Here is a 112,788-nt window from a genome sequence, read left to right as displayed (position 1 = left end):
TCGGTGAATTGAAGCATCCCGATGGTTTTGATCATTTTGACTATGTGAACACCAAGGCGCCGAAAGGCGGCACGCTACGCCTGTCGACGTCGGGAACCTTCGACACGCTCAATCCGCTGCTCGCCAAGGGTGAGGCGGCTACAGGTCTTTCGCTGGTTTTCGACACACTGATGAAATCGACGGAAGAGGAACTCTCGGCCTCCTACGGTCTCCTGGCAGAGGGCGTGAGCTATCCCGACGATATCTCCAAAGCCACCTTCAGGCTGCGCGCAGAAGCGAAATGGGCCGACGGCAAGCCGGTGACGCCGGAAGATGTCGTCTTCAGCTTTGAAAAAGCCAAAGATCTCAGCCCGCAGCTTGCGACCTATTACACCCATGTGACCAAGGCAGAGGTGACGGGTGAAAGGGACATCACCTTTACCTTCGATGAAAAGAACAATCGCGAATTGCCGCAGATCGTCGGGCAGTTGCTGATTGTTCCCAAACACTGGTGGGAGGGCGTTGGTCCTGATGGCAAGCCGCGCGACATATCGCGTGGCACGCTGGAGCCGGTGATGGGTTCTGGCCCCTATAAAATAGCGTCGCTGTCTCCCGGATCGACGATGACCTATGAGCGACGTGACGACTATTGGGGCAAGGACATCAATGTGAATGTCGGCCAGCACAATTTCAAAACAATCACCTATACCTTCTTTGCCGATCAGGACGTCGAGTTCCAGGCTTTCAAATCAGGCACAGTCGATTTCCGGCAGGAAGCTTCTTCCAGCCGCTGGGTCACTGGTTATGATTTTCCGGCCGTCAAGGAAGGCCGCGTCACAAAGGAGGAATTGCCGAACATCTATCGCGCCGTCGGCATCATGCAGGCCTTCGTGCCGAACATGCGGCGGGAGAAGTTCCAGAACCCGAAACTGCGCAAGGCGCTTAACTATGCTTTCGACTTCGAAGAGCTGAACAGGACGCTGGCTTACGGTCAGTTTCAGCGCATCAACAGCTTTTTCATGGGCAGCGAGCTCGCCTCTTCCGGCCTGCCGACCGGTCGTGAACTCGAAATTCTTCAGGAGTTGAAGGATCAGGTGCCGCCGGAGGTCTTCACCACCGAATATAGCAATCCCGTCGCCGGTGAAGCCGCCAAACAGCGTGACAATCTGCGCGAGGCGGTCAAGCTGATGAAGGAGGCCGGTTATGAGCTTCGCGGCAACCGCATGGTCAACGCGGCGAGCGGGCAGCCGCTGGATATGGAGTTTCTGATCGATTCCTCCGGCATGGAAAGAACCATCCTGCCCTATGTCCAGAACCTGAAGAAGATCGGCGTCAATGCGACCATCCGCACCGTCGATGCCTCGCAATATACCAACCGTACCCGCAGCTTCGATTTCGACGTTGCGGTCAAGCTCTGGGCGACGTCGGCAAATCCTGGAAACGAACAGGCGGATTTCTGGGGTTCGGCGGCGGCCGACCGGCAGGGCTCCAACAATCTCGCCGGCATCAAGAACCCTGCCGTCGACGCTTTGGTCAGGAAGGTCATATTTGCGCCCAACCGGGATGAGCAGGTGGCCGCCGCGCGGGCGCTTGACCGGGTGCTTCTGGCAAACAGCTACGTCATACCGCAATTTTATCGCGGCGAGATGTTCGTCGCTTACTGGAACACGCTCATCCGTCCGGAAAACCTGCCGCAATATGGCATCGGTTTTCCGGAAGCATGGTGGTCCAGCCAGGCCGCGAACTGACGCCGCGCTTGCTTTCGCGCCGAAGGCTTGATTCACATAGGGCGAGACGAATCGCTTGGATCGCGCAAGGCAGCGCTTTCAGGAAAGGACCGGGTTTGACAGAAACGAAAACCGCTGACGTATCAGCCGGGAGCAAAGGCTGATGGGCGCCTATATTCTCAGACGTCTGGCGCTGATGATCCCGACCATTATCGGCATTATGGGCATTTCGTTTCTTGTGATCCAGTTCGCGCCGGGCGGGCCGGTGGAACAGGTCGTCGCGCAACTGACTGGGCAGGGCGACAGCGCCTCCGACCGCCTCTCCGGCGGCGGCGATCTTATGGGCCAGTCCGGCGGTTTCGATGAAAGCGGCTCGAAATATCGCGGTGCGCAGGGCCTTGATCCGGAGCTGATCGCCAAGCTTGAGAAACAGTTCGGTTTCGACAAACCGCCGCTCACCCGTTTTCTCGAAATGATGTGGAATTACATACGCTTCGATTTCGGCGACAGCTTCTTCCGCAATTCCTCGGTCATCGATCTCATCATCGACAAGCTGCCGGTCTCGATGTCGCTCGGCTTCTGGATCCTGATCATCTCCTACATGATCTCCATTCCACTCGGCATCAAGAAAGCCGTTTCCGACGGCTCGACCTTTGATATCTGGACATCAGGCATCATCATCATCGGTTATGCCGTTCCGAGCTTCCTGTTCGGCATTCTTCTCATCGTGCTTTTCGCCGGCGGATCGTTCTTCGACTGGTTCCCGCTGCGCGGTCTGGTATCGGACAATTTTGACCAGCTGAACTGGTGGCAGAAGATTATCGACTATTTCTGGCACCTGACCCTGCCGCTGATCGCGCTATCGCTTTCGGCTTTCGCGACGACGACGCTTCTGACGAAAAATTCCTTCATCGACGAGATCAAGAAGCAATATGTCGTGACCGCCCGCGCCAAGGGGCTCAGCGAACGCAAGGTTCTTTATGGCCACGTCTTCCGCAATGCGATGCTGATCGTGATCGCTGGTTTTCCGGGCGCCTTCATCTCGGCATTCTTTACCGGTTCGCTGCTGATCGAGAATATCTTCTCGCTGGATGGCCTAGGCCGCCTCGGTTATCTCTCGGTCGTCAATCGCGACTACCCGATCGTGTTCGGCACGCTCTTCATCTTTTCGCTGATGGGCCTCGTGGTCAGCCTCCTATCCGACCTTATCTACACATGGATCGATCCGCGAATCGATTTCGAGCGGAGGGACGTGTGATGACGCTTGCCCATACCGCCGCAACGGAAACGTTGGTAAAGCCGAAGCGCCCGTGGTTTTCACCAACCACCAAGCGCCGCTGGCAGAATTTCAAGGCAAACCGGCGCGGTTACTGGTCCTTCTGGCTGTTCCTGATCCTGTTTTTCCTGAGCCTGATTGCGGAATTCATCGCCAATGACAAACCCATTTTCGCTTCCTACAAGGGCGAATTTCTGGTGCCGGTCATGGTCGATTATCCGGAGGAAAAGTTTGGCGGGTTCCTTGCCCAGACTGACTACAAATCCTCCTTCATTCAGGACGAGATCAACGCCAATGGCTGGATGATCTGGCCGCCGATCCGCTATTCCTATCAGACGGTCAATTCCAACATTCCGCATTCCGCCCCCACGGCACCCTTCTGGCTGATGGATGAAAAGGACCGTTGCTCGGCCTATCCGCAGGGCAATGCCGATCCCGGCTGTACGCTCGGCAATCTCAATTGGCTCGGAACCGACAATCAAGCGCGCGACGTCACGGCGCGGATGATCTATGGCTTCCGTATTTCCGTGCTTTTCGGCCTGACGCTGACGATCGCTTCCGCCCTCGTTGGGGTGACTGCCGGCGCCATCCAGGGTTATTTCGGCGGCTGGACGGACCTGCTGTTGCAGCGTTTCATTGAAATCTGGTCATCCATGCCGGTGCTTTACATCCTGCTGATCATCGCGGCTATTCTGCCGCCGGGTTTCTTCGTGCTGCTTGGCATCATGCTGCTGTTTTCATGGGTCGGCTTCGTCGGCATCGTGCGCGCGGAATTCCTGCGTGCCAGAAACTTCGAATATGTCCGCGCCGCCCGCGCCCTTGGCGTCGGCAACTGGACAATCATGTTCCGGCATCTTCTGCCAAACGCCATGGTGGCAACACTGACCTTCCTGCCGTTCATCCTTTCCGGCTCTATCACCACTTTGACCTCGCTCGATTTCCTCGGCTTCGGCATGCCGCCGGGATCGCCGTCGCTGGGCGAGATGATCGCGCAGGGCAAGAACAATCTTCAGGCGCCCTGGCTTGGCCTCACGGCCTTCTTCACCATGTCCATCATGCTGTCGCTGCTGATCTTCGTCGGCGAGGCGGTGCGAGACGCCTTCGACCCACGCAAGACGTTCCGGTGATTGCCATGATGGAAACAAAGACCCAGCCGCTTCTCTCCGTCCGTGATCTCTCCGTTGCCTTTCATCAGGGTGGAGCGACCAGCATCGCCGTAGATCATGTCTCCTTCGACCTGATGCCGGGCGAAGTTGTCGCCCTAGTCGGGGAATCCGGCTCCGGAAAATCGGTCACGGCGAACTCCATTCTCAAATTGCTGCCCTATCCGGCGGCGAGCCATCCTTCGGGCAAAATCCTGTTCGACGGCAAGGATATGCTGACCCTGCCGGAACGCGCGTTGCGCGCTGTTCGCGGCAACGACATCACCATGATTTTCCAGGAGCCGATGACCTCGCTCAACCCGCTCCACACCATCGAGCGGCAGATCGGCGAGATTCTGGAACTGCATCAGGCAATCACCGGCGCTGAAGCGCGGGCGCGAACGCTGGAACTGTTATTACAGGTGGGTATCCGCGAGCCGGAAAAGCGCCTGAAGGCCTATCCTCATGAATTGTCCGGCGGCCAGCGGCAGCGCGTGATGATCGCCATGGCGCTTGCCAACCGGCCGAAACTGCTGATCGCAGATGAACCCACGACCGCACTCGATGTAACCGTTCAGGCGCAGATCCTTGAACTGCTGAGCGACCTCAAAAACCGGCACGGCATGTCCATGCTGTTCATCACCCACGATCTCGGCATTGTCCGTAAGTTTGCCGATCGTGTCTGCGTGATGACCAAGGGAAAGATCGTCGAGACCGGCACGGTGGAACAGGTGTTTACCGATCCGCAGCATGCCTATACCCGCCATCTTCTGGCTGCCGAACCCAAGGGCGAGCCGCCGCTTTCCGATGCCAGCAAACCTGTCGTCATGCAGGGCGACGACATAAAAGTCTGGTTCCCGATCAAGGCGGGGCTGATGCGCAAGGTGGTCGACCACGTGAAGGCGGTTGACGGTATCGATATTACCCTGCGCGCAGGACAGACGGTTGGCGTCGTGGGCGAATCCGGCTCCGGCAAAACGACACTCGGTCTCGCCCTATCGCGTCTTATAGCGTCTGAGGGGCGTATCAGTTTCATCGGTCAGTCGATCGACAGCTATTCCTATGAAATGATGAAGCCGCTCAGAAATCGGCTTCAGGTGGTGTTTCAGGATCCTTACGGTTCGCTCAGCCCACGCATGTCGGTGGGCGAAATCGTTGCCGAGGGTCTGAAGGTGCACGAGCGACAGCTTTCCGCCGATGAGCGGGATACCCGCGTCGCCCAGGCGCTGGAAGAAGTCGGGCTCGACCCGGCGACGCGCTGGCGCTATCCGCATGAATTTTCCGGTGGTCAGCGTCAGCGTATCGCCATTGCCCGCGCCATGGTGTTGAAACCTCGCTTCGTCATGTTGGACGAGCCCACATCGGCGCTCGACATGAGCGTGCAGGCACAGGTGGTCGATCTCTTGCGCGATCTTCAGGCCCGCCACGAACTCGCCTATCTCTTCATCAGTCATGACCTGAAGGTAGTTAAAGCGCTTGCCAACGACGTAATCGTCATGCGCAACGGCAAGGTGGTGGAGAGCGGCCCGGCAGCGGAGATATTCGCCGATCCGCAACAGGAATACACCAAGGCCCTGCTGGCTGCTGCTTTCAATATCGAGGCAGTCGAAACTAAAGCGGTGAGCCAGTAGCAGGCGCATTGCTGTTTCTATTAAGACGATGATTTTTCTGTTGCTTTGCGCAAAATGCCGACCCATGTTGCGGGGACGAGATACGCAAACGGATTGAATGCCATGGCAGCGGATGTGATCGTTTTGGGGGCGGGGATCATCGGGGTCTCCGTCGCTTTGCAACTGGCCCGCAGGGGCAAATCGGTGGTGCTGGTGGACCGGCGGGGACCGGGTGAGGAAACCTCCTTCGGCAATGCCGGACTGATCCAGAGAGAGGGTGTCGTTCCCTACGCCTTCCCGCAGGAAGTTAGCCGGCTTCTCCGCTATTCCCTGAACAACAGCATCGATGCCCGTTATCATCTCTCTGCCCTGCCGAAGATCGCGCCTTTTCTTGGCCGCTACTGGTATAATTCCGCAGCCACGCGCCACGCAGCAATTGCCCGCGCCTACGCGCCGCTGATTGAGCACTCGGTCTCCGAACACAGCATCCTGATCGATGAAGCCAAGGCCGGCGATCTAATCGTGAAAAACGGTTGGATGGAGGCCTACAGGACCGCCGAAAGGCGGGATGCAGACTTTGCTTTCGCCGAACGTCTGGCGCGCGACCACGGCATCTCCCACACGAAACTCGATGGGGCGGAACTCGCCGCGGCGGAGCCGCATCTCAGCCGGGATTTCGTCGGCGGTTTGAAATGGAATGATCCATGGTCGTTGCGCGATCCACATGCGCTGACGCTCGCCTATGTCAGACTGTTCGAGAGCCTTGGCGGAACCTTTGTCCGGGGTGATGCATCCACGCTCAGCCAGACGACAAGTGGTTGGACGGTACGCACCGAAACCGGGGCGATGGAGGCTGAACATGCCGTTGTCGCACTAGGCCCCTGGGCGGATACGGTGACGGAACGGCTCGGTTACCGCTTTCCGCTCGGCGTGAAACGCGGCTATCACATGCACTATGCGCCGCAGGAGGGCACCAAGCTCAACAACTGGTTGATCGACGCCGAGCGCGGTTATTTCCTCGCGCCAATGCGCAAAGGCATCCGCCTGACGACCGGCGCGGAATTTGCCGAACGTGATGCGCCGAAATCTCCCGTGCAGATCGAGCGGGCGGAACGGGTCGCCCGCACCGTCTTTCCTCTGGGCGGCAGGCTGGATGCGGAACCCTGGATGGGCGCGCGTCCCTGCACACCGGATATGATGCCGATCATCGGCAAGGCGCCGCGCCACAGGACATTGTGGTTCTCGTTCGGTCACGCCCATCACGGCCTGACACTCGGGCCCATCACTGGCCGTGTGCTGGCGGAAACCATGCTGGGAGAAACGCCGGTCATCGCCATCGATGCCTATCGACCCGAAAGGTTCAATCCCTAGATCCTGATGAACTGAAGTCATCTCTGGCGAAAACCGTGTACACTTTTCGCCATCCCGCTCTGATGGCCGAATCCGCTGGCCTTCCCGCGGCGAGCCACGTAACATGGGTTTATAAAAAGGGAAAAGGGGCAAGCGTCATCATGACGGCGAGGTTTCTCATCTATCAACAGCAGGACGATTTTCGTTAGCGAAGCGCTTCTGCGCGCGAAACAGAAGAGAAACGGCCTGCTGGTGCATGATGGATGATATTGAAAAAGCAAAGAAATTTTTCGACGATAACCCCGATATCGAAATTCTCGAAGCCTTCGTCATAGATGCGAACGGCGTGCCGCGCGGCAAATGGATTCCGCGCGAAAGGGCGATCGATGTCCTTGAAAAGGGAATGGCGATCCCACGCTCGGTCTATGCGCTGGATATTTGGGGCCGCGATGTGCATGCCGCAGGCCTCGCCGAAGGGACGGGCGATCCGGACGGGTTGTGCTTTCCTGTTCCCGGCACGCTGTCTCGGGTGACATGGCTCGGCCGGCCGACCGCGCAAGTCCTGCTCGCGATGAAAAATCCTGATGGAACCGGGTTTTATGGCGATCCGCGCAATGTTCTGGCAAGGGTGCTGGAAGCCTACAAAAAGGCCGGCCTCACGCCGGTCGTGGCGACCGAACTTGAATTTTACCTGATCGACCCGGTTCGCTCTGCGCTCGATCCGGTGCGTCCGCCGCACAGCCGCGAAGGCCGGTGGCACACGGGCCAGACACAGGTTCTGTCGATTTCCGAATTGCAGGATTTCGAGGATGTCTTCCATGATATCGCAACCGCATGCAGGGCGCAGGGTGTTCTTGCCGATACGACGCTGCGGGAAAACGGGCCCGGCCAATATGAAATCAACCTCAATCATGTGCCGGACGTGTTGCGGGCCGCCGATTTCGCTGTCTTCCTGAAACGTATCGTCAAGGGCGTGGCGCGGCGGCACGATCTCGACGCCACCTTCATGGCGAAGCCGTACGGGTTACAGGCCGGCAATGGCATGCATGTGCATTTTTCCGTTCTCGATAGTGACGGCAGGAATATCTACGCCGGGGAAAACGGCCCATCGGACGCGCTGATGCATTCGGTCGGCGGCCTTCTGGAAAACATGGGGGAGAGCATGGCGATCTTCGCTCCCCATGCCAATTCCTATCGCCGCCTGACGCCCAGCGAACATGCGCCCACCTATGCCTCCTGGGGCATAGACAACCGCTCGGCGGCGGTGCGCGTTATCACTGCCAGCAAGGCCGCAACCCGCATCGAACATCGTGTCGCCGGCGCCGATACCAATCCCTATCTTGTTGTGGCGATGATCCTGAGTGCTGCCCTTGCCGGCATGAAGGAAAAACGCCAGCCGGGCGGCGCGATTTCCGGGGACAGCCACGCCATCAATCACGAACCTCTGCCCACTAACTGGGATTATGCATTGCAGCGTTTCACGCGTTCGAGTTTCGCCTATGCGACGCTTGGCCAGCGTTATCGCACGCTGTTTTCCGCCTGCAAACAGCAGGAACTTTCCGAATTTTCCCTGCGTGTAACCGACGTCGAATATGACGCCTATATCAGGACGGTGTGAGATGGCTGAGGTGACGACTATTCCCAATCCCGGCCACACATCCTCCTGGTATGCGGCCTCCGCCCATGTCAAATCCGTGCGGCCAACGCTTGAAGGCGCAATGGAAGCGGATGTCTGCGTCATCGGTGGCGGGTTTACCGGGATTTCCGCAGCACTCGAACTTTCCGAACGCGGCTATTCCGTTATCGTGCTGGAAGGCGTGCGGGTCGGCTTCGGCGCGTCGGGGCGCAATGGCGGCCAGATCGTCAATGGCTATAGCCGCGACCTCGAAACAATCGCCAGTCGTTACGGCCACGACAAGGCGGTGAAACTCGGCGAAATGTCGCTGGAAGGCGGGGAGATCATCCGCGGCCGCATTTCGAAATACGCTATCGATTGCGATCTCGTCGATGGCGGTTTCTTTGCGGCCTTCACGACGAAACAGATTCGCGAGATGGAGGCCCACAAGGCCCATTGGGAAAAACACGGCCATGGCGGGCTTGAGATGGTCTCCAAAGCCGATGTCGGAAAATACGTGCGGACCGATCGTTATGCCGGCGGCATGATCGACCGTTTCGGCGGCCACATCCATCCGCTCAATCTGGTGCAGGGGGAAGCAGCGGCGGCCGAAAGTCTCGGTGCGCGCATATTCGAAAATTCGAGGGTCATTTCGCTGGAGCAGGGCGTAAACCCTGTCGTCCGCACGGCGACGGGCAGCGTGAAGGCGAAATATGTTCTCGTCTGCGGCAATGCCTATCTCGGCAAGCTGCTGCCGGAAATCGGCGACCGGATGATGCCGGTCTCAAGCCAGGTCATGGCGACAGAGCCGCTTGATGCCGATCTGATCGAGGAACTCCTGCCAGCCAATTATTGCGTCGAGGATGCCAATTATATTCTCGATTATTATCGCCGCACCTCCGACAACCGCCTGCTTTATGGCGGTGGTATCGGTTATGGCGGCAGCGATCCGGCGGATCTGACCGGGGTAATCCGTCCGAATATGCTGAAGACTTTCCCGCAACTGGAAAAGACGAAGATCGATTTTGCCTGGAGCGGCAATTTCGCGCTGACTCTGACGCGCATCCCGCATATGGGCAAACTGTCGGACAATGTCTATTTTTCGCATGGCGACAGCGGCCACGGTGTCACCACCACGCATCTGCTCGGCAAGATATTGGGCGAGGCCGTTGCAGGCCACGCCGAGCGTTTCGATGTCTGGAGTTCCCTGCCGAATTATCCGTTCCCGGGCGGTAAGACGTTCCGCGTGCCGCTGACCGTGCTTGGTGCATGGTGGTACGGCCTGCGCGACAGGCTCGGATTTTAAAAAATCACCGCTTTCAGGCCCGAAAGTGCGTTTGCGGTAATTTCCTCCGGCGTGGCGTCGATGCTGACGGTTACGACGCCGGGTTCGCCGGTCGGCACTTCCAGCGTGGCAAGCTGGGTCTGGAGCAGCGAGAGCGGCATGAAGTGCCCCTTGCGTTCGCCCATACGCCTGCTGAGAAGTTCCAGACTGCCGTCCAGATAGACGAAAGCGAGCGGGCCACCGGTAGCCTCGCGAAGGCGGTCGCGATAGATTTTCTTCAGCGCCGAGCAGGAAACGACGACACCGTTATTTTCGTTTCCCTTGCGCAGTTCTGCGCCAATCAGATCGAGCCAGGGCCAGCGATCTTCGTCGGTCAGCGGAATGCCCTCTGACATTTTGTCGACATTGGATTTCGGGTGAAGCTTGTCGCCCTCAATAAAGGCAATGCCCAGTTTTTCCGCCAGTTCCTCTGCGACCGTGGACTTGCCAGAGCCGCTCACTCCCATCACGACGATTGCCTTTGTCACCCGAACCTCGAATGTTTCTGTTTCGACGGTCAGCCCCTAACATGCGCGGCGGATGTCGGGAACATAAAAATGAGGAGCTTGCATTTGTCAGTGCCCGGTTTTGCGGGCCGCTGCCTTTTCCAGTGCAGAAAAGCTGGCGTGGATCAGGATTGCCAGCACAGCGACGATCAATCCGCCCTGAAGGATGAAGGCGAGATTGTTGGATTGCAGGCCGGCGATGATCACCTCTCCGAGCGTGCGGGCCGCGACCGTGGAACCGATAGTTGCTGTTGAAAGGCTGATCACCGCCGAAAGCCTGATGCCTGCGAGGATCGCCGGAAGGGCAAGTGGCAGCTCCACTTTGACGAGCCGTTGCCAGCCGGTCATGCCGGCGCCCTTTGCGGCATCCATGACGGTTGGCGGCAGCGTGGTCAGCCCTGTCAGCGTATTTTCGAAAACCGGTAGAAGCGCATAGAGAAACAGCGCAATGAGCGTCGGTTTCTCGCCAAAACCGATCATCGGCACGGCAAGCGCCAGCACCGCCACCGGGGGAAAGGTCTGGCCGATATTGACGATGCTGCGCGATAGCGGCAGAAAATCCGCGCCGAAAGGGCGGGTGACGAGAACCGCAAGGGCCCCCGCCACCAGCGTGGCGAGCCCCGTTGCGATTGCGACAATGGTCAGATGCGACAGTGTCAGGGAAAGCAGATTGGCCTGCGTGTAGATCGCAGGCGCATTGGTCTGCACAAGAGGGCGGAATATCGGTGCGAAAACCTGCGGCGCCGCGAGAAAGGCGATTAGCGCCAGCACCAGAAGCCCGGGGGCGAAAAACGAAGCGGCATTTTTCATGGGGTTCCGGCAGCCCGCTGGAGCAGAACATCGCGCCGCACGATACCTGCGGGTTTGCCATCGTCTTTCAGCACCGGCAAGGTATCGCAGCCCGCCCACAACATTGCAGACAGGGCGTCGCGCTGGCTGGTATGTTCATTCAATGGCTCGCCTTCAGCGCTTCCCGGCTCGACGACGTCTGCAACCGACAGGACGGATAGCAGTTTCAGGGCGCGCTCGTTTTCGCCGATCATGGTGCGGACGAAATTCGTTGCCGGTTTCAGCACCAGCTCGGCCGGCGGGCAGTCCTGAACGATACGGCCCTTGTCCATGACGGCAATACGATCCGCCAGGTGAAAGGCCTCGTCCATATCATGCGTGACAAGAACGATGGTGACACCGAGCTTCTTCTGGATGTCGAGAAGATCGTTCTGGGCCTTGGCGCGGATAACCGGGTCCAGTGCACCGAAAGGTTCGTCCATCAGAAGAATGTTCGGTTCTGCTGCAAGCGCGCGCGCCACGCCGACACGCTGTTGCTGGCCGCCTGAAAGCTCATGCGGAAAGCGGTTGGCATAAAGCGCCGGATCCAGCTGGAAGAGCTGCATCAGCGCGTCGATTTTCGCATCGATGCGCTTGCGGTCCCAGCCGATGAGCTGCGGAACCGTCGCGATATTCTCCGCCACGGTGCGATGCGGAAACAACCCATGGCCCTGAATGGCGTAGCCGATCTGACGGCGCAGCTTGTAGCCCGGCATGGTGCTCACATCGTCTCCGTCGATGCGGATAGTGCCGGAGGTCGGCTCCACCAGCCGGTTTATCATGCGCAGCAGCGTGGTTTTTCCCGACCCGGAAGTGCCGACGATGACGGTGACGGTGCGCGGCGCCACAGTCAGGGAGACCTGGTCGACCACGACCGTATCGCCATATCGTTTCGTGATGGTGTCGATCTCGATCATGCCTTTTGCCTTCCGCCTGCGCTGAAGAGATTGCTGTCGATAAGGGCGTCGAGCGTAATCGCGGCGGCGAAGCCGAGCAGAACGGTCGGCACGGTGCCGAGCAGTACGAGGTCCATCGCGGTCTGCCCTATGCCCTGAAACACGAAAACGCCAAATCCACCGCCGCCGATCAGCGCTGCGATGGTCGTAAGACCAATATTCTGCACCAGCACGATACGGATGCCGGTGAGGATGACGGGCATGGCGAGTGGAAACTCCACCCGCAGCAGCCTTTGCAGAGGCGTCATGCCAAGCCCGCGCGCGGCTTCCCGCACTGCCTGCGAAACGCCGGACAGGCCGACCACCGTATTGGAGACAACGGGCAGCAGCGAATAGAGAAATAGCGCCACGAAGGCCGGCGCCATGCCGATGCCGGCGATGCCGATCTTCGCCGCACCCGGCACATTGGCTGCCATCCATCCGAGTGGCGCGATCAAAAGGCCGAAAAGCGCGATGGAGGGAATGGTCTGGACGATATTGAGAGCGTTCAGTACACCGGAGCGCAAACGCTCGATCTTGTAACAGAGAATGCCGAGCGGGATACCGGCGAGGGTGGCTGCAACCAGCGACCCGATGGCAAGTTCCACATGCCGCAGTGCTTCGGTCCAGAAGATATCTGCCCGGCCGGTATATTCCTTGATGATGGAGAGATCGTCCCAGAGGCCGCTTGTCAGGACCGCCGCAAGCGTCCCGGTTGCCACCAGCAACAGCAAAATCCGCAAAGTGGGTTTCGGCTGGAGACGTGCAATGCAATCGGCGGCAAGCAATGCAAGCCCTGCAAACATCAACCAGAAACCGCTGGCGGGCGAAACGCGGGCAAAACTGTTGCCCTCAGGTGTCAGCGCAGACGCCGCCTGCCCGACGAAGATCGCCAGTGCCGCGAGACCGACCAGCGCAGCGGCGAGTTTCAGGTGCGCTGGAAACCGGAAAAAGGCGATGAAGGCGGCGACAATAATGATGGCGACGAGGAGGGTAGCAACAGCAACCGGAAGCGCTTCGAAGATCGTTCGCGTTTCACCCTGAATGATACGGTTGGCTCGGAATGTCATGAAGGGGGACGCTGCAAGCGCGTAGAGAAGCAGGCACGAAATCAGCACGCCTACCTTGTCAGGCCATTTCGTCAAATTCCGCTCCCCCGGATCATAGGTTCGGACGGGATGGTGAACCTCACATGGTTTCCGATATCCCGCCCCAACGGTTCTCTGGCAATTACTTGAGGAAACCGTTTTTCGTCAGGAAGTCGGTCGCAACTGCCTTGGCCTGTTCGCCCCCCACCTGCACGCGGGCGTTCAGCTCCTGCAAGGTTGCCAGATCCAGCTTTTCGAAAACGGGTTTCAGCAATGTCTCGATATTGGGGTTCTTTTTCAGAACTTCCTCGCGAATGATCGGCGCAGGCTGGTAGACGGGCTGCACATGCTTGTCGTCCTCAAGCACGACAAGACCGGACGGCGCTATGCCACCATCGGTGCCATAGACCATGGCCGCATTGGCATTGTTCGTCTGGTTTGCGGCGGCAGCGATAGTGGCAGCCGTGTCGCCACCGGAAAGCGTGATCAGCTGATCCGGCTTCATGGTAAAGCCGTAGGTTGTCTGAAATGCCGGCAGGGCGGCTGCGGAATTGACGAATTCCGAGGATGCGGCAAGAACCACCTCACCGCCACCGGCAATGTATTTGCCGAAATCCGAAAGCGTCTTCAGATTGTTCTTGTCGGCAACATCCTTGCGCAGCGCGATCGCCCAGGTGTTGTTTGCGGGCGATGGTGTCAGCCAGACGATCTTGTTGGCGTCATAGTCGAGTGTCTTGGCTTCCTGATAAGCCTTGGCGGCATCTTTCCAGAGCGGGTCGTCCGCCTTGGAGAAGAAGAAGGCGGCGTTGCCTGTGTATTCCGGATAAATGTCGATCTCGCCAGCCGTGATCGCTTTTCTGACGACCGGGGTAGCGCCGAGCTGGATGCGATCCGTCGTCTCGATATTGTTCTTGTTCAGCACGGCGAGGATGATGTTGCCGAGAACGCCACCCTCCGTGTCGATCTTAGACGACACCACCACCTGCGCCTGAGCGAAGGAAACAGAAAGGGCAAGCGCAAATCCGGCGCCTGTCAACATCATCAAGCGGTTCATGAATAGTCCTCCGGTGGGTCAGCCTGTCCAACACGCGAAAAATCGCCGCCGCAATTGCGGAGAAACATGAACGGCCAGAGGAACAAATGGTTGCAACGCCATTGGCGTTTTTTACCTGTATGGCGAGGGCGCTGGCCCGGCTTAGATTTCGCCGTCCCGCTTGCGTGCATCCTTTCCCATGACGAGCGGCATGAGAACCGACAGGAACAGAAGTCGGAGAACGTGATGTGAGCCGACATAGGCGGTATCGGCATGCATCATCACGGCCATCGCCGCCATGGTTTCAAGACCGCCCGGCGAATAGGCGATCATCACCGCATTGAGCGGAACGCCTGTAATGTTGGAAATCATCCAGGCGATACTTCCAGCGATCACCATCACGGCGATGGTGACGACGAAACCTGCCAGAAAGCCTTTTCGCACATCCATCAGCGACACATTCGAAAAGCGCGTGCCAATGAGACAGCCGATCAGCACATAGACCGGCAGGCTGAGCCAGCTCGGAACGCCGCCCTCGGTAAGGCCGGTAATATGGGTGCCGATGGAAACCGCGACGCCGCCCAGCAGCAGGGCTGCGGGAAATCTCCAGCGAAGGAACAGCCATCCCATCGCAAGCGACGCGCCAATAGTCAGGGCCAGTGTCAACAGGCCCATCGGTGGATTGGCGATGAGCGGTTCCGTGCTGACGAGATCGAAATATTCAACAATCAGCGGCACGGAAAGCGTCAGCGCCAGCACTCGCACGCTTTGCACGATGCTGACGGTCGCAAGGTCGCTTTTTGTCTCGGCGCCGAGGCTGATGATATAGCTGAGGTGCCCGGGCGAAGCGCCCAGCATCGCCGTCGTCCTGTCGTAGCCGAAGCCGTAATGCAGGATCCAATAGGCGACATACAGCATGATGACGACTGCAACGAGCACGATGACGAAACTCAGTGGCCATGTCTTCGCGGCATCGATCACCGACGGCGTTACGCTCGTTCCCATCGAAATGCCGACCACAACGAAACAGGCGTTGCGGATGAAGGCGGGAATCCCAAGCTTCACGCCCGCCAGTCCCGTAATCGTCACGGCGAGCGCCGGACCGGACAGAAACGGCGCTGGAACGTTAAGGAGACTGGCAAGCAGCGCACCCATGCTGCCGACGAGCGCGGTAAGTGCAAATGTATGGAATTCAGGCTTGATGATCATTGCGACGCTGGCTGATTGCTTCAAAAAAGCTCGCGACCAAATGCGCCGCTTCGTCTCCTGGCGTCAACACGCTCGACCAAAAATATTGCATTTCCGAAGTATTCTATAAAATAAAAGCCCGTGACCTGTGGGCACGGGCTAGCGCAATTGTTGCTTGGGCAATGGGATGATCAGGCGGCCGGCAAGGCGGCGATCTTTGGCATTTCCGTGTCGATGCCGAGCAGGAAGTTGATCTGCGGCCGCGCCTTGACGAGATCGTCGATGGAATATTCCGCCAGCACATCGAAGAAGGCATTGAGCGCCTTGCGAAGCGCCGAGTTGAGGCCGCAGCTATCCACAAGCGGACATTCGACAGCACCGTCCTCGAAGCATTCCGCCATGGCAAAACTGTCTTCGGTCACCTTCACCACGTCAAACAGGCTGATTTTCTCAGCGGGTTTACCAAGACGCACGCCGCCGTTACGGCCGCGCACGGTTTCCACCAGACCGGCCTTGTTGAGCGGCTGCAGAATTTTGAAAAGGAACAGCTCAGATACGCCATAAGCCCTGGCGATCTCCGGAATGCGGCTCAACTTGCCTTCATTTGCGGCGCAATACATCAACATGCGAACGGCATAGTTGGTCTGTTTGGTCAAACGCATGCTGGTCTCCTAACTCTCAATGTGGAGTTATATAGTCTCTTTTTCAGTTTAGAACAATTCCAGAAACTGAAAAAACTGGCAGCCATCCGATATTTCTCGGACAGCCTTGTTGACCGCTTTGATGATTCATGAACAAACAAGTCAAGAATCTGAATGTAATGGAGGCATTCTTAATGGCAAGCTTGAAATCGTGTTTTTCCGCTGCCGTTTTTTCGGGTCTGACGATCCTCTGGGCCGCGCCCGCTGCTTTTGCGGACGGCGAGGTGAACGTCTATTCCTACCGGCAGCCCGAGTTGATCCAGCCGCTGCTCGATGCCTTCACGAAAGAAACGGGCATAGAGGCCAACGTTCTCTTCCTCGACAAGGGTCTGGTGGAGCGCATTCAGGCAGAAGGCGTCAATTCGCCGGCCGACGTGCTGTTGACGGTCGATATCGCCCGGCTTGTCGAGGCGAAAGAAGGCGGCGTCACACAGCCGGTGCTGAACGATCCCGTCATTGAAAAGGATATCCCGGCCAATCTGCGCGATCCGCAAGGCGAGTGGTTCGGCCTGACGACGCGTGGCCGCGTGGTATATGCCTCAAAGGAGCGGGTCACCCAGAAAGACATCACCTATGAAGAGCTTGCCGATCCGAAATGGAAGGGCAAAATCTGCATTCGCGACGGCCAGCATTCCTACAATATCGCGCTGATCGCCTCGATGATCGCCCATCATGGTGTCGATTATACCCGGACATGGCTGACCGGCCTTAAGAACAATCTTGCCCGCAAGCCTGATGGAACAGACCGCAGCCAGGCCAAATCGATCTTTTCCGGCGAATGCGATATCGCGCTAGGCAATACCTATTATGTCGGCCTGATGCTGACCAACGACCGCGAGCCGGAGGAAAAGGTCTGGGCGGGATCGGTGCGGGTGATCTTTCCCAATGCGGGCGATCGCGGAACGCATGTGAATATTTCCGGCATGGCGCTGACCAAATACGCACCCAACAAGGACAATGCGCTGAAGCTGATGGAATTCCTGGCATCGCGCGAGGCGCAGGAAATCTATGCCAAGCAGGTCTTCGAATACCCGGTGCTGCCCGGCGCGGAGCCTTCCGATGTCGTGAAGGGCTTCGGCCCCATCAATCCGGACAAGCTGCCACTGACGGATATTGCCGCCCACCGCAAACAGGCATCCGAGCTTGTGGACGAAGTGGGTTTCAACGACGGCCCGACCAATTGACGCCGTTTACACACCTGTGACCGGTTAGGATACCGGCGGGTCAATCGCCCGCCGGTTCATTGTTTAGAGACGCATTGCTTACTTCATCGTCGGCATGACGAATTCGGCACCCGATTTGATGCCGGACGGCCAACGCGAGGTGATCGTCTTGGTCTTCGTCCAGAACTTGATCGAATCCGTTCCATGCTGGTTGAGATCGCCGAAGCTCGAGGCCTTCCAGCCGCCGAAGGAGTGGTAGGCGAGCGGAACAGGGATCGGAACGTTGATGCCGATCATGCCGATATTGATGCGGCTGGCGAAGTCACGCGCAGCATCGCCGTCACGGGTGTAGATCGCAACACCGTTGCCGTACTCATGCTTCATCGGCAGTTCCAGCGCGTCTTCGTAGTTCTTGGCGCGAACGACGGAGAGAACAGGTCCGAAGATTTCCGTCTTATAGATGTCCATGTCAGGGGTGACGTGGTCGAACAGGCAGCCACCGACGAAATAGCCGTCTTCATAACCCTGGAGCTTGAAGTCGCGGCCATCGACCAGCAGCTTTGCGCCCTGCTCGACACCGCTGTCGATCAGACCCTTGACGCGCGTCTGGGCTTCCTTGGTAACGAGCGGGCCCATATCGGCCTTGTCGTCGGTGTAGGGGCCGATCTTCAGTGCTTCGATCTGCGGGATGAGCTTTTCAACGAGACGGTTGGCCGTTTCTTCGCCAACCGGAACCGCTACCGACACAGCCATGCAGCGTTCGCCGGCCGAACCGTAACCGGCGCCCATCAGGGCGTTCACGGCCTGATCGAGATCGGCATCAGGCATGATAATCATGTGGTTCTTCGCGCCGCCGAAGCACTGTGCGCGCTTGCCGTTCATGGCGGCAGTACCGTAGACGTAGCGGGCAATCGGCGTGGAACCGACGAAGGAAACTGCGCCAATATCCGGATCGGTCAGGATGGCGTCGACAGCGCCCTTGTCACCATTGACGACGTTGAGGATGCCGGCCGGAAGACCTGCCTCGATCATCAGTTCGGCAAGGCGGATCGGCAGGGACGGATCGCGCTCGGAAGGCTTGAGGATAAAGGCGTTGCCGCAGGCGATTGCCGGCGCAAACATCCACATTGGGATCATGCCGGGGAAGTTGAACGGCGTGATGCCCGCACCGATGCCGACCGGCTGGCGGATCGAATACATGTCAATGGCGGGACCTGCGCCCTCGGTGAACTCACCCTTCTGCAGATGCGGAATGCCGCAGACGAATTCGCAGACTTCGAGGCCGCGCACGATATCGCCCTTGGAATCTTCGACGGTCTTTCCGTGCTCGCTGGAGAGCAGCACCGCCAGCTCATTCATGTCGCGGTTCAGAAGTTCGACGAACTTGAAGAAAACGCGGGCGCGGCGCTGCGGGTTGGTGGCGGCCCACTTCGGCTGTGCCGCTTTTGCGCTTTCCACGGCAGCGCGCAGCTCGGCGTCGCTGGCAAGCGCGACAGTCGCCTGCACTTCGCCGGTTGCCGGGTTGTAGACGTTAGATGTGCGGCCACTTGTGCCGGACACATGCTTGCCGTTGATGAAATGACCGATTTCCCTCATGGGGCTTTCCTCCGCGATTTTTTGATGGGTGCAGCATTGCACTTGAATTTGTACAAATCAATGAACTCAGATAAGAAACCGTTGTGCGTAAATTGAAGCAAGGCGAGCATTTTGAGGGTAGCGGCGGATTTCCGACACCCACACGTTCGCCGGTCAACAGAAGGTCAGAAGCTTGATGAGCGATGAACCGGTCGTGCGGATGGCTGAAATCGAAATCGATCCAACCCAGCTGGATGCCTATCGCAGACTGCTTGCAGAAGAGATCGAAGCTTCGGTTAGCCTGGAAATTGGTGTGCTTGCATTAAATGCGGTGGCAATTAAAGGCAGTCCGGAAAAGATTCGCATCCTCGAAGTCTACGCGGACCGGGCGGCATATGAAGCGCATCTGCAAACGCCGCATTTTCTGAAATACAAAGAGGGTGTGGCAGGAATGGTGACGTCGCTGACCTTGCTTGACGTCGAACCCATAATGCTGCGCAGCAAACCATGAATTGGGATGACGTCCGCATCTTCCTCGCCGTTGCCCGCTCCGGGCAGATCCTTGCCGCATCGAAACGGCTCGGACTCAACCACGCAACGCTTTCGCGGCGATTGACGTCGCTGGAGCAGGCACTGAAGACCCAATTATTTATCCGCCGGACGAACGGTTGCGAACTGACCGAAGAAGGTCAGCTGTTTTTGGGCGCCGCCGAGCGCATGGAAACCGAAATGCTGAATGCGCAGGCAAATCTCGGTCGTGTCGATACGGCAGTGGCGGGAACGGTGCGCATCGGCGCGCCCGATGGTCTCGGGGTTTCTTTTCTTGCGCCACGGCTTGGCCGGCTGACCGCGCGTTATCCCGACCTGAAAATCCAGCTCGTGCCGGTGCCGCGCTCCTTTTCCCTGTCGCAGCGAGAGGCCGATATCGCCATCACCATCGAGCGGCCGGAACAGGGTAGGCTGATGTTTTCCAAGCTCACCGACTATTCGCTGGGGCTTTACGCATCAAAGTCCTATCTCTCCGAATATGGAACGCCGGCGGATGTGGAAACACTCAAGCGCCATCGGCGCATCGGCTACGTCGAGGATCTGATCTTCTCGCCTTCTCTGAACTATACCGGCGAGATCATGCGCGACTGGGACGCCGCCTTTGAAATATCCAGCGCCACCGGTCAGACCGAGGCGGTGCGCTCGGGCGCCGGTATCGGCATCCTGCATAATTACATTGCCGGACAATATCCCGAACTTCTGCGGATCATGCCGCATATGAGCATAAGCCGGTCCTATTGGACGGCCTATCACGAATCCGCCCGTCAGTTGGTCCGCGTGCGCACGGTGGTCGATTTTCTCCAGGAACTCGTTGCCGAAGAGAAGCGCATGTTCGCGTGACATCGAAATTGCCGATTTATTAGTACTATTAATACGCGAGTCCTCCCGCTTCGGGCTTGACAAACGAGGGCTGGCTGAACGACCAATGCAGCCATTGGGAGAGAACGGAACCTGACATGCCGAATATATTACGAAAGCTTTCGCCGACTGGCCTCGGCGTGGCCGTCATGCTGCTTGGAATGCTGCTTTTCGCGTTGAACGACGCTATGGGAAAATGGCTGGTTTCGACCTACAGCCAGGGGCAGGTGATCCTCATCCGCAGCGTCGCTGCCCTTGTCATTCTGGTTCCGATCGTGTGGAAAGGCGGTCTTTCCGGCCTCATGAAAATCGAGCGACCGTCTCTTCAGGTGGCGCGCGTATTCTTCTCCACCGCCGAGCTTTTCTGTTTCTATTTCGCAGTCGCTGCCCTGCCGCTGGCAGACGTGATGACCTACTGGCTCGCCGCCCCCATTTATGTGGCGGCTCTATCGCCGTTTCTCCTGGGAGAAAAGGTCGGCTGGCGTCGCTGGACGGCCATCGCCATTGGTTTCGTCGGTGTTCTCATTGCCTTGCAGCCAAGCTCGGCAAGCCTTACCTCGGCCGCACTGTTTTCCATTCTCGGCAGCGCCGCCTTCGCCTTCATGATGTTGTCCGGACGCCAGCTACGCAACACGCCCGATACGGTACTCGCTTTCTGGCAGATCATCGGTGCGGGGCTTGCGGGCCTCGTTGCGGTGTTCGTCACGCCGTCTGGCTGGTTGCCGGTCCAGTCCGGTTTCGATCTCGCTTTCCTCGGCCTGCTCGGCGTGGTCGCCATGGCAGCGCATGTGCTGGTCAACCGCGCTCTGAAGCTCGCGGACGCCGCGACCGTCGCGCCGCTGCAATACACATTGCTGCTCTGGGCGGTGGTCTTTGGCTGGCTGTTCTTTGGTGATGTGCCGCAGACCAGTATCGTCGTCGGTGCGGGCCTGATCGTTCTTTCCGGCCTTTATATTTTCTTCCGTGAAAATACGCTCAAACGCGGTCGCGAAAAGGTGGATATACTGGCTGCGGACTAGACATTTCCTCTGTTTACCCGTGATGTTGCCGCCGAAATCGTCACGGGACTTGACGAAGAGGTGATCTTCGAGGAGTAAGAGAAGGTCCTGCGATCATATGTCTCGCAAGGGCAGAGGAAACAAAGGTGCCGGGCCCCTCTGGCGAGAGTTTTACGGCGCTCTCGTGATGTCGGTACCGCCTGCAAAAATTGGCCGGCGGATTAAAAACTATGAAAAACCTGAATGTGCTTCGCGCGCGTGCTTTCTGCGTGCGGCCCGACGTCCTGCGTCGTTCCGCAATCGCTCTCGTTACCGGAGGTAACCGGACATGAGCGCTGCCCAGAAAACCACACTTTCCTACTTCAAGTGGGCTTTTATCGTCACCATCGTCGGTCTGATCCTTGGCGGCTATCTCGGCTGGGAAATGACCGGAACTGTCAGTGGAACAGCGACGATATTCTTCATTTGTGCGGTGCTTGCCGTGCTGGAAATTTCGCTTTCCTTCGACAACGCCATCGTCAATGCCAACAAGCTGAAAGAGATGACGCCAGTCTGGCAGCATCGCTTCCTGACCTGGGGTATTCTGATTGCCGTTTTCGGCATGCGTATCGTCTTCCCGCTACTGATCGTGGTCGTTGCCGCCAATGTCGGCCCCTGGACGGCGCTCGTCATGGCGGCCACGCAGCCGGAACGTTATGCAGAAATCATGCGTGACGCCCATCTGCCGATCGCTGCTTTCGGCGGTACCTTCCTGATGATGGTCGGTCTCAACTTCTTCTTCGACCATGAAAAGGACGTGCACTGGGTGCGCTGGATCGAGGAAAAGGCTGCGGTCTATTCCTCCGTCAAGGGTATCGAGATCGCCTTCGTGCTGGTCGTCATGCTGGCCTTCTCTCGTATCATCGGCGCCAGCGACAATCCGGAGCTTGGTCCGGTTGCGGCCAACACCTTTTTCCATGCGGCAATCTGGGGTCTTTTGACCTTCCTGCTGGTGGAAGTCGTCGGCGGTATTCTCGATCGTAGCCAGGAAGTGCTCGAAGGCGCTGCAAAAGGCGGCTTCGGTGCGTTTCTCTATCTCGAAGTGCTCGATGCAAGCTTCTCCTTCGATGGCGTCATCGGTGCTTTTGCGCTGACGCAGAACCTGTTCATCATCGCCATCGGCCTCGGCATCGGCGCCATGTACGTGCGCTCGATGACGATCATGCTGGTGGAAAAGGGAACGCTTGCCGAATACCGCTATCTGGAACACGGCGCTTTCTACGCGATCCTCATCCTGTCCGTCATCATGTACGTGCAGACGATGTTCCACATTCCGGAGGTCATTACCGGCCTTGGTGGCGCGACCCTGATCGGCATTTCGCTCTGGTCGTCGATCCGACATAACCGGCGGCACAATGCAGATGCGACCGATGCCGCACGTGGTGCGGAAATCTGATCCATCCCGATCCCAGCCTTCCGCTGTTACGGCGGAAGGCAGTTTTTAAGCACTGAATTGCTGATTGCCTGTTTTTGTTGCTATTTTCGCCTTGCGGAAAATTTGAACATAACATCGGAATTATACCCCAAGCACCTGTTTTTACTCGTATTTGTGCACTGCAGTAAAACTGGCACGCTTCCTGCATCTCATCTTGCAAGTCCAGAGGGGACATTAAAGGCCCGACAAACGGGTTTAAACAACACCGCCGCGCCGCGCGATCTTTTATGGTCTGTGAAGGCGCGGCGGTTCTGTTTGTGCGGTATGCTTCTTGAGTTTTCCGCTCCGTTGAATGAAAACGGTGGGATAACGACTGGAAGGTTACCGGTTTGCCTGCAGAACTTTCGCCTACGGAGGCCTTGGGGCTTTGGCATCGCGTATCTGCTGCGCAGGTCACGGCCGATGCGCCGGATTTGACCTTGCGCCAGACTACAATCCTGCTGCAGATATACCTCGTGCCGCCGCCACATACAGTCCGGGGCCTCGCCGCCTTGCTGGGCGTGACCAAACCGGTCATCACCCGCGCACTCGACAGTCTGGGGGCGCTCGGGCTGGTTGACAGGGTGCGGGACGAACGGGACAAGCGCAATGTCGTGATAAAACGCACCGTGGCAGGTGCGCTCTATCTGGAAAAATTCGGCGATCTGATTATTGATCAGGCACGCAAGATCTAACCTCTGGATGTGAAACCATGATGCTCGACCGCCGCCTGAATGTCTTCCGCTCCGATCTGGCCGATGAGAAACTGCAAGGCGTGGTTCAGGCCGAGCGTTTCGTCAGCGGTTCGCCCGCCCAGATCGCGGTGCCGGTTATTGGCCTGCGGCCAACGCCTGACCTTGCCGCCGGCATCGATACGGAGCTGCTGTTTGGTGAAACCGTGCGCATTTTCGACCGGGCGAATGGCTGGGCCTGGGTGCAGGCGGATGCTGACGGTTATGCCGGTTACGTGCCGGAGACGGCAATCGGCGATGTCGTTGCCGTTACCCACCAGGTGGTTGCGCCACGCACCTTCCTCTATCCTTCCGCCGAATTGCGCAAACCGCCGGTCGCAGCCATTTCCATGGGCAGCATGGTCCGGATCGTTGGTGAGGCCGAGACACGCGGCACCCGCTATCTGCTGACCGAAAAAGGCGAAGGCATAATCGCTGCCCATTGCCGACCAGTCGATGCCGCTCTCGAAGAGGACTATGTTGCGGTGGCCTTGCGCTTTATCGAGACACCTTATCTCTGGGGCGGCCGCTCCGGCTTCGGCATCGATTGCTCGGGCCTCGTGCAATTGTCTATGGCGATGACGGGCCGACGGGTTCTGCGCGATACAGACATGCAGGTGAAATCGCTCGGCGTGGAAATAGAACGCGATGAATTGCGCCGCGGCGATCTGGTTTTCTGGAAGGGCCATGTCGGGCTCATGGAAAACGAAGAGACGCTGCTGCATGCCAATGGCCACACGATGAATGTTGCACGCGAAAATCTCAATGAGGCCATCGAGCGCATCGGCTGGCTTTACGAAAAGCCGACGGCTTTCCGGCGTCTGGAAGGCTGAGGCGGCGGCTTCACGAAATTGTGCCTGCCTCGCCCTTTGTGCGACTACAGCCGAAAGCCTACATCGGTTGAATGATGGTACGGGACCGGCATCGATGAACACAAAAATGGCAACACGATTGGCAGCGATCCTGGCAGCGGTTTTAATGAGCGCTTCCGCGCAGGCGCAGACCGTTTTTCAGAATGGTTTTGCTCCGGCTCCAGATGCCTATGCGAACCTGCCGGGTGTCAAGGACCCGCGAACGCTACAGCCCAAGGTGCGTTACAATTGCCATAGCGAACTTGGTGTAACTGGATATGCCCGCGGCCCATACCGGGATGTTTTCGGTAGCCGCGGTCTGCCGGTTCAGGGCTATCGCTGCACTGATGAGAACGGCATCTCCAGCTTCGGTGGCAGAAATCCTATCTCCAAGGACTGGTATCCCGGCATCAATCCAGTCGACCCGACCTTCTGAAGTAATATGACTTAAAGCGGCGTTTGCGCCGCCCGCACTCTGGACTTGTTGTTGCTTTTTCAGATAAATCTTTGACATGACAGGTTGATAATACCTGCCGAGGTGCGGGGTGACGTCGGCCCTGCCGATGTTCTGGGCCGATGCTGGGGAATGCAAGCATGACGAAGACCGATATAGCAACCCGTGTCCACAATCACACCTGGAAACTCGATCCGATCGTCCGCAGCCTGATCGATACGGATTTCTACAAGCTGCTGATGTTGCAGATGATCTGGAAACTCTATCCGGAAGTCGACGCGACGTTTTCGCTCATCAACCGCACGAAGACGGTGCGGTTGGCGGAAGAGATCGACGAGATGGAACTGCGCGAGCAGCTCGATCACGCGCGTACCCTGCGCCTCTCCAAGAAGGAGAACATCTGGCTTGCGGGTAACACCTTCTACGGCCGCTCGCAAATCTTCGAGCCGGAATTCCTCTCCTGGCTTTCGAGCTACCAGCTGCCGGAATACGAGCTTTTCAAGCGAGACGGGCAATATGAGCTGAATTTCCACGGCCGCTGGATGGATACGACACTCTGGGAAATCCCGGCGCTGGCGATCATCAATGAGCTACGCTCGCGCAGCGCAATGCGCTCGCTTGGTTATTTCACGCTGGATGTTCTCTACGCCCGCGCAAAGGCCAAGATGTGGGAAAAGGTCGAACGGTTGCGGGAACTGCCGGGCCTGCGTATTTCCGATTTCGGCACCCGCCGCCGCCACAGTTTTCTGTGGCAGCGCTGGTGCGTCGAGGCGCTGAAGGAAGGCATTGGCCCTGCCTTCACCGGCACGAGCAACGTCCTTCTCGCCATGGATTCCGACCTTGAGGCGGTCGGCACCAACGCGCATGAATTGCCGATGGTGGTTGCGGCGCTGGCGCAAACCAACGAGGAACTGGCCGCAGCACCCTATCAGGTTCTGAAGGACTGGAACCGGCTTTACGGCGGCAACCTGCTGATCGTGCTGCCCGATGCTTTTGGCACGGCGGCCTTTCTGCGCAACGCGCCGGAATGGGTGGCGGACTGGACGGGCTTCCGTCCCGACAGCGCGCCGCCGATCGAAGGCGGGGAAAAGATTATCGAGTGGTGGCAGAAGATGGGCCGTGACCCCCGCAAGAAGATGCTGATTTTCTCAGATGGTCTCGATGTCGATGCCATCGTTGATACATACAGGCATTTCGAAGGTCGGGTGCGCATGAGCTTCGGCTGGGGCACCAATCTGACCAATGATTTCGCCGGTTGCGCGCCGAAGACCATCGCCAGCTTGAAGCCGATTTCCATTGTCTGCAAGGTCAGCGACGCCAATGGTCGGCCAGCCGTGAAACTCTCCGATAATCCGCAAAAAGCGACAGGCGAACGGTCCGAGGTGGAGCGTTATCTGAAGTTCTTTGGTGAGGAAGATCTCAAGGAACAGAAGGTTCTGGTTTGATTAAGGCCGGGCGCTCCGCTTAACGAAGCGCCCGTGGGCAAGTCAGATCAACCGTGGTACCGATTTACTTCGCAAACTGGTGTGTGATGTAATGGAAGAGTGCTCTGATACCTTGAGCCTCGCCGCCGATCGATGAATGGTGCCTTTCGCTCAAGGACCAGCCGTAAATATCGAAATGTGCCCATTTTTTCGTATTGGTGACGAAACGCTTCAGGAACAAAGCGGCGGTGATCGATCCTGCCATGCCGCCTGATGGCGCGTTGGTGATATCGGCCGCGCGTGAGCGGATATCCTTGTCGTACCCCATGTAGAGTGGCATGCGCCACAGGGGATCGTCGGTATCGATGCTGGCTTCCGCGATATCGTGGGCCAGATCGTCGTCATCGGTATAGAAGGGCGGCAGATCCGGGCCGAGAGCAACGCGGGCGGCACCCGTGAGCGTTGCCATGTCAATCATCAGGTCCGGCGCATCCTCGTCTGCATAGGCCAGCGCATCGGCCAGAACGAGACGGCCTTCTGCATCCGTATTGTCGATCTGTACCGTCAGGCCCTTGCGGCTCCTGTAGATGTCACCGGGACGGAAGGCGTTGGCGGAAATGGAGTTTTCGACGGCGGGCACGAGGACGCGAAGATTGACCGGCAGTTTCGCGTCCATGATCATCAGCGCGAGACCGAGAACATTGGCCGCACCACCCATGTCCTTCTTCATCAGCGCCATGGAGGCGGCTGGCTTGATATCGAGACCACCAGTATCGAAGCAGACACCCTTGCCAACGAGGGTCAGGCGGGGATTTCCCTTCTTGCCCCAGTTCATTTCCAGAAGGCGCGGTGCGCTTTCGCTGGCGCGGCCGACGGCGTGGATGAGCGGGAAGTTTTCCTTCAGCAGATCGTCGCCGGTAATGACGCCCACCTTTGCCTTGTAGTGTGCGGCAAGGCTGCGGAAGGCGATCTCAAGCTCGTCCGGTCCCATATCGTTGGCCGGAACATTGATGAGATCGCGAGCGAGGAAGACGCCGGCCAGAACGCGCTTGATCTCGCCATCTTCGGCATCCTGCGGAATGAGAAGCTTGGCCCCGCTGGTTTTGGTTGTCTTGTATTTGTCGAAGCGGTAGCTGCCGAGGCCGAAACCGAGAGCCAGCCGATTGGCCGTCAATGGCGCGGTTTCAATATGCCACTCGCCTTCGGGCAGCTCGCGGGCCAGTTTTCCGGTTATGAACGGGATTTCTGAGGGATTGCCGCCAAGGCCGAGAAGAACGCCACCCAGCGAACCATCGGAAGAGGGAACAAGCAATACGGCGCCTGCTTCGGCCTTGAAACCCGCTTTTTTCGCCCAGTCCAGAGCAACAGGATCGATGGCACCCTGTTCGATATGGGCTGGCGTCACGGCGAAAACCGGCAGGGTGCTGCCAGCCTTGGAGCTGAAAGGTGTCGGGCGTTCGATGAACTGATAGGGCGCCATGGTCTGCTTTCGTAACTGTCGAGAATCGGTGCGATTAACGCTCTGTTAGGGTTAACAGATTATTGCTTAAGCGAAAGTTGCGTCATGTGAGTCTGTCGTATGTCGGGCGCAAGATCGATAATTCTTGGGCGGGAGCACTGCCATGACTGCTTTTTCTTTGAGCGAGACAGGTCGGACAGGCTTACTGCGGGGAGCATGTCTCGCAGCGCTGGTTTTCGCCGTTTCCGGATGCGCGAGTACCAACAAGCCGGATCGCATGTCCACCGGCTCCATTCCTGCGGCCACACGCTCCTATGACCACATGAACATGGACCAGCTCCGGCAGGCGGAAGAGACGGCCGGCAAGGCCTATGAACGCAGCCCCAAGGACAGGTCCGTCGGCATGAATTATGCCAACGTGCTGATGATGACCGGCAAGAACACGCAGGCGCTCGCGGTCATGCAGCAGATCGCCATCGCCAATCCGGCCGACCGCGAGGTGCTTGCCGCCTATGGCAAGGCGCAGGCAGCATCAGGCCAGCTCGAACAGGCCCTTTCAACCATCCAGAGAGCACAGACGCCTGATCGTCCAGACTGGCGGCTGTATTCTGCCGAAGGTGCCGTGCTCGACCAGCTTGGCAGGTCGAACGATGCCCGCACCAAATACAGGCAGGCACTCGATCTCAAACCGAACGATCCAAGCGTGCTCTCGAACCTTGGCATGTCCTATGTCCTGTCGAGCGATCCCCGTACCGCCGAGACATATCTGCAATCGGCCATCGCCCAGCCGGGCGCCGACAGCCGCGTTCGCCAGAATCTCGCGCTCGTGGTGGGTCTTCAGGGACGGTTTGCCGAGGCTGAGCGCATCGCGGTTCAGGAACTTTCGCCACAGCAGGCGCAGGCAAATCTCGGTTATCTGCGTGCAATGCTGTCGCAGCAGAATTCCTGGCAGCAACTGGCGAAGAAGGACAACAAGCCAGCAGGCTGATGCGGGTTCAGGCACGTCCATCAACACCAGATCGCAGATAATATTCAAAGCTCCGCCTCATCACTCGCTACCGCCTACAGTGCGGGCGCGTTTAGCGTGTCAGAACGTATCGGCGACGCGAATGCCGGCTGGTCCGAGAATGACTGCGATGAGCACCGGCAGGAAAAATATGATCATCGGCACGGTCAGCTTTGGCGGCAGGGCGGCGGCCTTCTTTTCGGCTTCGTTCATCCGCTCGTCGCGGCCTTCCTGGGCCAGAACGCGCAACGCCTGAGCCAATGGCGTGCCGTATCGTTCCGCCTGGATAAGCGCTTGCACCACGCTTTTGACGCCGTCCAGCTGCGTGCGCATGCCAAAATTCTCAAGTGCGATGCGCCGGTCCTGAAGGAAGGAGAGCTCCGCTGTCGTCAGCATCATTTCCTCCGCCAGTTCGGGCGACTGCTCACCCATTTCTTCCGCAACACGACGCATGGCGGCCTCCATGGACACACCGGATTCGATGCAGATCAGCATCAGATCCAGCGCATCCGGCCAAGCGCGCCTGATCGAGGCCTGCCGCTTGTTCATGGCGTTGGAAACATAGATATTGGGTGCGTAAAAACCCAGATAACCGAAAATGAGCACTGCCATCAGCCGGACGACGAAAGCCTTATCGGCGAGGTTTCCGAGAACGAAAACCCAGGTAAAGGCCAGGGCCAGAAAAACGAATGGCAGCACAAACCGGGCGGCAAGAAATGTGTTGAGCGCATTCTGTGAACGAAAACCCGCAGCGCGCAGCTTGTTCATCGTGTTCTTGTCGGCAAGCGCTTCCTGAAGGTTGAATTTTTCGACGATGCGGCGCGCCGATTTATTATTATTGCCACGCAGGGAGGCCTTCCCGTCCCTGGTGGCGGCGGCCAGGCGCTCACGCTCGCGGCTGCGAATGAGATCGCGCTCCGATGACACGGCTTTCATGCGCTTGGCGAAGTCTTTTCGCTCGAAGAGCGGCATGATGAGCGTATAGAGGGTTGCGAAAACCGCAAGGGTGACGAGAATGGCAATGATCGTTTGCGGGTCCGTCAGGCTGGAAAAGAGGCTTCCTGTCATGGTCGTGCCCTCATATGTCGAAATTGATCATTTGGCGCATGATGAAAATCCCGATCAGCATCCACAATCCGGACACCCCCAGAATGATGTGCCCACGCATGTCGGTGAAGAGCACCGACAGATAGTCGGGCGAGGTGAAATGCACCAGCAGCATGACGATGAAAGGCAGCGCGCCAATAATAACTGCCGAGGCCTTCGCCTCCATCGATAACGCGTTGACTTTGGCACGCATTTTCCTGCGTTCACGCAGAACTTTCGAAAGGTTGGAAAGAGCCTCCGAAAGATTGCCGCCCGCCTGCGCCTGAATGTTGATGACGGTGCTGAAGAAGCTAACTTCGAAAAGCGGCACGGTCAGCATCATGCGCTCGATCCCCTGCGGAATGCCGATGCCGACCTGCTGCGCATCGACGACGCGCTGGAACTCCGTCTTCACCGGTTCCTGTCCGTCCGACGCGATCAGTCGCACGGCGTCGTTGAGCGGCAATCCGGATTTGATCGACCGGCACATGACATCCAGCGCATTTGGGAATTCCTCGAGGAATTTTTTCTGCCGGCGCTTGAGTATAAATCCCAATACCCATCTCGGCAGTCCCAAGGCCACGACGGCTCCTATGAGCAGAGCGATAAGCAACGACAGGCCATAAAGAAGCGCAATGACGACGGAGAAAGCAGCCGCGCCTGCGCTCAGAAGGTGGAACTGCCGGACAGAGAGTTGCAGTCCCGCCTGAACCAGCTTTTCGCGCAAACCGACATTCTTTGCTTTCTTCGCCTTTTCGCTTTGTTTCTTTTCCATTTCCCGCAGGCTGTCCTGCATGGACTTGCGGCGTTTGCCAAGTTCCTGGACCCGGTCCCGCGCGGCCTTGATGTTTGCGTGATCCGTTTCGGCGGCCTTGACCCGCTTGACGCGACTGGTGGTCTTTTTCTCGACCTCGATCTGCTGGAAGAGGAAGGCATAAGCAAGCGCCCCTGCCGAAATAGCGACAAGTGCGGCCAGTAACAGGATTGTGGGGTCCATGGCAGTCGCCTTCCTTAGAGCATTTCCAGTAAAATTGCGTCGTGGTTTTCCGTCCGGAAAATGCGTAGAAACAAAGTGTTAGAGCACGTCAGACGATTCCGTTTAAACAAGACTTGCTCTAGGATGTCTTTTCCATCTCGTCGAGCGCGGTGGCCAGGCGTTTTTCCTCGCCATAGTAGCGCGCGCGATCCCAGAAATGGGGTTTGCTGATGCCCGTGGAGACGTGCTTGCCGATCAGCTTGCCATGCGCGTCTTCACCGTCTATTTCGTATCGCATCAGATCCTGGGTCACGATGACGTCGCCTTCCATGCCGATCACTTCGGTGATCTGCGTTATCCGGCGTGAGCCGTCGCGAAGGCGCTGGGCCTGAATGACGATGTCGATAGAGCCCGAGATGATTTCGCGTACCGTCTTTGCCGGTAGGGTAAACCCGCCCATGGCGATCATCGATTCGATACGGCTGAGGCATTCCCGCGGCGTATTGGCGTGGAGCGTTCCCATCGATCCGTCATGGCCGGTGTTCATCGCCTGAAGAAGGTCGAAAACCTCCGGTCCACGCACTTCGCCGACGATGATACGTTCAGGCCGCATACGAAGGCAGTTCTTGATCAGATCACGCATGGTGATCTCGCCTTCACCTTCGATATTCGGCGGGCGCGTTTCCAGCCTCACCACATGCGGTTGCTGCAGTTGCAGTTCGGCGGTGTCCTCACAGGTGATGACGCGTTCATCCTTGTCGATGAAGCTCGTCAGGCAATTGAGAAGCGTGGTCTTGCCCGAGCCGGTACCACCAGAGATGACGACATTGCAGCGGACGCGGCCGATGATCTTGAGCAGGGTCGCGCCTTCAGGCGTGATCGCGCCGAAACGCACCAGCTGGTCTAGCGTGAGCTTGTCCTTCTTGAATTTTCGGATCGTAAGCGCCGGACCATCGATGGCGAGCGGTGGTGCGATGACGTTGACACGCGATCCATCGGGTAAGCGGGCGTCGCATATCGGGCTCGATTCGTCCACGCGTCGGCCCACCTGGCTGACGATGCGCTGGCAGATGGAAAGCAATTGGCCATTGTCACGGAACCGTATGTCGGATTCGATGGTCTTGCCGCCGACTTCGATGAAGGTCTGGCCGGAACCGTTGACCATGATATCCGCAATATCATCGCGTGCGAGAAGCGGCTCCAGCGGCCCATAACCAAGAACGTCGTTGCAAATGTCTTCGAGCAGCTCTTCCTGCTCGGCGATGGACATGGCGAAATTCTTGATCGTGATGATGTCGTTGACGATATCACGAATTTCCTCGCGTGCGCTCTCCGCGTCGAGCTTGGCGAGTTGCGAAAGGTCGATCGTATCGATGAGCGCGGAAAAGACCTGGGCCTTGGTATTGTAATAATCTTCCGTGCGGGCACGCTTTTTCTGCGGCGATTGCATGGGAGATTGTGCCTGCCGCGTTGCAGGCGATTGGCCGGGCTCCAAAGTGTCGATCGCCAGAGATCGCGGCTCAGGTGTTGCCTTCACCTGCTGTATGGCAGGCGCGACAAAATCCGGCTTTATGGTTCTGGCTGGGCCTTCTGGCCCGCGTTTTCCGAACATTGGCGTTTCCGTCTAAAGGCCCAGAAAGGGAGCCTATTTGCGCTTGAGAATATTCTTGAGCTTGTCCAGACCGCCGCGCTTGTTTTTGCGCAGAATGGTACGGCCTGTAATGGTATGGGCAATTTGCGAGAACGTTTCCGCGATCTGGGATTTTTCGTCCATCTCGCTGATCATGCGACCGCTGTTGGCGGCATTTCCGAACAGCTGGGTGTCGAACGGAATGATGGCGACCGGCTCGATTTCCAGTGGGTCGAGAAAATCCGCAGGGGCGATCTCCGGGCGTTTCGGCATGCCGACCTGATTGAGAACGAGATGCGGTAACTTGTCGTTGGGTCTCAGTTTTATCAGCGCGTCGAACAGGTTCTTCGTATTGCGCAGGTTTGCGAGATCCGGAACCGCCGTAATGACCACCTCGTCGGCTTCCGCAAGCACCGCCCGCGTCCAGTCACACCATTGATGGGGAAGGTCGAGAACGGCGACGGGCGCACTGCGCTGCAGGACCTCAAGAATCGGCAGAAACGCCTGACGATCGAAATCATAGGTCCTGTCGAGGAGAGAGGGTGCGGCCAAAAGTGAGAGGTGGTCGGAACATTTCGTTAGCAGACGGTCGAGGAACACCTCGTCCAGCCGTTCCGGCGAAAACACCGCTTCCGCCATGCCCTGAGCGGGATCCTGATCGAAATCGATGTTGGCCGTGCCATAGGCAAGATCCATATCCGCCAGAATGGTTTCGGTGGAGAAGAGGGTAGAGATGCCGAAGGCGCAATTATGCGCGATCGTCGACGAGCCCACCCCGCCTTTGGCACCGATAAAGGCTATGTTGCGACCGAGCGGCTCCGCTTCCGGATCAACGAAGATCGTCGCGATCGAGGCCAATAGATCGGCCATGTTGATCGGTGCGACGAGATATTCGGAAATGCCGTTGCGGATGAGATCGCGATAAAGCGTTATGTCGTTGTGCCGGCCAACGATGATGACACGGGTGGTGGGGTCGCAGACCTCCGCCAGAGGAGCGAGATCATCCAGCAGACAAGACGGTGAGCTTGCTGTTTCAAGAACGATGAGGTTGGGCGTTGGTGAGGCGGAAAACATCGTCGCCGCCGCGTTGATGTCGCCCTTGGTTACCCGCAGGGTGACCTTGCTCATCCGCCTGTCACTGGACAAGGCATCCATCACGCGCTGCATGTTTTCGCTGACGCAGAAGGCATGGACGGATATGCGGGGCAGGGGCCGCAGGCGATCCATATCCGAGGCACGCGGCGCCGACTGTTCGGCTTCCGCGTCGCCGCTTGACTTGATATCGTATTCTACAGCGCTCATCGTCTTTCCTGCCCTGACAATTGTTGGAACCGCGTCAATTTGGCGTCGCCGTGTTTTTGCCGCTGCGATAGGCGTCAATCACCACTGCTCGGCGCTCCGCGTCGATCGGACTCATTCCACGCGGGCCAACCAGATCCATGGGGTTGGCAACCTGTGCCGCGAGATTGCTCTGGGAGGCACATCCGAAATTGTACCAGTTCTTGTTGGCAAAGGTATTGTCGGAAAGGTCTTCGGGCCATTGGCCGCATTGCCCGGTCATGGCGGTAACGGCCACATAACTCAGTCGAATGGGGGCGGCGTCGCCATTCGGGGATGCAGCGTAACGTGTTTCCATGATCTTGCCAGAAGGCACACCAGCGCCGGAAAGCGCGGAGCGGATTTGTCTCGCCATTTTTGAAGCCGCTGCCGAGTTGGCTGATCCCGATGGCATCTGGATATTGACGATACCGGTCGACATCGAGGCGTAATTCTGGGCGAAACCACGGACATTATCCGCCATTGCCGTGGTCAGCCGGCTATCGCGTGCTGATACCGGAATATCCAGCGAATGCTCGGCTTCCGACAGGGTGATCGGATGGCGCGTGCGGTAGTCGTCAGGAATGGCGTTGGTCGTCATGGGGTCGCGTGCGCAACCCTGCAACAGGCCGGCGGCAAGCGCTACCATGGCGACGAGACCTGCCCGTCTGCCCGGCAGGCTTGAGGAAAAGGAGGAAGGGTTTTCCTGCATGGCGTTTCCTGCCCGTACCGGGCTTGCTGTGAAAAGGGGATTTCGTGCGCGTGTCGTCATTTGTAGATGAACCCCACTGATCCCTGATAGGGAGCCGCCTGAACCTGGTCCTTGCGGCCATAGACCTTGTTGACACGGTTCATGAAATACATGGCCGCATCGTTTTCCGGGTTGAAGTTGTCATCCGGCCGGGCGATCTGGTTGCGCGCAACCGGACGTACCAGATAGGGCGTTGCTATGATGACAAGCTCCGTCTCGTTGCGGATGAAATCCTTGCTGCGGAAAAGCGTGCCGAAGATCGGGACTTTGGAAATGCCGGGAAGTCCAGACATGGCCTGGCGAATATTGTCCTGGACCAGACCTGCGATCACAATCGAGCCGCCGGATGGAAGTTCGACTGTTGTCGAGGTTTCACGTTTGCGGATCGACATGTAGGTGGAGCCTGGGATCGTGCGGCCCGCATTTCCGGTTACAACGTTGCCTTCATATGTCGGCTCGGAAACATTGGTCTCGATTTTAAGGCTGATCCGTCCCGGTGAAAGCACGACGGGCCTGAAGTTCAACGTGATGCCGTAGTCGACCGTGTTGGTGGTACGCGTTATGGTTGGCTGGCCCGTTTCCTTGTCGATGGTAACTTCCTGCTCTGCAGGCAGACGGAAATCGCCCCCCACGTAGAACTTGGCCTGTTCGCCGGAGATGGCGGTAAGACTTGGTTCGGCCAGAGTGCGCACGACACCCGCCTGTTCCATGGCGTTGAGATAGGAAGCAAAGTTGAGCGAGCCGGAGCCAATCGCGCCACTGGCTATTCGCGACGCACCGCTAATTGCATTTCCGAGATTGGACGGATTTGAAAATTCGAAACCGTTATTGCTTGTCGAGCTGCTGATGGAACCATTGAAGCCAAGCTGTTTCAGCACCTGCCGGCTAACTTCAGCAACGGTGACTTTCAGCGTCACCTGATCTTCGCCCTCAATCGTCAGCATATTGACGATCTGCGATGTCTGGCGGTTTTCGGCAAATATAGCCGCGTCACCGCCATTGTCACCGCCCGTCAGCGATATGTTGCGGGTGGTGGCTTCGCCGCCTTTCAGAAATGCTTCGGCAAGCTGGACAGCGCGTGCCGAATCCTGAGGTGTGCGCACTGACCCAGTGAGAACGATGTTGTCCGAAACGATCTCTACCTTGATGTCCGATTCGGGAATGAAACGGCGGATATTGGCTTCAAGCCCGGAGATATCGCGCTCGACCTCAAGATCAAGACTGACGATTTCGCGCCCGCCATCTCCGAAAATGAAGATATTGGTCTGGCCCACCGTTTTTCCGAACAGGTAGATGCGCTTGGACGTGCGCGTTACGGCATCTGCAAGGCTCGGATCGGCGACGAGAATATCATGGGCATCCTCCGGCAGATCGATGACCAGTGCCTTGTTGAGACCGAGCTTCAGGCGCTTGCGAATGCCACTACCGCTTTCGGTGATCCGCACGATGCTCGCGCTTTGAGCCTCGGCTTCGCTGATACGCAAAAACGCGGGTGAGTGCTGACCCGGAATACCTGAAAAAGCCAAGCAAAATGCAAGGCTGCCCGCCATTGAGGAATGCAGGTGTTGTTTAATGCGCTTTGCCATGGAACCCCCGGTCATTGCGATGCTCCCTGTCCGGCTTTGACGATCGAACCGGATTTGATCACCTGAATCTCCGGCTGCCCGGAGCCGCCGTTGAGAAGGTAACCTGCTGAAAGCGTGTCGTTTTCCTGCGCATCGGCGACTGAGCGCAAAGCAAGCGTAAGGCGATCCGCCATCTGTTGCGCCACGGTGATGATTTTGGCCTGTTCGGGTGTGAGTTCGAGCGTTGCGGTTGCACCCACGACGGCTGAGGTGCCGTCCTCGCCTTCCTTGATCTGCTGGTCGATCGCCAGAACACGGACATTGTTCAAAACATTTTCAGTTAAAAAATGACCTGAATCGCCCTTGCGGACCATGATGACATCGACTCGGTCATTCGGCAGCACGAAACCGCCAGCACCTGTTGAGACGGAAATTTCCGTGGCGACGGCGCGTTTGCCGGCCGGCAAAAGCGAGGACATGATGCGGGTGCTGGAATCGACCACTTTTTCAGGCCTTACAGGCTCGCCCTGAAACAAAGGCAGCCGCACGACAGCGCCGGATAGTTCGGTTATGGCGTTCGGGTTTTTCGCTTCCGTTATGAAGCTGTCGATGACGTTACCAGTGGGCCAGGGCGTCCAGTGTACTGAACTATCGTTCAGGCGGCTGCCAACGGGTAGGTTGACCGAGGAAACGAGAACGTTAACCGTCGGTTCCTTCTCTATGATCGTTTCCGCTTTTTCGATGACCTGCTTCGCGCCGGAAATCTGCATGGCAACGATGCCGGCAAGACCGGCGGCGACCAGGGCAACGGACAGAATGACGATACGCGACGGTTTCATGCTCGATCCTTGAGGGAATCAGATTCTTCTCCCGTCAGGATGGCCCGTCATTGGTATAATTATGGTTAATATTATGCTTGGATTTCTGGTTAACAGGCCTTTAACCTGCAGTGAACGCAGATTTCTCAGGAAAGACTTGCGATGGCGGCTTTCACAATTGGTGTTTCGCCATAGGTCAAAAGCCCGGCAATGGCGATGCCTATGCCATAGGGGATTTTCTTCGCAACCAGCAGGGAATCCGGAATGGGAATGCCGGCCGCCATGATTTCCTGCGAGCGCGATCGCAGAAGCAGGATTCCAAGCGTTAGAACACCGCCGATGAAGGTGACCGCAAGTAGAAACTCTATTAGGGAGGCATTGAAACCGTACCAGACTGCGGCAGCTGTGAGAAGTTTGGCATCCCCACCGCCCATGACATTGGCAGCGAAGAGCGCAAAACAGGCAAAAAAAACGGCTGCGGCGGCTGCAATGCTCATTGCGAAGGTTTGCCACTCCATACCCGTAAAAGGCGCAACCACAATGAAGGAAAGCAGCAATATAAGCGGTATTCTGTTGGGTATGGTCATGCTGAAGAGATCGTTCAGCGCAGCAAAAGCGAGACATAGAGGCAAAGTCAGAAAAATTGCTGCTACGACCATTGGATCAATTCCACATATGAATGGCAACCAATACGGGTGGATCCCAAAAAATACCAAGATGGCCGCCCGTTTTCGGGGCGGCCATCCAAAAGGTCTGTAGTTATCACAGACCCGATGCGGTGGAAGCTGCCGTCATCTTCGTGCCAATGTTTGTGAACAGTGTACCGATTTTGCTGCCAACGGTTGTAGCGCCGCCAACGATAGCGACAGAAATAAGCGCAGCAATCAGGCCGTATTCAATTGCCGTGGCGCCGGACTCATCTTTCAGGAAACGAGCGAAAATCTTGGTCATGGGTCTCTCCTAACTCTTGTGTTGTGTTCAGCACGCCGACAACTGTTTTCCGTTGTTCGGTTGCGTTCAAATTACAGGTGAGCGATTTCCAAGCGCTTAAAGAAGAGGATTAATCCAAAGTAAACGACAGGATGAGTTTCTCTTGGTAAACAAAACAAAAAAGTATTGTCTCTATTTTTATAGTTGCTGATAAACAAATATATTCCAGAGACTGTCAGTTTCTTATTTCCGGCAAAGTGTCCTTCCGGTGAGACATAGATGTTCAGTTTTGGTGCGGGACAGCGAGAGCCTCGAAAATATTGCCATGTCAGGCATGGTTACCGTTCACATTAGGGGCCTCTATCATTTAACGCTTCATTCACTAAAAACACGCATTCTGCTGCACAGTAAGTGCGGGTAGTGAGCAGGGGCGAAACGCGTGTCATCCGGAAAACTGGCGAAAATCGTGGTCGGCTTGTCCGTCATTCTATCGGGTTCGTTACAGCCCGTTTTTGCTCAGGAAGACATCTTGCGCGTTTCGATGAACCACGCCCGTGTCCTTCGCCTCGACCGCCCCGTGAGCAAGGTTATTGTCGGCAACTCGAAAGTCGCCGATGCGACGGTGGCCGATGCCACCACGATCGTGCTGACCGGGCGCAGTTTCGGCACGACGAATCTTGTTCTTCTCGATGCCGAGGGCAATCCAATCGTCGATGAGCGCATTCTCGTCTCCATCGATGAGGGCAATACGGTTCGCGTTTTTCGACAGACGGAACGGACCGTGCTTTCCTGTACGCCGAATTGCGAACAGCATTCGCAAAACAGTGGCGACAAAGACGCCCAGCCTTAAGCGAACTGCAACCCAATACCAGGTCTTAATATATCGGAATTCCAAGCGCGGGGATGGCTGGCATTTTGTCAAAGTGACAAGGGCTTAGCGCTCGTCCTGGGTAGCATTTTTACGGTAAAGATCGGGGTTGATCGCCAGCAAAACGAAAAACCGCAACATGTTCCCCTGCGTTTTGCAGGAGGACTGAATGTTGCTGTTTTTTCGTCTAAGTATTTGATCTGGCTAAGATCAAAAATGGAATGGTGCCCAGAAGAGGACTCGAACCTCCACACCCTTGCGAGTACCAGCACCTGAAGCTGGCGCGTCTACCAATTCCGCCATCTGGGCGACGGAGAGCGATGTACGAGGGCAGCCGCCCGGTGTCAACAGACTTTTTGAACTTTTATGACGATCATTGATTTTAAAGGGAAAAAACTTGGTTAGACGCTGTTGAAACATGTTGCCGCGTCAATTGTCGAGCCCTTCATGCTTCGTCCTGTCGACATGACCGAGGTCACGTTCCGGGTCGATGACATCGCGGATTCTCTGTTTGAGCTCTTTTGGACCGGGGAAACCGCCATCGCGCTTACGCTCCCATATGGTTTCACCATCTACGGTGATCTCGAACAGGCCACCCGTTGAGGGAATAAGGCTGACTTCGCCGATATCAGAAGCGAAGGTTTGCAAAATCTCCTGCGCCATCCATCCCGCACGAAGCAGCCAGTTGCATTGTGTGCAGTAGCGGATGGTTATGCGGGGCTTGGTCTCGGCCATGATCACGTCTCCTTCAGCGCCCGGTGACAATAATGCTCACGATAATGTCAACTATAATACTCATGTTTTTACCTGCGGCATGCTTGTTCTTATCATGCTGCTTTGCGAACAGATAAGCCATCGAAGGCTAAAACGCGGAGATCCCATGGCCCAGTTCGACAATAATCGTCAGCGTCTTTTCGTTCCGGCGGTCGCACCTCTTTATAATTCGACACATGATCTGGTGGAGACCGTTCTGCGCGTCGTGGCCGGGCTTCTTCTTGTCACCCACGGCTTCGGCAAGATCGCCAATCCGTTCGGGGCTGTCGGCATGGTGGAGAGCCTCGGCTTTTATCCGGGTGTATTCTGGTCACCTCTCCTGGCCGCCACCGAATTTTTCGGTGGAATTCTCGTGGCCATTGGGCTGTTCACGCGGCCGGCATCCTTTGCCGCAATGATCGTGCTTTTAGTAACGGTCTATTTTCACGGTATCGTAAAGGCGGAAGGTCTGGGTGGCGCGGAAAAATCAGTTCTCTGGGCAGCCATTTTCCTGTTCTTCGCTGTCCGCGGCGGCAACCGGCATTCCGTCGACGCGAAGCTGTCGCGGGAATTTTAAGATGCCCAAGGCCGGCTTGTCCCCTTATTGCCTTGCTAACGATATCGCGCCTCTTGAAAATCCGTTTTTCTCGTGGTGAAGCTGAATTCGATCGGCGATACCGGCCGATCGAATTCCCCGTTGTCGGCAAGAGGCCCCATGCGCGTTGCAATTATCGAAAACATGGCGGGCACGCCGCATGGACAGATCGGCGTCGCTCTGGAAGAGGCAGGGGCTGACGTGCATGTCATCCGCGCCTATGCGGGTGAGCCTCTTCCTCTCGATGCAGCTGCACACGATGCGCTCGTCGTTTTGGGCGGTGAGCAGAACGCTCTTGACGACGTGCTTTATCCCTATCTTCCAGACCTCGCACTTTTGATGAAAGCGTTTGGCGATGCGGAGAAGGCCGTGATGGGCGTCTGTCTCGGTAGCCAGTTGCTGGCGCGCGCCTATGGCGGAGAGAATATTCTGGCCGGCCCGCCCGAATTCGGCTGGGAAAACGTATCCCTCACGGAAGAGGGCGTGTCCGATCCGCTCTTGGCGGGGCTCGACAAGACATTTCCCATTTTTCAGTGGCATTGCGACACATTCACACTTCCGCCCGGGGCAACGAGACTTGCGACCAATGGTGCAACGCGAAATCAGGCTTTTCGCGTTGGCCGCGCTGCCTATGGCACGCAATTTCATTTTGAGGCATCCACGGCCGTGGTCGACGGATGGTGTGAGGCGTTCCCTGCTTCCGTAGAAAAAATGGCGCCCGGCTGGATGAACAATTACCGCGATCACCGTGGGGGGCGTGCAGATGTGGCCGATGCGACCGGTCTGGAAATTGCCCGTGCCTGGGTACGGCTTGTCTGATCTGGCAATTATCGGTTGCGAATATGGCCAAGGCCGCTCAGAATTGAGTGTGTTTCACCGACGTTTGCCAAGGAGGCACCAAGATCATGTATAAATTCGAAATCTATCAGGACAGGGCCGGGGAATATCGTTTCCGCTTCAAAGCATCCAACGGGGAAACGATGTTTTCGTCCGAAGGATACAAGGCCAAGGCATCGGCCATCCACGCCATCGAATCGATCAAGAAAAATTCCCCCGGCGCCGATACGGTCGATCTGAGCACGATGACCGCCTGAAGCTCTCCGTTTCGCGAAACCTCGAGGCATTCTCCTGCCAGAAATGACGGGCGCGTTGGAAGGTGTCGGCGTAAAGATAAGATTCAGTCTTTTTTGATAATCTTCCGTTAGCAATTGTATTTCGAGGTTCCCGGGCGGCGTCAGAGTGCCCCTGGATTGTTTTGCGTACGGGTTCTCATGCGTTCATCGGCTGTGCCAGCACTTCTCTTCGGTTGCCTTCTGCTTGGTGGCTGTACGTCCAGTTCCGGGCCGGAAAGCCTGATGGCCGGCCTGCCGTCGAAGGAAACCACGAGTTCGGTTACGCCATCCGCGCCGGTGCCGCAGGCAAGCGTGGGCAGCCAACCCATCACGGCCCAGCCGCGACAGGAAGTTCTGGCATGGGGCGGGCCGGTGCCCGAAGAGCCAAAGGCCTTTTCAGCCGTTACCCCACGAGCGCCCGTGCCGCAGAACGCGCTTGAAACCCGTTTGCCCTCACCGTCACAGGCTGGAATGGTACGACCGGCAGAGCGTCCGATGGAGCGTCCGGTGCAATTGGCCATGGCTGCAGCCCCGGCGGCCAGTGCCGGTGCACAGATCCGTTCGCGCATTTTCCGCTCCAGCTTCAGCGATGCCAAACCCATCAATTTCGGCAGGGTCCAGCCGCGCCATTTTCAGGTCCACGGGGTGGATGTCTCGCGCTGGCAGGCCAATATAGACTGGCCGCAGCTGCGCACACGCGGTGCCAACTTCGCCTTCATCAAGGCGACGGATGGCGGCGATCATCTTGATCCGATGTTCCGCACCAACTGGCAGCGTGCAAAGGAAGCGGGCATCCGTCGTGGCGCCTACCATTTCTTCTACTGGTGCCGGTCGGCCGGCGAGCAGGCGGATTGGTTCATTCGCAACGTACCGCGCGATCCGGATGCGCTGCCGCCGGTGATCGACGTCGAATATAACGGCGAATCGAGCTGCAAGATGCGCCATTCCCGTGAGCGTATTCTGGAAAAGATGCGCGTGTTCATGGACAAGCTGGAGCGCCATTACGGCCAGCGTCCGATTATCTATACGGCGCCCGATTTTTATAAGGACAATCTTACCGGCGAGTTCCAGGACTATCCCTTCTGGCTGCGCGCCGTTGCCCAGCATCCGTCCGTGGTCTATCCCGGCCGCAAGTGGTTGTTCTGGCAATATTCCGGCTCCGGCCTGTCGCATGGTGTCGATGGGCGCATCGATCTCAATGTCTTCAACGGCAGCGAGGATGCTTGGCATCGCTGGGTAGACCGCCGCTCGAGTTGACGGGGCGGGCGTCAGCGCGAAAATTTTCGCGCGCCGGCAACGCAGAGCACCACCACGAGCGTGATGCCGATCATCGCAGGGCTGACCTCCTCGTGAAGCAGGGTTGCTGCAAGCACCAGCCCGAAGAACGGCTGCAGCAATTGCAGCTGGCCCACCGCGGCAATGCCGCCAAGCGCCAGCCCGCGATACCAGAAGATGAAGCCGATCAGCATGCTGAACAGCGAGACATAGGCGAGGCCGCCCCAGGCCTGCGGGTCGATGCCTGCGAGGGTTTGCGGCCCTGTGAAAAAGGCAAGCGGCAGCATCAGAGGCAGGGAGAGGACCAGTGCCCATGAGATGACCTGCCAGCCCCCCAGTTTGCGGGAAAGGGCAGCACCCTCGGCATATCCCAGCCCACAGACGATGATCGCGCCCAGCATCAAGAGATCGCCGGCAAGTGATGCTCCGAGCCCGGAGGCCAGCGAATTCGACAATGAAAAGCCGGCAACGAGAACGCTGCCCAGGCAGGAAAAGAACCAGAAGGCGGGCCGCGGGCGTTCTCCCCCACGCAGCACGGCAAAAACCGCGGTTGCGAGCGGCAAAAGCCCAACAAAGACGATGGAGTGGGCCGAGGTGATGTGCCGCAAGGCGAGGGCAGTCAACAGCGGGAAGCCAACCACCACGCCGAAGGACACGATGAAAAGGGATGCCATATCATCGCGCGCCGGGCGTTTTTGCCGGAACACAAAAAGCAAAGCGAGCGCCAGAAGGCCGGCTATGCTGGCGCGGGCGAGGGTCAGGAACACTGGATCGAAACCCGTTACCGCAACCCGCGTGGCGGGCAGCGAGCCGCTGAATATCACCACGCCGATAAGGCCGCTTAGCCAACCGCTTGTCGTCTTGTCCATGACCGTCTCCTGCAATTTCCCTTACTTGATCCGGAACTGCTGGTGAAAACAGCGACAGTCATATACAATTTCAAGAAACTGTTATGGTTGTTTTGACGGTACGGTTGGAGAGAAATGTGGACGGACACCTCGCGACGGGAACGCGCATAGAACAGGTGATGGCCAGCATGCGGCAACGCATCGCTTCGCGAAGCCTCGTTCCCGGCGCCAGATTGCCATCCGTTCGAGCGCTTGCAAAAGCCATGCAGGTCTCCACTTCAACCGTCGTCGAGGCCTATGACCGGCTGGTTGCCGATGGCACTATAAGCTCGCGACCGGGTTCGGGATTTTATGTGGCGGGTCCGCTAGCGCCCCTGTCTCTGGCCGATATCGAGCCTCGGCTGGACAGGGCGGTGGATCCGCTCTGGGTGTCGCGCCAGGCGCTGGACGAGGGGGCGGCGCTTGCCAAGCCCGGCTGCGGCTGGCTTCCAGCGTCATGGATGCCGGAGCAAGCGCTACGGCGGGCGATGAGGGGGCTTGCCCGCGCGGATGCTTCCTTGCTGACGGATTATGCGAGCCCGATGGGGCTGTTGCCGCTACGCCAGCTTTTGTCCCGCAGACTTGCCGAACATGGCGTACAGGCGGGCGCCAGCCAGATCATGCTCACCGATTCCGGCACGCAGGCGATCGATCTCCTGTGTCGTTTCCTGCTGCAGCCAGGGGATACGGTGATTGTCGATGATCCCTGCTATTTTAACTTCCGCGCTCTCTTGCGGGCGCATCGGGTGAAAATCGTTGGTGTGCCCTATACGCCGGCTGGACCGGACCTGCCGCTTTTCGAGCAGGCAGTGAAAGAGCATCAGCCGCGCCTTTATATCACTAATTCCGCGATCCATAATCCGACAGGCGCAAGGCTTTCCGCCGTTTCCGCCCATCGCCTGCTGATGCTGGCCGAACAGGCGGGCCTCACCATCATCGAGGATGATATTTTTGCCGATTTTGAAACGCAGGCGGCACCACGGCTGGCTGCTTTCGATGGTCTGAACCGGGTCGTCCAGATCGGCAGTTTTTCTAAAACCCTGTCTGCTTCCGTGCGGTGCGGTTTCATCGCAGCGCCTCCGGCATGGGTGGAAGCCCTCACCGATCTCAAGATTGCCACTGCTTTTGGTGGAGCAAATTTTTCGGCTGCATTGATCCTGTCGCTTTTGACTGACGGTAGTTATCGCAAGCATGTCGAGGCTCTTCGACAGCGTCTCGCGGCGGCGGTGCCTGAGGCGGCGGCGCGTTTGAAAGCGCTTGGATGTGTGCCGTGGATCGAACCGCAGGCGGGCATGTTCTTATGGTGCCGCCTGCCGGAGGGGGTCGACGCCGCCGATGTTGCACGCCGGGCACTGGTGCAACAGGTGGTGCTGGCACCCGGCAATGTTTTCAGCTCCGCGCAGAACGCATCCGCTTTCATGCGTTTCAATGTGTCGCAAATGGCCGCTCCTCAGGTCATGGCCGTGCTGGCAGATGCCCTCGGGCAGAGCGCGTAATTGTCGCCCATATCGTGCTGGCCGAGGAGAATCGGAACAAAATCCCGTGAACGCCGTTTTCTTCTCAGAATGAAGAGGAGGAAATACCATGACATTCGATCCAAACAATCCGCGCCCGGACCGTGATCTTCGTCCGGAACTGAATATCAGCAATGAACCGCTTGCCCGCAAGTCTCCGTCCTGGATGCCATGGCTGGCGATTCTCGTTGTCGCATTGGTAGGCGTATTCGCCTGGTCGCAGATGAGCGGTCCGAACACCGATCCGGCCACGACATCCTCGACCATGCCGCCTGCGGCAACGCAACAGGCACCTGCGCCCGCGACTCCGACCGTCCCGGCAACACCGCCTGCAAACAATGCAGCACCGGCAAGCCCGAATACTGGCGGCACGCAGACGCAGCCGTAATGGGTTAGATCATCTGACAAAACCGCCTGCCTTACGGCAGGCGGTTTTTTATTGCGCCAACTCTGCGGCGTTAGAGCTGATCCATCGCGGAGGGATGGTTGGACAATCTGGACCAGCGGCTCATCGATTCCTCCGCCAGCACCGAAAGCGTAATGTTTCCGAAGCGGGACAGGAGAATGGTCTCCGCCTCGTTCATGGCGTCGAAAAGGGCAGCATTGACGGCCTGCTCTATGACGCAGTTAGGATTATCTCCTGCCAGCCCAATCGAGAACAATTCCGGCGCGCCAAGCGCCCGGTAAATATCGAGCAGCGTGATTTCGCTGAGCGGTCGCGCCAGAACCCAGCCACCGCCATGGCCTTTTTCCGACGACACGTAACCGTGCTCCCGCAAGCCCGCCATGGTTCTGCGCACCACCACCGGGTTCGTCTGCAACATCGCCGCGATGCTTTCCGAGGTCGCCGCCCCCTCGTGTTTCTCCATATGGATCAGAATATGCAGCACCCGTGAAAGGCGCGTGTCGTGTCTCATCGGTGAAATCCGCCTGTTTTTCGCGACATTACCAGTTAGCATATGACGTAACAATATAAGTTGCGTGACTATTGACTCTAAAATTCATGTAACAATATAAGTGTCGTGAAATGAACGGGCGCTTCCGGCTCGGTGAACGATAGGTGCATCATGAAATACGAAGTCATCATCATCGGCGGCAGCTATGCGGGCCTGTCCGCCGCCCTGCAGCTCGGGCGCGCGAGAAAAAACATCTTGGTGGTGGATGCGGGTGAGCGGAGAAATCGCTTCGCCAGCCATTCCCACGGTTTTCTCGGACAGGACGGCAAGGCGCCGGGCGACATCATCGCCGAGGCACGCCGCCAGATCGAGCGCTACCCGACGATACACTGGGCAAAGGGCAGGGTAACGAATGCCGAAGGATCATTCGATGACTTCGTCATCGAGATCGATGGCAATCGCCGCGAAAGGGCGGCCAGACTAATCCTTGCCACAGGCGTTACGGATGAACTGCCTGATATAGCCGGGCTGAAGGAACGCTGGGGCAGCGCAGTCTTCCATTGCCCCTATTGCCACGGATACGAACTGGATCAGCGCAGGATCGGCGTCATCGCGGCCTCACCGCTGGCCATCCACCATGCACTGATGCTTCCGGACTGGGGTGAAACGACCTTTTTTACCAATGGTATATTCGTGCCGGATGCCGAACAGAATGCGCTTTTGTCAGCCCGGGGCGTTCGGGTGGAAAAAGAGCGTATCAGAGAGATCGCAGGGCATGCGGATGTCGTTCTTGCGGATGGGCGCAGCATTGCTTTGGCCGGTCTTTTCACGCAACCGAAATTGCTGATTGCCTCGGATTGGATCGAAAAGCTCGGTTGCATCGTGGAAGAAGGGCCGATGGGTTCAAGCATCGTGACGGATGCCATGAAACAGACGACAGTGCGCGGAATCTTCGCATGCGGTGATGTGGCAAGGCCCGCCGGCTCGGTCGCTCTTTCCGTGGGGGATGGCGCCATGGCAGGGACTGCGGCTCACAGGTCGATCATGTTTCCGGAATGATCAGTGCGAAACAAGGCTTAGCCAGCGCCCCGGAGGCATTCCGAAGGCATTCTTGAAGTGGCGGGTAAAATGCGCCTGATCCGCAAAGCCGCAGGCAAACGCCGTTTCCGCAAGACCCGCACCAGCCCGCATCATGTCCTTGCATTTTTGCAGACGCCGCATGATGAGATAACGGTGCGGGCTCGTGCCAAACAGGGAGCGGAAGTGCCGAAAGAGCGTGAAGCGATCTAACCCGCTTATTTGCTCCAGCTTCTCTGAGCTGACGGCAAGCGCGCTGTTCTCCAGCAGGTAATCCCGGCAACGGAAAACGGCGATCCGGTCAAGCCGCTTGATTGTTCTCTGGTTTCCGTTCGAATGCTTCCAGAGCAGATCCGAAAGTCTCGATTGCCAGTCGGTCAGGAGCAGATTGTCCGGCTCGCCTTCGAGATTGCCGAGAGCCTCTATCAGGCATTGCCGGAACTCATCGTCTTCGATGACGGGATTTTTTGCAAATGGCAGCGCGTGAAATCCGGTCGGCACCTGCATGGTTTTTTCCGGCGGAAGGTAGAGCATCCGGTAGCGCAGGCCTTCGTCGGTGCCGGCACCACCATCGTGAACTTCGTCCGGATGCAGCACGATAACCTTTCCGGGCGTGCTGAAATGCGATGTGCCACGATAGGAAAACGTCTGGACGCCGGAAAGCGTCACACCGAGCGCATAGGTGTCATGGCGATGGGGTGCATAGGCGTTGCCGTGAAAGCGCGCTTCGATGCGCTCGATCCCTTCGCTGGAAGGGGCCTGCACGATCCCTTCGAATTTGCACGAACGTTCAAGATCGCTCGTACCCTGAGGAACTAGGGTCGCTTCTCTTTCGTAACCACAGCCAGATTGAGTTCGCATGTTTGATACCAAGATCGCCGTCATCCTTCGTGATGACCTTGCCGTGTGGCAAAAACTGAACGTCACCGCATTTCTCATGTCCGGTATCGTCGCCCAGACCAGAGAGATCATCGGGGAACCATACCGCGACGGGGCGGGTAACGTCTACAATCCCCTGTCCGTCCAGCCGATAGTCGTCATGGCCACGGATCAGGAGGCACTGCGCAAAATCCATCAGCGATCCCTGGAACGCGAGGTCACGACATCGATCTATATCGAGGAAATGTTTGCAACCGGTCATGATGTTGCCAACCGCCAGGTGTTTTCGGAATTTTCTCCCGACAATGCAAAGGTTGTCGGCATGGCGCTGAGGGCGGACAAGAAAATCGTCGACAAGATTACCAAGGGCGCGAAGCTGCATGCCTGAGCAGCTGCCGTGAATGTAAAAAGGGAGGCCGTAAGCCTCCCTTGTCAAATCAGCGACGATTTAGCGGCCGCTTATTCGTCGTTCATCTTCAGCGCAGCGATGAAAGCTTCCTGCGGAATCTCCACCTTGCCGAACTGGCGCATGCGCTTTTTGCCCTCCTTCTGCTTGTCCAGAAGTTTGCGTTTACGCGTCGCATCGCCACCGTAGCACTTCGCCGTCACGTCCTTGCGCAGCGCGCGCACGGTTTCGCGGGCGATGACCTTGCCGCCAATGGCCGCCTGGATCGGGATCTGGAACATGTGCGGCGGAATGAGTTCCTTCAGCTTTTCGCACATGCCGCGTCCGCGCCGGTCAGCCGCCGAGCGGTGGACCAGCATGGAGAGTGCGTCCACCGGGTCGCCGTTCACGAGGATCGACATCTTGACGAGATCGCCTTCGCGATAGTCGATGATGTTGTAGTCGAACGAGGCGTAACCCTTCGAGATGGATTTCAGGCGGTCGTAGAAATCGAACACCACTTCGTTGAGCGGCAATTCATAGGTGATCATCGCGCGGTTGCCGACATAGGTCAGCTCCGTCTGCAGGCCGCGCCGGTCCTGACAGAGTTTCAGGATACCACCGAGATATTCGTCGGGCGTCAGGATCGTCGCCTTGATCCACGGTTCGCGGATTTCCTTGATCTTCACGACATCAGGCATATCCGCCGGGTTGTGCAGTTCCTTCTCGGTGCCATCCGTCAGCGTCATTTCATAGACGACCGAAGGTGCTGTGGCGACCAGATCGAGATTGAACTCACGCTCGAGGCGTTCCTGAATGATTTCAAGATGCAGCAGACCGAGGAAGCCGCAACGGAAACCAAAGCCGAGAGCGGCAGACGATTCCATTTCGAAGGAGAAGGAGGCGTCGTTGAGGCGAAGCTTGCCCACCGCCGCGCGCAGATCTTCGAAGTCGGCTGCATCAACAGGGAAGAGGCCGCAGAAAACCACGGGCTGCGCTGGCTTGAAGCCGGGCAGGGCCTGCGCCGTCGGGCGCTTGTCGTCGGTAATGGTATCGCCAACACGCGTATCGGCGACTTCCTTGATCGAAGCGGTGATGAAACCGATCTCGCCGGGGCCGAGGCTGTCGACATTGACCATCTTCGGGGTAAGTACGCCAACGCGCTCGACGCCGTATTTCGCGCCGGAACCCATCATGCGGATCTGCTGGCCCTTGGTCAGCACGCCGTCGATGACGCGCACCAGAACCATGACGCCCAAATAGGTGTCGTACCAGCTGTCGACGAGCAGCGCCTTGAGCGGCCCGTTCTCGCCGACTTCGCTCTTCGGCGGTGGCAGGCGGTTGACGATGGCTTCGAGAACATCGGGGATGCCAAGCCCGGTCTTGGCCGAAATCAACACAGCTTCGGAAGCATCGATGCCGATTACTTCCTCGATCTGTTCCTTGATGCGGTCGGGTTCGGCGGCCGGCAGGTCGATCTTGTTCAAGACCGTCACCAGCTCGTGATTGTTGTCGATCGCCTGATAAACGTTGGCCAGCGTCTGGGCTTCCACACCCTGAGATGCGTCCACCACCAGCAGCGAACCTTCGCAGGCCGAAAGCGAGCGGGACACTTCATAGGCAAAGTCGACGTGACCGGGCGTGTCGATGAGGTTCAGCACATAGGTTTCGCCGTTATTCGCCTTGTAGTGCAGGCGCACGGTCTGGGCCTTGATGGTGATGCCGCGCTCGCGTTCGATATCCATCGAATCGAGAACCTGTTCCGACATATCGCGCTCGGCAAGGCCGCCTGTCGACTGGATCAACCGGTCGGCCAGCGTCGATTTGCCGTGATCGATGTGGGCAACGATCGAGAAGTTGCGGATATGGTCCAGGGGCGTGCGGGTCGAATTTGTGCTCATGCCCCGCGCTATAGCAGGGGCTTCTCATGCCGCAAAGCGGGAATTTGGTTAAAAGCCCTTTAAAATGGGCTTTTCAGATCGCAAACTGCTCCGGCCAGTCGCGGCGGGTGGCCACTTGTCCCTCGGTTCTAAGCTTGGCGACGGCAGCAAGGTCGATATCGGCGATCAGCAACGTGCTGTGTGTCACCGCATCGCTTTCGCTTTCCGCGACGATACCCGATGCCGGCATGCCATAGTCGGATGGCACGTAAAGTGCTGCGCGGCCACGATTTTCATCGACGGCGGGAGACCATGGAGCCTCACCCGCCGTGGGGGAGGAGAGAACGGCATACTGGTTTTCCAGCGCCCGCGCCTGCGCGCCGATACGCACCCGGTAGGCGCCGGCCAGCGTGTCGGTGCAACTGGGAGCGAGAACCAGTTCGACGCCAAGCTCGGCCAGCTTCCGGCCAAGCATCGGGAACTCGTTGTCGTAACAGATGAGGATGCCGAGCCTGCCGATCGGTGTCTCGAAGGCTTTCAGGCCCTCGATGCCGGCATGGATGTTCCATTGCTCCCGCTCGAACCGCGTCATGATCTGCTTGTCCTGATACCCGATCAGTCCGTTGGGGCCGAACAGCCATGCGCGGTTGCGGAACTTGCCGTCCTTGTCTTTCACTGGCGCGCTGCCCGGCTGAAACAGGATTTGATGTTGCCGCGCCAGCTCTTCGCAAAGCTCGACCCATGAGGGGATGAGCGGCTGTATCTCTTCGATGGAGCGGTGCAGGTCCGAGCGCACATCCGGCGGCAACTGCCCGGTCAGCGTCATGGCCGAATATTCCGGCAACAGCAGCAGCTCGGCGCCTTTTTCTTTCGCCTCGCGCACGATCGCGGAAAGATGGGCGGCATAGCCTTCCCATGTCTCGATGAGTTCGATGGCATATTGGCTGGCGGCGAGTTTCGTCATCTGTTTTCCTCTCCGGCAGCAATGGTCTTCATCCAGAAGGACAGGGGCTTTGGGCTTTCGGTGCTCTCGTCTAGATCCCGCCAGGTGAAGCTGGTGTGCAATTCCGGGTGATGGCGATAGCCGCGTTTTTCCCAGAAGGCATTCAGCGGCACGTAATCCAACGGCCGGCGCGGGTGGTCGGCGGGGCGCTCGACCGCGCAGAAGGTGCAGCAGTTGAAGTCGAGCTTGCTCGCATGCGCCTCCCGCTCCGCAAAGAACCGCACCCCGATGCCATGCCCGCGATAGCTGGGCAGAAGCACGCTTTCGCCGAAGTAAAATATCCGGTCCGGATCGTAACCTGCCTTCAGGAAGGGCGCCTTCACCTCGTCGGTCTCGGCCGCCATCGGCATGCCGGTGGACATGCCCACCACGTGTGCGCCATCCAGCGCCAGCACAAAAACCGCGCCTTTCGTGTCGGCATAGGTGGCGAGATATTTGCGCTCGTAATCCAGCGATCCGTCATAGAGATAGGGAAAGGCGCGAAACACTTCGATCCGCAGGCGCGCAAGGTCATCGAAATAGGGCGCGGCCTCGATGCCGGAAAGAGACTTGATTTCGACGGTCATGGGCATTTTCACTTTCGGTTGCACTGGTTATACCGTCATGGAAAACCCGCGCAAGCATTGAACGGAGAAGACAATGACCGCCACTGAGACCATCCGCGCCTATTACGATGCCTTCAACCGTCAGGACATGGATGCCTTTCTGGCGCTTCTTCACGACGAGGTGGTACATGACATCAATCAGGGCGAGCGTCAGACCGGAAAGCCGGCTTTTGCGTCCTTCATGCAGCACATGAACCGCTGCTATAAGGAAAACCTCACCGACATGGTCATCATGGCGAGCGAGGACGGTAAGCGCGCCTCTGCGGAATTCATCGTGAACGGCGAATATCTCGCAACCGATGAAGGCCTGCCGGAAGCCGATGGCCAGACATACGTCCTGCCGGCTGGTGCATTCTTTGACCTGAAGGATGGAAAAGTTAGTCGAGTAACGAACTACTATAATCTGAACGATTGGATCGCCCAGGTCGGTGCCTGATGCATCTTTGCCGCGCGCAGAACCCGCGGTAAAAAAAGCGACCGCAATTTCCATTATGGTAGATATTGACTCCATCATGTGAGAATGTATTCTCGCATGATGGAAAACGAAGATCATATTCTCGAACGCTCTATCGGCGACCGCATCAAGACGTTGCGCGCCGAAAATGGTTTGACCCTGGACCGGCTCGCCGCCGAATCCGGCGTCAGCCGCGCCATGATTTCCCGCATCGAACGTGGCGAGGCGAGCCCCACGGCCTCGCTTCTTGCCCGCATCTGCGCAGCGCTAGGCCTGTCGCTCTCCGGCTTTTTCGCCGAAGACGAAGAGACTGTTTCACCGCTGGTAAAAAAGCGTGACCAGCAGCTCTGGAAAGACCCGGAGACCGGTTATGTGCGCCGTGCCATCTCCCCGCCACGCGTCGGTTCCGATGTCGATATTGTCGAGGTCGAGTTCCCGGCGGGCGCACGTGTAGGTTTCCCGCCGCATGCGGCAAGCCGCGGAATGACGCAATATGTCTGGCTTTTCGAAGGTGTGCTGGAGATGACGAGCGGTGGAGACGTGCACCGGCTGGAACCCGGCGATTGCCTTTTCATGCCGGTCGGTGAGGGACATGTCTTCCACAATCCCTCAGAAAAACCTGCCCGTTATGCCGTCGTGCTGGATCAAAGACAGCGCTGATTTTCCCCGACAGGAGTTATTAATGGCCACCATCCGCGTATTGAACCGGGCAGAGACGATCAATGCCTTGCCCGAACTTTGTGACGTTATCGCCGACTGCGTTAATGGCGGCGCGTCTGTCGGTTTCATGCTGCCTTTCTCCCCAAAAGATGCCGAGCCGTTCTGGCAGGATGTAGCCGATGCCGTGGAAGCAGGCGGCACCATTCATGTGGTGGCGGAAGTAAACGATAAAGTGGTGGGCACGGTGCAGGTCGGTCTGGCCTCCAAGCCCAACCAGCCACATCGCGGTGATCTGATGAAGCTTCTTGTGCATCGGTCGGCACGCGGGCTGGGACTTGCACGGAAGCTCATGGAAAAGGTGGAGCAGGAAGCGGTAAAACGTGGCCGTACCCTTTTGGTGCTGGATACGGCCACGGGTAGCGATGCGGAGGCAATTTATCCCCGTCTTGGTTGGGAACGCGTCGGCGTCATCCCCGACTATGCGCTTTTTCCTGACGGGCGTTATTGCGGCACGACCCTGTTTTACAAAAGGATCGGCTAGGTTCTTCTGGTTATTGACCCGGCTTCAGCGTGCGGTTGAAGGCGGTGACGATCATCGTTTCCAGCTGTGCATGAATATCTTTACGGTCGCGGGGCCCGGCCGGTTCGCAGATCGGATCGCGCTCGCCAACAGATTTGAGAAACGCGTCGGCATCCGGCTTGCAAAGGGGCAGGAAGCTGAAATGGTTGGCCTCGTCGACCTGTTGGTAAGTAGAGACTGGCGCTTGTGCTGCAAGCTCGTCGGCAAGCACGGCGGGCGGTATTTTACCTTCGCTGCCAAGATTGATGAAGGTCAGCGGAATATCGATTTGTCTCAGGCTGTCCGGCTGGAACGCCAGCGCCAGACCCGGATCGACCAACACGGCGGAACGGATGCGTGGATCGCGGTTCTGCTGCTCGAAACGGGCCTTGTCGATGGTTCTTAGATCGAGCTTCGGTACGCTGACCGGCTCGTTATTGACATAGGCCCGGCCGCCGGCAAACCACTGGCAATCCATCATTGCTGCATTCTCTTCACAATAGCGCACATAGGCGTCAAGATCGGCGCGTGCACCTGCAATCTCCATCGCTGCGCTACCGCCCAGCGAAAAGCCGAGAACACCGATGCGTTGCGCATCGATCGCACCCGACCACGTGGCGTCCGTCGTCAAGGCCGTGACGATTGTGGATAGATCGTTGGTCCGCTCCCAGATTTTCGGCGTGTCGGCAGGCGTCGAGTCACCACTGGTCGTGCCGGGATGATTGGTTCCGGCGACGATGAAACCTTCGCTGGCGAGTTTCGCGGCGATCCAGGCCATGCCTTCAGCGCGCGAGCCGGACCCGTGCGAAATCAACACGAGGGGGAAACGGCCGTCCTTGATGGTCGCGTCCTTCCGAACCGCCGTTCCCTGAAAGATACGGTTCTCGGAGGAAAGCGCCGGTGTGCCGTCTCCGCCTTTGGCCGGATACCAGATCGTAACGTCAAGGTTTGTGTCGCGAGCCTTGGAAGAAACTGGGATGCTGGTAAGCCCGACATCCTCTGCGGCAAATGCCTGCGGGGAAAAAGCCGCGCACATCAGAAGTGCGACAAGGGTGTTTTTCAGTGTCATGAGAGCCTCTCCGTTTGACAAGGTGGATGCTCCCGTTTTTCTTCTAGGGTGAATAAATGCGTCCTTGATCGCGTTAAAGGTCGTGCCGAAACGCGATCTGGTCCATGAATGGGTGGTAATTCATCGCTTCGGGATCGTTATCCGTGCTTTTCATTCCATTGCCTTTTGTCGTCGCACTTCTGCTGGTCGTTATGTTCATCGTCTTCTTTCGAGGCGCAGAGGATATGCGAACCAACCGGGCGTTTCTGGCGCTCATCGCGCTTTGCGCCGTGCAGTCCGTTCTTGTCGGCTTGCGCTGGGGATATGGTGTGAGCGAAGCGCGTTATGTTTTGCCTGTTCTGGCTGCCTGCCTGCCGCCTCTCGTCTACATCGCCTTTCGCGGACTGATGGGCGTTGGAGTTGAAAGCAGGAGAGCGATGTTTGCCAGTCTTGTGCTTTCACCTTTATTCGTCGTCTTTCTGGAGTTCGTCCTTCCCGTTGCGATCGATTTTGCGCTGATCGTGATTTTTGTCGAGCACGCCATTGCCTTGCTTCTTTTGGCAAGAAAAGGGCCGGATGGGCTGGACGAGGCGCAATTTGCCAGCGTCGCATCTGCGCATAAGGCGCTTATTGTCGCCGCGGTCGCTCTCTGCGTTTCCGCGTTCTTCGATCTTCTGGTGTTTTTCGATTTCGAGTGGGCGCATGGAGAAAATGTCGCCGCACTTGTCAGCAATGCCAATCTTCTCGGGCTTCTGCTGATCGGTCTCATGGCTGCACTTGCCGGCAAAAGCAAAGCGCCGCAAACGGCTGCCCAGCCTGCTGCGGAGTTGTCTTTGCCGGCGCCTTCACAACAGGACCGGGACGTTGTCGAAAGGCTTGATCGCTTGATGGAGACCCACACGCTCTACCGCGATGAGAACCTAAACCTGTCACGGCTCGCAAAACGTCTCGGTCTGCCGAGCCGGCAAATCTCGGGCGCGATCAATCGCTCGCTCGGCGTTAACGTCTCGCAATATGTCAACCAGCTGCGCATCCGCGAAGCCTGCCGGCTGCTGGAGGAGACGGATCAGTCGGTCACTGCGATCATGCTGTCTTCCGGCTTTCAGACCAAATCCAACTTCAACCGGGAATTTCGCCGCGTCACCGGCATGAGCCCGGTGGACTGGCGTGAACGCGAGGTGTGGAAGCTGGTGTCGAATACAAAAACGGCCACCCGGCAGATGCCGGATGGCCGTTTGAAGATACTGAAATGAGGATCAGAGCGTGCCGTTGCGCTGCTGGATCATCATATAGGTGTCATAGGTATATTCGGCGATCTGTGCCCAGAGATAGGCGTCCTTCTTGAACGCCTGCTGGCTTTCGTAAATCTTCTTGAAGCTTTCGTTCTTGGCCGAAATCTCGGCATAGGTGTCCTGCGCCGCCTTGTGGCAGACGTCTAGGATTTCCTGGCTGAACGGCCGCAGGATGGCGCCCTGCGCCACGAGTTCCTTCAGAGCCTTCGGATTGCGCGCGTCATAACGCTCCAGCATGCTGGCGCTGCCGGCGGCGCAGGCGTCTTTCAGAATACGCTTGTAGTTCTCCGGCAACTCGTTGAACTTCTGCAGGTTCACGAAAGCATGAACGGCTGGGCCACCTTCCCACCATGCGGGGTAGTAGTAATATTTCGCAACCTTGTAGAAGCCGAGCTTCTGGTCGTCATAGGGACCGACGAATTCGGTTGCATCGATGGTGCCCTTTTCGAGAGCGGCGTAAACATCGCCGCCGGCGATCTGCTGCGGTGTCACGCCAACCTTCTGCATCACCTGGCCGGTTAGGCCGGCAATGCGCATTTTCAAGCCCTTCAGGTCATCGATGGTGTTGATTTCCTTGCGGAACCAGCCGCCCATCTGGGCGCCGGTATTGCCGAGCAGGATCGAGTAGATATTGTGCTGGGCAAGAAACTCATTGAGCAACTCGTTGCCGCCCGCCTGGTTGAACCATGCATTCGTCTGGCGTGCATTGAGACCGAAGGGAACCGAGGTCCCGAGCGCGAAGGTCGGGTCCTTGCCGACATAGTAGTATGAGCAGGTATGCGCCATTTCGACGGTTCCGGCCGTCACCGCATCCGCTGCCTGCAGCGCCGGCACGATTTCGCCACCGGCGAAATGCTGGATGACGAAGTTGCCGCCGGATGCTTCCTTGACATGATCGGCGACGATCTGGCCGGCACCGAATAGAATGTCGAGGCCCTTGGTGAATGACGACGTCATGCGCCAGGTGATTTTGGGGTTTTCCTGCGCAATGGCCGGAGCGGCCAGCACGGTTGCGGTAACACCGGCACCAACAGCGCCCGCCTTGCGAATAAATGATCTGCGATCCATGTCGATAAGCCCTGATATGTCTGCATATTACAGGCGAACCGTACGGTACGCCTCCCACTGGCTACTAAACATTTATCCTTGCGGCCATCAAGGGGAATATTTGAACTTGCCGGGCCTGCTATCATCGCCCGGATGGGGCTACGGATGCATGCGTTTTAACGCCGGATCATCCATTGCAGGATTATAAAACAGCGAAAGCGTCAGGCTTTTTGCGATACGTTCCGCAGTTTCCATGAACCAGCTATGGGCTTGTGGGCTCGGCGCGATATCGTCAAGGGTGGCCGAAAAAAGCGCCAGCCATTGCGGGAACAGTTCCGCCGACATGCCTTTTACGCCAAGATGCGCCTGCACCGGCTTGCCGCCGTAGCCGCCATTCTTGAAGGCGACGGCGGCCCAGAACTGTTTCATCCTGGCCATATGCTCCGGCCAGCGCCCGGAAAGCCGCGCATTGAAGACAGGGCCCAGCGTGGGATGTTCCAGAACGCGGCCGTAAAATGTCTCGACCAGCAGGTCGACGAAACCGGCGTCGATGCCGATAGCCGCCATGGCCTTTTCCGCCCTGTTCTGAATTTCCGCGTTGTGGGCGGCCTTTGCCGCGATCTGGTCCTGCATTGTGCTTCCTTTTGCGGCAGAACCTACGTGGCTCTTCGACACTCCGCAATGCGACCCTTTGGCATATTAGAATAATTCTAAAAGGCTTGATTGTGACGTGATCAGGATGTATTTAGAATTATTCTAAAGAGGTTCCAGCCATGTTCCGCAGTCTTTTTCCCTGTCCAAACGCCCGTTCTCCTCGCTTGGCGAACAGGAAATCCTCGCACTTGCCATCTCGTCCGAAGAAGACGATTCCCGCATCTACCGCTCCTATGCCGATCATCTGCGCGCGCAATATCCGCAATCCGCAAAAATCTTCGATGATATGGCCGAGGTTGAGCAGCAGCATCGAAACGTGCTGATCGACATGCACCGCAGGCGATTTGGGGAAACGATCCCCCTGATCCGCCGTGAGCATGTGCGTGGCTTTTACGAGCGCACGCCGGACTGGCTGGTGAAGAACCTGTCGCTTGACAAAATTCGTGCGCAGGCGGAATTGATGGAGGCCCAGGCGATCCGTTTTTACGATGAGGCTGTCAAGCGCACCAGCGATGCCTCGACCCGCAAGCTGCTCGGCGATCTGGCCGAGGCGGAGCGTGGTCACGAAGACATCGCGCAGATGCTGGAAGAGAAACATCTCGACGAAAACGGCAAGACAGAAGAGGAGGAAACCGCAAAGCGGCAATTTCTTCTGACCTTTGTGCAGCCGGGTCTTGCGGGACTGATGGATGGTTCCGTATCGACGCTGGCGCCGATCTTCGCAGCCGCCTTCGCCACCCAGGATACGTGGCAAACCTTCCTGATCGGCCTTTCGGCCTCCGTTGGCGCGGGTATTTCCATGGGCTTCACCGAGGCGGCCCATGATGATGGCAAGCTTTCCGGTCGTGGCTCTCCGGTAAAGCGCGGTCTCGCCTCAGGCATCATGACGGCCGTTGGTGGCCTTGGCCATGCGCTGCCCTATCTCATTCCGCATTTCTGGACAGCAACGGCCATCGCCGCGGTCGTCGTCTTCGTGGAACTCTGGGCCATCGCCTTTATTCAGAACCGCTTCATGGAAACGCCGTTCCTGCGGGCAGTGTTTCAGGTAGTGCTCGGCGGTTCGCTGGTGCTGGCCGCCGGTATCATCATCGGCAACGCCTAGTGAATAAGAAAGCCCGCAGCGTTTGCTGCGGGCTTTCTGCATTGAGCCTATAATATCTGTCGATCAGCGCAATGCGCCGACCAGAACGTCGCGGCCATCCTCGATGGAAACCCAGCGGCCCGAATTGAAGGACGCCTGCCGCTTCAGATAAGTGTAGTTGGTGTCGGTCCAGAGCTTCACGTCGTCGGTGAGATTGTCGAGAATATAATCGCCATCGGTGGTGCGGAGCGTCAGCACGGCATGGCCCTCGCCATCAGGCTTGCGCACGACAGTGATTAGCAGGTCAGCAACGGAAAACCCACGCTCGATCAGCTTCTTGCGCTTCAGCAGCACGAAGTCCTCACAATCGCCAGCGGTCGTGGGATATTCCCAGACTTCTTCTTTGCCGTAGATTTCCATGTCGGTCATGGCGACGATTGAGGTGTTGACGGATGTGTTGATCTCGCGAACCACACCCCAGCCATACTCGGTGACGCGTGGTGGCGGCGTCAGCTTGCTTCGAATGTTGCACTCGCTCGCGTATTTCTGACAGAACTCATAATGGCCGATCGGCTGGGATGTGATCCCGCCCGTCACCATGGAAGGGCTTCCCTTGGTTTCCGCCACGGCGGAGGCAGCAGTCAATAGCCCGGCGGCAACTGCAAACAGCAGCGCACGCGCCAGCGGTGCGTTCATCATGAAACCCGTCCCTTAATTCTTAATGAAAAGTTAAGAGGGTTGGGGGGCAGGAGTCAATCACTAGCCATCGGCGGCGCGCAAGACTCGTTAAATATGGTTAAGATCGTTGCGCAAATGCCTATGTTGCAAGGGCTTTGACGGCAGCCAGCATCCTGTCGATATCCTGCGGCCGGGACAGCCGGTGGTCGCCATCCCGGATCAGCGTCAAGACGACGTCGTCGGCAGGAAGATGTTCGAGGAGCTTCAGCGCATGCTGATAGGGAACATCGGGATCGCGCATTCCCTGCAGGATGTGAACCGGGCAGCCCGTGGTAATGATGCCGGTGAGGACGCGGTTCTGCTGCCCGTCTTCCATCAGCGCGCGCGTAAAGATGTTCGGCTCGGGGCTGTATTCCGAATGTTCCTCGAAATAACCCTTGTCTTCAAGCGACCGTTTTTCCGCATCCGTGAGGCTCGGCTCTATCAGGTCCGCCGTGAAATCGGGGGCTGGCGCAATGAGGACCAGACCAGCGACGGACGGCGTGCCGCCAGCCTTGCGCAGTTCCTCGACCATGCGCAGCGCGATCCATCCACCCATCGACGAACCGATAAGGACGACGCGCGATGGCGCCTTTTCGCGCACGACGGCAAGTGCCTCTTCCAGCCATCTTGAAATCGTGCCTTTTTGGAAGTCACCGCCGGAAGCGCCGTGCCCGGAATAATCGAGCCGCAGGCAGGCAATGCCGTTTTCCGCTGCAAAGCGGTCGAGTTCCACCGCCTTGGTTCCCGTCATGTCGGAACGGTAACCGCCGAGCCAGACGAGCGTGGATGCATCTTCTCGTGAAGTTGCCGGGCGATGAAGGACGGCGATGTCGCGGGCGTCGTCGCCCATGCCTACACGCAGGAATTCAGCGGCTTGTTCTGTCATGTATATGCAATTCTCCTGAATTTCGCGCAACAAAGGCGGCGTATTTGCAAAAACCGTGACAACAGGTGATCTTTTCGGGCAGATATGCTATTGACTTCGCCACGGCAATAACGACATTTCCGCCGCTTGTACCAAACAAGCTGTTTTTTGCCGATGTGATCCAGAAACAGATCAGGAGAATACGACCATTCGCAGACCTTTCAAAGCCGATGCCCCCGTCAAGGAGGGCCCGCGCTCCAACCGGGAAATCCGGGTTCCCAGAGTTCAGCTTATTGATGAAGAGGGCCAGAACCTCGGTAGCATGCCGACGGACCAGGCTTTGAAAATGGCGGAGGATGCCGGTCTCGATCTCGTTGAGATTTCGCCGAACGCTGAACCGCCGGTATGCAAGATCCTCGATCTCGGCAAGCTTAAATACTCGACCCAGAAAAAAGCCGCTGAAGCGCGCAAGAAACAGAAGATCGTCGAGGTCAAGGAAATCAAGATGCGCCCCAACATCGACACGCATGACTATGACGTGAAGATGAAGGCGATGAACCGTTTCTTTGACGAAGGTGACAAGGTGAAGGTGACGCTGAAGTTCCGCGGCCGCGAAATGGCCCACCAGGAACTCGGCATGAAGCTTCTCCTGCAGGTGAAGGAAGATACCCAGGCGATTGCCAAGGTTGAAGCCGAGCCGAAGCTGGAAGGCCGTCAGATGATGATGGTTCTCGCGCCGAAATAACTCTTTCGCGCACGCCGCCCGGGCGGCATGAAGCACCACCGCAAGGGGAAGTTCGTATTCCCCGTTGCGCTTTTAACCGACTGCGGTTATAAGCGCGCGTCCGAACGGTCCGGCAGGGCATGCCGAGGCCGTTCCTGAATAGCTTGAAATAGGCCTCGTCTGCCTGTTTCGATACAAAAACACGGAGTAGCAAAATGCCCAAGATGAAGACGAAGTCCGCTGCAAAAAAGCGGTTCAAGATCACCGCCACCGGCAAGGTTGTTGCAGCCGCCGCCGGTAAGCGCCACGGCATGATCAAGCGTACCAACAAGTTCATTCGCGACGCGCGTGGAACCATGGTTCTCGCCGAAGCTGACGGCAAAAAAGTCGTCAAGAACTACCTGCCGAACGGTCTCTGAGACTTTTCCGCACTTTTGGACACTTTAAGGAGATCATGACATGGCACGCGTAAAACGTGGCGTAACTTCCCGCGCCAAGCACACCAAGACACTCAAGGCAGCCAAGGGCTTCTACGGCCGCCGCAAGAACACCATCCGCGCAGCAAAGGCTGCTGTGGATCGTTCCAAGCAGTACGCTTACCGCGACCGCAAGGTCAACAAGCGCAACTTCCGCGCTCTGTGGATCCAGCGTATCAACGCTGCTGTTCGCGAATTCGGCCTGACCTACGGCCGCTTCATCGACGGCCTGAACAAGGCTGGCATCGAAGTTGACCGCAAGGTTCTGTCCGACATGGCTATCCATGAGCCGGCAGCATTCGGCGTGCTCGTCGAGACCGCGAAGAAGGCTCTTGAGTACCTCAAGGAAGCTGGTACGACCAACGAGTTTGAAACCGCTGTAAAGTAATTACGGCGCGGACAATCTGTTGTTCATTTGAAACCCGCGCCGGTCCTCCGGCGCGGGTTTTTTGTTTTCAGTTTCTGATACAGCTCTATCGGCGTTTTTTAATTTAGAAATTTAGAAGAGTTGGAGTATTCACGCCGTTTGAAGCGAAATCCTTGGTGGACGGAAATGCTGGTCAATAAAATTGAGGTTGTGGAAGCAGAAGGCTTTCGCGTTCATCTCGACGATGACGACATCGCAACCCTGATGCGCGTCCTCCTGAAAAGTGACCGGCGCATTCAAAAGGTCGAGCTCTCGCAATTGACGGTGTGGATCAAACGGCAGGGCACGGAACGTGTGACCTGGTGGATGAAAATGCAGAAGCTGCTGTCAAAACTTCTGCCTTATGCTTTTCTTCGCCCTTCTGAACCGCTGGACGGCGCCGGCCTCATGCAGCGAGAGCTGGAAACGTTGCAGCAGTTCCAGCAAGGCGGTTTCCCGGTTCCGCCGCTGATCTACTCGTCGCGCACAGCAATGGTGTTGGGAGATGTCGGCCCGACGCTCATGGAGCGGATGGATGCGCTAAAGGCGTCCGATCCGGTGCAACATGACGCCTTGCTTGTGAAATCCGCAGAAGCGCTTGGCGAGTTGCATGCGGCGGGTCTCTGCCACGGCCGCCCGCATGTGCGTGACTTCTTTTTAAAAGACGACCGTATCGGTTTCATGGATTTCGAGGAGCGCCCGCAGGAGGTCATGCCGCTGGAGACGGCGCAGGCGCGCGATATCTGGCTGCTGTTTTTGCAGGTCGCGACCCGCGCCTGCGATGCGCCGAAAACCTGCGACGCCGCCTTTGCCCGCTGGCGTGAAAACGCCCCGCCGCGGGCGCTTGAAGAATTGTGCCGTCTGATCGGCATTCTGGGGCGATTTTTACCGCTTGCCCGGTTGATCGGGCGCGTGCGGATGGGTAGTGATCTGCGACGCTTTATCATGGCGACCGACTATCTGATGAATGCTGTGAACCCCGAAGCCGCTGTTAAAAATACCGGCAAGGCAGGAAAAGATGACTGAACTTGATACCTTGAAATCGCAACTGATGTCGGAGATCGCCGCCGCCGCTGATGAGCCGGCCATCGAAGCCGTGCGCGTCTCCGCGCTTGGCAAGAAGGGCTCGGTTTCGGAGCTTCTGAAGACGCTGGGGTCGATGACGCCGGAAGAGCGCCAGACCCGGGGCGCTGCCATCAACCAGCTCAAGACCGAAATCACCGACCTGATCGGTGAACGCAAGAGTGGCCTGAAAGATGCCGCGATTGCCGCCCGCCTGAAGGCGGAAACGCTTGATGTCAGCCTGCCGGTCCGCCAGTCCCCGACCGAGCGCGGCCGCATTCATCCGATCAGCCAGATCGTCGATGAAATCACCGCGATCTTTGCGGATATGGGCTTCTCGATCGCCGAAGGTCCGGATATCGAAACGGACTATTACAACTTCACGGCGCTGAATTTCCCTGAAGGCCATCCGGCCCGCGAAATGCATGACACCTTCTTCTTCCAGCCGGATGAAAACGGCGAGCGCAAGGTGCTGCGCACGCACACCTCGCCGGTGCAGATCCGCACCATGGAAAGCCAGAAGCCGCCGATCCGCATCGTCATTCCGGGCAAGACCTATCGTCAGGATTCCGATGCCACCCATTCGCCGATGTTCCATCAGGTGGAAGGTCTGGTGATCGACAAGAAGGCCCATGTTGGCAATCTGCGCTGGGTACTTGAAGAGTTCTGCAAGACCTTCTTTGAGGTGGATAGCGTTGTCATGCGCTTCCGCCCGTCGTTCTTCCCCTTCACGGAGCCGAGCTTCGAGGTGGATATTCAGTGCGACCGCTCCGGCCCGATCGTCAAGTTCGGCGAAGGCAACGACTGGATGGAAATCCTTGGCTGCGGCATGGTGCACCCGAATGTGCTGCGCGCCGGCGGTCTGGACCCGGATGAATATCAGGGCTTTGCCTGGGGCATGGGCCTCGACCGCATCGCCATGCTGAAATACGGCATGCCGGACCTGCGTGACTTCTTCAACGCCGATGTCCGCTGGATGAACCACTACGGCTTCCGCCCGCTCGACATGCCGACGCTGTTCGGCGGTTTGAGCGTTTAATCCGGTTAGCCAAGGAGCAAAGACATGAAATTCACTCTTTCCTGGCTGAAAGAGCATCTAGAAACGGATGCGACGCTGGACGAGATTTGCGAACGGTTGACGGCAATCGGGCTTGAGGTCGAGGACGTCGACGACAAGGCGGCCTATAAGCCTTTCGTCATTGCCAAGGTCGTCTCCGCCGAAAAACATCCCGAGGCCGACCGCCTCAAGGTGTTGATGGTGGATGCCGGTGACGGCAAGCCGGTGCAGATCGTCTGCGGCGCACCGAATGCGCGCGCCGGCCTTGTCGGTGCGCTGGCGCGTCCTGGCGTTTACGTGCCGGGCATCGATGTCACGCTTGCCGTCGGCAAGATACGCGGTGTTGAAAGCCACGGCATGATGTGCTCCGAAAAAGAGCTGAACATTTCCGACGATCACGACGGCATCATCGATCTGCCGGAAGACGCGCCGGTCGGCACTTCTTTCGCGACCTATGCCGGACTTGACGATCCGGTCATCGAGATCAATCTGACGCCAAACCGCCCGGATTGCACCTCGATCTATGGCATCGCCCGCGATCTCGCCGCTTCCGGTCTCGGCAAGCTCAAGACCAAGCCAGCGCCGTCCTTCAAGGTCGAAGGCTCAACCCCGGTCGACGTGAAGCTGGAGCTGGATGACGCGGCGCTCTGCCCCGGCTTTTCGCTGCGCATCGTGCGCGGTGTGAAGAACGGCCCGAGCCCGAAGTGGATGCAGCAGCGTCTGATGGCGATCGGCCTGCGTCCCATCAATGCGCTCGTGGACATCACCAACTACATGACCTTCGATCAGGGCCGGCCGATGCACGTCTTCGATGCCGCCAAGGTCAAAGGCGATCTGACGGTCCGCCGTGCGAAAGAGGGTGAGACGATCCTCGCGCTTGATCAGCGCGAATACAAGCTCGGCCCGAACAATGTCGTCATCGCCGACGAAAAGGGCCTCGAGTCCATCGGCGGCGTCATGGGCGGTGAACACTCCGGCTGTGATGAAAACACCGTTGACGTGTTGATCGAGTCCGCTCTCTGGGATCCGATCAACATCGCCAAGACCGGCCGTTCGCTCGGCATCATCACCGATGCCCGTTATCGCTTCGAGCGCGGCGTCGATCCGGAATATATGGTTCCGGGTCTGGAACGCACCACTGAACTGGTTCTGGAACTCTGCGGCGGCGTTGCCGGCGAAGCCAAGGTCGTCGGTTACAAGGGGCATCAGCCCAAGGTCGTTGATTTTCCGCTCTCGGAAGTGAAGCGTCTGACCGGTCTAGAAGTTTCGGCGGAAGAAAGCCTGGCCATTCTCAAGGGTCTCGGTTTCGGCATCGAGGGAACGGGCGAGCGTGTTTCCGTCACCGTGCCGTCCTGGCGCCCGGATGTCGACGGCAAGGCCGATCTGGTGGAAGAGGTCATGCGCATTCATGGCGTCGACAACATCAAGCCGGAACCGCTGGAGAGCTTCGGTGCCGTCAACGGCCGCATCTTGACGACGCTGCAGGTGCGCACCCGCACCGCGCGCCGTGCGCTTGCCAGCCGTGGCATGCTGGAGGCCGTCACGTGGTCCTTCATCCCGGAAGCTCACGCGAAGCTTTTCGGTGGCGGTTCGCCTGCTCTGAAACTGGCCAACCCCATCGCGGCCGATATGTCGGATATGCGTCCTTCGCTTCTGCCGGGCCTTCTGACCGCAGCACAGCGCAATGCCGACAAGGGCCATGGCGATGTGGCAATCTTCGAGGTCTCCGGCACCTATGAGGGCGACACGCCGGACACCCAGCGCCGTGTTGCCGGCGGTGTACGCCGTGGCACGGCCTCGCTCGCAGGCAGCGGCCGCATGTGGTCCAATGCCACAAAGGGCGGCGGCAAGCCGGTGGATGTCTATGACGCCAAGGCCGATGCGCTTTCGGTGCTTGAAGCCTGCGGCCTGCCGATGGCCAATGTGCAGATCGAGGCCGGCGCTCCCGGCTGGTATCACCCTGGCCGCTCCGGCACCATCAAGATGGGTCCGAAGGTCGTGCTCGGCTATTTCGGTGAATTCCACCCGAAGACTCTGTCAGAGCTGGATGTTTCCGGTGTCTATAGCGGTTTCGAGATCTATCTCGACGCCATGCCGGAGCCGAAGAAGAAGGCGACCCGCACAAAGCCGGCCCTTGAGCTTTCGCCCTTCCAGGCGGTCAAGCGCGACTTCGCCTTCGTGGTCGACAAGTCGGTCGAGGCAGGGGCCATCATCAAGGCTGCAACAAGCGCTGATCGCAAGCTGATCACCGGCGTCAATGTCTTTGACGTCTTCGAAGGTGCATCGCTTGGCGAAAGCCGCAAGTCCATCGCCATTGAAGTTCAGATCCAGCCGGTCGACAAGACGCTGACGGACGAGGATTTCGAGGCGCTGACCGCAAAGATCGTCGGTAATGTCGAGAAATCGACGGGCGGCGTGCTGAGAGCGTAAAGCTCTGTTTCCATGAATTGAAAAAGCCGAGGCAGTCGCCTCGGCTTTTTTGTTTTTAGCGGTTCGCCATCTGGGACATACGCTCGGGATATCGTTGGCCGGCAACCTTTGCTGGAGAAAGCAACGCGCCAAGGCTGGCGACCTCTTCTGCCGTCAGCGATACATCTGCTGCTGCCACGTTTGTCTCAAGATTGGCGATTTTCGTCGTACCGGGGATCGGAACGATAAAGTCACCCTGCGCCAGCACCCAGGCCAGCGCCAGTTGCCCGGCGGTAACACCCTTTTCGGCAGCCATATCTTCCAGAAGCTTGATGAGCGCCAGATTGGCATCGAAGTTTTCACTTTGGAAGCGCGGCAGGCCGCGGCGGAAATCGTCGGATGCAAGTCCGTCGAGCGACTTCAGCGCGCCCGTCAGGGCACCACGCCCGAGCGGGCTGAAGGGGACGAAACCGATACCGAGTTCGCGGCATGTTTCCAGCACGCCGTTTTCCTCCACATCGCGGGTCCACAACGAATATTCGCTCTGTATGGCAGCGATCGGGTGAGTGGAATGCGCCTTGCGAAGTGTTTCGGCACTCGCTTCCGAAAGGCCTAGATGTTTCACCTTGCCCTGCCGGACCAGTTCCGCCATGGCGCCGACCGTATCTTCGATTGGAACATCCGGATCGACGCGATGCTGGTAGAACAAGTCGATGGTGTCGACGCCTAGGCGTTTGAGAGAGGCTTCGGCGACGGCGCGCACATTTTCCGGGCGGCTGTCGGTACCCACCATCATCTGGCCTGCGGGTTTGCTGGCGTCGATTTTGAAACCGAACTTGGTAGCAATGACCACCTTGTCGCGATAGGGCTTCAAACCCTTGCCGACGAGGATTTCGTTGTTGTAGGGCCCATAGACCTCTGCCGTGTCAAAAAAAGTGACACCGAGTTCGACGGCGCGGTGCAGCGTCGCTATTGCACTATTTTCGTCGCCGGTCGGGCTATAGGCATGGGTCATGCCCATGCAGCCGAGGCCAAGCGCCGAAACGGAAAGGTTGTTTCCGAGAGTTCTTTTTTTCATCTGTTCGTCCTTCCATGAGGAACCGCCCGTTGTCAGGGGCGTGATGAGAAGATAGCGCCCTAAGACGGCAAAAATAATCGCTGCAAATCGATGCGGGTTGTTCTATTATTTAGAACAATGAACCGTGTGCAACTCTCTCAACTCGCTGTCCTCGCTGCCGTTGCCGAAGGCCGCAGCTTTCGTAAAGCTGCCGCCGAACTTGCCATTGCGCCTTCCGCCGTCAGCCATGCAGTATCGTCGCTCGAAGCGAGCCTTGGCCTGCGCCTGCTGCATCGTACCACCCGCAGCGTTTCGCCGACAGAGGAGGGCAGGCGGCTTCTCGAGACGCTTGGGCCGGCCCTTGCTGAAATTGATGCTGTCATCGATACGCTTGCCGAGCATGGCGGAAGGCCGGCCGGACCATTGCGGATAACCCTGCCGAGACTTGCGGCGGAAGACCTGATCATGCCCCGGCTTGGCGAGTTCCTGCGGCTATATCCAGATATCTCGCTGGAGATTTCGACCGATGACCGCTTCGAGGATATCGTCGCGAAAGGTTTTGATGCCGGCCTGCGGCTCGGCGAGAATCTTGAAGCGGATATGATTGCCGTGAAGGCGAGCGGCCCATGGCGTGGCGCGATTGTCGGCGCGCCCACCTATTTCGAAGAAAATCTGCCGCCCCGTGAGCCGAGGGATTTGATGCGGCATCGCTGTATTCTCCGTCGCTTCTCCAGTGGTCTGCTCTACCGCTGGGAGCTGGAAAAGGACGGCAGACCTTTGGTGGTCGATGTGCAGGGGCCGCTCATCCTGTCGGACCAGAGCCTTATTCGCCGGGCGGCGATCGACGGCGCGGGTCTGGCTTTCGTTTTCGAACAGCGCGTAGACGACGACATCAAGGAAGGCAGGCTGGTCCGGGTGCTGGAGGACTGGTGCGCGCCCTTTGATGGTTTTTATATCTATTACCCCTCGCGCCGGCAGATGCGCCCGGCGCTAAGGGCTTTCGTGGATTTCTTCCGCTTCAGAGGGTGATCAGAACTTGATGCGATAGCGGATATGGCCGTCGCTTTTGACGTAGCTGTCGTAAAGCTTCTGAGCACGGTGATTGTGCTCGTCCGTGTTCCAGTAAAGCCGGGACCAGCCCTTTTCCTTGCATATGGCAATGAGGTCATCCATCAGCGCCCGGCCTGTTCCCTTGCCACGGATCGCGCCGTCAACGAACAGGTCTTCCAGATAGCAGTCCGGCGTTTTCACCCAGGTGGAATCATGGAAGTGATGGATGGCGAAACCGGCCATCCTGTCGCCCAGAAGAGCCACGCGCATGGAAACGCGTGATGCCGGATCGAGGATACGCGCCCATGTATGGTCCGTAACTTCCTCGGCAAGGTGTACGTTATAGAAGGCGAGATAGTCGTTCCACAGGCGCAGCCATTCTGCCCGGTCTTCCGGCTCCGCGTCGCGAATTACAAGATCCATGTCACGCGCCCGCCTTGTCGAGCAGCGTCATCATCTCATCCGTCAGCTTGAGATTGACGGCGCGTTTGAAGCTTTCGAGTTGCGACAGGCTGGTGGCGCTGGCAATCGGTGCCGTCACGGCCTTCTTCCGCAATAGCCACGCCAGCGCGATATCGGCAAGCTTGGCTCCGGTTTCCACGGCAACCGCATCCATGGCGCCCAGAACGGCAAGGCCGCGGGCGTTGACATATTCACCCACCCGGTAGCTGCGGGCGACGCCTTCGGTATCCGCCTTGGCGCGATATTTCCCGGTGAGGAACCCGGCCGCGAGGCTATAATAATTGATGACACCAATTTCCTGGGCGACGCAAAGATCGGCAAGCGGGCCTTCGAAATCCGCACGGTTGTAGAGATTATATTCCGGCTGCAGCACATCGTAACGGGGCAGATCGTTCTTCGCGGCCGTGTCCAGCGCTTCCTGAAGCTGGCTCACCGAATAGTTGGAGCACCCGATGGCGCGTATCTTTCCCTGTTCCTTCAGCTTTGCAAAGGCTGCAAGCGTTTCCTCCAGCGGCACATCCGCGTCCGGCTTATGGGCGAGGTAGAGATCGATATAGTCGGTTTGCAGCCGCTTCAGCGAGGCGTCGACAGCCTCTGCGATCCATTTGGCGCTGAGGCCTGTCTTCTGACCGCGATTGTCGAAACCGACCTTGGTAACGATCACCGCGTCCTCACGCTTGACGCTCGACTGTTTCAGCCATTTTCCGATGATGGCTTCCGACTCGCCGCCCTCATGCCCGTCCACCCAGGCGGAATAGACGTCTGCCGTGTCGATGGCGTTGAACCCGGCGTCGAAAAATGCATCGAGCAGGGCAAAGGAAGTCTTCTCGTCCGCTGTCCAGCCGAACACGTTGCCGCCGAAGACGATCGGGGCGATGGAGAGGCCGGTGCGGCCAAGGCTTCGTTTTTCCACGGGGAATGCTCCTGTTGCTGTCTTTGGCGGCAAGGTTATCAACTGCTTGCCGGCATAACCATTCAATTCCTTTGATGGCATTCATCAGGCAACGGGCAAAAGCGGGTGAGATCAGGCCTGAAAGCCGCGATAGTGGCTGGGCGGGAGGTGATTGTGCTGTTGCCACACGCGCCGCAAATGCCGGGCGGAGGCAAAGCCCGCCCGCTCGGCAATGGCTTCCATATCCAGACGGCTGTTTGCAAGGATGTCGCGGGCAAGATTGACACGCATCAGGTTGACGTAGTCGATGACGCTGATGCCGGTATGCTCGCGAAACAGGCGGGACAGGTGCCTCTCGCTCAGTGCGGCAATATCGGCCAGCCGTTCCAGCGACCAGTCCTGAGCCGGTTCAGTCATCACCCGGTCCTGCACCCGGTGAATGGCGGGGTGAATGTGGTTGCGGCCGGTAAGCCAGGGGGAGATTTGCGGATCACTGCCGCTGCGCCTGAGATAAACGACCATATTTTTGGCAATGCGCGCCGCGACCGCAGGCGATGTCAGTCGGGAAACGACATGCAGCATGAGGTCGGTGCCGGTGGAAATACCGGCGCTGGAGAAGCGGTTGCCATCCTCCACGAAAAGACGGTTTTCGGCCACCTGCGACAGCGGTGCGGTGCGGCGCAGCGCTTCGATGCAATCCGCATGTGTCGTACAGCTCCGCCCGTCGAAAAGTCCTGCTTCGCCCGCCAGCAGTGCGCCGGAGCAAATGGAAATGACTGTGGTGTCCGCGCGCACTGCGCGGCGCAACCATGCCACCAGCGCCTGCCGCTCCCGTCGCATCTCCGGCGCGTTGTCGAATCGGGAGATGCTGCCGGAAATCAGCAGGAAAGCATTGTCCGGCAGGCTCTCGGGCAAGGCCTCCAGCCCGCAAAGCCCAAGGCCGATGGAGGATTGCTGTTGGTCATGTTCCGCGATGTAACGGCAGTCGAAATGGATATCCCGCTGTTCCGCGTTGGCATAACGGATCACCTCCAGCGGGCCGGCAATATCGAGCAACAGCGCGTGTGGCGGCACAAGCGTATAAAAGGGAATTGTCCGCGTGCCGCCATTGTCCATCAGGCGGCCTTTCGTACCGTTTCGAGAACGTCGCCGACGGATGCGATGCGCGCAAAGCGACCGGCCAGCACCAGCTCGGTTCGGGTGCGAATATCATCAGGGCTGAACACGGTGCCCGAGGCGTTCGTCATTGGAAAGGTCAGCGTCGCCTCGGTGACGTAATCGACTGTGTAACCGAGGTCCGATGCATGCCGTGTGGTCGTTTCGCAGCACTGTTCGGTGCGGATGCCGGATACGATCAGCCGGTTGATACCCTTTTGCGTCAGCCAGATATCGAGGCCGGTGCCGGCGAAAGCAGAGTGGCGGTTCTTGCGAAAGGTGACGTCAGGGGTAATGCGCACACCTTCCAGCGCGCGAATATAGCCGCTCTCTTCTGCAAAGGCCCGGTCGCCATCGACATGAAAGATTTGCACGACGGGAATGCCCGACGCCTTGGCGCCGTCGATCAGTGCCTGCTGTTTTTCCAGATAGGCGGGAAGTTCGCTTTCCTCGAAATAGGGGGTGTGCCGGAAGGATTCCTGAACGTCGATGACAAGGAGTGCTGTGTGAGAAGAGGACATTTCATGATTCTCCATTGGGTTCATGCATAGCATAATTCTCCTTTGAACGGCTGGATAAAAGCATGGAAACCGACAAAGGAAGGACGAATCCGGCCATAGCGTTTGCAGTTACGTTTCGTGCGACTTGCCAGGCGTCGCGACAATGGTAAGTTTCCCGGAATTACAGAGTGGGAGAATGAGATGCTGCGCTTCGGAATAATTTCAACGGCGAAAATCGCTCAGGATCACGTCATTCCGGCGATTCAGGATGCGCGGAACTGTGTGGTCAGCGCCATCGCCAGCCGCGATCATGCCAAGGCGCGCGCGGTTGCAGATCGTTTTTCCGTCCCGCATGCCTTCGGCTCCTATGAGGAAATGCTTGCGTCCGATGTCATCGATGCCGTCTATATTCCGCTTCCCACCTCGCAACATGTGGAATGGACCATAAAAGCTGCCAATGCCGGCAAACACGTGCTGTGTGAAAAGCCGATCGCACTCAAGGCTGAAGAGATCGACGCCATCATCGCGGCGCGGGATGACAATGGCGTTGTCGTGTCGGAGGCTTTCATGGTCACCTATTCTCCTGTTTGGGCCAAGGTGAAGGAATTGCTGGCATCAGGTGCAATCGGAACGCTGAAGCATGTGCAGGGCGCTTTCAGCTACTTCAACCGCGATCCCGGCAATATGCGCAATATTCCCGAACTGGGCGGAGGGGCCTTGCCGGATATCGGCGTCTACCCGACCATCGTCACCCGTTTTGCCACGGGTGCCGAGCCGAAGCGCGTACAGGCGAGCGTCGAGCGTGATAAGGAATTCGGCACCGATATCTATTCCAGCGTCAGGGCCGATTTCGGCGGCTTCGAACTGAGCTTTTATCTCGCGACGCAGCTTGCCGCCCGCCAGCTGATGGTTTTCCACGGCACGGACGGGTACATCGAGATCAAGTCTCCCTTCAATGCAAATCGCTGGGGTGCGGAGGAAATCGAGTTGACCAACCAGGGCCATAACCAGTCGCAAGTCTTCCGGTTTCAGGATAGTCGCCAGTACAAGCTGGAGGCGGAGGCCTTCGCCCGCGCGGTGAAAGGTGAGGGCGAGGTCGTCACCCTGGAAAGCTCGAGGAAGAACCAGCTTTTCATCGATGCCATCTACCGTGCGGCGGAAAAGGACGGTTGGGAGACGGTTTAATCCTGATCCGCACGCTGCTTTTGAAGCCGCCTATAGCCGTAAAGCGCCAGCACCAGTGCCGCGAGTGCCGAAAAAGCAAGCGGGACCAGCGGCTGCACAAGTGGATTGCGCCATTGCAGCAGGACGAACAGCCCGACGCCAACCATGCGGGAGATAAGCGTAACGGCGTTCAACAGAAAGCCGTTCAGCTCATTGCGGCCATCGCCATTCGAATGGTTTAGCCTCCAACTCGTCGCAAGACCTGCCAAAGCGCCCGGAAGACGGGCGGCAAGCGGGTCGATGCCGATATAAAAAATCAGCAGAAAAGAGATGGAAAGGTCTACAGCCAGTCCGTAAACCTCGGTCAGGGCGAAGTGGCGAAGCCGCAAGGCCGTGTGCTTTAAAGCGTCGGCTGGGTGGAACGCGGACGTTGCAGCACGAGAAGGCCGATGACCACACTCACAACGCCGAAATTATAACCCGCAAGCGCCAGGAGCAGGGACATCAGCGGCACGGCGGTTGCAGAAATCGCCAGTGCGACACCATAGGCGCCGATAACCATCAGGCAGATGAAAATGATGCTGAATACCGAACGCAACGCTACTGCGGTTACGCCGAGCAATGTGGCGGTAAGAAAAATCATGAATGCCGCCTCCTCTTTGGTTGCCGGGTCTGGGATAAGACGTAGCGTCTTCTTCCCTAACGAACCCTTGTTTTCTCCTCCCTCACCCATTTTCCTAACTCGTTAGTTGAGGATATGGTTTCACCGCCGTTAAAATAGACCCGGCCAGTACCGGCATTTCCGAATCGACGGGTTTTGGTTACAAACGGGCATGAGCGATATTTTCTCCAATGCCGCATTGAGCAATCTTGCCGAGTTCTCGGTTTCCGAACTGTCGGGTTCCATCAAGCGAACGGTGGAGACGGCTTTCGATCAGGTGAGGGTGCGCGGCGAGATTTCCGGCTACCGGGGTCCGCATTCTTCGGGTCACGCCTATTTCTCCCTAAAGGACGATCGCGCCCGCATCGATGCGGTTATCTGGAAGGGTACTTTCTCGCGGCTGAAGTTCCGCCCGGAAGAGGGCATGGAGGTCATCGCCACCGGCAAGGTCACCACCTTTCCCGGCTCCTCGAAATATCAGATCGTCATAGAAAGCCTGGAGCCGGCCGGCGCGGGCGCGCTGATGGCTTTGCTGGAGGACCGCCGCCGGCGTCTGGCGGCGGAAGGGCTGTTCGATGCGGAACGCAAACGCCGCCTGCCGTTCATGCCGCGTGTCATCGGCGTTGTCACATCGCCCACGGGCGCAGTCATTCGCGATATCCTCCACCGCATTTCGGATCGTTTTCCGGTCCATGTCGTCGTCTGGCCGGTCAAGGTGCAGGGGGAAGGTTCGGGTGAGGAAGTGGTGAACGCCATTCGCGGTTTCAATGCGCTTCAGCCCGGCGGTGAGATTGCACGCCCCGACGTGCTGATCGTCGCCCGTGGTGGCGGCAGTCTGGAAGATCTCTGGAGCTTCAACGACGAAATCGTCGTGCGCGCCGCTGCAGAGAGCGAAATCCCGCTGATTTCCGCTGTGGGGCATGAGACGGATACGACCCTGATCGACTACGCCGCCGACGTGCGCGCACCGACACCGACGGGTGCCGCCGAAATGGCCGTGCCGGTGCGTGCGGAACTGGAGGCGCAGCTCTCCGGCCTTGCGGCGCGCCTTTCCGGCTCGGTATCACGCCAAATGGACAATCGCCGACAGGGCGTGCGTGCTCTGGTGCGTGCGCTGCCATCGCTTGACCAGCTTCTGGCTCTGCCGCGCCGTCGTTTCGACGAGGCCGCAAGCGGTTTGGGTCGCGGGCTTGAAATGACGACGCTGAACAAGCGCCGCGCGTTCGAACGCTCTGCTTCGGGTCTGAGGCCGGAAATCCTGCTGAATGGTCTGCGGCAGCATCGCCAGCGTGTTACGGAACGCATGCAGAGGGCCGAGGCGCTTGTGGAGCGCCGCCTGTTGCAGGCACAGTCGAGAATTTCCTCGACCGATTCCGCGCTGCGTTCGCTGCCAGCCCGCTTGCTCGGCCAGTTGGAGAGGCAGAAGGAACGGGTCGTCACCGCAACGCGACGTGCCGATACCGCCGTGCTTCACCGCATGGCGCAGAACCGCTCGGGCCTTGCTGCCCATGACCGCATCCTGCAGTCGCTGTCCTATAAGAATGTGTTGAACCGCGGTTATGCTGTCATCCGCGACGAGGAGAACCGGCCCCTGACCCGGGCTGCTGCCATCGCGTCCGGCGCTATGGTGTCTATGGAGTTCGCCGACGGTCGCGTGGCCGCCCTGACGACAGGCGAGGCTACTCCATCATCTGACGTTCCCACGCCTGCCGCTCCCAAAAAGAAGCCGGTGAAACCGGCCTCTTCGGACCCGGGAAATCAGGGCAGTCTGTTCTGATCAGATCGACGCCGCATCTGAAAAACGACGGCTGACGGTGAAGGTCTTTTCAATATCGGGATGCAGCTCCATGCCAAGGCCGGCACCCGGCGGCACGGTGATCATGCCGTTTTTAACTTCCGGCAATGCGGTAACGAGATCGCGGTACCAGGTCTTGTAGAAGGCGCGCACGCTTTCCTGAACCAGCGCATTCGGTGCGTTGAGCGACAGATGCGTGGAGGCGCAGAGTACCACCGGGCCGGTGCAATCATGCGGCGCAACCGGCAGATGCCAGGCTTCGGCCATGGAAGCGATCTTGCGCGCTTCGGAAAGTCCACCACACCAGCTGATGTCAAGCATCACCACACCGGCAGCGCCAGTTTCCAGGAGATCTCGGAAAGCCCAGCGTGAGCCGAGCGTCTCCGATGCGGAAATCGGCGCGGGTGAAACGGCGGCATAACGCGTCAGGCTGGAAAGGCTGTCCATCTTGATCGGATCTTCGTGCCAGAAGGTCTGGTAAGGGGTGAGCGCCTTGGCGATCTGCATGGCGGGCAGAAGCTGCCACATGGAGTGAAACTCCACCATGATATCCATCTTGTCGCCCACCGCCTTGCGAATTTTTTCGAACGGCTCGAGCGCGCTTTTCAGGTCAGGCATCGAGATATATTGGCCGCGCGTCTTTTCCGCCGCCGCATCGAAAGGCCAGATCTTCATGGCCGTGATGCCGTCTTCAAGCAGCGAATGGGCAAGCTCGTCGGCCCGGTGCAGGAAGCCGTTCAGATCGTCATAATCCTTGCCGCCGGACAGGCCGTAATTCGCCGTCTGCTGGCCGGTCGCCTTCTTGATATATTCCGTGCCCGCGCAGGTATTGTAGGTGCGGATTTCCCTGCGGCTGAAGCCGCCAAGCAATTGCGCGATAGGCTGGTTGGTGGCCTTGCCGAAAATATCCCAAAGCGCGATATCGAAGGCCGAATTGCCGCGTACTTCCGCACCCGATGAACGGAAGCCGAGATAACCGACGAGGTCCTGTGCCAGAAGGTCGATCTGCAGCGGATCACGGCCGATCACGCGGGGTGCGATATATTCGTGAACATAGGTTTCAACCGTCTCGGCGCCGTAGAAGGTTTCACCAAGTCCGGTAATGCCCTCATCCGTGTGGACCAGAACCCAGAGCAGGTTTGCCCGTTCCGCCACGCGGACGGTTTCGAGTTTCGTAATTTTCATGAAGTGTCTCCTCCAGAGGCAGGCAGTTTTCGGTCTGGAACTGCGTTTGAAAAATCAGGCGATGCCGGCGGCCAGAAGCGCATGCACGCTTTCATCGAAATGCCGCGCCATAAGTGTTGAGGCCGTTTGCGGGTCGCCCGCGGCAATGGCCTGTCCGATGGCGATATGAAGTTCAGTCGCGGCATGACGCTGCGCGTCGGATTTGCGGCTCTTCCAGCCGATCGGCCATGTCTGGCGCGTCACATTCTGAAAGGCGCCGAGAATGAGTTCGAAAACCGGGTTCTTGGAGGCTCTGGCAACGGCAAGGTGAAAGGCAAGGTCGTGTTCCATGACCCTGTCACTATTACCGAAGTCCCGCTCCATATTGTTGGCGTGGTCGAGAATGGTGAGTGCCTCCGCATCCGTTCGCCGCAGCGCCGCCAATGTCACGGTTCTGACTTCGATGGTGCGGCGCACGTCGTAAATCTGCTGGATGTTGATCTGCTCGGTGTGAATGCCATGTTCGAACATCAGCGACATCGCGCCATGATCCAGCGTCGCCACCGTGGCGCGCTTGCCGACGCTGACATCGATAAGCCGCATGGCCGACAAGGACCGGAAAGCCTCGCGAACCACGGTGCGCGAGACACCGAGCTGCTGCGAGAGCGAAAGCTCGCTGGGCAGCTTCGCTCCGGGGGCAAGTTCGTTTTCGCGAATGTGGCGCGTGATTGCGCCAATCGCGCTGCTGACGAGATCGGTTTCCTGCGAAATAGGCTTATACAATCGTTCCTCCAACCTGTAGGACAGGTTAACGGAAAATTGCTTATAGGATTTTTATCGCCGAAACAAGCGCCATCTCCTGCGCGATTGCTGGTTCCTGTCCGCTTTTTAGGGAACCTAAGCTTCAAACCCCTGTAGAAATCGCTTCACAAGCTTGTTCAGCGCCGTGCGCTCTTCTTCGCTGAGCTGTGCGACCAGCCGTTGCTGGTTCTCGACATGGGCGCTGACCGCGTCCTCGACAATGGCAAATCCCCGCTCCGTCAATGATATCAATACGCTGCGCCGATCCTGCGGGTTGTGGACGCGCTCCACCAGACCCGCCTTTTCCAGCTGGTCGATCCGGTTGGTCATTGTGCCGGAGCTTACCATTGTCATGGCCAGCAGATCACCGGGCGAAAGCCGGTAGGGCGCGCCCGCGCGCCGTAATGTCGCCAGCACATCAAAAGCGGAAGAGGAGAGGCCGTGTTTCAGCAGCACCGCCTCCACCTCGCGACCGAGATGCGTGGTTAGCCGTTTCAAGCGCCCAAGCAGCCCCATGGGCTCGACATCGAGATCGGGCCTCTCCTTGCGCCATTGCGCCAGAATGTGATCGACGTGATCAATCGGTTCTTTGTTCATCACCAAGGCATAACAACTGATATCTTGACGTCAAGATAAAATTGGTTAAGTTGTATTTATCTTGATGTAGAGATTCTTGAAATGAAGAAAAATACCACCTATGCCGCCGATGTGCTGGTGACGGCACTTGCCCCCGCCATCTGGGGAACGACCTACTTCGTCACCACCGAATTCCTGCCGCATGGATATCCATTCCATGTTGCGATGCTGCGCGCCTTGCCGGCCGGCATATTGCTGTTGCTTCTGGTCAGAAAACTACCGGAGGGCATTTGGTGGCCACGCAGCCTTATTCTAGGTGCGCTGAATTTCTCGTTTTTCTGGGCGATGCTTTTCGTTTCGGCTTACCGGCTGCCGGGTGGAGTGGCTGCGACTGTGGGTGCGATCCAACCCCTGATCGTCATCGGCCTTTCGCGGCTGTTTCTCGCCGCGCCGGTCCGGCCGCTGGCCATTGTCGCTGGTCTTCTGGGTATTTTAGGCGTCGCACTTCTGGTTTTGGCGCCGGGTGCTGCCGCGCTGGATGCCGTCGGCGTGGCTGCGGGTCTTGCAGGCGCCGTATCCATGGCCTTTGGAACCGTGCTCACCCGCAAATGGCGACCGCCGGTGTCGAACCTCACCTTTACGGCCTGGCAATTGACGGCTGGAGGCATTCTGCTTCTGCCGGTCGCATATTTCCTGGAACCGGCCCTGCCTGCACCTACCGCGGCCAATATTCTCGGCATGGCCTACCTCGGCATTATTGGTGCCGCCTTGACCTATTTTCTGTGGTTCCGGGGTCTCGCCCGCATCGAACCCTCGGCTGCAGCCTCGCTCGGTTTCCTAAGCCCCGTCGTTGCGACCCTGCTCGGCTGGCTGGCGCTCGGCCAAAGCCTCACGCCAGCGCAAATCGTCGGCTTCGTTGCAGTGCTTTTCAGCATCTGGCTCAGTCAGCGGAGCCAGCTGCCGAAATAGCTCAGGCCCATTCGCCCTTGCGCATCACTGGAACTGTGGAGCCATCCGGCTTCACGCCATCGATATCCACCTTATCGGAACCGATCATCCAGTCGATGTGGATCAGGCTGGAATTGCCGCCTTGCGCCTTGATCTGATCCTGCGACAACGAAGCACCATCAACGAAGCATTTCGAATAGCATTGACCGAGCGCAATGTGGCAGGAGGCGTTTTCGTCGAACAGCGTGTTGTAGAACAGGATGCCACTTGCCGAAATCGGCGAGGAATGCGGCACCAGTGCCACTTCACCCAGACGCCGCGCACCCTCGTCGGTATCGAGCACCTTGTTCAGCACGGCTTCGCCCTTCGAAGCCTTGGCTTCCACGATGCGGCCGTCTTCGAACTTCACCTGGATATCGTCGATCAGCGTTCCCTGATGTGAAAGCGGCTTGGTGCTGGACACGTAACCATCCACGCGCAGCGCATGCGGCGTGGTGAACACTTCTTCCGTCGGAATGTTCGGGTTGCAGGTGACACCGTTCTTGGCGGTGGAGGCGCCCCCATGCCATTCGTGGCCGTCCGCCAGGCCGATTTTCACGTCCGTGCCGGGACCGGTGAAATGCAGCGACGAGAAACGTTCACCGTTTAGCCATTCCGAACGCTTGGCGAGATTGGCGTTATGCTCCGCCCATGCCGCGACCGGATCGGCGAGATCTACCCGCGAAGCGGCGAAGATGGCGTCCGCGAGCTTGCGAACCGCTTCGTCTTCCGTCACGCCGGGAAAGACCTGTTTTGCCCAGGACGGGTTTGGATAGGAGATGATGTTCCAGTTGATATCGAAGTTGGAAATCTTCTCAAGCGCCGGCTTATAGGCAGTGGAATTGGCCTTGTTGGCGCGCGCCACCTTGGCGGGATCCTGTTCGGCCAGCAGCATGGGGTTGTCGCCGGCAATCGCAAGCCGCGCCGCGCCATTGGCATAGGCCTTGGCCATGCCGTCATAGAGCCAGCCGGAAGCCCGGTCGAAATTGGCGTCGCTGGCGTGGCGGTAGCGGGAAAGCGTGGTTTCTTCGTCGGAGTAGAAGGTGGTGACCAGCCCGCCGCCGGCAAGATAGGCGTGTTTGGTCAAAAACCGCACCAGCGGCAACGCGGCCAGCGGAGCGGTGATCACCAGATCCTGATCCTTCTGCAATTGCAGGCCGACCTTGACGGCGACTTCAGCCAGTTTCTCGAGTTTGACGGGATCGATGGGGGAAACAGTCATGATCTGCCTTCGTATATTTCAATCGGAGGCGCCGACCATAGCCCATTCGCTTCGAAAGCCAAATGCTTTCAAAGCTGTGTCCAGCCGTCAATCGGCCACCAAAGGTGCTACAACGGCTTTCAGTGCCGCCTGCGCGTCGCCGGGGGAAAGCCTTACCTGCAAACCGCGCTGGCCACCATTCATGTAGACATAGGAATGGGTCATGGCCCCAGCCTCTATGGCGGTCGGAACCTGTTTCTTCTGTCCAAAAGGGCTGATGCCGCCCACATGATAACCGGTTGCCCGCTCCGCATCGGCGGGCTTCATCATGCTGGCAGATTTCCCCCCGAAGGCGGCGGCAAGCTTCTTCATGCTCACTTCCCGGTCGGACGGGACGACGACGCAGACCGGCTTGCCATCCAGCTCAGCCATCAGTGTTTTCAGAACCAGATGTGGCGGTTCGCCGATAGCTTCGGCCGCCTGCAGACCGATCCGGTCGGCATTCGGGTCGTAGTCATAGGTAACTGTGGTGAAGTTCACACCGGCCTTGGTCAGCATCTGGGTAGCGCGGGTTGTCTTGGACATGGTGGCCTGCGCTCACGCAAAGAGGGACTGATAGGTTTCCGGCTTGAAACCGACGGTTATCGCCTCCTTGGCCTCCAGCACCGGTCGCTTGATCATGGAGGGCTGCTCCAGCATCAGGCCAATGGCCTTTTCGCGGGTAAGATCGGCTTTCTGGCTATCGTCCAGTTTTTTGAAGGTGGTGCCGGCCCGGTTCAGAACCGTTTCCCAGCCCGCGGCATCGCACCATGTTTCGAGATGGGCCTGGTCGATGCCGGCCGTCTTGTAGTCATGGAAAGAATAGTCGACACCGTTGGCCTCCAGCCAGCTTCTGGCCTTTTTCATCGTGTCGCAGTTCTTGATGCCGTAAATGGTGACCGTCATGTTGCCTGCCTCTTTGTCTTGAACTTCCGGCATAACAAATAATGCGCCGTATTCAACCCGCAGCCTGAAGCACGGCATTCGAGCCATGCAAAAATGCAGTGTCTGACATCCAAACGAGCGCGAGCAAAGCTGCATGGCTTCCCTGCTACATCATGAGTTGTAGCAGAGGCCAAGAATGCCCATTATCTGGGCATCAAAGATGGAGAGAAAAATGCGTCAGGTTGCAAAGACATCGCGTAACTTCTTTGGCGAAACTTTCGCCGTTCTCGGTGCCGCACTTTCGGTTTCGGCCGCTGTTCGCGCGCATCGCAAGCCGGCCCGCGCCGACCTCGAAGCGCTTGGCATCGACGGCAAGGCTTTCGACAAGGTTCAGCTCTAAGCTGATTATCGTTTGCAGCGAGGCGACATCGCCTCGCTCGTGCGTATATGTTGGCGGGCCTTAGCGTTCCGCCTGCTTTCGGTTCGGCCATTTTCTCGGACCGATCAGTTTATCCGGTAAATGCAGCTGGCTTTCGAGCGGCTCATAACGATCTGCTTTTGCGGAAAGTGCGAAGCGTCCAAGAGACTCATGTCGCGTTTCGCCATTATGGCTGAAAACAAGCTCGAAATTACCCGCAAGCCAGCTATAGGGTTTTCCGGCCGGCATCGGCTCTATCTTCCCGCAGCCATAAATCATCGTGATATGCGGCGTGAAAGATGGTGCCGCGATATAGGGAAGGTTTGCCTGTCGAAGCGCGCGTTGCAGCAGCTTCACCAGAGCGTTGATCTCCGGCAGATCACCACCGTTTCGCAGCACCAGACTATTGCGATTGCCGAAAAGCGCGCTTGCGTCCAGGGTGACCGGAACAGGCCGCGCGTTTACCGCACCCATTGCCGCCTTCAGCCTGCTTGTCAGTCCGTGAGGGATTGTCTCGAAACACCCCAAACACAGCAGGGTTATGTGCAGAAGCTCGGCGGGATATGCCTCGCGGGTTGTCCGACCCATGGCATGATGCGACGCATCGATAAAAATTCTTTCCGCCAATTGCCGTGGTGGCTTCAGCAGTAGCAGGAGCTTGTTTCGAAAGCGCGGATTGATGCGCCGTATTTTCTGCGGCTCCAGCCCATCAAAACAAAGCTGCCTTAAGGCTCTTTCGTCCGCCAACTCGCACTCCATGACGATGCTCCACAGCCTTATACCAAGGCCGGAAACCTATCATTGCGCGGTGATAAAATAAAGAACAAAAGAGGAACAAAAGGCGGAATTGCTCCGCCTTCGTTTTATTCCCACTCGATCGTGCCGGGCGGCTTGCTCGTCACGTCATAGACGACACGGTTGATGCCGCGGACTTCGTTGATGATGCGGGTCGCGGCGCGGCCGAGGAAATTCATGTCGTAGGGGTAGAAATCCGCCGTCATGCCATCCACGGAGGTCACAGCGCGGAGCGCACAGACGAAGTCATAGGTGCGGTAGTCACCCATGACGCCCACGGTCTGCACCGGCAGGAGCACTGCGAAGGCCTGCCAGATGGTGTCGTAAAGACCCGCCTTGCGGATTTCGTCGAGATAGATCGCATCTGCCTTGCGCAGAATATCGAGCTTCTCGCGGGTGACCGCACCGGGGCAACGGATCGCCAGACCCGGGCCGGGGAAGGGATGGCGCCCGATGAAGCTTTCCGGCAGGCCAAGTTCACGGCCAAGCGCACGCACCTCGTCCTTGAAGAGCTCGCGCAGCGGCTCCACCAGCTGCATGTTCATGCGCTCGGGAAGGCCACCGACATTGTGGTGGCTCTTGATGGTGACGGAAGGACCGCCGGAGAAGGAAACGCTCTCGATGACGTCAGGGTAAAGCGTGCCCTGCGCGAGGAAATTCGGAGCACCCTTGCCGTCTGCTGCGATCTTGGCAGCTTCCGCCTCGAAGACCTCGATGAACAAACGGCCGATAGTCTTGCGCTTCACTTCCGGGTCGGAGACGCCAGAAAGCTGGCCCAGGAACATGTCTGCGGCATCCACATGTACCAGCGGAATATTGTAATGGTCGCGGAACATGCCGACGACCTGCTCGCTTTCGCCAAGCCGCATCAGACCGTGGTCGACGTAAACGCAGGTCAGCTGGTCACCGATCGCCTCATGGATGAGGATCGCCGCAACCGAGGAATCGACGCCGCCGGAGAGTGCGCAGAGCACGCGCCCGGTGCCCACCTGATCGCGGATCTTGCGGATCATCTCGGCGCGATAGGCTGCCATCGTCCAATCGGATTTGAGACCGACGATCTTGTGCACGAAGTTGGAGAGCAGCTTGCCGCCATCAGGCGTATGCACCACTTCCGGGTGGAACATGGTGGTGTAATAGTGGCGTGTCTCGTCGGCAGCTATGGCGAAGGGTGCGTTCTCGGAGGTTGCGATAACCTCGAAACCTTCCGGCAGTTTCGTCACGCGGTCGCCGTGGCTCATCCAGACGGGATAGCTCTTGCCCTGTTCCCAGAAACCGTCGAACAGAGGGCTTGCCTTTTTGATGTCGATATCGGCGCGCCCGAATTCCGCCGCGTGACCGCCCTCGACAACGCCGCCAAGCTGGGTGCAGAGCGTCTGCTGGCCGTAGCAGATGCCGAGGATCGGAACCTTGCTGTCGAACACCGCCTGCGGCGCACGCGGGCTGCCTTCCGCCGTGACAGATGCGGGGCCGCCGGAGAAGATCACGCCCTTGGGCTGGAGCTTCTCAAACGCCTCTGCGGCATTCTGAAACGGGTGGATTTCGCAATAGACCCCGGCTTCGCGGATGCGGCGCGCAATCAGCTGCGTCACCTGGCTGCCGAAATCGATGATGAGAATGCTGTCGGGATGGGCTATCTGGGTCATGGCGAGCCTTTAAAGAAAATGGCGGCTTTAGGCAACCCGGAAGCGGGCGTCTAACAGCGGAAATTTACTAAAATCGCGAGGTTCAAAGGGTGATCGCACCGTCTTCGATAGCGCGGCAAAGCCTGTCGACGGCGTCTGCGAGCTTTTCATCGATGATATGCAGGTATTCCGTCCAGTCGTCCACATGGTTCACATCTTCCCTGCCATCGGAAATACCGCGCAGGCCGATGAGCGGCACGCCGAAGCGCTGGCAGGCCCGGAGCACGGCATAGGTTTCCATTTCCACCATATCGGCATCGATCGACCCATAGGTGGCACCAGAGACGACGTTGGCGCCCGTGGAAAGTCGCGCCTCGGCAATATCGGGTATGCGCAGGGGCAAGGCCACCTCGGCCGGCAGATCGAGAAACGGCGTGCGGCCCTTTTCAAAACCGAATGCAGAGGCGTCCATGTCGCGATAGGCAACAGAAATCGCCTGATAGATGCCAGTCTGGTCGAGCGTCCGCGAGCCGGCGGAGCCGAGCGAAACGACAAGGTCCGGCAGATGACCCGCCGCATCGAGACCGGCAAGAATTGCCGTGACCGAAATCGCTGCCTCCACCGGGCCGACGCCGGTCATCAAGGGCGCGATGCGCGCCTGCAGGTGGGGACCGTATTCGGCGGAAGCCGCCATGACGAAAAGAATGGATTTGTCTGCAACATGCAAAAGCCGGTAGCTCATCCGGAAATATCCTCGCGGCCCTTTACCACCATCATCGTGCCTGTCATGGAGGCGATGAGCTTCGCCGGCCCGTCGGAAAGGGCGTAAGCGCGGCCATCGGCAACGATCAGGTTGTTGCCCGGCTTGATGATTTCGCCACGAAACAGGAACCGCTCGCCGCGCCCGGGCGACATGAGGTTGACCTTGAACTCGATTGTCAGCAGCGAGGCTTCCGGCTCGATGATCGTATAGGCGGCATAGGTGCACGCGGTATCCAGGCCGGCGGCAATGACACCGGCATGCAATATGCCGTGCTGCTGTGTCAGCTTTTCATGAAACGGCAGCTCGATTTCCACCAGACGGTGTTCGATGCGGCTTATCTGCGCACCGATTGCCTGCACCACACCCTGCCGCGCAAAGCTTGTTTCTATCCGCTGACGAAAATCGCCGGGATCCGTGATCTCCATTGGCTTACCTGCCTGCTTTTGTCCTCACCGCAAACTGACATGGCGTGTGGCGGCGGGCAAGGCAAGTGCCGCAGGAGCAATTAGTTCAGCACGGCGATGCTGGCATTCAGCAGCGTGGCAAAGGCGACCCAAAGGGCGTAGGGCACGAAAAGCCACATGGAGATGCGGTCGCGACTATAGGTGAGCGCAATGAAAGCCAGAATGCAGATCAGCATCGGCACGATGATGACGAGCGCACCTGTCGGGCTTTGCATGCCGAAAAAGATAGGCGACCATAGGAAATTCAGCACCAACTGCGTGAACCAGAGACGCATGCGCGTGCCCGCCGGTCTCACGATCCATGTTCGCGCGCCTGCAATGCCGATCATCACGTAGAGCGTTGTCCAAACGGGGCCGAATATCCAGTTGGGCGGGTTGAAGGGCGGCTTCTGAAGCGACTGGTACCATTCGCCCGGCACGTTGTTGATGCCGATGAGCGCACCCAGCGCAACAACCACAACCACGAAAATGATATACACGGACAGGTTTTTCATGACGCCTCAAATGCTTTTTGGTCTTTTTTGTTCCAGTGCATTTTCAGTATTTTAGCCTGAAATACGCACGATATGCTGGTCCCACGCCACGTCGCTGCGAATAGCCTCGAAAAATCCGTCATAGGAAGAAACCGCAATGCCCTTTATGGCGGGGGCAACGCCCGCAGCCTCCCGCACGGTCGTCTCGGATACAACACGCCCGGTTTTCGCATCCAGCGTCACGGCCGCGTTGCCATTGGGTGAGGTCAGGCCCACCAGTCCATCGCGCCGGTTGACGGCGATGGCACCGACATAATTGGCAAGGCGCACCGTCGTTTGCTCTGGTAGATCGACGAAGGCAAGGTCCTCGCCCTTCGAGAAATGGCCAACAAGCGGCGGAAGATCGTTGCGCGGTCCCTCATATTGGCAGGCGAACCAGACACGCCCGTCATCGCCGAGATCGACATGGCGGGTGGAAAGCTGTCGTAACTGGTCTGGCATCGTATGTTTCTGGATCAACTGGCCGCTGGCGGCGTCCAGAAGCACGAGCGACGGCTGCATGCTGTCGACATTGAGTTTGGTTCGGCCGAAATCCGGGTGGGTCTCGATGCCGCCATTGGCGATCACGATCAGCCTGCCATCGTCGCTCACGGTCATGTCATGGGTGCCAATGCCGTGGGCGTCGTATTCACCGATGCGGGCAAATCCGTTGCGGGCATCGTAAAGCCCGATAACACCGCGATTGCCATCGAAGTCGTTTTCGCTGGCGTAGAGGATCGCACCGTCGGGAGAAAATTGTCCGTGGCCGTAGAAGTGGCGGTTTTCCGGCGTGTGCATCACGACAGGTTCGCGGCGTCGCGCGGGGTCAAAGGCCATGAAGAAGGTGCCGGGCCGGCGCGCAAAGGCCACTGTCATGCCGGTCGCATGGCTCGTTGCCATTCCATGGGCGCGGGCTGGGAGCGCAACGCGGTCGATGATCTCGCCGCGTTCGCTCACAGTCGCAATGCCGTAGGAACCGTCATGAGCGCGAAAAGCGGAAGCGAAGACAGCGTCGGCGCGTTCAAGCGCATGCAGCGAGCCGGGAGCGAGCGTCGCTAGGAACGGAATGCCCGCCGCCTTGATGAAGCTGCGCCTGTCTATCAGCGTCGGCTTTTTGCATGATATCACCGCCTCAGTCTCCGTCGGCGAAGGAAAAGCCGGAGCTGAGACCGATTGCGCCGCCATACTGGTCGTTGAGGCGGTAGATCAGGTCTTTGCCGTTCAGCAGCAGGTAATCCACCTTGGCGCGTTGCTGGTCGTCATCAAGGGCCTTTTCCACGTTGGTATCAATCGTTCCGGCAATGCGGATCATCGATTTGGCGATGAAATCGATGGAGTTGACGATGGAGCGCTGGTCGGGTGGCACGAGTTCGACCATATCGGCCGTGTGCAGGAGGGTTTGAACGGCCTTGATGTTTGCGGCAATGCTTTTCCACGTCAGGCCGGACCGCCAGTAGATCGCCGTGCGGGGAAACTTCGCCTTGTCCGGCCCCTTGTAGAACGTCTCTATGCGCTGGTCGCGGATTGCTTCGGCGCCGTGCACGAGAATGCCAAGCAGGGCAACCAGCGCCTCACGCTCATCGCGAAAAACGGGATTATTCGCGCCGGGCTGCGTCCAGTTTTTCTGCGCTCCATCAGGTGCGTTCCAGCTGTCGGAAAGCTCCGCCGCCACATTGGCAACGTTGCCGGCAATCGCCGCGCCATAACGGCAACGGAAATCGCCCTTCTTGTCGAACAGATCACCCGCATCGGTGCCGTAGAGCACGAATTCCAGCGCGCCTAGGCCCTGCGCTGCGACACTCTTGCCCTTCAGGCTCTCGGCGCTGGTGACGCTTTCGTCCTTTTCTGCAAGGTAACGCTGTACCTGTTTCAGGCCAAGACCCTTCTTGTCTGGGTAATAGAGCACACGTTCGAAGCGGTTGTGCTCGATCACCGGACCGACCCGAACGATCTCGATGGTTGACCAACTGGAGACCGTATCGGCAAAGGCCGCTTTGGCCGCCTCATCCGTCGTTTTGGAAGGGGCGGCGCAGAACGCCTTCATGCTGCCTTCCAGCTTCTCTGCCGATTGCCGGAACTGGTCATAGCCGGGACGGATGAAACCGTTCACCGCTTTTTCCATCACGCCCCGTACCTGTACGGCGTCGAGCGGTGGCGGCGGCATCAGCTCCACATCCTGCGCCATTGCGGGCCGCATGCCCAAAAGCAGCAGCACGGAGATGAGACCGGGTATTTTTCGCATGGCATTTTTCATCAAAGGGACTCCAGAAAAGCCAGCAAAGCCTGCCGGTCGGATTTTTGCAAGGCGGCAAAGGCATCGCGCGCTTTTTGCGCTTCGCCGCCGTGCCATAATATCGCTTCTGTCAGGCTGCGCGCCCGCCCGTCATGCAGGTAAAAACCGTTGCCATTCACGCTTCGCGTCAGACCGATACCCCAGAGCGGCTGGGTTCGCCATTCCTGCCCGCTTGCTTCGCCCACCTGCTGGCCGTCGGCAAGCTCCTCTCCCATGTCGTGCAGCAAAAAATCCGAATAGGGCCAGATCAGCTGGAAAGACTGCATGGGGTCGGCAGCGTCACGGCGGGTGACGAATTTCGGTGTATGGCAGGATGTGCAGCCGGATGCGTAAAAAAGCTGCTTTCCCCGCAACACGGTGGGATCACCCACATCGCGGCGCTGCGGCACTGCAAGGTTTTCGGTGTAAAAGGTCACGAGATCGAGAATGGGGTCTGGCGCCTCCACTGGCCCAAGCCGTGGCTGCACGCCGGTCGGCATGGCAAGACAGTCTTTCTGAACGTCGGTGCAATCACCATAGGCGTTTTGTGCATCCGGCGTGGAAATGCCGATATCGTGGGAGAAGGCGCTGGCGCTCTGGTCGCGGACGCTGGCGTTCTGGGCTTTCCAGCCAAATCGGCCGAGCTTCACTTCGCCGGTCCGGTGATCCCGTACAAAAGCAGGGCGCCCGGAAATGCCGTCGCCATTTTTGTCATCCGGATCGGCGCCGGCCAGAATATCGGCATCGGCAATGGCCTCGATCAGCCCAAGCCCAAGGGTTGGCATTGCAATCCGCGCCGACAAAGTCGTATCGACGCCCAGGGGGCCATAGTGCAGGCCTGCCACGGCATAGTCTGGCTTGCGCAGCATCACCACCTCGCCGTCGGCCAGCCGCACGGGCTTTTCGATATAGGTGATGACAGGTTTGCCCTCTGCGGCGAGGCCGGGAATGGCAACGTTCTGAAGCTGCCGGCCATAGGTCTCGTCGGGAAAATTCAACACCTCGTGGCGCGCAATCGCTGCCCGTTCCGCCTCGTTGCGGGCAGGCCGGGCCAGCCGCAGAAACAGGGAGACGGCATCTTCGCCGGCAAGTGGCGGTCGGCCTCTGCCGTCCTTCACATGGCAGGCCTGGCAGGATCGGGCGTTATAGAGCGGCCCCAACCCGTCCGAGGCTTGCGTGGAGGAGGGGGAAGACACCCAGAGCTTCTGGAACAGCGCATTGCCGAGCTTGAAATCCTGTTTTCTCTCAAACGGCATTGTTGCGGATGGATGCGAAAACGCGCCGCTATCGGCTTTATGGGTGCTGGTCGTTGCCCCGCCGGACATGGCCTCGAAGGGCTCCGGCATGGTAAAATCCATCGTCGGCGCGGTGACAGCCTGAACGCGGCTTTGGTCTTTTTCCGTCAGATCGTCACGAAGCGGTGCGGCAAGCACCATCGATGCCACAAGGCAGGCTGCCCCGGCGAAGAAGAACGGCTTGCGGATCCGCGGCAGCGATGAGTTCATGGAAAGCATGGGAATGGCGGGCCGCAGCGATCTGCGGCCCGCATTGGCTCTTATTTGAAGACGGCGTTCGGATTATCGAGGCTGGCGGAACCTTCAAGTTCGATCTTGCCGAGATCGAGTGCCGCAATCACGCGTTCGACGGTTTTCGTCTGGTCGAGAAGGCCGTCGATGGCCGCCTGAACCACGGCGTTGCCTTCCTTGTTGCCTTCGCCGATCATCTGGTCGTAGGCCTCGACCGTCTGGGCACGCTTTTCCATGGCATGCATGGCGTCGAGCGTCTTGTTCAGCTTCGCCGTCATCTCGTCGTTCAGCGCCTTGTCCTTGGCGCCGACCAGCTCCGACAGCGAGGCGCCGGTCATCTTCGTTCCATCCACACGGGTATATTCGCCGGTATAGGCAGATGCGATGCCGATGGCGTCGTTAAGATGCGAATTATAGGTATTGTCGGAGAAGCAATCATGCTCCTCTTCCGGATCGTGCAGCAGAAGGCCGAGCTTCATGCGCTCCCCTGCCAGCTCGCCATAGGAAAGAGAGCCCATGCCGGTGAGAATGGCGGTCAGGCCGGCTTTCGGGTCGGCTTCCACTGTCTTGGTGGCTTCGCCTTCCGGCGCCCAGGCGTCCACCATTTCCTGAAGATCCTTGATCAGCAGGGTGGAGGCGGACTTCAGGTAATCGGCGCGGCGGTCGCAATTGCCGTTCGTGCAATTCTTCTTGTCGTAGTCGGTATAGGGGCGGTTGCCCGCACCCGGTCCGGTGCCGTTCAGGTCCTGGCCCCAGAGCAGGAATTCGATGGCGTGGTAACCGGTCGTCACATTGGCTTCGACATCGCCCGCCTCGTGCAGGCTTTCGATCAGTTCGGGGGTGATCTTCGAGGTATCGACATCTTCGCCGCTGATCTTGATTTTCGGATTGGCGATGATGTTTGCGACGTAAAGCTCGTTCTCGTCGCTCTCGGTGCCGTAGGAACCGTCGACATAGTCGATCAGGCCTTCATCCAGCGGCCAGGCGTTTACCTTGCCTTCCCAGGCGTCGACCACAGGGTTGCCGAAACGATAGACTTCCGATTGCTGGTATGGAACGCGCGCCTTGATCCACGCTTCACGTGCAGCTTTCAGCGTTCCTTCGCTCGGTGTTGCGATCAGCGCGTCGATTGCCTTGTCCAGCGCCTTCGCCGTGGTCAGCGAATCCTCGTATTTCGCATGCGCGACGTCGGCGTAATGCTTGACGACAGCGGCGGCGTCAGTCGCAGCGCTGGCGGGAAGCGCGGTGAAGGTCGCGGATGCGGCCAGAAGCGCGAAAGACGCGCTGAGAATGGTTTTGCGGATCATGATCCCTCTCCTTGGGCAGGCGTGAAATAACCTCACGCTGCGGCAAGCGAGTTCTGACCCAATCGCAAACTTGTGTCAAATATTCTAGTTTAGAATGCTTTGAAACAAGCTACTCGATATTTTTCGAAGTAAAATCAGCGCGTGCAAAACCTGTTTCACGCTTTGCGTTTCATTACGCAGAAGAAGAAACCATCCGTATCTGTAGTTGCAGGCGTCAGCGTCACTGTCTTGCCGTCAGAGGAATGCGGTTTGTTTGCATTGCCGCCAAAAGTCGTCTGCCAGCGATCCAGTGCCGAACCGATATAGAATTGCGGATTTTCTTCGCAGAAGCGCGTGACCTGCTGCTCGTTTTCCTCGGGCAGGACCGAGCAGGTGACATAAAGCAGCTCGCCGCCGGGGCGCACAAAACCCTTGGCCTGCGAAAGGGCCTCGCCCTGCTGCTGTACCCGTTCTTCCAGATTGCGTGTCGTCAGCCGCCATTTGGTGTCAGGCCGCCGGCGCCATGTTCCCGTGCCAGTGCAGGGGGCGTCCACCAGAACGCGATCGAATTTTTCGTGAAACGGGACAAGTCCGGCTGCGCGGTCGTGAACCTGCACATTGCGCGTGCCGGCTCGTTTCAGCCGCTCGATAATCGGCGCGAGCCGCTTGCGATCCGCGTCGAAGGCGTGAACCTGACCCTTGTTGTTCATGCTGGCGGCCATGGCCAGCGTCTTGCCGCCGCCACCGGCGCAATAATCGAGGATCTGTTCGCCTTCATACGCGCCGGCAAGATCGGCAACGATCTGCGATCCCTCGTCCTGAACTTCGAACCAGCCTTTCTGGAAGGACAGTTCGGCGGTCACATTCGGCAGGCGGGAAGGGCCTTCGCCGGCGGGGATGCGGACACCCTGACGGGCTATATGCGTTGCTTCCGCACCGCTCTCTTCCAGCGCCTTCAGCACCTTGTCGCGAGTGGCCTTCAGCGTGTTGGCCCGCAGATCAAGTGTCGGGCGCTGGTTCAGCGCCTGCGCCTCGGCAAGCCAGCTGGCTCCAAACGCCGTCTCGAAGGATGCTTGAACCCATTCGGGAATGTCGCCCTGAATATGGGCTGGTGCATCGGCGAGAGAACGGGAGAGAAAGGCTTTCTGCTTTTCTTCATCAGGCGCGGCAGGGGCAAATTTGTCGCCGTCGAATTCCGCCGCAAGTTCCGAAAAGCTCTTGCCCCATTGTCGCAGAAGAACTGCATAACCAAGCGAGGCGGCGCTGTCGTCATCCATCAGCCAGGCGTGTGACAGTTTCATGCGCAGCGCGTCATAGACGATGTTGCCGATCGCGGCCCTGTCACCCGAACCTGCGAAACGATGGGCAAGTCCCCAGTCCTTCAGAGCATCGGCAACGGGACGCCTGCGTCCCTCAATATCCGCCAATACTTCGATTGCTCCGGCCAAACGCCCGCCCAAACGCATTGTCTACCTCATTTTGCTGATTAGCCCGGTTGGTAGACGCGAATGGCGGCAAGGGCAAGGCTCAATCGGCGCTGACGACCTCGTAGCAGACCTTGGCGGTGCCGGAACTGATCATGCCGATGTTTTTGGCAGCGGCCTTGGAAAGATCGAGAACGCGACCCTTGATGAACGGACCGCGGTCATTGATGCGCACCACAACGGCCTTGCCGTTACGGGCATTGGTAACCTTGACCTTGGTGCCGAACCGCAGCGAGCGGTGAGCGGCGGTCATGTTGGCGGCGTTCATACGCTCGCCCGAAGCAGTCTTGGAGCTCAACGCATACCACGATGCCCCTCCACAACCATTTGCCGCATTCGCCTGAAGAGGCGCAATGATGGAACAGGCGGCTATAGTTGCGACGGTGAAAGTTATACGACGGATATTCAACAAACTGTGCTTCCCTGAAAATCGGCCCCGCGCCGATTGATTGTGCCCTTGCTAAACGGCCATTGTCTGGCCTGAACGCGTTTGAATGCGAGATTGTAGGGCGAGGGAAAAATGGCGAAAAAAAGCTGATCTCAAATCACGAAGTGTTACAGGCTGTAACATTCGTGATCGTTAGCCGGAAAGGTGTCGTCGGTGCCTTATTGTTGAAAAGTGGAAAAAATGACGCAGAATCAATGCTCAATGGAAATGCTGTTACAAGTCACGCCTTCGTGAATCCAGTTCACGAAATGTGAGTGAAATATTTTTCTAATGGCTATGATTTTAGCGATTTTTGCATGGTTAATAAAAGCCTAATTGACTGAAAAACCACCAAAACCATCCTCAAAAACGGGTTTGGAAGGATTTTTCATCGCTTTTAAATGGGGGATTTTTAGCCCCGCCAGAGGCCGCTTTCCCACAATTGTGTCAGGGAGATTTTGTACTCCGGGAAGCTGAAATCGAAACCGAGGCCACGTATCCTGGCGTTGGAAACGCGCTTGTTCTCGCCGTAGAAGGAGCGTGCCATCGGCGTCAGATCGGCGGTCTCGAATGCCTGTTCGGGAGGCGGCTCAACGCCCATCAACGTGGCGGCGAAGCTCACCACATCCTGCGGCGGGGCGGGTTCATCATCCGTCACATTGAAGAGGCCGCGTTCATTTCTCCGCGCCAGAAAGGCGTGGGCCGCACCAATATCCTCAACCCGGATGCGGTTGAACACCTGGTCTTTCTTCACCAGCCTGCGCGCCGTTCCCTTTTCGAAATTCATGAAACTATTGCGTCCGGGGCCGTAAATTCCCGAAAGGCGCAAGATGGCAAGCGGCACGCCCGCTTTTTCAGCAGCCGCAGCCCACGCGGTTTCGGCAGCAACGCGTTCCACGGACCGGGCGGACACCGGGCGGCACGGGGTTTCCTCATCCACCCATGCGCCGTCATGGTCGCCATAGACGCCAACGGTGGAAAGATAAGCGATCCATTCAAGCTTGGGCAGAAGCCGTTTCAGGTCGTCGCCCAAAAGCGCAAGCAGTGGATCTCCATCCTTGCCCGGCGCGATGGACTGCACGAGATGGGTGACATTGGTCATTGTGGCGATGAGATCGTCATTAAGATGGGCACCGTCGAACAGGAAGGGTGTCATGCCAGTTGCAGCAAGGCTTGCGAACTTGTCCGTGCTGCGCGTGGTGCCCGATATCGTTGCAGCTTCGGTTTTCAGCGCGTTTGCGATGGCCTTGCCCGAATATCCTGCGCCGAAAATCATCACATGCATGGGTCACGCCTCTGCCAGTTGCCATTCCATTTCAGCCTCCGGATCAGGCTCCGGGGCGCGGCCGGCAGAGTATGCACGGAACTCCTCGCTGTCCATAAGCTGCGACAAAGCCCATGCGGCCATGCCGCGCACCTCCGGTGCCGGGTCTTTTTCGGCGAGAGACTTGCATTGCTGCACGAATTGCCGGTCGCGCGAGTTTCCAGCAGCTATCAGAACGTTGCGGATGAAGCGGTTACGCCCGATGCGCTTGACCGGTGAGCCGCTGAAGAAGCTGCGGAAGGCAGCGTCATCCAGCGTCAGCAGGAAGGCGATGGAAGGTTCCTTCAAATCCTCGCGCGCCTGCAGCTTCATCTCGGAGGCGCTGGCCGCGAATTTGTTCCAGGGACAGGCGGCAAGGCAATCGTCGCAGCCATAGATGCGGTTGCCTATCATCGGCCGGAACTCGTGCGGGATGACGCCTTTGTGCTCAATGGTGAGGTAGGAGATGCAGCGGCGGGCGTCCAGCTGGTAGGGGGCGGGGAAGGCGGCCGTCGGACAGGCATCGAGACAGGCGCGACAGGAGCCGCAATGGTCCTTCTCGGCCTCATCAAGAAAAAGCTCGGCGGTGGTGAACATGCTGCCGAGAAACAGCCAGGAACCATGGGTGCGGCTGACCAGATTGGTGTGTTTGCCCTGCCAGCCGAGCCCCGCGGCTGCGGCAAGCGGTTTTTCCATCACCGGCGCAGTGTCAACGAAGACCTTCACGTCCTCGCCGGCGCGCGCGGCAAAACGGGTGGCGATTTCTTTCAGTCGCCCTTTTATGACGTCGTGATAGTCGCGGTTGCGGGCATAGACCGAAATGGCTGCCTTGTCGGATTTCGAAAGAAGGCCGCGAGGATCTTCCTCAGGCCCGTAATTCAGCCCGAACATGACAATGGAGCGCACGTCGCCCCACAGCGTTTTCGGCTCGGCGCGACGGGCCTCGGTCTGCTCCATCCACGCCATGGTGCCATGATAGCCCTTATCCAGAAACTGCCTCAGCCGTCCTGGTGCCAGCGGAATGCTGTCCGGCGCGGTGATACGACAGAGATCGAAGCCGAGCGAAAGCGCCTCCTGACGAACGAAGTCCGTCAGTTTGCGAGCGCGTATCCGCTGCTTGTCGCTGGCAACGTCGATGGTCGTTTCTCCTGCGGGTTACTCTGCGACATATATATGCGTAGCTACACGCCGCAGCAAATAACCGGGAGGCCGGAACTTAGAAATCCAGATCGGCGTAGTGGGAGGAGGGGGCAAGGCGCGGAATGCGCTCGCTGAGGAACGGCCGGAAGGACGGGCGCGATTTCAGCCGCTGATACCACTCCTTGGCAATTGGCGCTTCAAGCCAGTTGATTTCGCCGAGATAATCCAGCACCGAAACAGAAGCAGCCGCGGCCAGATCGGCATAACTCAATCGGTCGCCGGCGAGCCAAGTGCGCGAACCCGCCAGCCATTCCAGATATTTGATGTGCTGACGAACATTGTTACGCGCGGTGCGCAGAAGCTTGGAATCCGGGGGGCCACCACCCTGCGCCGCCGTCATCTGCAATTTATAAACCCGCTCCCGCACCAGCGGTCGGGTCACATCGTTTTCCATCTTCTGCAGGAACCACTCGGTCAAGCGGCGGATTTCCGCCCGCTGAAACGGGTCTTCCGCCAGCAATCGCCGGTCACGCTTCAAAACCCCGTGCGTTTCGTCGAGAAACTCGGCGAGCACGTAGGGACCGCTGAGAGAGCGCATATTGTCATCGAGATAGACCGGCAGGGTGCCCGCCGGATTCAGCGCCAGAAACTCCCGCCTTCTTTCCCACGGCTGCTCCTCCACGAGATCGGTCTGGAACCCGTATTCCGAAAGGATCAGACGAACGAACCGCGATGCGGTCGACATGGGAGAGTGATAGAGAGTTGGCATCGGTACTCAATTTTTACGATTGGTTGTCATGATCGACAATTGCCGGAAAACTTTTTCAGTTTCGCTTCATCAAGACGCTATAAGAGCTTGGCTACTTTAAAACAAGTTTAACGCAATTGCTTTCCATTCCCGCTTCCCCCTGAAAAAAGGATACCTCATGGGTGACCAATCGATCATCAGCGCGCTTTTGCTGGGCATTATCGAGGGTCTTACGGAGTTCATTCCCGTTTCCTCAACGGCGCATGTGCTGCTGGCCGGGCATTTTCTCGGCTTCAAATCGCCGGGCAACACCTTTGCCGTTCTCATTCAGCTCGGCGCGATCATTGCTATCCTTCTTGTTTATTTTCAGAAGCTTGTGTCGATCGCCATGGCGATGCCAACAAGTGCCAAGGCGCGCCGCTTCGTGCTGGCTGTCGCTGTCGCCTTCCTGCCAGCGGCGTTGATCGGCGCTCTGGCGCATGACTTCATCAAGACGGTGCTGTTCGAAACACCCATCCTCATCTGTATCGTACTGGTTATCGGCGGCGTCATATTGCTGGCCGTCGACCGGATGCCGCTGAAGCCCAGATATACCGACATCATGGATTATCCGCCCTCGCTTGCCTTCAAGATCGGTCTGTTCCAGTGCCTTGCGATGGTTCCGGGCACCTCCCGGTCCGGCGCTACCATTGTCGGCGCGCTGTTGATGGGCACGGACAAGCGCTCCGCCGCCGAATTCTCGTTTTTCCTGGCGATGCCGACCATGCTCGGCGCGTTTGTGCTCGATCTCTACAAGAACCGCGATGCGCTGAGCTTCGATGACAGTGCGCTGATTGCCGTGGGCTTCATTGCCGCTTTCGTCTCCGGCCTGTTCGTCGTGCGCTCGCTGCTGGACTTCGTCTCGCGACGCGGTTTTGCACCCTTTGCCTGGTGGCGCATCGTCATCGGCTCGCTGGGTCTGGCGGCACTTCTGCTCTACCGTTGAGCCGAGCTTTAAAGTAGCCGTTCGTTTCCAATGCACGGACAAAATAAAAAAGCGCCCCGGAGAATCCGGAGGCGCTTTTTATTTGAGACTTGTGAAAGCTGATCAGTTCGTGCTGATCGAAGCCGTTGCGCAAGGGTCGACACCGTAGGCGGGAGCGCAACCGCTCTTGCCCGCTGCAACCGTGCCCGGCGCCATGAAAGAACCCGCCAGAACCACCAAAGCCGCACACGCAAAAAAGAGTGCGATAGATCTGCCCATTTTATTATTGCCTTTCAGACGTTCGTTCGCGCGGATTACGCCGCCGTGTGTGAAGTGAGGGTTCTGGATATGTTAGGAATGTGGCCATTATCAATAAAGCGGCTTGCTGAATACCGGGTTAATGCGAAGTCTTTTCCACAGTTGCGCTTGTGCCACGCTTGGCTGTGGAGGCCACTTTGCCGTTAACTTTTACCCGGCTGTTCAAAACAGCTTCAGTCGATGGTGCACCTCCCCTGCAGTTGAGGGGGAAATGCGCCAATAGCGGTTTGGTTGCGATTGAATTGCGCAAAAACAAAAAGCGGGAATGGTTCCCGCTTTCGTTCAGATCGTTAATGCACGACAGTAGGCTTATGCTGCTTTTCCGGCGTTCGAGAACTGTCCGTGCGGGCGATAGTGCACCATGTAGGACGGCAGGACGGAAGCAACGCGAACGGGCGTAATGCCGATGCCTTCCAGGGTCAGGCCGTTCTTTTCCGCGTCAGCGGAAACGACATTATCCTTTTTCAGCATGGTCACCTGATCGACAGTCAGCGGCGGCGTAATCAGCGGCACCAGCGAAGCGATTTTGCCGATCATTGAGGCGACGCCGAAAGGCAGGTTGACGAAAGGACGCTGACGGTAGGTTGCGGCAAGAACCGCCTCAAGACAGTCGCGGAACGTCATGACGTCCTGGCCACCCAGTTCATAGATGGCGCCGGGCTTCAGCTTGCCATCCACGCTGCGGGCAACGGCCTCCGCTACATCTTCGACATAGACCGGCTGGAACTTGGTTTTTCCGCCGCCGATCAGCGGCAGGAACGGCAGGCTGCGGGCCATCTTGGCGAATTTATTGAAGAAGTCGTCTTCCGGTCCAAAGATGATCGAAGGACGCAGGATCACGGCGCCGGGCAGAACGGAATGGATTGCTGCCTCGGCGCGGCCCTTTGTGCGGCCGTAGCCGGTCGACGAATTGGCATCGGCACCGATGGCGGAGATGTGCGTCAGCGTTGCACCGGCGTTGCGGGCTGCTTCAGCAATGGCTTTCGCGCCGAATTCCTGCACGGCGTCAAAGGTGTTGCGGCCGCTTTCGGCCAGAATGCCAACGCAATTGACCACGTGGTCGGCGTCTTCGATGGCTTTGACGATGGAGTCGCGATACCGCAGGTTCGCCTGGGCAAACGAGATCTGGCCGACATTGCCGAGCGGCTGCAGGAAACCAGCAAGATCGGGACGGCGCACGGCAACGCGGATGCGGTAACCGCGCTTGGCGAGCATCCGCACGACATGCCGCCCGACGAAACCCGAACCGCCGAAAACGGTGACGAGGGGTGGAAGGTTGGCCAAGGTCATGGGAGGCTCCTCAGAAGCTGTCGATAAAGCGTTTTTCAGTCTCTTAGCCCAAAGCCGTGCGCGCGTGAAGAGACGTTGTCACAAGGCCCGGGACTAGTTTTGGAAATGCGGTTGACGACCGTCAAATTCCTTCGACGATCATCATCTCCGCGTCGGCGACTTCCTGGCGGATTTTGGCCGCCGCCTGGTATTCGGGCGAGTTGTAGCAATCGATCGCGTGCTGCACAGAGGGGAATTCGATGATGACGTTGCGTGCGCGTGCCTTGCCCTCAAGTTCGGTCAACGCACCGCCGCGGGCGAGAAAGTTGGCGCCGAACCGCTCGAAAGCGGGCTTCGCAGTCGAAACGTAGTCCTTGTAGCGTTCGTTGTCGCGTACATCGACACGCGCGATCCAGTAACCCTTTGCCATTTCGTCTCCTCCGATGGTCCTTATTGATTTGCCGGAAAGCTGGCGCGCAGCATGTCGTCAAGAATGGCGCGGGCTGCTGCTTTCGGATCTTCTGCTCTGACGATGGGGCGGCCGACAACCAGATGGCTCGAACCGGCTTTGATGGCGTCAAAAGGCGTCATCACGCGCTTCTGGTCTCCAGCCTCGGCACCGGCCGGGCGAATACCAGGGGTGACGACGGCAAGGTCGGGGCCCAAGATTTCACGCACCGCCGTCGATTCCTCTGCCGAACAGACGATGCCGCCCATGCCCGCCTCGCGCGCCTGTTCCGCACGGCGCAGCACCAGCGAACGGGCATCCGATGCATAGCCGGCTTCCGCAAGATCGGCATCATCCATCGAGGTTAGCACGGTGACACCAAGCAAGCAGAGGCCAGAGCCTTCGGCTGCCTTGACTGCGGCGCGCATGGCTTTTGGGTAAGCATGCAGGGTCAGCATCGACATGCCCATGCGGGCGATGTTTTCGACACCAGAGGCGACGGTGTTGTCGATGTCGAGCAGTTTCATGTCGAGAAAGACTTTCTTGCCGCTCTGGGCAAGGTCGCGGGCGAATTCGAGACCACCGGCAAATACCAGCTGATAGCCGATCTTGTAGAACAGAACCTCATCGCCGATCTTCGACACGATGTCTTCAGCTTGTTGCACAGTCGGAACATCGAGCCCGACGATCAGTTTTTCGCGCGCGGTCATTGTCTTATCCCTGCCATGTTTCCATTGCCGTCCAGTCGCATGTGGGGCGCTGAGCTGCAAGTGAAAATTCGGCGATTGGGAACCGGAAAAGATTGCCGCCGCCGGGTGGCTGGTCCTTGCTGCGACTGATGCCGACGCCTTCGATATGGCATTTCAAAAGCGTGCCGACGCCGCCATGGCCGACAAAGGCAATCGGCTGTTGCGGGTCGTGCCGGTCTAGAACGGCCCTGACGGCGTTAACAATTCGCGCCTGCGCATCGATTGCCCGTTCCCAGCCGTGAAAGCTTTCTCGCGGATGGGCAAAAAACCAGTCGGCAGCCTTTTCGAATTCCGGCGGCGTCAGGAAGCCTGTGGCCGACCGGTCGTTCTCATGCATCGCCTCGATGATCTCAATATCCGCGCCGGATGTTTCAGCAAGGATTCGGGCGGTTTCGATGGCTTTGGTTTCCGCGCTCGACACGATCCGGCGCAATGCGCGTGCCCATGGCAGACGGCTTGTCTCAAACGCCCGCTGTGCACCCAAGTCCGAAAGTCCCCATTCCGGAACCGGAACCGCCGGATCGATCCGGACCTGGGGATGGGTAATGTAAAGGGCATGCATAGGAGCGGTCCTCAATGGCGATGGAAGGGCAAATCAGGACCCTAACCATCTGTCACGACCGGGAAATGACGGCCTTTGCCCACTCTGCCGTGTGATCAGGCCCGGGTATAGGTCCACAATTGCGCCGGAGGAATGTTGCGCACGATGAAATCGAAATGGCGGATGTGGTAGAGATGCGGCTGCGCAACGATCGGGGAAATCGGACCGTAGGATATCTGTATGACGGGGCGACCGTGCGGCACGCGTTTCAGCAATTCGTCGAGAAGCTTGATGCGGGCGGCCATCGGAAAATTCAGCATCGGTACGGCGGAAATGACGCTGTCGAACATCTGGCCCTGGTGCTCGCCAAGTGTCGCATTCAGATCGAAGGCATCGCCATTGATGAAGTTGACGCCTGGATAGCTTCTGAGAAGCTGATTGTAGAAATCGGTCGAATATTCGATGGCCGTCAGGCGCTCCGGCTTGATGCCGCGTGCCAGAATGGCCTTGGTGATGACACCGGTGCCGGGGCCGAGTTCGAGAACGGGCAGGTCGGAATGCGGGTCGATGACACTCGCCATTTTTCTTGCCGTGATGGAGGATGTCGGAACGATGGCTCCGACCTTTTTCGGCTGGCTGACCATGCCTTTGAAAAAGCGGATTTCTTCCTCAAATTTTCTTTCAAAGCGTTGCTTCAGGTTGAGTGCCATAATTCCCCTCGGATGTATTTTGGTCATTGTCAAAAAAATGTTACGCACTGTTGATCTCATTTGGCGCTAAAACAAGGCAAAATGTCGTAATTGGAAAAATTCGTTTAGCGTTAGAAATCTGTCTGCGCCGAATCAAAAAACGCCGGTGGAGCGATCCACCGGCGTTTTTTGATTGATTTGAAGAAAAAAAGTCCACTTTAAACGCGCATCGGCATCAGAACATAAAGCGCATCGTCGCCGGCGGTGTCGCGAACGAGCGTTGGCGAGCCCGCATCCGCCAGAAGGAAAATCGCGTCTTCACCGGAAAGCTGCGAGGTGATGTCGAGGAGATATTTGGCATTGAAGCCGATTTCCATCGAATCATTGTCGTAACCGACAGCCACTTCTTCCGTCGCACTGCCGGAATCCGGATTGTTGACGGTCAGCGTCAGCTGGCCGTTGGTCAACGCCAGCTTCACGGCGCGGCCACGCTCGGAAGAGATGGTCGACACGCGATCGACCGCACGGGCGAAGGTCTGGCAATCGACGCGCATTTCCTTGTCGTTGCCGGTGGGGATGACGCGCTGGTAATCCGGGAAGGTGCCGTCTATCAGCTTCGAGGTCAAAACGACCGAGCCGATGGTCAGGCGGATTTTCGCGTCCGATACCTCGACAGTGACATCAAGTTCGGGATTATCCATCAGCTTCTGCAATTCGCCGACGGTCTTGCGCGGAATGATGATGCCCGGCATACCTTCGGAGCCGGAAGGCGCATCCACATCGGCGCGCGCAAGGCGGTGACCGTCCGTCGCGACTGCGCGCAGCTTGAGGTCGCCGTTGCTTTCGATGGTGTGGAAGAAGATGCCGTTCAGATAATAGCGTGTCTCTTCGGTCGAAATCGCAAATTGCGTCCGGTCGATCAGCATCTTCAGGTCGGTCGCCTTCAGTTTGAAGGTGTGGCTGAAGGTACCGGCGGTCAGATCCGGGAAATCGGTTTCCGGAAGGCATTGCAGCGAGAATTTCGAACGGCCGGAAGCAACCGTCATTGTGGAGCCATCCGGATTAGTGGCCAGAAGCACTTCGGAACCATCCGGCAGCTTGCGCACGATTTCATAAAGCAGATGCGCCGGCACGGTGGTCGCGCCCGCCTGCTCCACCATGGCCGGCGTCGCTTCGGTGATTTCGAGGTCGAGGTCGGTCGCCTTCATATCCAGATTGGCGCCGGATGCGCGCAGCAGAACGTTGGACAGGATCGGGATCGTGTTACGACGCTCGACGACCCTGTGGACGTGGTTCAGCGATTTAAGAAGGTTCGACCGCTCAAGAGTAATACGCATGGACGCTACCGCTTTCAACCGTTGCGACCCGGCCACCGCCGGATCGGTAAGAAGAGTCTTGACCGGCCGGAACGCCGGATAATGTGGACGGGCAAAATGGCAGAGTTATTGCAGAAAATGCAAGAGCCGAGTGCATCTGCCGCCGGTCATTTTGCTGCTATACAGCATGATCCACAGCCTGTGACCGCCCGTGGACCTTGTTCGCCGGTTTTCTATTGCCCATAAAGGGGTAAAACTGGAGCGACCGGCCGGGAATGATCGGCCAGAATGATTGGAAGCCGTGTGACGGAAGAAATATCGAACAGCGACGCCGGACAGGCGACCAAGAGCTTCAGGATCGGCACGGCCACTATTCCGGCGCGGCCGTTGGAGCCGGCGCTCTATCTCGTGGCCACCCCCATCGGCAATCTCGGAGACATCACCATCCGGGCGCTGGAAACGCTGGCGTCTGCCGATGTTCTCGCGTGCGAGGATACCCGCGTCACCCGCATTTTGCTCGAGCGTTACGGTATCCGCACACGTCCGCTCTCCTATCACGAGCATAATGCGCAGGAAGCGGGACCAAAACTCATCGCCGCTTTGGAGGCCGGAAAATCCGTGGCGCTGGTGTCGGATGCCGGAACGCCACTCGTCTCCGATCCCGGTTATCGCCTTGGTCAGCTCGCTTTGGAGGCCGGTCATCGCGTCGTGCCGGTGCCGGGAGCATCTGCGCCGCTTGCTGCGCTTGTTGGTTCTGGCATGCCGAGTGACGCCTTTCTGTTCGCGGGCTTTCTGCCCGTAAAGGATCGCGGCAAGCGCGACCGTTTTGCCGAACTTGCGAAAATTCCGGCCACCCTCATGTTTTTTGAATCGCCACGCCGCATTGGCACCTCCGTAAAGGTGGCATCGGAAGTCCTTGGCCGCGATCGCCGCGCTGTTGTGTGCCGCGAGCTGACCAAGACTTTCGAGGAGTTCCGGCGCGGCACGCTGGGCGAGCTTGCGGAATATTACGACGAGGACCGTGTGGTGAAGGGCGAGATCGTGCTCCTGATAGAGCCGCCCTCCTTTGACGAAATTCCCGATATCGAGGATGTCGAGAGACTCCTGAAGGATCTCGTCACAACCATGCCTGCCGCAAGGGCCGCAGCCGAGGCGGCAAAGCTGACGGGCCTGCCGCGCAAGGAGCTTTATCAACGGCTGCTGGATATGAAGGATGCGGATGGCCGCTGACGGGCAAACGAACAAGAGACGAAAGGCCGAGCGACGCGGTCACGCTGCGGAATACTGGGCAGCACTCTATCTGCTGTTTCGGGGATACCGCATCCTCGCCATTCGTTATCGAACCCGGCTGGGAGAAATCGATCTCATTGCCCGCAAAAAGGATGTCGTCGCCATCGTCGAGGTCAAGGCGCGGCCTTCCGGTGCCGGGGCTGTCGATGCGGTCGGCTTCCGTTCGCAACAGCGCATTCGAGCCGCTGCCGATATTTGGCTCTCCCGCCGCAAGGATGCCGCGCGGTTTTCGTTGCGTTTCGATATCGTCGCAGTCCTGCCACGACGCCTGCCGCAGCATTTCATCGACGCATTTTGAGGGGGGGCAATGTCCACTGAGCGGGAAAAAATGGCTGCGGGCGAATGGTACTGTTGCATGGATGCCGAACTGGATGTGCTGCGCGCCCGCGCCCGCCGTGCCGTTCACCAGCACAACACCGCGCCGCCGGATGAGCGCAAGGCCATGTCGCCTTTGCTGCGGGCGCTCTTTGCCTCCGTTGCGGAAGGAGCCTTTATCGAAGCACCGTTTCATTGCGCTTACGGCTTCAACATTGCGTTGGGTGCGAACGTCTATCTCAATACCGGCTGCGTCATTCTTGATTCTGCGCCCGTGCGGATTGGCGATGGCGCGATGTTGGGGCCGGCCGTGCAGATCTATTGCGCCGAACATCACCTGGACCCGGTTGCGCGTTCGCAAGGCATTGAAATCGCAAAGCCGGTCACGATCGGTCGCGATGTCTGGATCGGCGGCGGCGCGATCCTTCTGGCCGGCATCACGATTGGCGATGGCGCGATCGTCGGGGCCGGTTCGGTGGTGACGCGGGATGTCTTGGCCGGGACGACGGTGGTCGGAAATCCGGCTCGCCCGATAAAGCGCAAGGACGCTTGAGACATCTGTTTCTGGAAGAATGGAGTCCCTATCGCAGGGACTGTAATAAATCTGACATAAAACCGTTAAAGAGGCGTCATGGAACGTCTCTATTCGCATCCTCATCCCAATAAATGGTGGAGAGGATTTAGTAATGTTGAAGAAGATTTCCATGGCCGCAGTGGCGGTCAGCATTTCGGCAACGTCTTCCATGGCTGCGACCAACATCACCTGGTGGCACGGCATGGGCGGCCGTAACGGCGAAGTCATCAACGAAGTTTCGCAGAAGTTCAACGAAGCCCAGAAAGAATGCGCTCTGACGCCGGTTTCCAAGGGCTCATACGAAGAAGCGCTTGCAAGCGGCATCGCTGCTTTCCGTTCGGGCGAACAGCCGAACATTCTTCAGGTTTTCGATGCTGGCGCTGCCACCATCATCAACGCCAAGGGCGCTGTCATTCCTGCGGAAGACCTCATCAACAAGGCCGGTTACAAGTTCGACCGCGAAGCCTTCATCAACGGCGTCCGCTATTTCTACGCTGCCGCTGACGGCAAGTTCGTCGGCATGCCTTTCAACACTTCCGCGCCGATCATGTATGTCAACGACGAAGCCCTGAAGAAGGCCGGCGTCGAAGCTCCGAAGACCTGGGAAGATTTTGAAAAGGTCGCACCGAAGCTGAAGGAAGCCGGTTACATCCCGCTCGTCCAGTCGCAGCTCACCTGGCAGTTCACGGAGAACTTCTTCTCCCGCAACAACATCCAGTTCGCAACCAACAACAATGGTTACGACAGCGTCACCGAAACCAAGCTGAAGGTCACCGATCCGAACCTCGTCATGATGTTCGACAAGCTGAAGGACTGGAAAGACAAGGGTCTGTTCGCCTACTACGGCGCCGGCTGGAACGACAACCAGAAGCCCTTCGAAGAAGGCAAGGTTGCCCTCTGGATCGGTTCCTCGGGTTCGTTCGGTGGCCTGCAGAAGACGGCGTCCATGCCGTTCTCGGCAACCTTCCTTCCCTACTGGGGCTCCATCAAGGGCGCTGGCACCAACTCCTTCATCGGCGGCGCTGCCCTCTTTGCAATGTCGGGCAAGTCTGAAGCCGAAAACAAGTGCGTGGCTGACTTCTTCCAGTTCCTGACTTCGCCGGAAATCCAGGTCTTCTACCACAAGGCAACCGGTTACGTCGCTATCACCACGGCTGCTTACGAAAAGGCCAAGGCTGAAGGCTTCTACAAGGAAAAGCCTGCCGCCGAAGTCGGTATCCAGCAGCTGTCGCTGCCTTCAGGCGAATGGTCCAAGGGCTACCGCCTCGGTTTCTACCCGCAGATCCGCTCCATCATGGAACGCGAATACAACCGCATCTTCTCCGGCGAAGTAACGCCGAAGGACGCCTTCGACATCATCGAAAAGGAAGGCAACGATCTTCTCGCCCGTTTCGCTAAAACGGCTGGCTGATCTCCCTTTTTGAAACAACGATAGTTGTCGAGCCTCCTTTCCGCCGGAAAGGAGGCTCGCTCTTGGATTAAGGAGGCGCAAGCGTGGCCTATACATCGTCTCAACCGCGTCTGGCCCGGTTTCTATCCGGCCGGTCTGCAAAAACCGGAAAAACGGCGAAGGCCGCAGAAGCCAGCATGAAGCGCGTGCAGTTCTCCTCGTCCTACGTGCCCTATCTGTTTCTGGCGCCGCAACTGGCGGTGATTTTCATCTTCTTCTACTGGCCCTCCGTCCAGGCCGTGCAATCGTCGTTCTTTATCGAAGACCCTTTCGGGTTCGGTGCAACGTTCGTGGGCTTCGCCAATTATTCCGATGCTATCTTCAATCCGGAATATCTAAACATCGCCAAGTTCACGGTTGTCTTCACCGTGCTGGTTACTTTCTTTTCGCTGGCGCTCGGTCTTTTGCTTGCGGTCAAGGCCGATGCGGTCATTCGCGGCAGTTCCGCCTACAAGACGTTGCTGATCTCCGTTTACGCCATCGCGCCGCCGGTTGCGGGTCTCATCGGCATGATGTTTTTCGACCAGCATATCGGGCCTTTCGTCAAGATGGCTGCGTTTTTGGGCTGGGATATGAAGGTTGGCCTCAACTACTTCGATACAGCCTTCGCCATGATTGCCGTCGCGGTCTGGAAGCAGATCCCTTATAATTTCATTTTCTTCCTGTCCGGATTGCAGGGCGTATCCGTCGCCGTGCGCGAGGCTGCCGCCATCGATTGCCGATCAGGCGTGCGCCGGTTCTGGACGGTCATCATGCCGCTTCTGGCACCGACTGCCTTCTTCCTGCTGATCATCAACATCACCTATTCGCTGTTCGATACGTTCGGCATTATCGACGTGATGGTGAAGGACAAGGCCGCCAACAATCCGATTACGCTGGTCTACAAGGTCTTTCTCGACGGTTTCCGCGGCAATGACATCGGCGGTTCCTCTGCCCAGTCCGTCATCCTGATGCTGGTCGTCTTCGTTCTGACCATCATCCAGTTCCGCTTCATCGAAAAACGCATCCATTACAATTGAGGGAAAAGACAATGTACAAGACAAAACCCCTCGACCATCTGGTGCTGATCATTGGCGCACTGTTCCTGATATTGCCTGTCGTCGTGGCATTCATGACGTCCACTCATACGGCGGCGGAAATCCACCGCAGCGGCCTGACACTCGTTCCGGGCGACAATTTCGTCGGGACCTATGAAAAGGTCCTGACGCAGAAGGGCGGCTTTACCGGGCAGATCACCGGTCTCAACATGGTGCTCAACTCGCTGATCCTCGGCATCGGTTTTGCCGTCGGCAAGATCGTCCTGTCGATGATGGCAGCCTATGCGATCGTCTATTTCCGGTTCCGGTTTGCAACGCTTGCCTTCTGGATCATCTTCACCACCCTGCTTCTGCCGCTCGAAGTACGCATCATGCCGTCCTATGAGGTGATGAGCAAACTCGGCCTCTTGAACTCCTACACCGGTCTGATCGTGCCGCTTCTGGCGTCTGCGACGGGCACCTTCTATTTCCGGCAGTTCTTCAAATCCATTCCTGAAGAATTGCTGGAAGCTGCTCGCATAGACGGTGCGGGCCCGGTCAAGTTCTTCATTGATGTGATCATCCCGCTTTCCCGTACCATGATGGCGGCGATCTTCATCATCATGTTCGTTTACGGCTGGAACCAGTACCTCTGGCCCATGCTGATGACCACGGACGAGAGTTTCTTCACCCTGATGCGCGGCATCAAGTCGATCCTGCAAGTCTGGGTCGGTTCGCAAATCCCCGATTACAACGAAGCTTTCGCGCTTGCCGTTCTGGCCATGCTGCCGCCTGTGATGATCGTCGTGATCTTCCAGCGCTGGTTCATCAAGGGCCTGACCGAAAGCGACAAATAAGGAAACCGAAAATGGCCGCGATAGAAATCATTCAGGTCTGCAAGGATTATCATGGCGGCGTGCGTGCCGTGCATCACGTCGATATCGACATCAGGGACGGCGAGTTCATTGTTCTCGTCGGTCCCTCCGGCTGCGGCAAGTCCACGCTCCTGCGTATGGTCGCCGGACTTGAGGATATTTCCGAAGGCACGGTGAAGATCGGTGGCCGGGTGGTCAACCAGGTAGATCCGGCTGACCGGGATATCGCCATGGTGTTCCAGAACTATGCGCTCTATCCGCATATGTCGGTGCGCCAGAACCTGGAATACGGGTTGAAGAACCGCAAGACGCCGAAGGCGGAGATTGATGCGCGCGTGGCCGAGGCCGCCCGCATGCTCCAGCTCGAACCCTATCTGGAGCGCAAGCCGCGCGCCCTTTCCGGCGGCCAGCGTCAGCGAGTCGCCATGGGCCGCGCCATCGTGCGCAAACCGGCCGCCTTCCTGTTTGATGAGCCCCTGTCCAACCTTGATGCCAAACTGCGCGTTTCCATGCGCGGCGAGATCAAGCGCCTGCAAAAGCGCCTCGGCACCACTTCGATCTACGTCACGCACGATCAGCTGGAAGCCATGACGCTGGCAGATCGTCTGGTGGTGCTGAACGGCGGCCGCATCGAACAGATCGGCGCACCGCTTGAGGTCTATCACACCCCCGCTTCCACCTTTGTCGCGAGCTTCATCGGTTCTCCCGCCATGAACCTGCTGAGCGGCGAGTTGCATGGGGATAGCCTTGCCGTCGGGCCGTCGCTGATCGCGCTCAACGGTTTCGCCCCCACCTCCGGCCCGGTTACTGTGGGCATGCGGGCGGAAGATTTCCGCCTGGCGGCGGCAGGTGAGCCCGGTTTTTCGCTACGCGTCGAGTATATCGAGGAACTCGGCTCGCAGCGTCTTATCCACGGTATGATCGGCGACCAGAACCTGACCGTGGCGTTTTCGCCGGAGGTCGAGTTTCCGGCTACCTTGTCGGTCGCCATATCTCCGGACAAGCTGCACTTCTTCTCCAGCGAGACCGGCAAGCGCATAGCGGGCAAGGCGGAACAGGCTGTGGCGCAGCGCGTGCAGCTGGCAACGGCCTGAGTGGACGATAAGAAATCGGCGCGATGACTAAAATTGCGCCGATTGTCAAAACCGCTTCGTTACGATCCCGATGATAGAAGATCTCCAATATTTCACGGGGGTTTTCTAATATGCCTTTAAAGATGATGTTCGCGGCGGCTGCGACCATGGCCATCCGCACGGTGCCGATATTGCCGGCCTCTTTGCGCCGGTCAAAAGACGAGAGCGTGGTTAGCGCGTCCTGCACCGATTTGCGACTGCAGCCGGCCCCCATCAACCCCGACTGGATAATTTCCGGTGATCCTCAGGCGCGTGCGGCGGATCATTCCAGAAGCGGAGACCGCGCCTCCAGCACAGCCATGTGGGATTGTACGGCGGGCGAGTTCCGCTGGTTCTTCGGTTGGGACGAGACGGTCTATATCCTTGAGGGTGAGGTGCATGTGACGGCGGAAGACGGCACAGTCAGTATCCTGCGGGTGGGTGACGTCGCTTATTTCCGCGCGGGAACATGGGCCACCTGGCGGGTGGATGAGTATGTCCGCAAGGTTGCCTTCATGCGCCGCCCTTTCCCCACGGCGCTGGCTCTGGCCTACCGGGTCAAGAACAAGCTGTTTGCCGGTCGTTCCTACAAGCTGGCGGCCTGAACTAGTAAAACACTCCGTCAGGTGGGGCTCTGCGCAGCGCCACCTGCGGAATTGTGAAGGTTCAATAAAACTCACAAAAAGCACCCCTCGCAGCAGTTGCGTTTGAATGGTCGCTGCCCTACATCTTCAGGGTTTTCTGAAGCATTTCCGGGTCTCTTCCGGTCCTGCGGGGAATCGCGAACAGACGAGGCAATGGGCACGGCGGAACCGCGAAGCGTCCGCATGCTGCAAGAGGAAAATGCGCATGGCGAAGATCAAGAACGTCGCGATCCAGATGGATCATGTCTCCGGCATCAATATCGCCGGCGACTCCACCTTCGCCATGAGCCTTGAGGCGCAGGCACGTGGATACCGGCTGTTTCACTATACCCCCGAACGCCTCTCCATGCGGGATGGCAAGATCTACGCGACCGTCGAACAGATGGAACTGCGCGATATCAAGGGCGACCATTTTTCGCTCTCGGAGCCGGAGCGGGTCGATCTCTCGACCATGGATGTCATTCATCTGCGACAGGATCCGCCATTCGACATGGCCTACATCACATCGACCCATTTACTCGAGCGCATTCATCCCAAAACGCTTGTTGTCAACGATCCCGCCTGGGTCCGCAACTCGCCGGAAAAGATTTTCGTCACCGAATTCGCCGATCTGATGCCGAAGACGCTGATCACCAAGGATGTCTCTGAAATCGCCCGCTTCCGCAATGAAATGGGCGATATCATCCTCAAGCCGCTTTATGGCAATGGTGGTGCAGGCGTCTTCCATTCCGCGCGGGACGACCGCAATTTCTCATCGCTGCTGGAAATGTTCGGCCAGATGTTCCGCGAACCCTATATCGCCCAGGAATACTTGCCGGATGTTCGCAAGGGCGACAAGCGTATCCTTCTGGTGGATGGCGAGCCCGTGGGCGCGATCAACCGCGTGCCGGCGGAAAATGATGCCCGCTCCAACATGCATGCCGGCGGCCGCCCGGAGCCAACGGAACTCACCGCGCGTGAGAGGGAAATCTGCCGCCGCATCGGCCCCGCCCTGCGCGAGCGCGGTTTCCTGTTCGTTGGCATCGATGTGATCGGCGATTACCTCACGGAAATCAACGTCACCTCACCGACAGGCATTCGTGAAGTGCAGAAATTCGGCGGTGCCGATGTGGCAAGCCTGTTGTGGGATGCGATCGAGAAAAAGCGCGAAGCACAGGATTTCTGAGGCAATTTCCTCGCCACCTGCGTTTGTTCCGCGTGCACAACTCTATACAACTGAAATACACCGTTCGCGCGAAATTGTTCGCTTAATGTTCTTGTTTTATTCTTTGCTCTGTGGCAGGTTACTTGAGAGTGGCCGCCATCGGGGCATAATGCTTTGATGTTGTGGCCGGTTTGCGGGGGCAGGCCATGGTGGCACGGGTCAATACGGTTGCATTTCAGGGAATTGAGGGTGTGCCGGTCGAGGTGCAGGTGATGGTCGCACCCGGAAAAGTCGGCATCCAGATCGTCGGCCTGCCGGACAAGGCGGTGGCGGAAAGCCGGGAGCGTGTGCAGGCCGCGCTCCACGCCTCCGGTCTGGCGCTGCCGGCAAAAAAAGTCACGGTCAATCTGGCGCCTGCGGATTTGCCCAAGGAAGGATCGCATTTCGATCTTCCGATCGCTTTGGGTCTCATGGCCGCTTTGGGAGCGATACCGGCGGAAGCGCTCGGGCGATATGTGGTTCTCGGCGAACTCAATCTCGATGGCACCATCGGCACGGTTTCGGGCGCTCTGCCCGCGGCCATCGGTGCCAATGCGCTCGGGAAGGGTTTGATTTGCCCGGCTGATAGCGGGCCGGAAGCAGCCTGGGCCGGGGCTGGCATCGATATTCTCGCCCCACGCAGCCTTATTGCGCTTGCCAACCATTTTCGCGGCACCCAGCTTCTCTCCCGCCCGATGCCCGCCATCCGTGCTAATCCGGTCAATTTGCCGGATCTGGCCGATATCAAGGGGCAGGAGACGGCCCGGCGCGCGTTGGAGGTGGCAGCTGCCGGTGGCCATAATCTGCTGATGGTTGGCCCGCCCGGCTCCGGTAAATCCATGCTCGCTGCGCGCTTGCCCTCAATTCTGCCGCCTCTCGAGGCTGCGGAATTGCTGGAAGTGTCCATGGTCCATTCCATCGCCGGCCAATTGTCCGGCGGCAAGCTGTCGGACCGCAGACCGTTTCGCACGCCACACCATTCCGCCACCATGGCCGCGCTGATCGGCGGAGGGCTGCGTGCCAAGCCGGGTGAGGCTTCACTTGCCCACCACGGCGTTCTTTTCCTCGATGAGTTCCCGGAATTTGCGCCTCAGGTGCTGGATGCGCTGCGCCAGCCGCTGGAAACGGGCGAATGCATCATCGCCCGTGCCAATCACCGCGTCACCTATCCGGCGGAAATCCAGCTTGTCGCTGCGATGAACCCCTGCCGGTGCGGCAGAGCGGGGGAGCCGGGTTTCACCTGCGCCAGAGGCCCACGTTGCATGACAGATTATCAGGCCCGCATTTCCGGCCCGCTGATGGATCGCATCGATATCCGCATCGACGTTCCTGCCGTCTCCGCCACTGACCTCATCCGTCCCATGACTGCCGAACCGAGTTCGGTGGTGGCCGCCCGTGTCGCTCGCGCCCGCCTTGCGCAGCAGGAGCGTTATGCGGCGGCGGGCTCTTCAGGCATTCGCACCAACGCTCGTTGCACGACAACGCTGATCGAAAAATATGCGGAGCCCGATGCTTCCGGGCTGCAATTGCTGCGCGATGCTGCCGAACAGTTGAAGTTCTCCGCACGCGGTTATCATCGCATTCTCAAGGTCGCCCGCACATTGGCTGATTTGGACGGCAAACAAACTGTCGGACGTATACATGTGGCCGAAGCCATTTCATACCGCATTGCCGGTGAAAGACTGACGGCGGCGGCATAAGAGGCCTTCCTTCGCCCTTTACCGGCTAAAACAATTGTGCCGCTGGCGGATGGCCGGCGGCACAATCGGTCATTGCCGTCAGGCGCGCGTTTGCGGCCTGACCGAAGAGGAACGGCTTAAAGCCCAAGCCCTTCGAAAAGAGCGGTCGAAAGGTAACGTTCCGCGAAGGAGGGAATGATGACGACGATATTCTTGCCGGCATTTTCCTCACGTGCGCCGACCTTGATTGCCGCTGCGAGTGCCGCGCCCGAGGAGATGCCGACGGGTACGCCTTCCAGCCTCGCCACCAGACGGGCGATTTCAAAAGCGTCGTCATTGGTCACGGTGACGATTTCGTCATAGATTCCAGTGTCGAGGATCGCGGGTGCAAAACCGGCGCCGATGCCCTGGATCTTGTGCGGACCGGGGTTGCCACCGGAAAGAACCGGGCTGTCGGCTGGCTCGACGGCAATGACCTTCACCTCCGGCTTGCGGGATTTCAGCACCTGGCCCGTACCGGTGATCGTGCCACCCGTGCCGATGCCCGAAACAAAAATATCGACAGCACCCTCGGTGTCGTTCCAGATTTCTTCGGCCGTCGTCTTGCGATGAATATCCGGGTTTGCCGGGTTTTCGAACTGCTGCGGAATAATCGCGTCTGGCAGGGTTTCGGCCAGTTCCTGTGCCTTGGCGATGGCGCCCTTCATGCCCTTCGGGCCTTCGGTCAACACCAGTTCCGCGCCCAGCAAGGCGAGCATTTTCCGGCGTTCGACCGACATCGTTTCCGGCATGGTCAAGATCAGCTTGTAACCCTTGGCGGCGGCGGCAAAGGCTAGCGCAATGCCCGTGTTGCCGGAGGTCGGTTCAACCAGCGTCGTTTTGCCGGGGGTGATCTTGCCTTGGGCTTCCAGCGCTTCGATCATGGCAACGCCAATGCGGTCTTTGACGGAGGCGATGGGGTTGAAGAACTCCAGCTTGGCGAGAAGATTGGCCTTCACGCCCTTTTCCCTCGCCAGCTTGTCCAGCCGCACGATCGGCGTATCGCCGATTGTTTCGGTGATGGAG

The 112,788-nt window shown here is 58.2% G+C and carries 117 protein-coding genes and 1 tRNA gene (2 of these 118 only partly in view); 53 read left to right on the top strand and 65 right to left on the bottom strand.

Annotated elements, in window-relative coordinates:
- The 7 genes from T18_RS08220 to T18_RS08190 form a co-directional block, all read left to right on the top strand.
- Positions 1-1,727 carry the 3' portion of an extracellular solute-binding protein gene (locus tag T18_RS08220; RefSeq protein WP_038489452.1) on the top strand. Its footprint begins 118 nt before the window's first position, so only the last 1,727 of its 1,845 coding nucleotides appear in the window; its start codon lies off the left edge, out of view; the stop codon is at positions 1,725-1,727.
- A 142-nt stretch (positions 1,728-1,869) separates the two neighbouring features.
- Positions 1,870-2,964 (top strand): microcin C ABC transporter permease YejB, encoded by a 1,095-nt coding sequence (locus T18_RS08215; RefSeq protein ID WP_003514512.1) that lies wholly within the window; start codon positions 1,870-1,872, stop codon positions 2,962-2,964.
- Positions 2,964-4,109, top strand: a complete 1,146-nt coding sequence (locus T18_RS08210; protein ID WP_003514514.1) for an ABC transporter permease — start codon at positions 2,964-2,966, stop codon at positions 4,107-4,109. Before T18_RS08215 ends, T18_RS08210 begins: the two co-directional genes overlap by 1 nt.
- A gap of 5 nt (positions 4,110-4,114) precedes the next feature.
- Complete coding sequence (locus tag T18_RS08205) at positions 4,115-5,755, top strand: ABC transporter ATP-binding protein (protein WP_034501848.1); 1,641 nt, start codon at positions 4,115-4,117, stop codon at positions 5,753-5,755.
- Positions 5,756-5,857: 102 nt separating this feature from the next.
- A complete protein-coding gene (locus T18_RS08200) occupies positions 5,858-7,105 on the top strand; it encodes an NAD(P)/FAD-dependent oxidoreductase (RefSeq protein ID WP_038489455.1) in 1,248 nt (415 codons plus the stop codon).
- A gap of 235 nt (positions 7,106-7,340) precedes the next feature.
- The gene (locus tag T18_RS08195; RefSeq protein WP_038489458.1) at positions 7,341-8,702 is read left to right on the top strand and encodes a glutamine synthetase family protein; all 1,362 of its coding nucleotides are present in this window, start codon (positions 7,341-7,343) and stop codon (positions 8,700-8,702) included.
- Position 8,703: 1 nt separating this feature from the next.
- On the top strand, positions 8,704-10,005 hold the full coding sequence (locus T18_RS08190; protein WP_038489461.1) for an NAD(P)/FAD-dependent oxidoreductase: 1,302 nt from the start codon (positions 8,704-8,706) through the stop codon (positions 10,003-10,005).
- Here T18_RS08190 and T18_RS08185 read toward each other — a convergent pair.
- The 7 genes from T18_RS08185 to rirA form a co-directional block, all read right to left on the bottom strand.
- On the bottom strand, positions 10,002-10,490 hold the full coding sequence (locus T18_RS08185; RefSeq protein WP_003514519.1) for a gluconokinase: 489 nt from the start codon (positions 10,488-10,490) through the stop codon (positions 10,002-10,004). The genes T18_RS08190 and T18_RS08185 overlap by 4 nt on opposite strands.
- Positions 10,491-10,598: 108 nt before the next feature.
- On the bottom strand, positions 10,599-11,339 hold the full coding sequence (locus tag T18_RS08180; protein WP_019564507.1) for an ABC transporter permease: 741 nt from the start codon (positions 11,337-11,339) through the stop codon (positions 10,599-10,601).
- Positions 11,336-12,274 carry an ABC transporter ATP-binding protein gene (locus tag T18_RS08175; RefSeq protein ID WP_003514521.1) on the bottom strand — a complete coding sequence of 313 codons (939 nt, stop codon included), beginning with the start codon at positions 12,272-12,274 and terminating at the stop codon, positions 11,336-11,338. The genes T18_RS08180 and T18_RS08175 overlap by 4 nt, the downstream gene beginning before the upstream one ends.
- Positions 12,271-13,437 carry an ABC transporter permease gene (locus T18_RS08170; protein ID WP_038489464.1) on the bottom strand — a complete coding sequence of 389 codons (1,167 nt, stop codon included), beginning with the start codon at positions 13,435-13,437 and terminating at the stop codon, positions 12,271-12,273. Before T18_RS08170 ends, T18_RS08175 begins: the two co-directional genes overlap by 4 nt.
- An 85-nt stretch (positions 13,438-13,522) precedes the next feature.
- Complete coding sequence (locus T18_RS08165; protein ID WP_013635286.1) at positions 13,523-14,434, bottom strand: ABC transporter substrate-binding protein; 912 nt, start codon at positions 14,432-14,434, stop codon at positions 13,523-13,525.
- 141 nt (positions 14,435-14,575) lie between these two features.
- Positions 14,576-15,622, bottom strand: coding sequence for an AbrB family transcriptional regulator (locus T18_RS08160; protein WP_038489467.1), 1,047 nt, complete (start codon positions 15,620-15,622; stop codon positions 14,576-14,578).
- Positions 15,623-15,792: 170 nt separating this feature from the next.
- Entirely contained in the window at positions 15,793-16,263 is a 471-nt protein-coding gene (gene rirA / locus T18_RS08155) for an iron-responsive transcriptional regulator RirA (RefSeq protein ID WP_003514531.1), read from the bottom strand.
- A gap of 173 nt (positions 16,264-16,436) precedes the next feature.
- Here rirA and T18_RS08150 point away from each other — a divergent pair, with 173 nt between their 5' ends.
- The gene (locus T18_RS08150) at positions 16,437-17,486 is read left to right on the top strand and encodes a Fe(3+) ABC transporter substrate-binding protein (RefSeq protein ID WP_019564505.1); all 1,050 of its coding nucleotides are present in this window, start codon (positions 16,437-16,439) and stop codon (positions 17,484-17,486) included.
- A gap of 78 nt (positions 17,487-17,564) precedes the next feature.
- Here the strand turns inward: T18_RS08150 and T18_RS08145 are convergent, their stop codons facing one another.
- A complete protein-coding gene (locus T18_RS08145) occupies positions 17,565-19,061 on the bottom strand; it encodes a CoA-acylating methylmalonate-semialdehyde dehydrogenase (protein WP_003514535.1) in 1,497 nt (498 codons plus the stop codon).
- Positions 19,062-19,236: 175 nt separating this feature from the next.
- On the opposite strand from T18_RS08145, the gene T18_RS08140 reads away from it, so the two are divergent.
- The 8 genes from T18_RS08140 to pncB all read left to right on the top strand — a co-directional run bounded on the left by T18_RS08140 (position 19,237) and on the right by pncB (position 26,379).
- Positions 19,237-19,551 carry a putative quinol monooxygenase gene (locus T18_RS08140; protein ID WP_013635289.1) on the top strand — a complete coding sequence of 105 codons (315 nt, stop codon included), beginning with the start codon at positions 19,237-19,239 and terminating at the stop codon, positions 19,549-19,551.
- Complete coding sequence (locus tag T18_RS08135; protein ID WP_003514539.1) at positions 19,548-20,429, top strand: LysR family transcriptional regulator; 882 nt, start codon at positions 19,548-19,550, stop codon at positions 20,427-20,429. Before T18_RS08140 ends, T18_RS08135 begins: the two co-directional genes overlap by 4 nt.
- 116 nt (positions 20,430-20,545) lie before the next feature.
- Positions 20,546-21,466, top strand: coding sequence for a DMT family transporter (locus T18_RS08130; RefSeq protein WP_003514540.1), 921 nt, complete (start codon positions 20,546-20,548; stop codon positions 21,464-21,466).
- 307 nt (positions 21,467-21,773) lie between these two features.
- Positions 21,774-22,880 carry a DUF475 domain-containing protein gene (locus T18_RS08125; RefSeq protein ID WP_003514542.1) on the top strand — a complete coding sequence of 369 codons (1,107 nt, stop codon included), beginning with the start codon at positions 21,774-21,776 and terminating at the stop codon, positions 22,878-22,880.
- Between the two features lie 368 nt (positions 22,881-23,248).
- Positions 23,249-23,593: a MarR family winged helix-turn-helix transcriptional regulator gene (locus T18_RS08120; protein WP_003514544.1), complete on the top strand. Its 345-nt coding sequence runs from the start codon at positions 23,249-23,251 to the stop codon at positions 23,591-23,593.
- A 17-nt stretch (positions 23,594-23,610) separates the two neighbouring features.
- A complete protein-coding gene (locus T18_RS08115) occupies positions 23,611-24,462 on the top strand; it encodes a C40 family peptidase (protein WP_013635290.1) in 852 nt (283 codons plus the stop codon).
- Between the two features lie 94 nt (positions 24,463-24,556).
- Positions 24,557-24,916: a hypothetical protein gene (locus tag T18_RS08110; protein WP_035251992.1), complete on the top strand. Its 360-nt coding sequence runs from the start codon at positions 24,557-24,559 to the stop codon at positions 24,914-24,916.
- Between the two features lie 158 nt (positions 24,917-25,074).
- Entirely contained in the window at positions 25,075-26,379 is a 1,305-nt protein-coding gene (pncB, locus tag T18_RS08105; protein ID WP_003514549.1) for a nicotinate phosphoribosyltransferase, read from the top strand.
- A 64-nt stretch (positions 26,380-26,443) separates the two neighbouring features.
- On the opposite strand, the gene T18_RS08100 is transcribed toward pncB, so the two are convergent.
- On the bottom strand, positions 26,444-27,838 hold the full coding sequence (locus T18_RS08100; RefSeq protein WP_013635292.1) for a leucyl aminopeptidase: 1,395 nt from the start codon (positions 27,836-27,838) through the stop codon (positions 26,444-26,446).
- Positions 27,839-27,980: 142 nt separating this feature from the next.
- Here T18_RS08100 and T18_RS08095 point away from each other — a divergent pair, with 142 nt between their 5' ends.
- A complete protein-coding gene (locus tag T18_RS08095) occupies positions 27,981-28,805 on the top strand; it encodes a tetratricopeptide repeat protein (RefSeq protein ID WP_038489475.1) in 825 nt (274 codons plus the stop codon).
- 99 nt (positions 28,806-28,904) lie between these two features.
- On the opposite strand, the gene T18_RS08090 is transcribed toward T18_RS08095, so the two are convergent.
- The 9 genes from T18_RS08090 to T18_RS08050 all read right to left on the bottom strand — a co-directional run bounded on the left by T18_RS08090 (position 28,905) and on the right by T18_RS08050 (position 37,917).
- Positions 28,905-29,891 carry a type II secretion system F family protein gene (locus T18_RS08090; RefSeq protein ID WP_013635294.1) on the bottom strand — a complete coding sequence of 329 codons (987 nt, stop codon included), beginning with the start codon at positions 29,889-29,891 and terminating at the stop codon, positions 28,905-28,907.
- A 10-nt stretch (positions 29,892-29,901) separates the two neighbouring features.
- Positions 29,902-30,906 (bottom strand): type II secretion system F family protein, encoded by a 1,005-nt coding sequence (locus tag T18_RS08085; RefSeq protein ID WP_013635295.1) that lies wholly within the window; start codon positions 30,904-30,906, stop codon positions 29,902-29,904.
- Between the two features lie 118 nt (positions 30,907-31,024).
- Positions 31,025-32,497: a CpaF family protein gene (locus T18_RS08080; RefSeq protein ID WP_038489480.1), complete on the bottom strand. Its 1,473-nt coding sequence runs from the start codon at positions 32,495-32,497 to the stop codon at positions 31,025-31,027.
- A 33-nt stretch (positions 32,498-32,530) separates the two neighbouring features.
- On the bottom strand, positions 32,531-33,817 hold the full coding sequence (locus T18_RS08075; RefSeq protein ID WP_038489483.1) for an AAA family ATPase: 1,287 nt from the start codon (positions 33,815-33,817) through the stop codon (positions 32,531-32,533).
- Between the two features lie 34 nt (positions 33,818-33,851).
- Positions 33,852-34,544, bottom strand: coding sequence for a CpaD family pilus assembly protein (locus tag T18_RS08070; protein ID WP_038489486.1), 693 nt, complete (start codon positions 34,542-34,544; stop codon positions 33,852-33,854).
- A 56-nt stretch (positions 34,545-34,600) separates the two neighbouring features.
- A complete protein-coding gene (locus T18_RS08065; RefSeq protein WP_038489489.1) occupies positions 34,601-36,184 on the bottom strand; it encodes a type II and III secretion system protein family protein in 1,584 nt (527 codons plus the stop codon).
- Positions 36,181-36,987: a Flp pilus assembly protein CpaB gene (cpaB, locus tag T18_RS08060; protein WP_003514566.1), complete on the bottom strand. Its 807-nt coding sequence runs from the start codon at positions 36,985-36,987 to the stop codon at positions 36,181-36,183. The genes T18_RS08065 and cpaB overlap by 4 nt, the downstream gene beginning before the upstream one ends.
- A gap of 125 nt (positions 36,988-37,112) precedes the next feature.
- Positions 37,113-37,625 carry a prepilin peptidase gene (locus tag T18_RS08055; RefSeq protein WP_038489492.1) on the bottom strand — a complete coding sequence of 171 codons (513 nt, stop codon included), beginning with the start codon at positions 37,623-37,625 and terminating at the stop codon, positions 37,113-37,115.
- Between the two features lie 103 nt (positions 37,626-37,728).
- Positions 37,729-37,917 carry a Flp family type IVb pilin gene (locus T18_RS08050; RefSeq protein WP_038489495.1) on the bottom strand — a complete coding sequence of 63 codons (189 nt, stop codon included), beginning with the start codon at positions 37,915-37,917 and terminating at the stop codon, positions 37,729-37,731.
- A 445-nt stretch (positions 37,918-38,362) separates the two neighbouring features.
- On the opposite strand from T18_RS08050, the gene T18_RS08045 reads away from it, so the two are divergent.
- Positions 38,363-38,746 carry a pilus assembly protein N-terminal domain-containing protein gene (locus T18_RS08045; protein ID WP_046205577.1) on the top strand — a complete coding sequence of 128 codons (384 nt, stop codon included), beginning with the start codon at positions 38,363-38,365 and terminating at the stop codon, positions 38,744-38,746.
- Positions 38,747-38,986: 240 nt separating this feature from the next.
- On the opposite strand, the gene T18_RS08040 is transcribed toward T18_RS08045, so the two are convergent.
- Both T18_RS08040 and T18_RS08035 read right to left on the bottom strand, forming a co-directional pair.
- Positions 38,987-39,073 (bottom strand) — tRNA-Leu (locus tag T18_RS08040).
- Between the two features lie 120 nt (positions 39,074-39,193).
- The gene (locus tag T18_RS08035; protein WP_003514570.1) at positions 39,194-39,499 is read right to left on the bottom strand and encodes a SelT/SelW/SelH family protein; all 306 of its coding nucleotides are present in this window, start codon (positions 39,497-39,499) and stop codon (positions 39,194-39,196) included.
- 145 nt (positions 39,500-39,644) lie between these two features.
- Here T18_RS08035 and T18_RS08030 point away from each other — a divergent pair, with 145 nt between their 5' ends.
- The 4 genes from T18_RS08030 (at position 39,645) to T18_RS08015 (ending at position 42,481) form a co-directional block, all read left to right on the top strand.
- Positions 39,645-40,094, top strand: coding sequence for a DoxX family protein (locus tag T18_RS08030; RefSeq protein ID WP_003514571.1), 450 nt, complete (start codon positions 39,645-39,647; stop codon positions 40,092-40,094).
- A 138-nt stretch (positions 40,095-40,232) separates the two neighbouring features.
- Positions 40,233-40,931, top strand: coding sequence for a type 1 glutamine amidotransferase (locus T18_RS08025; protein ID WP_038492637.1), 699 nt, complete (start codon positions 40,233-40,235; stop codon positions 40,929-40,931).
- Positions 40,932-41,017: 86 nt separating this feature from the next.
- Positions 41,018-41,206, top strand: coding sequence for a YegP family protein (locus T18_RS08020; protein ID WP_003514584.1), 189 nt, complete (start codon positions 41,018-41,020; stop codon positions 41,204-41,206).
- Positions 41,207-41,383: 177 nt separating this feature from the next.
- Complete coding sequence (locus T18_RS08015; protein WP_013635302.1) at positions 41,384-42,481, top strand: GH25 family lysozyme; 1,098 nt, start codon at positions 41,384-41,386, stop codon at positions 42,479-42,481.
- An 11-nt stretch (positions 42,482-42,492) separates the two neighbouring features.
- Here the strand turns inward: T18_RS08015 and T18_RS08010 are convergent, their stop codons facing one another.
- Positions 42,493-43,368, bottom strand: coding sequence for a DMT family transporter (locus tag T18_RS08010; protein ID WP_013635303.1), 876 nt, complete (start codon positions 43,366-43,368; stop codon positions 42,493-42,495).
- Positions 43,369-43,484: 116 nt separating this feature from the next.
- On the opposite strand from T18_RS08010, the gene T18_RS08005 reads away from it, so the two are divergent.
- Both T18_RS08005 and T18_RS08000 read left to right on the top strand, forming a co-directional pair.
- Positions 43,485-44,882, top strand: coding sequence for a PLP-dependent aminotransferase family protein (locus T18_RS08005; RefSeq protein WP_038492639.1), 1,398 nt, complete (start codon positions 43,485-43,487; stop codon positions 44,880-44,882).
- A gap of 88 nt (positions 44,883-44,970) precedes the next feature.
- A complete protein-coding gene (locus T18_RS08000) occupies positions 44,971-45,288 on the top strand; it encodes a hypothetical protein (protein WP_038489500.1) in 318 nt (105 codons plus the stop codon).
- 70 nt (positions 45,289-45,358) lie between these two features.
- Here the strand turns inward: T18_RS08000 and T18_RS07995 are convergent, their stop codons facing one another.
- Positions 45,359-45,817 (bottom strand): Rrf2 family transcriptional regulator, encoded by a 459-nt coding sequence (locus tag T18_RS07995; RefSeq protein ID WP_013635305.1) that lies wholly within the window; start codon positions 45,815-45,817, stop codon positions 45,359-45,361.
- 150 nt (positions 45,818-45,967) lie between these two features.
- Here T18_RS07995 and T18_RS07990 point away from each other — a divergent pair, with 150 nt between their 5' ends.
- Positions 45,968-46,855 carry an NAD(P)/FAD-dependent oxidoreductase gene (locus tag T18_RS07990; RefSeq protein WP_038489503.1) on the top strand — a complete coding sequence of 296 codons (888 nt, stop codon included), beginning with the start codon at positions 45,968-45,970 and terminating at the stop codon, positions 46,853-46,855.
- Here T18_RS07990 and T18_RS07985 read toward each other — a convergent pair whose 3' ends face one another.
- Positions 46,856-47,638, bottom strand: coding sequence for an AraC family transcriptional regulator (locus T18_RS07985; RefSeq protein WP_038489506.1), 783 nt, complete (start codon positions 47,636-47,638; stop codon positions 46,856-46,858).
- A 94-nt stretch (positions 47,639-47,732) separates the two neighbouring features.
- Between T18_RS07985 and T18_RS07980 the strand changes: the two genes are divergently transcribed.
- The gene (locus T18_RS07980) at positions 47,733-48,140 is read left to right on the top strand and encodes a DUF2000 family protein (RefSeq protein ID WP_038489509.1); all 408 of its coding nucleotides are present in this window, start codon (positions 47,733-47,735) and stop codon (positions 48,138-48,140) included.
- Between the two features lie 71 nt (positions 48,141-48,211).
- On the opposite strand, the gene lepA is transcribed toward T18_RS07980, so the two are convergent.
- From lepA to T18_RS07965, 3 genes are all read right to left on the bottom strand, one after another.
- Complete coding sequence (lepA, locus tag T18_RS07975; protein ID WP_025592156.1) at positions 48,212-50,050, bottom strand: translation elongation factor 4; 1,839 nt, start codon at positions 50,048-50,050, stop codon at positions 48,212-48,214.
- 61 nt (positions 50,051-50,111) lie between these two features.
- The gene (locus tag T18_RS07970; protein ID WP_038489512.1) at positions 50,112-50,981 is read right to left on the bottom strand and encodes a carbon-nitrogen hydrolase family protein; all 870 of its coding nucleotides are present in this window, start codon (positions 50,979-50,981) and stop codon (positions 50,112-50,114) included.
- Entirely contained in the window at positions 50,978-51,586 is a 609-nt protein-coding gene (locus T18_RS07965) for a hypothetical protein (RefSeq protein WP_038489515.1), read from the bottom strand. The genes T18_RS07970 and T18_RS07965 overlap by 4 nt, the downstream gene beginning before the upstream one ends.
- Before the next feature lie 73 nt (positions 51,587-51,659).
- On the opposite strand from T18_RS07965, the gene T18_RS07960 reads away from it, so the two are divergent.
- From T18_RS07960 to T18_RS07950, 3 genes are all read left to right on the top strand, one after another.
- Complete coding sequence (locus T18_RS07960; RefSeq protein ID WP_003514602.1) at positions 51,660-52,061, top strand: ketosteroid isomerase-related protein; 402 nt, start codon at positions 51,660-51,662, stop codon at positions 52,059-52,061.
- Positions 52,062-52,157: 96 nt separating this feature from the next.
- Positions 52,158-52,739: a helix-turn-helix domain-containing protein gene (locus T18_RS07955; protein WP_038489518.1), complete on the top strand. Its 582-nt coding sequence runs from the start codon at positions 52,158-52,160 to the stop codon at positions 52,737-52,739.
- Positions 52,740-52,761: 22 nt separating this feature from the next.
- Entirely contained in the window at positions 52,762-53,280 is a 519-nt protein-coding gene (locus T18_RS07950; protein WP_038489521.1) for a GNAT family N-acetyltransferase, read from the top strand.
- A gap of 10 nt (positions 53,281-53,290) precedes the next feature.
- On the opposite strand, the gene T18_RS07945 is transcribed toward T18_RS07950, so the two are convergent.
- Entirely contained in the window at positions 53,291-54,367 is a 1,077-nt protein-coding gene (locus tag T18_RS07945; RefSeq protein ID WP_038489524.1) for an alpha/beta hydrolase family protein, read from the bottom strand.
- 143 nt (positions 54,368-54,510) lie between these two features.
- Here T18_RS07945 and T18_RS07940 point away from each other — a divergent pair, with 143 nt between their 5' ends.
- The gene (locus T18_RS07940) at positions 54,511-55,599 is read left to right on the top strand and encodes a helix-turn-helix transcriptional regulator (protein ID WP_038489527.1); all 1,089 of its coding nucleotides are present in this window, start codon (positions 54,511-54,513) and stop codon (positions 55,597-55,599) included.
- Positions 55,600-55,602: 3 nt separating this feature from the next.
- Here the strand turns inward: T18_RS07940 and T18_RS07935 are convergent, their stop codons facing one another.
- The gene (locus tag T18_RS07935) at positions 55,603-56,706 is read right to left on the bottom strand and encodes a TRAP transporter substrate-binding protein (protein WP_003514611.1); all 1,104 of its coding nucleotides are present in this window, start codon (positions 56,704-56,706) and stop codon (positions 55,603-55,605) included.
- Between the two features lie 138 nt (positions 56,707-56,844).
- The gene (locus tag T18_RS07930; protein WP_003514613.1) at positions 56,845-57,318 is read right to left on the bottom strand and encodes a group III truncated hemoglobin; all 474 of its coding nucleotides are present in this window, start codon (positions 57,316-57,318) and stop codon (positions 56,845-56,847) included.
- A gap of 160 nt (positions 57,319-57,478) precedes the next feature.
- On the opposite strand from T18_RS07930, the gene mbfA reads away from it, so the two are divergent.
- Positions 57,479-58,441 (top strand): iron exporter MbfA, encoded by a 963-nt coding sequence (gene mbfA, locus T18_RS07925; protein WP_038489530.1) that lies wholly within the window; start codon positions 57,479-57,481, stop codon positions 58,439-58,441.
- A gap of 63 nt (positions 58,442-58,504) precedes the next feature.
- Here mbfA and T18_RS07920 read toward each other — a convergent pair whose 3' ends face one another.
- Both T18_RS07920 and T18_RS07915 read right to left on the bottom strand, forming a co-directional pair.
- Complete coding sequence (locus T18_RS07920; RefSeq protein ID WP_003514617.1) at positions 58,505-59,119, bottom strand: transglutaminase-like cysteine peptidase; 615 nt, start codon at positions 59,117-59,119, stop codon at positions 58,505-58,507.
- 118 nt (positions 59,120-59,237) lie between these two features.
- The gene (locus tag T18_RS07915) at positions 59,238-60,026 is read right to left on the bottom strand and encodes an alpha/beta hydrolase (protein WP_038489533.1); all 789 of its coding nucleotides are present in this window, start codon (positions 60,024-60,026) and stop codon (positions 59,238-59,240) included.
- Between the two features lie 187 nt (positions 60,027-60,213).
- Here T18_RS07915 and infC point away from each other — a divergent pair, with 187 nt between their 5' ends.
- The 6 genes from infC (at position 60,214) to pheT (ending at position 66,160) form a co-directional block, all read left to right on the top strand.
- Positions 60,214-60,750, top strand: a complete 537-nt coding sequence (gene infC / locus T18_RS07910) for a translation initiation factor IF-3 (protein WP_060641871.1) — start codon at positions 60,214-60,216, stop codon at positions 60,748-60,750.
- A gap of 194 nt (positions 60,751-60,944) precedes the next feature.
- Positions 60,945-61,148, top strand: coding sequence for a 50S ribosomal protein L35 (rpmI, locus tag T18_RS07905; protein ID WP_003493355.1), 204 nt, complete (start codon positions 60,945-60,947; stop codon positions 61,146-61,148).
- A 40-nt stretch (positions 61,149-61,188) separates the two neighbouring features.
- Positions 61,189-61,593, top strand: coding sequence for a 50S ribosomal protein L20 (gene rplT / locus T18_RS07900; RefSeq protein WP_003514622.1), 405 nt, complete (start codon positions 61,189-61,191; stop codon positions 61,591-61,593).
- Positions 61,594-61,758: 165 nt separating this feature from the next.
- Positions 61,759-62,637: a lipopolysaccharide kinase InaA family protein gene (locus tag T18_RS07895; RefSeq protein WP_038489538.1), complete on the top strand. Its 879-nt coding sequence runs from the start codon at positions 61,759-61,761 to the stop codon at positions 62,635-62,637.
- A complete protein-coding gene (gene pheS, locus T18_RS07890) occupies positions 62,630-63,712 on the top strand; it encodes a phenylalanine--tRNA ligase subunit alpha (protein ID WP_003514626.1) in 1,083 nt (360 codons plus the stop codon). Before T18_RS07895 ends, pheS begins: the two co-directional genes overlap by 8 nt.
- Positions 63,713-63,736: 24 nt before the next feature.
- Positions 63,737-66,160, top strand: coding sequence for a phenylalanine--tRNA ligase subunit beta (pheT, locus tag T18_RS07885; protein WP_003514627.1), 2,424 nt, complete (start codon positions 63,737-63,739; stop codon positions 66,158-66,160).
- Between the two features lie 55 nt (positions 66,161-66,215).
- Here the strand turns inward: pheT and T18_RS07880 are convergent, their stop codons facing one another.
- The gene (locus T18_RS07880; RefSeq protein ID WP_013635323.1) at positions 66,216-67,217 is read right to left on the bottom strand and encodes an aldo/keto reductase; all 1,002 of its coding nucleotides are present in this window, start codon (positions 67,215-67,217) and stop codon (positions 66,216-66,218) included.
- Between the two features lie 117 nt (positions 67,218-67,334).
- Here T18_RS07880 and T18_RS07875 point away from each other — a divergent pair, with 117 nt between their 5' ends.
- Positions 67,335-68,225, top strand: coding sequence for a LysR family transcriptional regulator (locus tag T18_RS07875; RefSeq protein WP_038489541.1), 891 nt, complete (start codon positions 67,335-67,337; stop codon positions 68,223-68,225).
- On the opposite strand, the gene T18_RS07870 is transcribed toward T18_RS07875, so the two are convergent.
- The 4 genes from T18_RS07870 to T18_RS07855 all read right to left on the bottom strand — a co-directional run bounded on the left by T18_RS07870 (position 68,226) and on the right by T18_RS07855 (position 71,276).
- Complete coding sequence (locus tag T18_RS07870) at positions 68,226-68,669, bottom strand: GNAT family N-acetyltransferase (protein ID WP_003514632.1); 444 nt, start codon at positions 68,667-68,669, stop codon at positions 68,226-68,228.
- A 1-nt stretch (position 68,670) separates the two neighbouring features.
- Positions 68,671-69,621 (bottom strand): aldo/keto reductase, encoded by a 951-nt coding sequence (locus tag T18_RS07865; protein ID WP_038492642.1) that lies wholly within the window; start codon positions 69,619-69,621, stop codon positions 68,671-68,673.
- A 111-nt stretch (positions 69,622-69,732) separates the two neighbouring features.
- Positions 69,733-70,716, bottom strand: coding sequence for a GlxA family transcriptional regulator (locus T18_RS07860; RefSeq protein WP_038489544.1), 984 nt, complete (start codon positions 70,714-70,716; stop codon positions 69,733-69,735).
- Positions 70,716-71,276 carry an isochorismatase family protein gene (locus tag T18_RS07855; protein WP_038492645.1) on the bottom strand — a complete coding sequence of 187 codons (561 nt, stop codon included), beginning with the start codon at positions 71,274-71,276 and terminating at the stop codon, positions 70,716-70,718. Before T18_RS07855 ends, T18_RS07860 begins: the two co-directional genes overlap by 1 nt.
- 180 nt (positions 71,277-71,456) lie before the next feature.
- Here T18_RS07855 and T18_RS07850 point away from each other — a divergent pair, with 180 nt between their 5' ends.
- Entirely contained in the window at positions 71,457-72,440 is a 984-nt protein-coding gene (locus T18_RS07850; protein ID WP_003514640.1) for a Gfo/Idh/MocA family protein, read from the top strand.
- Here T18_RS07850 and T18_RS07845 read toward each other — a convergent pair.
- Complete coding sequence (locus T18_RS07845) at positions 72,437-72,808, bottom strand: hypothetical protein (RefSeq protein WP_038489551.1); 372 nt, start codon at positions 72,806-72,808, stop codon at positions 72,437-72,439. The two genes, T18_RS07850 and T18_RS07845, sit on opposite strands and share 4 nt — an antisense overlap.
- A gap of 11 nt (positions 72,809-72,819) precedes the next feature.
- On the bottom strand, positions 72,820-73,062 hold the full coding sequence (locus T18_RS07840; protein WP_038489554.1) for a hypothetical protein: 243 nt from the start codon (positions 73,060-73,062) through the stop codon (positions 72,820-72,822).
- A gap of 190 nt (positions 73,063-73,252) precedes the next feature.
- Here T18_RS07840 and xseA point away from each other — a divergent pair, with 190 nt between their 5' ends.
- Positions 73,253-74,857, top strand: a complete 1,605-nt coding sequence (xseA, locus tag T18_RS07835) for an exodeoxyribonuclease VII large subunit (RefSeq protein WP_038489557.1) — start codon at positions 73,253-73,255, stop codon at positions 74,855-74,857.
- Here the strand turns inward: xseA and T18_RS07830 are convergent, their stop codons facing one another.
- The 3 genes from T18_RS07830 to T18_RS07820 all read right to left on the bottom strand — a co-directional run bounded on the left by T18_RS07830 (position 74,858) and on the right by T18_RS07820 (position 77,437).
- Positions 74,858-76,060 (bottom strand): mandelate racemase/muconate lactonizing enzyme family protein, encoded by a 1,203-nt coding sequence (locus T18_RS07830; RefSeq protein WP_003514648.1) that lies wholly within the window; start codon positions 76,058-76,060, stop codon positions 74,858-74,860.
- A 54-nt stretch (positions 76,061-76,114) separates the two neighbouring features.
- Positions 76,115-76,822 carry a FadR/GntR family transcriptional regulator gene (locus T18_RS07825; RefSeq protein WP_019564469.1) on the bottom strand — a complete coding sequence of 236 codons (708 nt, stop codon included), beginning with the start codon at positions 76,820-76,822 and terminating at the stop codon, positions 76,115-76,117.
- 114 nt (positions 76,823-76,936) lie between these two features.
- Positions 76,937-77,437: a MarR family winged helix-turn-helix transcriptional regulator gene (locus tag T18_RS07820; protein ID WP_038489563.1), complete on the bottom strand. Its 501-nt coding sequence runs from the start codon at positions 77,435-77,437 to the stop codon at positions 76,937-76,939.
- 81 nt (positions 77,438-77,518) lie between these two features.
- Between T18_RS07820 and T18_RS07815 the strand changes: the two genes are divergently transcribed.
- A complete protein-coding gene (locus tag T18_RS07815; RefSeq protein WP_038489565.1) occupies positions 77,519-78,385 on the top strand; it encodes an EamA family transporter in 867 nt (288 codons plus the stop codon).
- Between the two features lies 1 nt (position 78,386).
- Here T18_RS07815 and T18_RS07810 read toward each other — a convergent pair whose 3' ends face one another.
- The 3 genes from T18_RS07810 to T18_RS07800 form a co-directional block, all read right to left on the bottom strand.
- Positions 78,387-79,625, bottom strand: coding sequence for an aminopeptidase (locus T18_RS07810; protein ID WP_038489568.1), 1,239 nt, complete (start codon positions 79,623-79,625; stop codon positions 78,387-78,389).
- Between the two features lie 87 nt (positions 79,626-79,712).
- Entirely contained in the window at positions 79,713-80,189 is a 477-nt protein-coding gene (gene ybaK, locus T18_RS07805) for a Cys-tRNA(Pro) deacylase (RefSeq protein ID WP_003514659.1), read from the bottom strand.
- 12 nt (positions 80,190-80,201) lie between these two features.
- A complete protein-coding gene (locus T18_RS07800) occupies positions 80,202-80,549 on the bottom strand; it encodes an ArsC family reductase (RefSeq protein WP_038492648.1) in 348 nt (115 codons plus the stop codon).
- Positions 80,550-80,760: 211 nt separating this feature from the next.
- On the opposite strand from T18_RS07800, the gene T18_RS27130 reads away from it, so the two are divergent.
- Positions 80,761-80,928: a hypothetical protein gene (locus T18_RS27130; RefSeq protein WP_003503889.1), complete on the top strand. Its 168-nt coding sequence runs from the start codon at positions 80,761-80,763 to the stop codon at positions 80,926-80,928.
- A gap of 60 nt (positions 80,929-80,988) precedes the next feature.
- Here the strand turns inward: T18_RS27130 and T18_RS07795 are convergent, their stop codons facing one another.
- The 14 genes from T18_RS07795 to T18_RS07730 form a co-directional block, all read right to left on the bottom strand.
- A complete protein-coding gene (locus T18_RS07795) occupies positions 80,989-81,705 on the bottom strand; it encodes a 2'-5' RNA ligase family protein (RefSeq protein WP_038489571.1) in 717 nt (238 codons plus the stop codon).
- Between the two features lie 104 nt (positions 81,706-81,809).
- Complete coding sequence (gene guaA / locus T18_RS07790; RefSeq protein ID WP_003514664.1) at positions 81,810-83,387, bottom strand: glutamine-hydrolyzing GMP synthase; 1,578 nt, start codon at positions 83,385-83,387, stop codon at positions 81,810-81,812.
- 82 nt (positions 83,388-83,469) lie between these two features.
- Positions 83,470-84,108 (bottom strand): 5'-methylthioadenosine/S-adenosylhomocysteine nucleosidase, encoded by a 639-nt coding sequence (locus T18_RS07785; protein ID WP_038489576.1) that lies wholly within the window; start codon positions 84,106-84,108, stop codon positions 83,470-83,472.
- The gene (locus T18_RS07780) at positions 84,105-84,554 is read right to left on the bottom strand and encodes a PaaI family thioesterase (protein WP_038489579.1); all 450 of its coding nucleotides are present in this window, start codon (positions 84,552-84,554) and stop codon (positions 84,105-84,107) included. Before T18_RS07780 ends, T18_RS07785 begins: the two co-directional genes overlap by 4 nt.
- 80 nt (positions 84,555-84,634) lie before the next feature.
- The gene (locus T18_RS07775) at positions 84,635-85,087 is read right to left on the bottom strand and encodes a TspO/MBR family protein (RefSeq protein ID WP_003514671.1); all 453 of its coding nucleotides are present in this window, start codon (positions 85,085-85,087) and stop codon (positions 84,635-84,637) included.
- 51 nt (positions 85,088-85,138) lie between these two features.
- Positions 85,139-86,233: a DUF1513 domain-containing protein gene (locus T18_RS07770; RefSeq protein WP_038492651.1), complete on the bottom strand. Its 1,095-nt coding sequence runs from the start codon at positions 86,231-86,233 to the stop codon at positions 85,139-85,141.
- A 4-nt stretch (positions 86,234-86,237) separates the two neighbouring features.
- Positions 86,238-87,359: an imelysin family protein gene (locus T18_RS07765; RefSeq protein ID WP_038489582.1), complete on the bottom strand. Its 1,122-nt coding sequence runs from the start codon at positions 87,357-87,359 to the stop codon at positions 86,238-86,240.
- Positions 87,359-88,891: a di-heme oxidoredictase family protein gene (locus T18_RS07760; protein WP_038489585.1), complete on the bottom strand. Its 1,533-nt coding sequence runs from the start codon at positions 88,889-88,891 to the stop codon at positions 87,359-87,361. The genes T18_RS07765 and T18_RS07760 overlap by 1 nt, the downstream gene beginning before the upstream one ends.
- 41 nt (positions 88,892-88,932) lie before the next feature.
- Complete coding sequence (locus T18_RS07755; protein WP_025592217.1) at positions 88,933-90,210, bottom strand: imelysin family protein; 1,278 nt, start codon at positions 90,208-90,210, stop codon at positions 88,933-88,935.
- Positions 90,211-90,365: 155 nt separating this feature from the next.
- Positions 90,366-91,655: an RsmB/NOP family class I SAM-dependent RNA methyltransferase gene (locus tag T18_RS07750; protein WP_038489591.1), complete on the bottom strand. Its 1,290-nt coding sequence runs from the start codon at positions 91,653-91,655 to the stop codon at positions 90,366-90,368.
- Between the two features lie 61 nt (positions 91,656-91,716).
- Positions 91,717-92,085, bottom strand: a complete 369-nt coding sequence (locus tag T18_RS07745; protein ID WP_013635343.1) for a septal ring lytic transglycosylase RlpA family protein — start codon at positions 92,083-92,085, stop codon at positions 91,717-91,719.
- Positions 92,086-92,512: 427 nt separating this feature from the next.
- Positions 92,513-93,385, bottom strand: a complete 873-nt coding sequence (locus T18_RS07740; RefSeq protein ID WP_038489593.1) for an SDR family oxidoreductase — start codon at positions 93,383-93,385, stop codon at positions 92,513-92,515.
- A 3-nt stretch (positions 93,386-93,388) separates the two neighbouring features.
- Positions 93,389-94,540, bottom strand: coding sequence for a tRNA epoxyqueuosine(34) reductase QueG (queG, locus tag T18_RS07735; RefSeq protein ID WP_075807508.1), 1,152 nt, complete (start codon positions 94,538-94,540; stop codon positions 93,389-93,391).
- Positions 94,541-94,619: 79 nt separating this feature from the next.
- Positions 94,620-95,312 (bottom strand): glutathione S-transferase family protein, encoded by a 693-nt coding sequence (locus T18_RS07730; protein ID WP_003514689.1) that lies wholly within the window; start codon positions 95,310-95,312, stop codon positions 94,620-94,622.
- A 157-nt stretch (positions 95,313-95,469) separates the two neighbouring features.
- On the opposite strand from T18_RS07730, the gene T18_RS07725 reads away from it, so the two are divergent.
- Positions 95,470-96,276, top strand: a complete 807-nt coding sequence (locus T18_RS07725; RefSeq protein WP_038489598.1) for an undecaprenyl-diphosphate phosphatase — start codon at positions 95,470-95,472, stop codon at positions 96,274-96,276.
- Positions 96,277-96,882: 606 nt separating this feature from the next.
- Here T18_RS07725 and T18_RS07720 read toward each other — a convergent pair.
- The 6 genes from T18_RS07720 to dnaN form a co-directional block, all read right to left on the bottom strand.
- Positions 96,883-97,863, bottom strand: a complete 981-nt coding sequence (locus T18_RS07720; protein WP_003514695.1) for a complex I NDUFA9 subunit family protein — start codon at positions 97,861-97,863, stop codon at positions 96,883-96,885.
- A 121-nt stretch (positions 97,864-97,984) separates the two neighbouring features.
- Entirely contained in the window at positions 97,985-98,272 is a 288-nt protein-coding gene (locus T18_RS07715) for a DUF1330 domain-containing protein (RefSeq protein WP_003514697.1), read from the bottom strand.
- Between the two features lie 20 nt (positions 98,273-98,292).
- Positions 98,293-99,000, bottom strand: coding sequence for an orotidine-5'-phosphate decarboxylase (gene pyrF / locus T18_RS07710; protein WP_038489600.1), 708 nt, complete (start codon positions 98,998-99,000; stop codon positions 98,293-98,295).
- A gap of 4 nt (positions 99,001-99,004) precedes the next feature.
- A complete protein-coding gene (locus T18_RS07705; RefSeq protein ID WP_038489603.1) occupies positions 99,005-99,601 on the bottom strand; it encodes a histidine phosphatase family protein in 597 nt (198 codons plus the stop codon).
- 95 nt (positions 99,602-99,696) lie between these two features.
- Positions 99,697-100,290, bottom strand: coding sequence for a phospholipid N-methyltransferase PmtA (gene pmtA / locus T18_RS07700; protein ID WP_003514702.1), 594 nt, complete (start codon positions 100,288-100,290; stop codon positions 99,697-99,699).
- Between the two features lie 197 nt (positions 100,291-100,487).
- Entirely contained in the window at positions 100,488-101,606 is a 1,119-nt protein-coding gene (dnaN, locus tag T18_RS07695) for a DNA polymerase III subunit beta (RefSeq protein WP_003514704.1), read from the bottom strand.
- 267 nt (positions 101,607-101,873) lie between these two features.
- Here dnaN and rsmI point away from each other — a divergent pair, with 267 nt between their 5' ends.
- The 10 genes from rsmI (at position 101,874) to T18_RS07645 (ending at position 111,744) form a co-directional block, all read left to right on the top strand.
- Positions 101,874-102,815 carry a 16S rRNA (cytidine(1402)-2'-O)-methyltransferase gene (rsmI, locus tag T18_RS07690; RefSeq protein ID WP_038489605.1) on the top strand — a complete coding sequence of 314 codons (942 nt, stop codon included), beginning with the start codon at positions 101,874-101,876 and terminating at the stop codon, positions 102,813-102,815.
- Positions 102,805-103,173 carry a YraN family protein gene (locus T18_RS07685; protein ID WP_003514708.1) on the top strand — a complete coding sequence of 123 codons (369 nt, stop codon included), beginning with the start codon at positions 102,805-102,807 and terminating at the stop codon, positions 103,171-103,173. Before rsmI ends, T18_RS07685 begins: the two co-directional genes overlap by 11 nt.
- 9 nt (positions 103,174-103,182) lie before the next feature.
- On the top strand, positions 103,183-103,743 hold the full coding sequence (locus T18_RS07680) for a sugar O-acetyltransferase (RefSeq protein WP_038489608.1): 561 nt from the start codon (positions 103,183-103,185) through the stop codon (positions 103,741-103,743).
- Between the two features lie 133 nt (positions 103,744-103,876).
- Positions 103,877-105,175: an extracellular solute-binding protein gene (locus T18_RS07675; RefSeq protein WP_038489612.1), complete on the top strand. Its 1,299-nt coding sequence runs from the start codon at positions 103,877-103,879 to the stop codon at positions 105,173-105,175.
- Between the two features lie 83 nt (positions 105,176-105,258).
- Positions 105,259-106,233 carry an ABC transporter permease subunit gene (locus tag T18_RS07670; protein ID WP_173865416.1) on the top strand — a complete coding sequence of 325 codons (975 nt, stop codon included), beginning with the start codon at positions 105,259-105,261 and terminating at the stop codon, positions 106,231-106,233.
- Between the two features lie 11 nt (positions 106,234-106,244).
- The gene (gene ugpE, locus T18_RS07665; RefSeq protein WP_003514715.1) at positions 106,245-107,087 is read left to right on the top strand and encodes a sn-glycerol-3-phosphate ABC transporter permease UgpE; all 843 of its coding nucleotides are present in this window, start codon (positions 106,245-106,247) and stop codon (positions 107,085-107,087) included.
- A gap of 11 nt (positions 107,088-107,098) precedes the next feature.
- A complete protein-coding gene (locus T18_RS07660; protein ID WP_038489619.1) occupies positions 107,099-108,199 on the top strand; it encodes a sn-glycerol-3-phosphate import ATP-binding protein UgpC in 1,101 nt (366 codons plus the stop codon).
- 110 nt (positions 108,200-108,309) lie between these two features.
- Entirely contained in the window at positions 108,310-108,822 is a 513-nt protein-coding gene (locus T18_RS07655) for a cupin domain-containing protein (protein ID WP_038489622.1), read from the top strand.
- A 244-nt stretch (positions 108,823-109,066) separates the two neighbouring features.
- Complete coding sequence (gshB, locus tag T18_RS07650; RefSeq protein WP_038489624.1) at positions 109,067-110,026, top strand: glutathione synthase; 960 nt, start codon at positions 109,067-109,069, stop codon at positions 110,024-110,026.
- Positions 110,027-110,211: 185 nt separating this feature from the next.
- Positions 110,212-111,744 (top strand): YifB family Mg chelatase-like AAA ATPase, encoded by a 1,533-nt coding sequence (locus T18_RS07645; protein WP_038492654.1) that lies wholly within the window; start codon positions 110,212-110,214, stop codon positions 111,742-111,744.
- Positions 111,745-111,860: 116 nt separating this feature from the next.
- Here the strand turns inward: T18_RS07645 and cysK are convergent, their stop codons facing one another.
- Positions 111,861-112,788: the 3' portion of a cysteine synthase A gene (gene cysK / locus T18_RS07640; RefSeq protein WP_038489629.1), read on the bottom strand. 41 nt of this gene lie beyond the right edge of the window; only the last 928 of its 969 coding nucleotides appear in the window; the start codon falls outside the window, past its right edge — the gene reads right to left on this strand; its stop codon occupies positions 111,861-111,863.

Origin of the sequence: Rhizobium sp. TBD182, assembly GCF_001950375.1 — a bacterium.
Taxonomy (GTDB): Bacteria; Pseudomonadota; Alphaproteobacteria; order Rhizobiales; family Rhizobiaceae; genus Agrobacterium; species Agrobacterium tumefaciens.
Note: the sequence above shows the minus strand (reverse complement) of the source record. Positions and strands in the feature narration are given on the sequence as shown.

Bases quoted from the DNA above. Each gene is read 5' to 3' on its own strand.
- T18_RS08215 (WP_003514512.1), top strand. From the start codon at position 1,870: ATGGGCGCCTATATTCTCAGACGTCTGGCGCTGATGATCCCGACCATT.
- T18_RS08210 (WP_003514514.1), top strand. From the start codon at position 2,964: ATGACGCTTGCCCATACCGCCGCAACGGAAACGTTGGTAAAGCCGAAG.
- T18_RS08205 (WP_034501848.1), top strand. From the start codon at position 4,115: ATGATGGAAACAAAGACCCAGCCGCTTCTCTCCGTCCGTGATCTCTCC.
- T18_RS08200 (WP_038489455.1), top strand. From the start codon at position 5,858: ATGGCAGCGGATGTGATCGTTTTGGGGGCGGGGATCATCGGGGTCTCC.
- T18_RS08195 (WP_038489458.1), top strand. From the start codon at position 7,341: ATGATGGATGATATTGAAAAAGCAAAGAAATTTTTCGACGATAACCCC.
- T18_RS08190 (WP_038489461.1), top strand. From the start codon at position 8,704: ATGGCTGAGGTGACGACTATTCCCAATCCCGGCCACACATCCTCCTGG.
- T18_RS08185 (WP_003514519.1), bottom strand. From the start codon at position 10,490: ATGGGAGTGAGCGGCTCTGGCAAGTCCACGGTCGCAGAGGAACTGGCG.
- T18_RS08180 (WP_019564507.1), bottom strand. From the start codon at position 11,339: ATGAAAAATGCCGCTTCGTTTTTCGCCCCCGGGCTTCTGGTGCTGGCG.
- T18_RS08175 (WP_003514521.1), bottom strand. From the start codon at position 12,274: ATGATCGAGATCGACACCATCACGAAACGATATGGCGATACGGTCGTG.
- T18_RS08165 (WP_013635286.1), bottom strand. From the start codon at position 14,434: ATGAACCGCTTGATGATGTTGACAGGCGCCGGATTTGCGCTTGCCCTT.
- T18_RS08160 (WP_038489467.1), bottom strand. From the start codon at position 15,622: ATGATCATCAAGCCTGAATTCCATACATTTGCACTTACCGCGCTCGTC.
- rirA (WP_003514531.1), bottom strand. From the start codon at position 16,263: ATGCGTTTGACCAAACAGACCAACTATGCCGTTCGCATGTTGATGTAT.
- T18_RS08150 (WP_019564505.1), top strand. From the start codon at position 16,437: ATGGCAAGCTTGAAATCGTGTTTTTCCGCTGCCGTTTTTTCGGGTCTG.
- T18_RS08145 (WP_003514535.1), bottom strand. From the start codon at position 19,061: ATGAGGGAAATCGGTCATTTCATCAACGGCAAGCATGTGTCCGGCACA.
- T18_RS08140 (WP_013635289.1), top strand. From the start codon at position 19,237: ATGAGCGATGAACCGGTCGTGCGGATGGCTGAAATCGAAATCGATCCA.
- T18_RS08135 (WP_003514539.1), top strand. From the start codon at position 19,548: ATGAATTGGGATGACGTCCGCATCTTCCTCGCCGTTGCCCGCTCCGGG.
- T18_RS08130 (WP_003514540.1), top strand. From the start codon at position 20,546: ATGCCGAATATATTACGAAAGCTTTCGCCGACTGGCCTCGGCGTGGCC.
- T18_RS08125 (WP_003514542.1), top strand. From the start codon at position 21,774: ATGAGCGCTGCCCAGAAAACCACACTTTCCTACTTCAAGTGGGCTTTT.
- T18_RS08115 (WP_013635290.1), top strand. From the start codon at position 23,611: ATGATGCTCGACCGCCGCCTGAATGTCTTCCGCTCCGATCTGGCCGAT.
- T18_RS08110 (WP_035251992.1), top strand. From the start codon at position 24,557: ATGAACACAAAAATGGCAACACGATTGGCAGCGATCCTGGCAGCGGTT.
- pncB (WP_003514549.1), top strand. From the start codon at position 25,075: ATGACGAAGACCGATATAGCAACCCGTGTCCACAATCACACCTGGAAA.
- T18_RS08100 (WP_013635292.1), bottom strand. From the start codon at position 27,838: ATGGCGCCCTATCAGTTCATCGAACGCCCGACACCTTTCAGCTCCAAG.
- T18_RS08095 (WP_038489475.1), top strand. From the start codon at position 27,981: ATGACTGCTTTTTCTTTGAGCGAGACAGGTCGGACAGGCTTACTGCGG.
- T18_RS08090 (WP_013635294.1), bottom strand. From the start codon at position 29,891: ATGACAGGAAGCCTCTTTTCCAGCCTGACGGACCCGCAAACGATCATT.
- T18_RS08085 (WP_013635295.1), bottom strand. From the start codon at position 30,906: ATGGACCCCACAATCCTGTTACTGGCCGCACTTGTCGCTATTTCGGCA.
- T18_RS08080 (WP_038489480.1), bottom strand. From the start codon at position 32,497: ATGTTCGGAAAACGCGGGCCAGAAGGCCCAGCCAGAACCATAAAGCCG.
- T18_RS08075 (WP_038489483.1), bottom strand. From the start codon at position 33,817: ATGAGCGCTGTAGAATACGATATCAAGTCAAGCGGCGACGCGGAAGCC.
- T18_RS08070 (WP_038489486.1), bottom strand. From the start codon at position 34,544: ATGCAGGAAAACCCTTCCTCCTTTTCCTCAAGCCTGCCGGGCAGACGG.
- T18_RS08065 (WP_038489489.1), bottom strand. From the start codon at position 36,184: ATGACCGGGGGTTCCATGGCAAAGCGCATTAAACAACACCTGCATTCC.
- cpaB (WP_003514566.1), bottom strand. From the start codon at position 36,987: ATGAAACCGTCGCGTATCGTCATTCTGTCCGTTGCCCTGGTCGCCGCC.
- T18_RS08055 (WP_038489492.1), bottom strand. From the start codon at position 37,625: ATGGTCGTAGCAGCAATTTTTCTGACTTTGCCTCTATGTCTCGCTTTT.
- T18_RS08050 (WP_038489495.1), bottom strand. From the start codon at position 37,917: ATGACCAAGATTTTCGCTCGTTTCCTGAAAGATGAGTCCGGCGCCACG.
- T18_RS08035 (WP_003514570.1), bottom strand. From the start codon at position 39,499: ATGGCCGAGACCAAGCCCCGCATAACCATCCGCTACTGCACACAATGC.
- T18_RS08030 (WP_003514571.1), top strand. From the start codon at position 39,645: ATGGCCCAGTTCGACAATAATCGTCAGCGTCTTTTCGTTCCGGCGGTC.
- T18_RS08025 (WP_038492637.1), top strand. From the start codon at position 40,233: ATGCGCGTTGCAATTATCGAAAACATGGCGGGCACGCCGCATGGACAG.
- T18_RS08020 (WP_003514584.1), top strand. From the start codon at position 41,018: ATGTATAAATTCGAAATCTATCAGGACAGGGCCGGGGAATATCGTTTC.
- T18_RS08015 (WP_013635302.1), top strand. From the start codon at position 41,384: ATGCGTTCATCGGCTGTGCCAGCACTTCTCTTCGGTTGCCTTCTGCTT.
- T18_RS08010 (WP_013635303.1), bottom strand. From the start codon at position 43,368: ATGGACAAGACGACAAGCGGTTGGCTAAGCGGCCTTATCGGCGTGGTG.
- T18_RS08000 (WP_038489500.1), top strand. From the start codon at position 44,971: ATGACATTCGATCCAAACAATCCGCGCCCGGACCGTGATCTTCGTCCG.
- T18_RS07995 (WP_013635305.1), bottom strand. From the start codon at position 45,817: ATGAGACACGACACGCGCCTTTCACGGGTGCTGCATATTCTGATCCAT.
- T18_RS07990 (WP_038489503.1), top strand. From the start codon at position 45,968: ATGAAATACGAAGTCATCATCATCGGCGGCAGCTATGCGGGCCTGTCC.
- T18_RS07980 (WP_038489509.1), top strand. From the start codon at position 47,733: ATGTTTGATACCAAGATCGCCGTCATCCTTCGTGATGACCTTGCCGTG.
- T18_RS07970 (WP_038489512.1), bottom strand. From the start codon at position 50,981: ATGACGAAACTCGCCGCCAGCCAATATGCCATCGAACTCATCGAGACA.
- T18_RS07965 (WP_038489515.1), bottom strand. From the start codon at position 51,586: ATGACCGTCGAAATCAAGTCTCTTTCCGGCATCGAGGCCGCGCCCTAT.
- T18_RS07960 (WP_003514602.1), top strand. From the start codon at position 51,660: ATGACCGCCACTGAGACCATCCGCGCCTATTACGATGCCTTCAACCGT.
- T18_RS07955 (WP_038489518.1), top strand. From the start codon at position 52,158: ATGATGGAAAACGAAGATCATATTCTCGAACGCTCTATCGGCGACCGC.
- T18_RS07950 (WP_038489521.1), top strand. From the start codon at position 52,762: ATGGCCACCATCCGCGTATTGAACCGGGCAGAGACGATCAATGCCTTG.
- T18_RS07945 (WP_038489524.1), bottom strand. From the start codon at position 54,367: ATGACACTGAAAAACACCCTTGTCGCACTTCTGATGTGCGCGGCTTTT.
- T18_RS07935 (WP_003514611.1), bottom strand. From the start codon at position 56,706: ATGGATCGCAGATCATTTATTCGCAAGGCGGGCGCTGTTGGTGCCGGT.
- T18_RS07930 (WP_003514613.1), bottom strand. From the start codon at position 57,318: ATGCAGGACCAGATCGCGGCAAAGGCCGCCCACAACGCGGAAATTCAG.
- T18_RS07920 (WP_003514617.1), bottom strand. From the start codon at position 59,119: ATGATGAACGCACCGCTGGCGCGTGCGCTGCTGTTTGCAGTTGCCGCC.
- T18_RS07915 (WP_038489533.1), bottom strand. From the start codon at position 60,026: ATGACAGAACAAGCCGCTGAATTCCTGCGTGTAGGCATGGGCGACGAC.
- rpmI (WP_003493355.1), top strand. From the start codon at position 60,945: ATGCCCAAGATGAAGACGAAGTCCGCTGCAAAAAAGCGGTTCAAGATC.
- rplT (WP_003514622.1), top strand. From the start codon at position 61,189: ATGGCACGCGTAAAACGTGGCGTAACTTCCCGCGCCAAGCACACCAAG.
- T18_RS07895 (WP_038489538.1), top strand. From the start codon at position 61,759: ATGCTGGTCAATAAAATTGAGGTTGTGGAAGCAGAAGGCTTTCGCGTT.
- pheS (WP_003514626.1), top strand. From the start codon at position 62,630: ATGACTGAACTTGATACCTTGAAATCGCAACTGATGTCGGAGATCGCC.
- pheT (WP_003514627.1), top strand. From the start codon at position 63,737: ATGAAATTCACTCTTTCCTGGCTGAAAGAGCATCTAGAAACGGATGCG.
- T18_RS07880 (WP_013635323.1), bottom strand. From the start codon at position 67,217: ATGAAAAAAAGAACTCTCGGAAACAACCTTTCCGTTTCGGCGCTTGGC.
- T18_RS07875 (WP_038489541.1), top strand. From the start codon at position 67,335: ATGAACCGTGTGCAACTCTCTCAACTCGCTGTCCTCGCTGCCGTTGCC.
- T18_RS07870 (WP_003514632.1), bottom strand. From the start codon at position 68,669: ATGGATCTTGTAATTCGCGACGCGGAGCCGGAAGACCGGGCAGAATGG.
- T18_RS07860 (WP_038489544.1), bottom strand. From the start codon at position 70,716: ATGGACAATGGCGGCACGCGGACAATTCCCTTTTATACGCTTGTGCCG.
- T18_RS07855 (WP_038492645.1), bottom strand. From the start codon at position 71,276: ATGTCCTCTTCTCACACAGCACTCCTTGTCATCGACGTTCAGGAATCC.
- T18_RS07850 (WP_003514640.1), top strand. From the start codon at position 71,457: ATGCTGCGCTTCGGAATAATTTCAACGGCGAAAATCGCTCAGGATCAC.
- T18_RS07840 (WP_038489554.1), bottom strand. From the start codon at position 73,062: ATGATTTTTCTTACCGCCACATTGCTCGGCGTAACCGCAGTAGCGTTG.
- xseA (WP_038489557.1), top strand. From the start codon at position 73,253: ATGAGCGATATTTTCTCCAATGCCGCATTGAGCAATCTTGCCGAGTTC.
- T18_RS07830 (WP_003514648.1), bottom strand. From the start codon at position 76,060: ATGAAAATTACGAAACTCGAAACCGTCCGCGTGGCGGAACGGGCAAAC.
- T18_RS07820 (WP_038489563.1), bottom strand. From the start codon at position 77,437: ATGAACAAAGAACCGATTGATCACGTCGATCACATTCTGGCGCAATGG.
- T18_RS07815 (WP_038489565.1), top strand. From the start codon at position 77,519: ATGAAGAAAAATACCACCTATGCCGCCGATGTGCTGGTGACGGCACTT.
- T18_RS07810 (WP_038489568.1), bottom strand. From the start codon at position 79,625: ATGACTGTTTCCCCCATCGATCCCGTCAAACTCGAGAAACTGGCTGAA.
- ybaK (WP_003514659.1), bottom strand. From the start codon at position 80,189: ATGTCCAAGACAACCCGCGCTACCCAGATGCTGACCAAGGCCGGTGTG.
- T18_RS07800 (WP_038492648.1), bottom strand. From the start codon at position 80,549: ATGACGGTCACCATTTACGGCATCAAGAACTGCGACACGATGAAAAAG.
- T18_RS27130 (WP_003503889.1), top strand. From the start codon at position 80,761: ATGCGTCAGGTTGCAAAGACATCGCGTAACTTCTTTGGCGAAACTTTC.
- T18_RS07795 (WP_038489571.1), bottom strand. From the start codon at position 81,705: ATGGAGTGCGAGTTGGCGGACGAAAGAGCCTTAAGGCAGCTTTGTTTT.
- guaA (WP_003514664.1), bottom strand. From the start codon at position 83,387: ATGACCCAGATAGCCCATCCCGACAGCATTCTCATCATCGATTTCGGC.
- T18_RS07785 (WP_038489576.1), bottom strand. From the start codon at position 84,108: ATGAGCTACCGGCTTTTGCATGTTGCAGACAAATCCATTCTTTTCGTC.
- T18_RS07780 (WP_038489579.1), bottom strand. From the start codon at position 84,554: ATGGAGATCACGGATCCCGGCGATTTTCGTCAGCGGATAGAAACAAGC.
- T18_RS07775 (WP_003514671.1), bottom strand. From the start codon at position 85,087: ATGAAAAACCTGTCCGTGTATATCATTTTCGTGGTTGTGGTTGTTGCG.
- T18_RS07765 (WP_038489582.1), bottom strand. From the start codon at position 87,359: ATGAAAAATGCCATGCGAAAAATACCCGGTCTCATCTCCGTGCTGCTG.
- T18_RS07760 (WP_038489585.1), bottom strand. From the start codon at position 88,891: ATGCTTTCCATGAACTCATCGCTGCCGCGGATCCGCAAGCCGTTCTTC.
- T18_RS07755 (WP_025592217.1), bottom strand. From the start codon at position 90,210: ATGATCCGCAAAACCATTCTCAGCGCGTCTTTCGCGCTTCTGGCCGCA.
- T18_RS07750 (WP_038489591.1), bottom strand. From the start codon at position 91,655: ATGCGTTTGGGCGGGCGTTTGGCCGGAGCAATCGAAGTATTGGCGGAT.
- T18_RS07740 (WP_038489593.1), bottom strand. From the start codon at position 93,385: ATGCATGTGATGATTTTCGGCGCAGGATATTCGGGCAAGGCCATCGCA.
- T18_RS07730 (WP_003514689.1), bottom strand. From the start codon at position 95,312: ATGCCAACTCTCTATCACTCTCCCATGTCGACCGCATCGCGGTTCGTT.
- T18_RS07725 (WP_038489598.1), top strand. From the start codon at position 95,470: ATGGGTGACCAATCGATCATCAGCGCGCTTTTGCTGGGCATTATCGAG.
- T18_RS07720 (WP_003514695.1), bottom strand. From the start codon at position 97,863: ATGACCTTGGCCAACCTTCCACCCCTCGTCACCGTTTTCGGCGGTTCG.
- T18_RS07715 (WP_003514697.1), bottom strand. From the start codon at position 98,272: ATGGCAAAGGGTTACTGGATCGCGCGTGTCGATGTACGCGACAACGAA.
- pyrF (WP_038489600.1), bottom strand. From the start codon at position 99,000: ATGACCGCGCGCGAAAAACTGATCGTCGGGCTCGATGTTCCGACTGTG.
- T18_RS07705 (WP_038489603.1), bottom strand. From the start codon at position 99,601: ATGCATGCCCTTTACATTACCCATCCCCAGGTCCGGATCGATCCGGCG.
- pmtA (WP_003514702.1), bottom strand. From the start codon at position 100,290: ATGGCACTCAACCTGAAGCAACGCTTTGAAAGAAAATTTGAGGAAGAA.
- dnaN (WP_003514704.1), bottom strand. From the start codon at position 101,606: ATGCGTATTACTCTTGAGCGGTCGAACCTTCTTAAATCGCTGAACCAC.
- rsmI (WP_038489605.1), top strand. From the start codon at position 101,874: ATGATTGGAAGCCGTGTGACGGAAGAAATATCGAACAGCGACGCCGGA.
- T18_RS07685 (WP_003514708.1), top strand. From the start codon at position 102,805: ATGGCCGCTGACGGGCAAACGAACAAGAGACGAAAGGCCGAGCGACGC.
- T18_RS07680 (WP_038489608.1), top strand. From the start codon at position 103,183: ATGTCCACTGAGCGGGAAAAAATGGCTGCGGGCGAATGGTACTGTTGC.
- T18_RS07675 (WP_038489612.1), top strand. From the start codon at position 103,877: ATGTTGAAGAAGATTTCCATGGCCGCAGTGGCGGTCAGCATTTCGGCA.
- ugpE (WP_003514715.1), top strand. From the start codon at position 106,245: ATGTACAAGACAAAACCCCTCGACCATCTGGTGCTGATCATTGGCGCA.
- T18_RS07660 (WP_038489619.1), top strand. From the start codon at position 107,099: ATGGCCGCGATAGAAATCATTCAGGTCTGCAAGGATTATCATGGCGGC.
- T18_RS07655 (WP_038489622.1), top strand. From the start codon at position 108,310: ATGCCTTTAAAGATGATGTTCGCGGCGGCTGCGACCATGGCCATCCGC.
- gshB (WP_038489624.1), top strand. From the start codon at position 109,067: ATGGCGAAGATCAAGAACGTCGCGATCCAGATGGATCATGTCTCCGGC.
- T18_RS07645 (WP_038492654.1), top strand. From the start codon at position 110,212: ATGGTGGCACGGGTCAATACGGTTGCATTTCAGGGAATTGAGGGTGTG.